Consider the following 111,587-nt stretch of genomic DNA (forward strand, 5'->3'; position numbering starts at 1 on the left):
GAGTGGCTCGAGGATCTGGGTGAGGTGGCGTCGACCCGGTCCGGGACGAGTGAGCTGGTACTCGAGCACCAGGTCGTCCATCCGGTACAACCCGGACGGGCGGTGCAGCTGATGAGCCAGGGACAGCAGTTCGTGGACCTGGTCTGCTGCGGTGGGAATGTCGGCTGTCGCAGCCTGCTCGGCGGTGGCGGTGACGGGGACCTCTGCGGCGGTACCGATGCGGTGCACCAGCGCCTCGACCCACTCGTCGTCGTGGACGCCGGGGATCAGGACGGTTCCGCCCTCGGTGCTGAGCAGCGACAGGGGAGTGCGTCCGCACACGGTGGCCAGTTCGGCCTGCACGCGACGCAGCTTGCGTCGTGCAGCCACCGTCTTCTGGATGTTGGGGTCGTTCTCGTCGGGGTGCGGCGGTACCGACAGTGCGAGCACGAGGTAACTGTCGGCGAGTTCGATGCCCGACTGGCGGGCCATCGAGACGGCGTTGTGTCCGCTCAGCAACGAGGTGACCAGCGTGTGCGCGGCTGTGTGATGCTCGCTCGCCACCGCCTGAAGCTCTTCGACGTAGCTCTTGCTGGCCGCGATCGAGACCTTCTCAGACAGCAGCACGAACATGCGTGCAGCCTCGATCAACTGGGCGGCGTCGCCTTCTCCTGCCCGCTTGGACACCAGATTCCAACCGATCTGAATGCCCTCGTGGTAGACGCTGAGGACGGACTCGAGCGGGACACCCTCACGAGCCCATTGACTGGCCTTGGCGCGCAGTTCGGCCAAGTCGGACTCGGCAGGTGCGCGGCGCTCGTCGAGCATCTGCACGGCGATGCTGATGCACTTGACGGTGAATTCGGTGACGTCTCCGTGGAGTTGTTCACCGGGAAGTGAACCGCAGGGAGTATTGGCGGCGAAGTGGCCTACCAGGAGGCGCGCCACTGCGCGAAAATCGCGAAGGGGAGCCGAAGCAGGCTGCCCTGCGACCATGATTCCGAGGCCAGTCGAGTTGTGAACGGTCACAGATCAACCCTTCGTGTTGGATTCTTCAGGTTTTGAGAGAGCTAACGTACTCACGCGTAGAAACGCGCTTCCTGTCGTGAATCTATGCAACTTCAGCCGAAATGGCAGGTTTTTCAAACTTTGAGTTTGTTTCCTGGCCTCTAACAGGATCGATCATAGGTTGTTATCTACGTGTGATCCATGGTTTCGGCAAAACTCGTTGTGATTTATCTCGAGCGGGCCACGAGAGGCCTTGCGACTTGCCCTAAACAATGCAGAAGGCGGTCCCATCGCCTGCGCTACACGCCTACTTTGATCTCGGATCGGTCCGGACGAGCGGGGTGAGAGGACGAGTATGCGCAGCGACATCGGGCAGTTCACGGTTCTACGGGAACTGCAGCCGACGATCGACGACAACCTCGCGCGCCACCGCTCGACAGCTGTCTCCTGGCAGCCCACGGATTTCGTCCGGACCGAGATGTACTGGGGAACGCGTACGTCACCGCTGACCGAGGCCGCCAAGGCGGCACTGGTCACCGATCTCCTCACCGAGCAGAACATTCCGCTGTATCGGTGCGAGGTCGCGGCCTCGGGTACCGGCTCGTGGCCCGCATGGCTCACCGAGTGGAGCGCCGAGCGCACCCGGCATGCTGCCGCCGTCACCGACTACCTCGTCGCTACCCGCAGTGTCGATCCGGCGGCGCTCGGTCGAGCTCGCGCACAGTGCAAGACGGTGGGATTCGACTCCCCGATGAACGGCGCTCACCTCCTTCGTTCGCTGGCGCAGGTGACTCTCGACGAATCGATCAGCAGCGTCTGCCATACGAATACCGCGCACCAGTGCCACGATCCGGTTGCCGATCGCTTGCTCGGCCGGATAGTCGACGACCAGAAACTGCACGTCACCTTCTTTGCGAATCTGGTGTCGGCAGCGCTCGACGTCGCCCCCGCTCCGACCGTCACGGCGATCACCGAAGTAGTCATGAACGCGCAGTTGCCGGGTACCAACCTGCCCGGCTTCGGTCGGAGCGCCATGCTCATCGAGCGGGACGGGATCTTCGATCTTCGACGTCATCTCGACGAGGTGCTGCTGCCGACGCTCGCGCGGTGGCGCGTCTTCGAGCGGACCGACCTGGGCGTCGGTGTCCGCAGCCGCGACCAATTGGCCGACTACCTGGTCCATCTCGACACCCGGGCCGCGGCAGCCGAGGCGAACCGCACCCGAACTCAGGGGTACGCAGACGCGCTGCGCGCCAGCTGAGGTGAGTGCATCACGCCTTCGGCGACCATTCATCGACTAGCCTGAACCCCTGTTCGTCATTCACCGAGCCACCGGGCTCGGGGCTACTACCGGAGGCCGACACGTGACAGGGCATCGACCGATCATCGTCGGCATCGACGGTTCCGCTGCGGCCGACAAGGCTGTGATCTGGGCGGCCCTGTGCGCTCGGCGACGGGATCGGCGATTGCACATCGTGACGGCCGTCGACATGCCAGGCGTTGTCGATCTGAGCGAATTCGCAGGCGAGGCAACCGAATTCGTCGCCACCGCTAAATCGCGGCTCGCAGCCGCGGAAACGCTGGCCGTGTCGGTCGTCGACGACCCGACGTTCGAGGTGACCTCGAGTGCCGTCGAGGGCGGCGTGATGGACGTACTCATCGGCGTGTCGGCCCAAGCCGAGCTCCTGGTGATCGGAGCGAGCGAAACGGGCGCTGTCACACTCTCTCTGGCCGCCCACAGTGTGTCACCCGTCGCCGTCGTACGCGGCCGCGACATCGACGGCCGTCCCGTCGCCGAGGGCCCGGTCGTCGTCGGCGTGGACGGATCCGACGTCAATCAGGCAGCGGTCGAGTGGGCGTTCGTCGAGGCCTCGGCACGTGATGCTCCGTTGATCGCGGTACACGTGTGGTCCGACGTGGATCTGACGCGCTCGTTCGGTCGCGCGCCCGCGGATTGGCAGGCCATCGCCGACACCGAGGAAGCGTTGCTGGCGGAAAGTCTCGCCGGGTGGCAAGAGCGGTTCCCGGAGGTCGACGTCCAACGCGTCGTCGCCCAGGATCGTCCCGTTCGAGTGCTCAGCGGACTGTCCGAAACGGCAGCGGTGATCGTGGTGGGTAACCGGGGGCGCGGCGGATTCGGAGGAATGCTGCTCGGGTCGACGAGCTTCGCTCTGGTCAACACCGCAGATTGCCCGGTGTTGGTCGTCAGGAAAGCGGTCACATAGCGACGGTCAGCAAGAAGCTGACGTCTTCGAGGGCTTCGACGCTGTGCCGTGCGTCGGGGATCACGAGGAGATCGCCGGTGGAGCCCTTCCAGGTCTTCTCACCGCTGATCAGTTCCAACTTGCCGCTGAGGACGAGGACGGTCGACTCACCGCTGAGATCGTGCTCGGCCAGCTTGTTACCCGCGGCCAGCGCCACGACGGTCTGCCTCAATTTGCGGCTGTGGCCGCCGTACACCGTCTGCGAACTGCGGCCACTCGACGCGCCGACTGCGAGCTTGAGTTGCTGACGGGCAAGTGCGGTGAGTGACTTCTTGTCCATAGCCGCCAGTATGACGCACCACCCGCAGCCGCGATGGGGGAATCATGAACGCGCTCAAACAGTTTGGGTAGGCTTCCCGTACTCCACCCAACGGAATCGCGTTCCGTCCACGCGGCTGTTCTGCCAATCGCCCGCCTCGGCAATCCACTCGTCCGAAATCTCGGGGGCGCTCGTATCGCCGTCGACGTCGAGGTCGATCTCGGTGACTTCGAGGTGGGTCGCGATACCCATTGCACTGCGATAGATTTCGCCGCCGCCGATGATCCAGATCGGGCTGTCGCCTACCAGCGCCACTGCGTCGGCGACGCTCGGTGCGGTCTCGGCACCGTCTGCGGTCCACGCGGAATTGCGGGTGACCACGATGTTGCGACGGTCCGGCAGCGGACGGAACTTCGCGGGCAGTGAGTCCCACGTCTTTCGTCCCATGATCACCGGGTGCTCGGCCGTCATCGATTTGAAGTGCGCCATGTCCTCGGGCACGTGCCAGGGGATCGATCCGGCGTCCCCGATGACGCCCGCGGTGCTCTGAGCCCAGATCAGACCCACGAAGTGCGGTGCATTCACACCGCTACCGGGGCCTTGATTGCAGGGTGGTGCTGATACTCGACGATCTCGACGTCGTCGAAGGTGTAGTCGAAGATCGAATCCCGTTGTGCCAGTTTCAGAGTCGGGTAGGGGTACGCCTCGCGGGAGAGCTGCTCGGCAACCTGGTCGCGGTGGTTGTCGTAGATGTGGCAGTCGCCCCCGGTCCACACGAACTCGCCGACGTCGAGGCCGGTCTGTGCGGCGACCATGTGAGTCAGGAGTGCGTAACTGGCGATGTTGAAGGGCACGCCGAGGAACATGTCTGCGCTGCGTTGATACAGCTGGCATGAAAGCTTGCCGTCGGCGACATAGAACTGGAAGAACGCATGGCACGGCGGCAGGGCCATCTGCGGGATTTCACCGACGTTCCACGCCGAGACGATCATTCGCCGCGAATCCGGATCGGTCTTCAGAGTCTCGATGACCTGGCTGATCTGGTCGATGTGCTCGCCCGACGGGGTCGGCCACGAACGCCACTGCACTCCGTAGACGGGGCCGAGTTCGCCGTCCGGAGCTGCCCACTCGTCCCAGATGCTGACGCCGTGTTCCTGCAGCCACGTGACATTGGAGTCTCCGCGCAGAAACCACAGCAGTTCGTAGACGATCGACTTGAGATGGACCTTCTTGGTGGTGATCAACGGGAAGCCCGCGGCCAGATCGAAGCGCATCTGATGCCCGAACACGCTGGTCGTCCCGGTTCCCGTCCGGTCGGATTTGGCCGTACCGGTGTCGAGGATGCGGCGCAGCAGATCTTCGTACGGAGTCGGAACCATCACGACGGCCATCGTAGCTGCATACTGGACGCATGCCGGAATTACCCGAGGTGGAAGCCCTTGCCGGCTTCTTGCGCGAGCATGCCGTCGGTGCCGTGATCGGCCGCATCGACATCGCGGCACTCAGTGTTCTCAAGACCTTCGATCCGCCGATCACCGATCTGCAGGGTCGCGACGTCACCGATGCCGCGCGCTTCGGAAAGCATCTGGCGCTGCAGGCGGGTGACCTGTGGCTGATCACCCACCTGTCGCGTGGGGGTTGGCTGCGATGGGTGGACAACCCCAGTGTTGCTCCGCCGAAACCGGGCAAGGGGCCGCTGGCGCTGCGGATCCACTTCTTCACTCCCGAGGGCGCTACACCCGCCATCGACCTGACCGAAGCCGGTACCAAAAAGCGATTGGCGGTCTGGGTGGTCCGTGATCCTCAGCAGGTTGCGAGCATCGCCCGGCTCGGGCCGGACGCGATGACGGTCACCGAGCTCGAATTCGCCGAGATACTAGGCAGCACCACAGCTCGTCTGAAGACCTCGTTGGTGGACCAATCGTTGCTCGCCGGAATCGGCAACGCCTACTCGGACGAGATTCTGCACGTCGCCAAGCTCTCGCCGTTCGCGTCGTCGAGCAAGCTCGACGCGGAATCCGTCGCGGTTCTCTATGCCGCGATGCGTTCGGTCCTGTCCGACGCGGTGGACCGCTCGGCCGGGCAGGATGCGGCGCGTCTGAAGGGGGAGAAGCGATCCGGCATGCGGGTGCACGCCAGAACCGGGCTGCCGTGCCCGGTCTGCGGAGATCCGGTGCGCGAGGTCGCCTACGTGGACCGCTCTTTTCAGTACTGCGCGACGTGCCAGACGGCCGGCAAGATTCTTGCCGACCGCCGGATGTCGCGGTTGCTCAAGTAGCGGGTTCGAGCGTCTGGCTGGCGTAGCCGCGATAGCCTTCCCACGCTTTGCGGCGATCGCTGCGCGGATCTTTCTGCACCCGAGTGCGCGTGTCGAAGATCAATGTCTTGCGCTCGGCTTCGTCGTATGCCGGCCACGATTCCAACGGCTTTCCGTTGGTGGCGAACGCAATCCAGTGTGCCTGCACCTGCTCGGTGACCTCCGCGAACGACTTTCGTCCCCCTGTCGCGGTCAGAGCCTTGCCGAACAACGTCTCGTTGATGCCGAAGACGGCGAACAACTCGAACCCGTGGGTGGCGTCGAGGCCCAGCAACTTCATCGACCGAGGGGCGAAGTCGAAGCGATAGAAGTACGTCGGTGCGTGACGCGAATGTCCCTCGGCCACTTCGAGAGACGGCTTCCAGAACGTGAAATCCCCGCCGAAGTCGATGGCAGCCCGCTCGCTCGGGTATCCCCGGTATCCGCCGGTGACAACCGGTTCTGCCGCGGGATCGGTAAGGGAGAAGAGTTTGGAAATGCGTTCGGGGTTGGTGGGCAACGCATCCAGAAACTTCGGAAAAAGTGTTCCCTCACGGGCGTTGGTGCCGATGATCAGCGGCACATTGTGTGCGGTGCCGTTCGCGTACGCCTCGACCGGATCGACAGGAAGGAAATCGCCGTCGATCACCGGGCCGAAGGGGAGCAGGCCGGGAGTGCGGTGCAGCGTGGTGAGTCCGAGCTTGGTGCCTGCTCGGCCGAGTGCCAGTACCTCGGCGTTCTCCAGGGTTTCCACCGCGGTCTCGGCGGTGCCTCCGAGGTACCCGACGTACTCGCTCGCCCACTGGTCCGCCCGGTGCTTGGCGGTCGTCATGCCCGGTGCCGAGCTTTCGGCAATTGCCTGGGCGAAAAGGCCTTTCGCGGCGGGCACTGTCATCAGGGTGGTGACGGCATTGCCGCCTGCGGACTCGCCGAAGACGGTGACGTTGTCGGGATCTCCGCCGAACTCGGCGATGTTGCGCTTTACCCACTCCAATGCCGCCACCTGGTCGCGTAGTCCCAGGTTGGAATCGAACGGCCGCTCGGGGGTCGAGAATCGCGACATGTCGAGGTAGCCCAAAGCGCCGAGTCGGTAGTTGACCGACACGTAGATGATGCCGTTGCCGTCCTGCAGCGAGCGCCGGACCAGCGAACCTCCGCCGTACAGCGGGGTGGCCGACGTGCCGAGCGTGTACGCACCGCCGTGGATGAACACCATGACCGGTCTGGGTGTCGTGCTCGGCGTGCTCGGTGCCAAGACGTTGAGTGTCAGGCAGTCCTCGCTCGACGGTTGGTACTTGCCGACTGCGAGCATCGTGCCCCGCTTGTGCTGAACGGATGCGTTGCCCCACTCGGTCGCGTCGCGCACGCCCTGCCACGGCTGGGTGGGTTGAGGTGCGCGAAACCGAAGCGGACCGACGGGAGGGGCGGCGTAGGGAATGCCCCGCCAGGTGGTGAGATTGCCGACCGGCTTTCCCTCGATCATGCCGTCCGTCGTGGTCACGCGTGTTTTCACAGCCATTTCGCGATACTACCGGGCGCTTCTTACCCGGCGGTAAGAACCGGCAGGGTCGGGTACCGGGCAGACTCGAAAGCATGCCTTTCGAGTATCGAGCCGAGATAGTGGAGCTGCTGCGCGCGCCCTCGCACGCGTACTTCGGGAGATCCAAGGACGGCCCGGCCGACGTGCCGACCGAATTGCCGGACAGCGTCGAGATCGTCGCCCACAAGGGCATCCGCGGCGATCGGTTCTTCGGGGTCAAGGCTCATACCGAGGCAGCGGTGAGCTTCCTGGCACTCGAAGCCTGGGACGCCGTCGGCGAGGTTCTGGGCGTCGACGTTCCCGACCCGGCCGTGGCCAGGCGAAACGTTGTGGTCCGCGGGTTGGAGCTCGACCCACTGCGCGGACTGGAATTCGAACTCGATTCCGGTGACGGCTGGATTCGCTTCCGGGGCGGCCGACCTGCCCATCCGTGCGCGTGGATGGACCGCATGGTGGTCGACGGCGCTCGCAAGGCACTGATCGGTCGCGGCGGATTGCGGGTCGAGCCGCTCTCGGACGGAATCCTGCGAGTCGGGCCGCTGTCGGTTCGCTCCCCGGTCGAACTGGATGCCTCGCGAGCTGCGCTGTCGGTTCGGCGCGCGCAGCCCATCTGACGCGAAGCCGGGGTCGCTCTTGCTCACGAAGTAAATCTATGCCCATAATGTGAGCAATGGTGCGACGCATCACACCGGCCCGCCACGCATGGCGGCGGTCACTCTCTGGTGGAAAGACCTACCGATGTCCGATTTGTGGATCGTGATCAACACCGTCGTCGCAGTACTGGCGGTGGTGGTCTTCATCGTTCGTTTCCATTTCAACCCGGTGATTTCGCTGGTGCTCGGGGCTGCGTACCTGGGCCTGGCGACCAAGCTGGGAGTGTCGACCACTGTCGACACGATCACCGGCGGATTCGGCGAGATCATGGCCGAGGTCGGATTGCTCATCGCGTTCGGCGTCCTGATGGGTTCGGTGCTGCAGGAGATGAGCGCCATCCAGCGTCTCGTCGGCACTTTGCTGAGAGCCTTCGGCCCCAAGCGGCTCCCGTACGCGCTGTCGCTGACCATCGCGACTCTGTTGCAGTCCATCTTCCTCGACGTGCTGTTGGTGATTTCCGCACCGCTCGCCCGCAACCTCGCCCCCAAGATCGGCAAGTACGGCACGGCGAGGATGGCGACGGCGCTGGCCATCGCCCTGGAGTGCGGCATCGTGTTCATGGTTCCCGGAGTCGCGACGCTCGCGTTGGCCGGACTGCTCGGCGTGCCGTTGGGCAAGATGATGATCTACGGACTGATCCTTATCGTTCCTGTCGTCGTGCTGTCGGTGGCCATCATGTCGTTCGTCTTCCGGCACGGTTGGTGGAACGAGGAGAAGGACGAGCAACAGATCACCGTAGTCACTGAGCCCGGGGGCCCGGAGCCTGTCGAAACCGACGACGAGCCACTCGACGCCGGCGGCGGCGTGGCCCAGAAAGTGCGCACCGAGAAACAGACCTCGCTGCTGGTGTTGCTCTCGCCGTTGCTGCTCGCGCTCGTCCTGATCGCGATCGGTGCCGTTCTCGAAGTCGCCGAGATCTCGGTTCCGGTGGTCGAATTCATCGCCAGCCCGGTCATCGCGTTGCTCCTCGGACTGGTCGGGACGTGCCTCATCGGCCGTTACCACGTCGGTCAGGAGCGGGTGGAGAAAGCTCTCGCTCGTGGTTTCGCCGAGAGCGGCCAGATCCTCATCCTCACCGGTGTCGGCGGATCGCTCGCAGCCGTCATCAACGAGGCGGGTCTCGGCGACATATTGGGCCAGTACTTCACGGCCAGTACCGCGGCTCCACTGTTGATGGTGTGGGTCATTGCGGCCGCGTTGCACATCGCCGTCGGATCGGTGACGATCTCCGCCATCACCTCGGCCGGCATCCTCGCGCCTGTCGCGCCGCTGATCGGTCTCGACCCGGTGTTCATCGCGCTCGCCGCCGGTGCCGGATCGCTGTTCGCCGTGCACGTCACCAGCAACACGTTCTGGCTGCTGCAGTCCTTGATGGGCCAGTCGACGAGGGGCACACTCAAGACGTGCTCGGTGGGTGTGTCGGTGGCATCGGTCATTGCCATTGCCTTGATCGTGCCGATGAGCTGGATCCTGTGACCTCTTCCGCGAATATCGAAAGGAACACAATGGCATTGCCGCTCAGTGGAGTTCGAGTTCTCGAACTCGGCAACTACATCGCCGCACCCACGGCGGCCAGGATGCTCGCCGATTTCGGTGCCGAGGTGATCAAGGTCGAAAGGCCGGGTACCGGCGACGAATTGCGCAATTGGCGGCTGTATTCCGGTACGACGTCGATGCTGTACCGCACGATCAACCGGAACAAGAAATCGATCGTGTTGGACCTGCGCACCGAGCAGGGCCGCAAAGATGTGGTCGACCTCGCCGCGCACTGCGACATCGTGCTGGAGAACTTTCGGCCCGGCACACTCGAGAAGTGGGGGATCTCGCCCGAGGTTCTCAGTGCCGCCAATCCGGAGCTGATCATCACGCGCATCTCGGCATTCGGGCAAACCGGTCCGATGTCGCAGCGACCCGGATTTGCCGCTGTGGCAGAGGCGTACGGCGGTTTCCGCAACCTCGTCGGTGATCCGGACAGGCCGCCCGTGCGGGTCGGTGTGTCGATCGGCGACTCGATCGCCGGTCTCTATGCGGCGTTCGGATGTGTCATGGCGTTGTTCCAGCGACAGACGCAGCGCGCAGCAGAGAAATCGGACCCGTTGTCGCTCGAACAGCGTTCCATCGACGTGGCCTTGAACGAATCCATCCTGTCGATGATGGAGTCGCTGATCCCGGATTATCTGGCCTACGGCGTCGAACGTGAACGGACGGGCGGCCGGATGGAGGGCATCGCGCCCTCGAATGCGTACCCGTGCAACGACGGTCACTCGATCATCATCGCCGGTAACGGCGACGCCATCTTCCAGCGTTACATGGAAACCATCGACCGTCCCGATCTGGGAGCCGATCCGGACCTGGCGACCAACGCCGGCCGGTGGCGTCGCCGGGACGAGCTGGACGCCGCGATCTCGGCTTGGACCGGATTGCGTTCGCGCGCCGAGGCATTGAAGATACTCGATGCCGCGGGGGTGCCGTCGGGTCCGATCTACACCGCTGCGGACATCGTCGCCGACGAACAGTACGCGGCCCGCAACATGATTCAGCACTTTCCGGTCGACACCGGCCAGGGAGAGCCCACCGACGTCGGGTTCGTCGGAGTTGTCCCGGTGATCGGTGATGCATCCCTGCCGATCCGTTCGGTCGGGCCGGATCTGGGCGAGCACACCAGAGAAGTACTGTCGACGCTGCTCGGCCGGACCGACGAAGAGATGGGCCTGTAGATGTACCGATTCACCCCCACCGCGGAGCTACGCGACGTCACGATGCGCGACGGACTACAGCTCACCGGCAAGATGCTCCCCACCGAACGCAAACTCGAGATCATCAGGGCCCTCATCGAACTCGGCGTGCCGGCACTCGAGGTCGGCTCGATGGCACGCGGCGACAAAGTGCCGCCCATGGCCAACACCCTCGAGGTCATCGGCGAGCTGACCGCCGAGGAACTCGAGCGATGCTGGGTGTGGGTCGCCACTCCACGCCACGTCGAGAAGGCCGCTGCTGCAGGGGCTCGCAACTTCCAGTACTGCTTCTCCGCGTCGGACTCACACAACCAGGCCAACATCGGGCGCACCACCGAGGTGTCGCTGGCCGCGATGCCCGATGCCGTCGACATCACCCGCTCGGTGGGCGGACAGATCGAGCTGTGTATCGCAACGTCGTTCACCTGTCCTTTCGAGGGACAGGTACCGCCGGATCGGGTCATCGAGATCGCCAACGACGAACGAGCTACGGGCGCAACGGATATTGTCATCTGCGACACCCTCGGACAGGCAGTACCGGTTCAGGTGTCGTCGCTGATCTCACGGGTGCGCGCGGAAACTCCGGACCGCCGGGTGGTGTTCCACGGTCACGACACCTGGGGTCTGGGCGTCGCGAACACTCTCGCCGCCATCTCGGCCGGAGCCGCGATGGTCGACGGTTCGCTCGGCGGACTGGGCGGCTGCCCCTTCGCCCCCGGTGCCAGTGGCAACACCTCGTCCGAGGACATTCTCTTCGCGACGAGGCCGGATTGGTTCGAGCCGAAGACGCTGGCACGCATGGTCTCTCTGTCGGAGGGCCTGCTGGCCGAACTGGAGGAGCCCATGCGATCGAAAACCGTGCAGGGTGCCAGGTCCGAGGCGCACGTGTTCGAGTGGGTCGTATGAGCCGCATTCTCGTCACGTCGGAAATCCCGGCTCCCGGCATGGACATTCTGCGGGCTGCCGGCGAGGTCGACCTCCGCGAGTTGGACCACGAGCAGCTTCTCGACGCCTGCGCATCGGGTACGTATTCCGTGGTCGTCTCGCAGTTGCGCGACCGGTTCGATGCGAAGCTGCTGGCCTCGGCATCACTCGTCGGGATATCCAACTATGCCGTCGGATTCGACAACATCGACATCGCGGCCGCCACACGCCACGGAATCACCGCCGCGAACACTCCAGGTGTGCTGACGGATTCGACCGCAGACATCGCGATGCTCCTCATTCTGTCCACGGCCCGCCGCGCCGTCGAGGCCGATGCCTTCGTTCGGTCCGGATCCTTCACCGGGTGGGAGCCCGAACTGCTGCTGGGCAGCGATGTCTCGGGCCGTGTGCTCGGCCTTGCCGGTTTCGGTCGTATCGCTCGGGCCACCGCTCGGCGGGCACTGGGTTTCGGAATGACGGTGAAGTTCTGCCCCCGGCCGCCCGGCGACCGAGAGGTCTCCGACGACGAACTCGGTGAGTTCGCCGGCCGCATCGAACATGCGGCGTGGGACGAGATCGTCGCAACGAGTGACTTTCTGTCGCTGCACGTCCCGTTGTCGGACTCCACCCGGCATCTGGTCGATGCTGCCGTGTTCGAGGCCATGAAGCCGTCGGCGATTCTGATCAATACCGCGCGTGGGCCAGTGGTCGACGAGGCAGCGCTGGTGATTGCTCTACGTGAGAAATCTATCGCTGCAGCAGGATTGGACGTCTACGAACGCGAACCTGCGCTCGAACCGGGCCTGGCCGAACTGTCCAATACCGTGCTCCTACCGCACGTGGGCAGCGCGACGGTCTCGGTGCGCTCGGAGATGGCGCGCCTGTGCGCCACCAATGCCGTGGCGATGCTGCGCGGTGAGCTCCCGCCGCACCCGGTCAATCCCGAGGCCTGGGGTCAGGCAGGGTAGCGGCCGCCGAGGGTCCGGGTGATCTGTTCGGCATGCGAGATCAGCAGGTCCACCCAGGCCTCGCACTGCGACTGCGGCATCCGTAATGTCGGGCCGCTGATGGTGACGGCACCGACGATGTCCGAGGCCGAATCGAACACCGGAGCGGACAGCCCCGATGCGCCGGTTTCGCGCTCACCGGTGGTGATCGCGTAGCCGTCGGACCTTGTCTGCGCCAACAGTTCCCGCATCGTCTCGGCCTCGGTCACCGTCTGCTCGGTCAGCGATTCGAGTTCGCGGGACAGAACACGCTCGGCCAGTTCCGAGTCCCAGGCCAGTAGGACACGGCTGGCCGATCCTGCGCTGAGCGGAATGACCTTGCCGACGTACATGTCTCGTCGCAACGCATGCCGCGTCTCGGCAATGGCCACGCACACGCGGTAGTTCTGCTCGGGCCGAAAGAAGCACGCTGTCTCGGTCGTCAGATCGCGCATGTCCTTGAGGATCGGATTGACGACCGACAACACGTCGAGATCCTTGGTCGCCGTCGCGGCCCAGTACGCCATCCGCACCCCGATGCGGATGCGATCGCCGCCTCGATCCAGGAAGCCCTGTTGAACCAGGTTGGTGACCAGACGCTGCACCGTCGAGGTGGGCAGCCCGGTGCTCTGCTGAATCTCGCCCAGCGTCATGGCCGGGCGATCGAACGAGAACGCATCGAGAATCTCGGTGATCTTGCCCAGCACGAGAAGCGGCTGCTGCTTCGGCGAATTCTCGGTCACTCGACCAATCTACGTGTAGTGCGTCGATCGGCGAAGTGGTTGATCGGCTTGGCCAGCAGCAGGATCAGCAGTGACCACAGGCCGAGTGGTGTGAACGCCAGACCGAACGCGATCAGGATCAACGCCGAGCCGACGGCGCCGGTGCGGACTCGTTCCACGTCGCGAGAGTCAGCGGCCACGATCGACGGGTGCCGCGAGACGACGACGTCCGCGACGAACATGGCGATGACGGAGACAGCGATTGTGGCGACGTACAGCGTCGACGAACTCGAGTCGTATCCGTTCTTCTCGGCGATCAGCTTCGTCGGAAAGGGGAGGAACACGATGGACAGTAGCCACACGAAATTGATCCACATCAGTGCAGGTGTGTAGCCGATCAGATTTCGGAAGACGCGGTGGTGGCTGAGCCATTGAGTGAAGATCACCAGAAAGCTCAGGACGAATGCATAGAATTCCACACCGTGCTCACGAAAGACGTCCACGAAGCTGTCGCTCCGGCCAGGGTCGGCCAACTCGACGAGCGGTAGAACCAACAGCGTGGCCGCGATGGCTACCACGGCATCGCTGAAATTGACCAGTCTCTCGAAACCGCGTTGATATTCCATGTCAGCCCATCTCGTATTCCATGTCAGCATTGTGCTCCCAGTACGGGTAGCGTCCCAACGATGTCCGAGCGACGTACTCTGACCACCGGGCGAGTGGTGTTTCTGGTGGTTGCTGCCGCAGCACCGATGGCGGCCATGATCGGTAACGTGCCACTGGCCTTGATTCGCGGAAACGGGGCTGGGTTGCCTGCCGCGTACGCGATCAGTTCAATTGTGCTGCTGTGCTTCTCGGTGGGTTTCGCGGCGATCGCACAGCAGGTGTACAGCACCGGGGCGTTCTACACCTACATCGGTCTCGCGTTGGGTAAACCGCCCGGAATTGCTGCCGCATATGTCGCAGTTGTCGCATATACGTCACTTGCGTGCGGGCTTTCGGGAGCATTCGGCTATTTCACCCATCTGGTCTTCGCCGATTCGGGCATCGATATTCCGTGGTACGTCTTCACCGGCGTTGCCGTGGTGATCGTGGCAATTCTCGGGTTCCGAAATGCCGACCTCTCCGCCAAGGTCTTGGGGACACTGATGGTGCTGGAGTTCGCTTTTCTGGTGGTGTTCGACGGCTTGGTCGTCGGGCAGAAGGGCGCTGCCGCAGTGCCACTGGAGTCGTTCACACCCACTCAGGTGTTCTCCGGTTCGCTCGGTATCGCCATGATGTTCGCCTTCTCGAGCTTCATCGGGTTCGAATCCGCAGCGTTGTACGGGGAGGAGACCAAGGACCCGCGGCGGAGCATCCCGCGTGCGACGTTCATTGCGGTGTCGATCATCGCGGTCTTCTACGTCACGACGAGCTGGATCGTCGTCGGTGCGGCAGGCGGTGTCGACGCTCCGGCGCTGGCCCAGACCGAACTGGGCAACCTACTGTTCACGCTGGCGCGTGAGTACGGCGGAACCGTGCTGTACGACGGCACCGCAGCGCTGCTGTGCACCAGCGTGCTCGCGTCGTATCTGGCGGTGCACAACGCCGCCAGTCGTTATCTGTTCGCGCTGGGGCGTGAGCGTGTACTTCCGGTGGGGCTCGGCCGAATTCACCCGCGGCACGCGAGCCCGCATATCGGGAGCATCACCGCATCGGTGGTGGCAGCGGTATCGCTGACGGGCTTCGCGGTGGCCGGTGCCGACCCCTACCTGAGCTATGCGGCCGGTGCCATCGGCCTCGGCACTCTGGGTGTCATCGCGCTGCAGGCCGCCGCGGCACTGTCGGTGGTCGTGTTCTTCATCGGCCATCCCGATCGATCCGTGTGGCGCACCGCGATTGCCCCGGGCATCGGATTTCTCGGGTTCACGACCGGATTGATCCTCGCCGGAACGCATTACAGCGTGCTCACCGGATCCGATTCTGCCGTCGTCAACGCGGTACCGGTGGTGCTGATCCTCGCAGCGATCCTCGGGGTCCTGGTGGCTCTACGCCTGAGGCGAACCGACCCGACAACTTACGCAGGCATAGCTGCGGCATATGCGCGGAGCTGAACCTGTCACCGGCGCGATTCGAGTAGCCGGAGCCAGATTTCGCTGACCGTCGGATACGACGGCACCGCATGCCACAGATCGTCGAGCGATACCTTCCCGACCACGGCAACGGTGGCCGCGTGCACCAATTCCGCCACCCCCGGCCCGACGAAGGTCGCCCCGACAAGAGTGTCGGTGGCCCTGTCGATCACCAACTGCGCACGACCCGAATAGTCGTCCTGCTGTAGGGAGGAACCCGCGACGGCGATGTCCTGGGCCGCGATCTCGACGTCGATACCGGCTTCGCGCGCCTTGGCCTCGGTGAGCCCGACCGAGGCGACCTCGAGGGGCGTGAACACGACCTGGGGAATCTGTCCGTGGTCGGCGGTGGCGCGAAACTTCTTGTGATCGAGCGGCTTTCCCTCGGCCCGGGCGGCGATGACGTCACCGGCCACCCGTCCCTGATACTTGCCCATGTGCGTCAACGGTGCCCGGCCGTTGAGATCGCCGACGGCATAGAGCCAGTCGTGGTCCCCCACAGTGAGGTGGTCGTCGACGTCGACGTATCTGCCGTCGGGAAGACCGACGGAGGTCAGTCCCAGATCCGAGCTCGCCGGGGAGCGGCCCGCCGCGACCAGCACCTCGTCCACGACGAGGTCCTCGCCGCCGACTGTGAGAGTGACCGGACCACCGTGGATTCGGCCGACGCCGGTGTCAGCGGGATCTTGCCGCGACACGGCCGTCAGGGACGCGTCGAGCATGATCGTTGCGCCGCGTTGTTTCAGTGCGTCGGCGACGAGCTGCCCGGCGAACGGCTCGGAGCCGGCCAGCAGGGACGAGCCGCGCACGATCATCGTGACTTTCGCCCCCAGGGACAGCAGCCATGTCGCTGCCTCGCTCGCGACGACACCGCCGCCGATGATGGCCACGTGGCCGGGGGTCTCGTGAATGTTCGTGGCGTCGCGGGAGATCCACGGCCGGGCGTCGCGAAGACCAGGCGTGTTCGGTACCGACGCGGTCGTGCCGGTAGCCAGCACCACCGCGTGCCGAGCTGTGAGCGTTCTGCCGTCGACCTCGACGGTCTTGACGCCGCTGAGCCGTCCGTGGCCCCGGATCACCGAGATGCCTGCGGACTCGGCCCACGACACCTGAGACGAGTCGTCGAGGCCGTGGGTGAAGGATTCGCGTCGAGCCAATACGGCGTCGGCGTCGAGGGGCTGATCGCCGACCAGTTCTTTCACGCCCGGCATGTTTCGGGCGGTATCGAGCACCTCGCTCGGCCGCAGGAGCGCCTTGCTGGGCATGCATGCCCAGTACGAGCATTCGCCGCCGACGAGTTCGTGTTCGACAATGGCGGCGGTGCGGCTGCTGCCTTGTATCGCGTACTGCGCGGCATTCTCACCGACGGGTCCTCCGCCGATGACGATCACATCGAATTCCGAGCTCTCTGGGGCCATTGCTCCACAGTGACATAGGCTCCCCGCTTATGGCGACCACTCGGAGCAAGATTCTGATCACCGGCGCGAGTTCAGGACTGGGCGAGGAGATGGCGCGCCGCTTCGCGGGCATGGGCCGGGATCTCGCGCTCTGTGCGCGACGGGTCGAGCGGCTCGACGAGCTCCGCTCCGAACTCATGACGCAGCATCCCGGGATCACCGTGGCTGTGCGCGCCCTCGACGTCACCGATCACGATGCCGTGGTGACGGTGTTCGGCGAACTGCGCGACGAGTTGGGCGGCCTGGATCGAGTTGTCGTCAATGCCGGACTCGGCAAGGGTGCGAAAATCGGATCCGGTCGCGCCGACGCCAATCTGCAGACAGCGCGCACCAATTTCGTCGGTGCGCTGTCGCAGGCCGAGGCTGCGTTGGCAATATTTCGGGCCCAGAAGCACGGGCACCTGGTGTTCGTCTCGTCCATCAGCGCCGATCGAGGTCTGCCCGGTGCCAAGGCGACCTACTCGGCCAGCAAAGCGGCGGTGGCCTCTCTGGGAGAATCGTTGGCCACCGAGTTGGCCCGAACCGACATCGTCGTCACGACGCTGCTGCCGGGCTTCATCGCCACCGACATGTCGGCCGGCGCAGGCGACAGTGCTGCTCTCACAGCCACTCTGGACGAAGGCGTCACCGCGATGGTCCGTGCCATCGAAAGCGAAACGCGCCGCGCCGCGCTGCCCGGCCTGAAATGGCGAGGCATCGACGCGGCGCTGCGGTTCCTGCCGAACGTGCTGACGGATCGAATGGTCTGACTGCAGGAGTGGAGCCTGCGGAATGACCGGTTCGATGCAGGAGTGGAGCCTGCGGAATGACCCGGTTACTGCAGGAGTGGAGCCTGCGGAACGACCAGAGTTACTGCAAATACCCCTCGACCTGGTTGACGCTGTTGGCCGTCGCCGAGTCGGGGTCCTTGCCGGCGTCGATGCGTGCGCGGCGCTGCCGAAGCAGATCCCAGCACTGATCGAGGGCGTGTTCGAGTGACGCGAGCTGCGCCTTCTCGGTCTCGGGGTCGATCTCGCCGGCTTGGGTGTCGGTGCGCAGCTTGTGCTCGGTGGCGATCAGCTGCTGAATCTTGGTGTGGATATCGTGCTCGTTCATGGCTGCAACGGTAGACCTACCAGGGTGCACCGGCCAGGTTTCGCCGCGCCAGAGCGCGGTGCACCGCTGCAGTGAGCTCTGCCGCCGATCCGACCAGCACGTCGTCGGTGCACACCAGGGAGAGTGTGTAGCGCCCGTCCATCCGGGACAGGTAGGTCGACAGCCTGATCGTCGACAGAGGGATCGGTCCCGTCGGTGCGGGGTGGATCGCGCGGGTGGCCAGACCGCAGGATCGATGTGGGCCGAGGGTCGTCAGAGCGTTCGGAATGTCGCCGATGTTGGAGCACAACACTTCTCCGCGCCCCGGCGTCGACGTCAACTTCGCCGCAAGGCGGTGGGGGAGCAGTTGGACAACCTCGGGCGGGTACCCCGCGGGCGCTCCGACGGGCGCGGCGAAGGCAGCTTTACACGCCGCGCGCACTGCCGTCGGCGAATCGTCTCCGCGAACGTCGACGGTGGCCATCCCGATCGAGTTCGCGTCGCCGGATCCGGTGCGGAAGGGGATGTCGACGGTCACCGTGGGTGAGCCGAGTTCTGCCATGGTCGCGGCGACGACGCACACGAACAACGAATTGGGTGAGCCACCACCGAGCTCGGCAGCCGAATCCCACTGCGCTGCATCGACGTCCACGACCACCGAGAAGGCCCGTCGAACACGGTGGGGGCGTGTGCGATTCGAGTCGGATGCCGTGAACGCGCGCAGCTCGGCCCGAGCCTTCGCACTGACCCACAGTCGAGCGGTTGCGACGATCGACCGCACGAGCACGGTGACGATCATGCGCAGAGCGTCCGCTGCATCCGAACCGGGGGAGGCGATCGGTTCGGTTTCTACCGAGCCCGAAAACGACTGTGCGGCAGCGTCGATGAGCCCACGGGCATCGGCGAGCGCATGCGAGCACACCAGCGATACGACGGTACCGCCGCCGGTCAGCGGAGCTGCCGTCAACCGCCAGCCCGGTCCGTATTGCGGATCCAACTGCACATCGGCCTGGTGGTCGGCCCACTCGATGGCGTCGTCGACCGGCTCGGAGGCGACCGTCAGCGGCAGCGAGGTGGAACAGACGTCCCATCGGAGCCTGGCACCGGGGATGCGAGGCACGCCGACCTGTCGACCCAGCTGCCCACGTGCGAGCGCAGCGTGTACCCGATCGAGTTCGTCCTGGGTCACCGACTCGGCAGTACGCCAAATACCCTGCAGTGCAATCGGTGTGCCGTACCCGCGGTGTGTGCGGAGAAAGATTTCGTCGATCACCGACAGGCGGGTCGAGGTCACGGACTGGGGGTACCGTGTCGCCCCGCGCCAGAGGCGAACCGACTCGCTCCGGTGAGCGCGTCGGCGGTGATCGAGATGGCACCGTGCCGGAACTCGTTCTTCAGCGCGGCTTCCTCGTCGAGGCCGTCTTGCTCGAGGACGGACAGCCGATCCTCGCGCATGCAGGTCTGGGGCAGCAATGCCAGTTCGGCGGCCAGCGCCTCGGCCTCGGATCGGGCACGGCCGACCGGAACCACCCGGGTGATCAGACCGATGTCCAACGCCTCCTGGGCGGCCACGGCGCGTCCGGTGAGAATCATGTCCATCGCTCGTCCGGTGCCGATGATGCGCGGTAATCGCACTGTGCCGCCGTCGATCAGGGGCACGCCCCAGCGCCGACAGAACACGCCGAACGTGGCGTCGTCCTCCGCGATGCGTAGGTCGCACCACAGGGCGAGTTCGAGCCCACCCGCGACGGCGTATCCCGACACCGCGGCGATGACCGGCTTGGACAACCGCATTCGCGTCGGGCCCATCGGACCGTCGCCGTGTTCGGTCGCGTGGTTCGACCTGGGTGTGCCGAGCGCCTTCAGATCGGCACCCGAGCAGAAGGTTCCTCCTTCGCCCCACAACACGGCAACCGACGCGGATTCGTCGGCATCGAATTCCTCGAAGGCCTGGGTGAGTTCCTGAGCAGTGGGCCCGTCGACGGCGTTGCGTGCCTCCGGGCGTGAGAGGACCACGGTGGTGACGGGGCCTGATCGTTCGATCCGTACCGGCATGGTTACGAACCTACTCGAGTCCCCTTGCGTGAAGCATTGAATCAGTGCTTCAATCCTTCAATGCCCTACCGGCGAACACCCGCAGTGCAGGCCCGGCTCGATGCCGGCCGAACGAAACTGCTTGCTGCCGCCGTCGAGGTCCTGTCCACCAAGGGATACGCCGGCCTGTCGGTGGCCTCGGTCGCCTCGGCCGCCGGCGTGTCCGCGGGCAGCGTCTACACCCACTTCGACGGCAAATCCGACCTGGTCGTCGAGATCTTCCGGCAGGTCTGCACCCGAGAAGTGGCTGCGGTGGTCGCCGTCGCCGCACACGGCAGCACATCCGAGCGAGTCGCCGCGGTGGTGCAGACCTTCGCCGGGCGGGCCCTGAAGAACCGCACGATGGCCTACGCGCTGCTCGCCGAACCGGTCGATCCAGCAGTGGACGCCGAGCGGTTGGTGTTCCGGCGCAAATTCACCGCTGCGTTCGCCGACGCGATCGTGGCAGGAATCGCGGCCGGGGAAATTCCCGATCAGGACGCGGCGATCTCGGCCGCCGGCCTCGTGGGTGCCGTCGGCGAGGTGCTGGTCGGTCCGTTGTCCTCGCACGAGTCCGTGGACGTGGTCCCCGGTCTCGTCGCTTATTCGTTGCGTGCGTTAGGAGTTCGAGATGAACACACATGAGGTCTTCAATCAGGCGACCGACCTGACGCCCTACGACGTGTCCGACGACGCCTCGCTGCTGGACGGCCTCGACCGAGCCGGCGGCGGTTGGGCGCGCGACGAGGTGCGGCGATTGGGCGCTCTCGCAGGCGGAGTCGAGGCCCAGGAGTGGGGCAGGCTCGCGAACGAGAACCCGCCGGTGCTCAGGACTCACGATCGGTACGGCCATCGCGTCGACGAGGTCGAATTCCATCCGCACTGGCACGATCTGATGACCGTCGCGGTGCAGCACGGACTGCACGCCAGCCCGTGGACGGACGACCGAGTGGGTGCGCACGTGGCCCGCGCCGCGAAATTCTACGTATGGGGACAGGCCGAAGCAGGCCACATGTGCCCGATCTCGATGACCTACGCCGTCGTACCGGCGTTGCGGCACAACCCCTCTCTCGCCGCGCAGTTCGAGCCTCTGCTCGCGTCCCGGGAGTACGACTTCGGGCTGCGCGAGCCGTCGAGCAAACGCGGCTTGATCGCCGGTATGTCGATGACGGAGAAGCAAGGCGGCTCGGACGTTCGCGCCAACACCACCACCGCTACCCCGTCGTCGGACGGCACCTATTCGATCGTCGGTCACAAATGGTTCACCTCGGCACCGATGTCGGACATGTTCCTCACCTTGGCCCAGGCACCGGGCGGGCTGTCGTGCTTCATGTTGCCGCGGGTGCTGCCCGACGGCACCCGTAACCGAATGATGTTGCAGCGCTTGAAGGACAAGCTCGGCAACAAGTCCAACGCCTCGGGAGAACTGGAGTACGACGGTGCGACCGGCTGGCTCGTCGGCGAGGAGGGCCGCGGGGTGCGCACCATCATCGAGATGGTGAACATGACCCGGCTGGACTGCGTCATCGGCTCTGCTGCCGGTATTCGCAACGCCACCGTCCGCGCGGTGCATCACGCACGTCACCGAGCTGCCTTCGGTGCGCAACTGATCGATCACGCTCTGATGCGAAACGTATTGGCAGACCTGACCATCGAATCCGAAGCGGCGACCGCGGCCATGATCCGCCTGGCGCAGGCCACCGACGGTTCCGCTCGCGGCGACGAGCAGGAGAGCTCGCTGCGCCGAATTGCTCTGGCCATCACCAAGTACTGGGTGTGCAAACGAGCGCCGGCCCACGCCGCCGAAGCACTCGAATGCCTGGGCGGCAACGGCTACGTCGAAGAATCGGGCATGCCTCGGTTGTTCCGCGAATCGCCGCTGATGTCGATCTGGGAGGGCTCGGGCAACGTCGCCGCACTCGACTCGCTCCGCGCACTGGCCCGTCAACCCGACAGCGTCGAGGCGTTCTTCGGTGAGATCGGCAAGGCGTCGGGTGTGGACTCTCGCCTCGACGACGCCATCGCCCGCGTCGGGAAAGAACTCTCCGACACCTCCGACATGGAATACCGCGCCCGCCGCGTCGTCGAACTGATGGCATTGACCTTCCAAGGTGCGCAGCTGGTGATGCACGGGAATTCCGCTGTCGCCGACGCTTTCTGCGCCAGTCGACTCGACCGAGACTGGGGCATTGCCTTCGGCACCCTGCCCGTCGGAGTCGATACGGCGGCTGTGTTGGCGCGGGTGTGATGCGGCGGATCTACGCCCCTCGTGGGAATTCGCACCGCCTGTAGGGTGCGCGTATTCCTACGAGCGCCGTAGCTGTGGGGAGGGGTAGCTCGGCGTACCGTCCACTCGGCGGACCGAGGAGCAACGCGCGCCGATGGGCAGCATCAAGCCGGTCGATGATGACGTGCGGAGTCGACAGGTCCCGCCAGTCGAATCTGAAGACGGTCCTGCCTTGCTCGGCGAGCCGGTTGTGGCGATTCTTCTCCGCGATGATTGCTTGCCGTGGCTGCGGACCGTACTTGTCTTCTCCGTCGAACTCGGCAATCACCTCGGCCAGGTCGGGAAACAGGAAGTCGGTACGGGCAATGCGTCGACCGTCTTCGTCGAAGATCGTCTGATTGGTCAGCGGAGTCGACACTGTCCGCAGGATCAGTCGCGATCGACTCTCGCCGACGCTGTCGCTACGCGCACTCATCGCGCTGACAGCACGTCTGGCGCGTCCGGCACCACTTCGGTGTTGCGCTGCTTCGCAATACTTCTCGAGTTCCTCGATCGTGGTGAGGCCGTGGCGCAATGCTCGATCACCGAGACACACCGCAACCTCGAGTGGATGAGTCCTGGCGACGTCGACGACTGTGCGCGCTGGGCGTGTGACACGCATACCGTCGAGATGAAGCCACTCGTCGTCCAGTAGATCGGTGCCGTGGAGGAACCGGCGTCGACTGCGCTTGCCCGAGTGGCCGCGACGGTTGGTCATCGTCACCGTGTCGAGCGGCAAGTTCCACACGTCGAGTCCGAGAACCACCGCTGCGGATGTATGGCTGAGCACGACGTCGTCACCGGAATCGGCATAGGTCGCCTGAGCCAGGAGTGCATGCTGCTGCGCGGAGTTCAGTGTTGCGAACACATCCCCTCGAACGAACCAGCCTCTACGGACTGCAACGATGGACTTGTGTGCGCGTGCCCGGCGAAGGTCGTCATCGGTGCACCCCGACGCGAGCGCATCGGCACGGGTGAAGAGCCCACGTTGGTCGAAGTCCATGCTCGATTGGACGCACGACCGACCTGTTTGGATCCGCCGAGCGGCAATCTACGGCCCGTTCAGGAATCCGCACCGCCTGCAGGGTGCGTAGATTCCTACCAGGGCCGTAGATCCACCGACCGACCTCAGGCCGACCGAACTCAGGCCGAACGACCCCGCTGCGCCCGGTACCAGCGCACCAGGGCGTCGGTGGATGAATCCGATTGCACGGCAGGGGCTTCGGCGTCGGTGAGTACCGGGGTCAGTTCGAGTGCCTGGGTCTTGCCGAGTTCGACGCCCCACTGGTCGTAGGAGTCGACTCCCCAGATGACGCCTTCGACGAAGACCTGGTGTTCGTACAGGGCGATCAATTGTCCGACGACGGACGGGGTGAGTTTGGGGGCGAGGATCGAGGTGGACGGTCGGTTGCCCGGCATCACCTTGTGCGGCACCACATCTGCGGGTGTGTCCTCGGCGGCGATCTCCTCGGCCGTCTTGCCGAAGGCCAGCACCTTGGTCTGGGCGAAGAAGTTGCTCATCAGCAGGTCGTGCATCGAGCCGGTGCCGTCGCGGGTGGGGAGATCGTCGGTGGGCTCGGCGAAGCCGATGAAGTCGGCGGGCACCAAACGTGTTCCCTGGTGCAGCAATTGGTAGAAGGCATGCTGTCCGTTGGTGCCCGGCTCGCCCCAGAAGATCTCGCCGGTGGAGGTGGTGACGGGGGAGCCGTCGGCCTTGACGGACTTGCCGTTCGACTCCATCGTCAGCTGCTGCAGGTAGGCCGCAAAGCGCGAGAGGTCATTCGAATACGGCAGCACCGCACGGGTTTCCGCGCCGAAGAAGTTGCTGTACCACAGGCCGATGAGGCCGAGCAGCACCGGTGCGTTCTCGGCGAGAGGCGTCGACCGGAAGTGCTCGTCGATTCGGTGGAAGCCGTCGAGGAATTCGGCGAATGCCTCTTTGCCGACAACGGCCATGACCGACAGTCCGATTGCCGAGTCCACGGAATAGCGTCCGCCCACCCAGTCCCAGAAGCCGAACATGTTGTCGGTGTCGATGCCGAAGTCCGCGACGCGTTCGGCGTTGGTGGACACGGCGACGAAGTGCTTGGCGACGGCGTCCTCACCGAGTGCGTCGACAAGCCAGCGGCGGGCCGCGGTGGCGTTGGTCAGCGTCTCGAGTGTGGAGAAGGTCTTGGAGGCGATGATGAACAGCGTCGACGCCGGGTCGAGTCCGTCGAGCGCGCCGACGAGATCGGCGGGGTCGACGTTCGAGACGAATTTCGCCGAGATTCCCGCGTCGGCGTAGTGACGGAGTGCGTTGTAGACCATGACCGGGCCCAGATCGGATCCACCGATACCGATGTTGACGACTGTGGAGATCTTCTCGCCGGTGGCACCGACCCATTCGCCCGAACGCACGCGATCGGTGAATTCGCCCATGGCCGTGAGGACTTCGTGCACATCGGCGACGACGTCCTGGCCGTCGACGGTCAACGACGCATCGGCGGGAAGGCGCAGCGCGGTGTGCAGAACAGCGCGATCCTCGGAGGTGTTGATGTGCTCGCCTGCGAACATGGCGTCGCGCTTGCCTTCGACGTCTGCGGTGCGGGCCAGTTCGATCAGCAGGGCGAGAGTCTCGCTGGTGACGCGATGCTTGCTGTAGTCGATGTGAAGATCCGCGGCGGCGAGGGTGAAGGTGCGCCCTCGGTCGGCGTCATCGGCGAACAGAGTTCGGAGATGAGTATCGGCAATCTCGGAGTGGTGATCGGTCAGTTTCTGCCAGGCATCCGTGCCGGTGATATCGACGCTCATACGAACCAACAGTAATCCGGTGCCGAGTCATGCGCGCGTCGTTTGTCGTTTGCATCGGGCGCTGCGGAGGCATCATGGACGGTATGGACCAACGTGCATTGATCGAATCGATTCCGGCAAAACTGTGGATCGGCGGCAAGGTCGTCGACGCCGAGGGCGGTAAGACGTTCCCGGTGAACGACCCCGCTACAGGTAAGCCGTTGACCGACGTGGCCGACGCATCCCCGGCCGACGCGATGAAGGCCCTCGACGCGGCTGCTGCGGCGCAGAAGAGCTGGGCGGCAACACCTGCCCGCGAACGCAGTGAAATTCTTCGAGCGGCGTTCGAGAAGGTCACCGAACGTGCCGACGACATCGCGCTGCTGATGACCCTGGAGATGGGCAAGGCCCTCGCGGAGTCGAAGGCCGAGGTCAAATACGGTGCGGAGTTCTTCCGGTGGTTCGCCGAGGAAGCGGTGCGCATCGGTGGTCGCTACACCCCGGCCCCGGCGGGCAACGGCCGCATTCTCGTGACCAAGGCTCCGGTCGGCCCGGTACTGGCGATCACCCCGTGGAATTTCCCGTTGGCGATGGGCACCAGGAAGATCGGCCCTGCCCTGGCCGCCGGCTGCACCATCGTGGTCAAGCCGGCCCGAGAGACCCCACTGACGATGCTGCTGCTCGCGCAGATCTTCGACGAGGTGGGTCTACCGGAGGGCGTGCTCTCGGTGCTGACGACGTCGAAGTCCGGCGACGTCACCGGACCCCTGTTGGAAGATCCTCGACTGCGCAAGCTGACGTTCACCGGATCCACCGGCGTCGGTAAGTCGCTCGTCGAAAAGTCCGCGACGAGGTTGCTACGGACGTCGATGGAACTCGGTGGCAATGCCCCGTTCGTCGTGTTCGACGACGCGAACATCGACGACGCAGTGGACGGCGCGATGCTGGCGAAGATGCGCAACGGCGGCGAGGCCTGCACGGCGGCGAACCGTCTGCACGTGCACAACAGCGTGCGTGAGGAATTCACCACCAAGTTGGTGGCGAAGATGTCCGAGATGAAGCTCGGACCCGGCGTCGACCCCGACACCAAGCTCGGACCGCTGATCAACGCAGACCAGCTCGAGACCGTGCAGGAACTCGTCGACGATGCCGTGGAGAAGGGCGCGACGGTAGCGCTCGGCGGTAGCGCACCGGGTGGCGACGGCTACTTCTACCCGGCGACCGTACTCACCGACATGCCGACGTCGGCGCGCATTCTGAAGGAAGAAGTGTTCGGCCCGGTGGCCCCGATCGTCGGATTCGACACCGAACAGGAAGGAATCGACGCAGCCAACGCCACCGAGTACGGCCTGGCGTCGTACATCTACACCGAGAGCCTGGATCGCGCGCTACGAGTGGCCGACGCGATCGACAGCGGCATGGTGGGTGTCAACCGCGGAGTGATCTCGGACGCGGCAGCACCGTTCGGTGGAGTCAAAGAATCCGGATTCGGCCGTGAGGGCGGATCCGAGGGAATCGAGGAATACCTCGAGACCAAGTACATCGCACTGAAGTAAAGCATCGGTTGGGCGTGCATCCCGCGCGCCCAACCGGGGTTCGGTCAGTGGCCGAGGCGACCGCGGCCGAGGCGGAGCAGGAGCATGGCCAGCGTGTGGCCTTCCTGACCGAGGCTGCTGAAGCGCTCGAGAACTTTCATCTCACGGCTGTGCACGAGGCGCGGGCCGCCGGACGCCATGCGGGTGCGTCCGATAATCTGCGAGACCTCGGAGCGACGCCGCACTGCCGCGAGGATCTCGGCGTCGAGACGGTCGATCTCCTGACGCAGGTCGTTGATCTCGGCTTCGCTGGAAGGCAATGCAGTCTCTGAATCGATCTTCGTCGTCATAGCCATCGTCTCTCCTCGGGTCACATCTTGGATCGTTGCGTCGTCCGGCACCGTTACGCCTTTCGTATTCGGAACTGCAGCGGCTGTCGGCTGGGTTTCGTCTCGAAGGTCCGAGATCGACGAGATTCCCGCCGGAAAGCTGGGGCGTTACGACTGTCGACAGGCTCCCGCTCGTCCGGCTGCGCAGTGGCCGATCCGACGCAAGCGATGACGCACGACTTTTTCGATCACCGATCCAGTGTGCCACGGGGTAACCGTCCTGAAAAGTCGGAGATGACGCCGACGACCACGGGATGTGGGTTTGTCGGTACGCGCCGGTAGCCTGGCCAGACGATGAACACATTCCTCCAGGGCCTCGAGTCCCGTAAGAAAACCTCGTCCGACGCGCTGCTGGAGGGGCTCAATCCTCAGCAGCGCGAGGCCGTCGTGCACACGGGATCGCCGCTGCTCATCGTGGCCGGTGCAGGCTCGGGCAAGACAGCGGTGCTGACGCGTCGCATCGCCTATCTGCTCGCGGAGCGGGGGGTGTCGCCGGGGCAGGTCCTGGCGATCACGTTCACCAACAAGGCCGCCGCCGAGATGCGCGAGCGAGTGGCAGGTCTGGTGGGGCCGCGGGCGAACGCGATGTGGGTGTCGACGTTCCACTCCAGTTGCGTGCGCATCCTGCGCGCCCAGGCGGCATTGTTGCCGGGGTTGAACTCCAACTTCTCGATCTACGACGCGGACGACTCACGCCGGCTGCTGACGATGATCTCCAAAGACCTGCAGATCGACACCAAGAAGTTCTCGGCTCGTCTGCTCTCGACGGCGATCTCCAACCTCAAGAACGAGCTGATCGGCCCGGACAAGGCCGCCGAGGACGCCGACGGTGACCCCGCCGAGCTGCCCCGACTCGTCGCGAAGGTCTATCGCATCTACCAGCAGCGTCTGCGCGCAGCCAACGCCATGGACTTCGACGACCTCATCGGCGAAACGGTGGGAATTCTGCAGGCCTTCCCGCAGGTGGCGCAGTACTACCGACGCCGGTTCCGGCACGTACTGGTCGACGAGTACCAGGACACCAACCACGCCCAGTACATGCTGGTTCGCGAACTCGTCGGCACGCCCGATGCAGACGGCGCGCTCGAGGGCACTGTCGCCCCGGGTGAACTCTGCGTGGTGGGTGACGCCGATCAGTCGATCTACGCATTCCGCGGCGCGACCATTCGCAACATCGAGGAGTTCGAGCGCGACTACCCGGACGCTCGCACCATTCTGCTCGAGCAGAACTACCGATCGACGCAGAACATTCTGTCGGCGGCCAATGCCGTCATCTCGCGCAACATCGGACGACGCGAGAAGAAGTTGTGGACCGACACCGGTGAAGGCGAACTGATCGTCGGGTACGTCGCCGACAACGAGCACGACGAGGCGTCGTTCGTCGCGTCGGAAATCGATCGTCTCGTCGACAGCGGGGATGTGCGTTTCGACGAGGTGGCAGTGTTCTACCGGACCAACAACTCCTCGCGCGCGCTCGAAGAGATCTTCGTTCGTCTCGGCCTGCCGTACAAGGTCGTCGGCGGCGTCCGGTTCTACGAGCGCAAGGAAGTCCGGGACCTCGTTGCGTACCTGCGCGTGCTGTCCAACGAAGACGACACCGTCAGCATGCGGCGCATCCTCAATACCCCCCGACGCGGCATCGGAGACCGCGCCGAGGCGTGTGTGGCCGTGCACGCCGAGCAACGCGACATCAGCTTCTCGCGAGCGCTGCACGACGCAGCCGCGGGCAAGGTGGCGTTGCTCAACTCGCGGCAGCAGAAGTTGATCGCTCAGTTCATGGAACTACTCGACGAGTTGCGTGCCGTACTGACGGCCACCGACGGAGACGGCAACGACATCGCCGATATCGGCGACGTGGTCGAAGCAGTTCTGGACCGCACCGGCTATCGCGCCGAGCTCGAGGCCAGTAGCGACCCGCAGGACGGTGCTCGCCTGGACAACCTCAACGAATTGGTCAGCGTCGCACGGGAGTTCACGTCCGAGGCGCGTAACCAGGCCGCAGTGGCCGAAGAGGCGCTCGAAACAGGTGACGACCGAAACGACGACGACGGCGGGGTCGACGGTCTGGCCGAGCCCGGTTCGTTGGCCGCTTTCCTCGAACGGGTTTCTCTGGTTGCCGATACCGATCAGATCCCCGACTCGGGCACCGGCGTCGTGACGTTGATGACGCTGCACACCGCCAAAGGGCTGGAATTTCCGGTCGTCTTCGTCACCGGGTGGGAGGACGGCCAGTTCCCGCACATGCGTGCGCTCGGTGATCCGAACGAGCTGTCCGAGGAACGACGGCTGGCGTACGTGGGTATCACTCGCGCGCGGCAACGGCTCTATCTCACGCGCGCGATCATGAGGTCGGCGTGGGGTCAGCCCATCGCCAACCCGGAATCACGCTTCCTGCAAGAGGTTCCGCAACATCTGATCGACTGGCGTCGCGAAGACCCGGGCACCGGCGGCGGCCGCGCAATCGGTGGCGGTAGATCCGGCAGCTACGGATCGAACAGTTACGGCTCGGGCGGCGGTTACGGCTCGGGCAACTACGGCTCCGGTAGCTACGGCGGGTCGTCGAGTCGTGGCCAGAGTTCGTCCCCGAGCTTCGGTGCCGCGAAGGGCCGAAACTCCAATCTGGTTCTGGCCGTGGGTGATCGAGTCAGCCACGACAAGTATGGACTGGGTACGGTGCTCGAATCCACCGGTGCCGGAGTCAAGGCGATGGTCCTGATCGATTTCGGCTCGGCAGGTCGCGTCAAGATGATGCTCATCGGCGGCGTCCCGATGACCAAGCTGTAGAAGTCCCGACAACGCGAAAGCCGGGCCCTACGAAAGCGGGGTCCGGCTTTGTTGTGAAGCGATGGAGAAGGACTCAGTCCATTTCGGGTCCGAGGGAGATTCCTCGGGACGCGAGCCAGGGGAGGGGATCGATCTTGACCTCACCCGGGAGATGAACCTCGAAGTGCAGGTGCGGGCCGGTGGAGAAGCCACGGTTGCCCATGGTTGCGATCTGGTCGCCGGCCATGACGTCCTGGCCCACGGTGACTGTCGAGGTGTCGATGTGGCCGTAGACGGTGATCGTGCCGTCGGCGTGCTGCAGGCGAACCCACATTCCGAAGCCCGACGCGGGACCGGAATCGATCACCTTGCCGTCGGCGACGGCGTAGATGGGGGTTCCGATGGCATTGGCGACGTCGACGCCGGCATGCAGGACGCCCCATCGCGTGCCGAAGTTGGAGGTGTACGTGCCCTGCGCCGGGAGGGAGAACAGCGGGCGACGGGCCGCGGCCTCGCGTGCGGCCCGCTCTTCGCTGAAACGCTGGCCCTTGGCGAGCAGGTCGTTGAACTGACTGAGGTCGACCGGTGCGGCGACGCTGAGGATCTGCGGTGCCTGCGAGGGAGTTGCGCTCGAAGCGTCGGCTACCGGCTCGTCGGCCTGCGGTGCGGTGGTGGCTGCGAGTGCTGCGGCGGCCGGTGCTTCACCCGCGGCGAGTGCGTACTCGGAGGTGGCGACTGCGGTGGGCGCATCGTCGTTGATGACGGCTTGCCCTGCGGCCACGACGGCACCGGCGGCCACGGCCAGCACGGCGGCGCGACCCTTCAGTGCAGTCGGAGGAACGGGGATGCGATGTGCTCCGCCGCGACGAGCCACGGGGGCGGCGTCTGCGGTGGTTGCGTAGGTCGTGACGACGGTCGGTGTCTCGTCGGCTGCTACTGCACCGGCGAAATCGGCTTCGACGTACTCGTACGTGGGGTAGGAATAGGCCTCGTATGCACTCGGCTCGGTGGTGGGCTCGTAGCTGTACACCGTGGTCGCGTCGTCCGCCGTCGGGCGAGAGAATCGGCTGGAAGTAAAGGACGCGCGGTGCTGCTGCAAGACCTACAACCTCCGATATCTGTGACCTGGCCGTTACTGAAAGACTCGGCAGACGGTAACGAAATGGTTGCGGCGCGCGCAAGTTAACAGCCGAAACCGGGGCAATATGTGAGATGGCTCACAGGGTGACCAGGGTTTATGTGGTGACACGCCACATCCGTAATCGGACACGAATGCGGCACGCACCGTGACCGACGGCTCGGGACGCGACCGAGCCGATACCGTCCTACGGGTGCCGACCCCCACCTTCGACGACTCGTCCGCCCACGGCTCCGACCGAGCCGAACCGCAACGTATAGCGCCGCAGGATGCCCGCGGCGGCGTGGAGGATCATTCGCCCACGTCGCGCATCGTCGCCGCCGTCGTGCTCGCCGTCGTCGCCGCACTGTGTGCCGCTGCAGCTCCGTTGATCGGCGTCGTCCAGGCCGTCGACGGTTCGCCAGTGGGCGACGGGGTTTCGTCGGCCGCTGTGCTGGCCGTTGCGCTCCCGGTCGTGGTGGCGGTTGCCGGCGCCGTCAGTGCTGCGATGCGACGCGTCGAATTCGGTGCCGCTCTGCTCGCAGGCTTCGGCGCGGTGACGCTCGGAATCGCGATCCTCGATCTCGCTGTGCTGTCCGATCCGATCGATGCGAACCGGCTCGAGCTGTTCCGTCCCCTGAGCGCCGCGATGCTCGACGCCACCCTCGGCTCTCATGTTCTGTTCGCCGGTCACGCTGCGTCGGTTCTGGCGGGTGCGGCGGGGTGGTCGGCAGTGCATCGCGCAGCGCTCGGTGACGGCTACGGCCATTCGGTCTACTCGGAGCACGTGGGACGGGCGACGGCGGGCCGGGTGGGTCCGCTGTTGTCGATCCTGCTCGGAGCGTTCGGTGTCGTGGCCGCCGCAGCGGCATTCGCCTCGCTGTACCGGTCGGCCGATCCGGTGGTGATCGTCTCGGCGGTGGTGGAGTCGCCGGTGTTCGTGGCGGTGGGGTCCGCGCTGGTCGGAATCGGCGCACTCGTGGTCACGGCCTCGGCGATGGCGTCACTCTCGCCGGTGGTCGCGTCCGGTGCCGCCGTCGGCGCGGGTCTCGGGGTCCTCTCGTTCGCGGGTGTCGGTCTGCTCGCTGGAGTGGCTACCGGTGCTCGGATCGAGGCCGGCCTCGGGGCGTACCTCGGCACCGTTGCCGGGCTCGGATTGACCGTCGGAGGCGCTGTACTCGCACCTATTGCCTCCGGCCGTGATCGCCGCGCTCTGGCGGCGGCGCGATCCGTCGCCGAGGGTGGTCGGGGTCCGCGCGGGGTCTCGGGGCCCGGCACCACGAGGTGGCATGCGGCAGCAGGCAGTGCCGGCGTAGTTGCCGGCGTACTGCTGGTGGTGGGGTCGCTGTTGCCGATTCTCGAAACCGACGCCGCAGGAACTGCGCCCACGATCCTGGCGACCCGCGTGGTGCTCATAGCGGGCTTCGTCTCGATTCTGGCCTCGGTGCCGCTGCTGTTCTCCGAGTTCGCTGCGGCGGCTCGTCCGTTCTTGTCCGTCTTCTGGCTCGCCGCGGTGTCGGCCGCGGCGGCCGTGTTGCAGTCGGTGGTGCTGGCCGAGGATCTCGCGGGCGTCGATACCGGGACGGGTGCTCTGCTGATCATCGCGGGCGTCGTGTTCGCGGCCGTCGCCGGACTGCTGGCCCTGTTCGCAGGATCGGCCGAGCGTGACGACGTCGACACGTCCGAGGATGCGGCCACTTACTTCCCGGTGCTGGGAACTGCGCTCGTCGGGGCCGTTCTACTGGCAGTCGGATTGGCCCTGCCCCTGTATCGAGGCAGCGATCTGACCGCGGCGACCATCACCGAGTTCCCGTGGGGTTGGGACACCTGGGGGCAGCTGCTGCTCGCTGTCGGCGTCGTCGTCGCCGCCCTCGTTGCCGCCCGGGCCCGCCCCGCGCGTGGCAGCGTTCTGCTCGCCGGTGCGGCCGTCGCGGGCGTCGTTCATCTCGCGTCGTGGCCACTGACGTCCGCTCGCGCAGCCGACCCGGAGATGGGACCCGGTGTGGTGCCATCGGTCGCCGGAATCGTCGTTCTCGGTGTCGCGGCGGCACTTTCGGCTCGTCGCACCGATCGGTGACGCCGGTTTCACTGCGGCCGCAGCGGTGAGATAGACCACATAGCATCCATGCGCCCGATGCGCCGTCGGGGCACCTGGATAAAGTCCATGCTCAGACCCGCTCACACCCCTGGAGCGGGCGTCAACGTAGACGAGACGGTGAGCTGATGGATCTCTTCGAATACCAGGCGAAGGAATTGTTCGCCAAGCATGGCGTACCCACCTCCGCCGGTCGTGTCACCGACACGGTCGCCGGAGCAACACAGATTGCCGAAGAAATCGGCAAGCCAGTAATGGTCAAGGCGCAGGTCAAGGTCGGCGGCCGCGGCAAGGCCGGCGGCGTCAAGTACTCCAAGGACGTCGCAGCAGCAACCGAGAACGCAGAAGCGATTCTCGGACTCGACATCAAGGGCCATGTCGTCAAGAAGCTTCTCGTCGCAGAAGCCTCCGACATCGCCGAGGAGTACTACATCTCCTTCTTGCTCGATCGCACCAACCGCACCTACCTCGCGATGTGTTCGGTCGAAGGTGGAGTCGAGATCGAGGTGACGGCGGAGGAGAACCCCGACGCACTCGCACGTATCCCCGTCGACGCAGTCAAGGGCGTCGACCTCGCGTTCGCTCGTGAGATCGCCGAGAAGGGCAAGCTGCCCGCCGAGGTGCTCGACGCCGCTGCGGTGACCATCCAGAAGCTGTGGGAGGTCTTCATCAACGAAGACGCTCTCCTGGTCGAGGTCAACCCGCTGGTTCGCACCCCCGACGATCAGATCCTCGCCCTCGACGGCAAGGTCACGCTCGACGCCAATGCAGACTTCCGCCAGCCCGGCCACGCCGAGTTCGAGGACAAGGACGCAGCCGATCCCCTCGAGGCCAAGGCCAAGGAGAACGACCTCAACTACGTCAAGCTCGACGGACAGGTCGGCATCATCGGAAACGGTGCCGGACTGGTCATGTCGACCCTCGACGTGGTCGCATACGCAGGCGAGGCACACGGCGGCGTCAAGCCGGCCAACTTCCTCGACATCGGCGGCGGCGCTTCGGCCGAGGTCATGGCCGCAGGCCTCGACGTCATCCTCGGTGACGAGCAGGTCAAGAGCGTGTTCGTCAACGTCTTCGGTGGCATCACCGCGTGTGACGCAGTGGCCAACGGCATCGTCGGCGCGCTGAAGAAGCTGGGCGACGACGCCAACAAGCCGCTGGTCGTCCGTCTCGACGGCAACAAGGTCGAAGAGGGCCGCAAGATTCTCGCCGACGCCGCGCACCCGCTGGTGACGCTCGCCGGAACCATGGACGAGGGCGCCGACAAGGCCGCCGAGCTGGCAGCGAAGTAGAGGAAACAATGTCTATCTTTCTGAACAAGGACAACAAGGTCATCGTCCAGGGCATCACCGGCGGCGAAGGCACCAAGCACACCGCCCTGATGCTCAAGGCCGGCACCCAGGTCGTCGGTGGCGTCAACGCACGTAAGGCCGGAACCACGGTCAAGCACGTCGACGCACAGGGCAACGACATCGAACTGCCGGTGTTCGCTTCGGTTTCCGAGGCCATGGAGAAGACCGGAGCCGACGTGTCCATCGCGTTCGTGCCGCCGGCATTCTCCAAGGACGCCATCGTCGAAGCGATCGACGCGGAGATCCCGCTGCTCGTCGTCATCACCGAGGGCATCCCCGTGCAGGACTCCGCATACGCGTGGGCCTACAACGTGGAGAAGGGCAAGAAGACCCGTATCATCGGGCCGAACTGCCCCGGAATCATTACTCCCGGTGAGGCATTGGTCGGCATCACGCCCGCCAACATCTCGGGAACCGGCCCCATCGGCCTGGTCTCCAAGAGTGGCACCCTGACCTACCAGATGATGTTCGAGCTCCGCGACTTCGGATTCTCGACGGCCATCGGCATCGGCGGCGACCCCGTCATCGGAACCACCCACATCGACGCCATCGAGGCGTTCGAGGCGGACCCCGATACCAAGATCATCGTCATGATCGGCGAGATCGGCGGCGACGCAGAAGAGCGTGCAGCCGACTACATCAAGGCCAACGTGACCAAGCCGGTCGTCGGCTACGTCGCAGGCTTCACCGCTCCCGAGGGCAAGACCATGGGCCACGCCGGCGCCATCGTCTCCGGCTCGCTGGGAACGGCACAGGCGAAGAAGGACGCACTCGAGGCCGCAGGCGTCAAGGTCGGCAAGACGCCGTCCGAGACCGCTGCCCTCGCGCGCGAAATCCTGGAATCGCTGTCCGTGAAGTAGGACTCGCTTCCGAAAGAGCCCGCCACCGATTTCGGTGGCGGGCTTTTTCGTGCCCCAATCCCTTGTGCGCGTTTTGCGTACCTGAAGGTACGCAAAACGCGCACGACGTATGGGCAGCGCTATTCGGTCTCGAACTTGTCCACTCGCCACAGGACGAACACTGTCATCGCTCCGAACAGCGCCGCCGCGAGTGCGTAGTAGAGCGATTCGAAAGTTCCTGCAGCCCATGCCAGGACGATCGCGGACATCAGAAACAACGCGACTTTGAAGTACTCGAACCTCTTGCGTGTCATGTCTTGCCCTCCCGTTCGACGATGTCGCTGCCCATTCTTCCTGAAAAGTGTTGTGTTGCATAGTAATTGAATTGCACAGTGAAGGTAAAGGGGAGTCAATAGCTAAAGTAACGACATCAAGTCACAATCGCTGTGACACCGTTCGGGGAGGGCTGATGTCGGAATTTCTGCACCGTCTGTATCGACAGGGGTGGCACGCGGACCCGGCTGTACGACCGGTCGGCCGGTTGATGATCGCGGCCATGGTGGTCTCGTGTCTGTATGCACTCGCCTCGGTGGCGCTGGCGAAGTCGCTGGCGGATTTCCAGATGCATCGACAGGGCATGGACGACGGCTCCCTTCCGGCCTCGGCGAAAGCGATCGTCTACGGGGCCTACTCGCTGCGGGTGATCACCGTGGTCAGCCTGATCTTCGGCTACTCGTATCTTGTCCAGCGACTTTCCAGGCGCAGTCCATCCGAACATCGACTCTTGTCGAGCTGGAGCATCTTCGGAGTGGCCGCCTACTCCTACCTGATCTTCACCCCGAATCTTCCGTGGACCCACGTGGTGCAAGCGATTCAAGTGGTCATCCTGCTGGCGGTCGCAGTGCTGCTGTTCACGCCTCGTGTGCGGGCCTACTTCGCGGGCGCGTCGGTGGACTAGATTGGCCCCGTGCACAACATCTTCACCACCGCCTTCGTGACGGTCCATCGGCTCTACATCAACAAGGTCGTGCGAAAGGGCCGCACTGCAGCGGAGGTCGACGAGATCGTCCGGTGGTTCACCGGGTTCAATCAAGCCACCCTCGATCGACATCTCGAGGCCGAGGACTTCTTCGCGGCGGCGAACCTGAACCCGAACGCGACGCTGATCACCGGAGTTGTCTGCGGCATCCGCGTCGAGAATGTCGAAGATCCCTTGATGAAGAAAATCCGATTGCTGGACAAGCTGATCGACGAACTCGCCAAGGGTAAAGCAATGGAGAAGATCTTGCGCGGATGACCGTTGCTCAGTAAATCGAATGAGTGAGCGTTGCGGTGTAGGTGTCGGCGAGCAGATCACTGTTCGGTACCAAGATGTTCACGGTGGCCGTCCAACTCGTCAGGCACGCTACGCCCCCACCGGTTTTCGCATTGACGGCCGTAGCCGAGAGCGGCACATTGCTGACGCCAGGGGATTTCACCAACAGAAGCAGGCAGTTTGTCTCGGGAGCGGAGTAGGACGCGACCGGCGTGACCGTCCTACCGGTGTTTTGGCCTCGGAACGGCGAGAGGCTCACCGTAGAAGTCCAGTTGCCGAGCACGTTGACGACGCTGAGGCCCATATTTCCGGTCCACGGCACACCAGGCGTGAGCGCACCTTGTCCTGCCTTGGGTGTCAAATCGCTGGTCGTTTCGATATTCAGCAGGCTGGCCGCAGAAGGTGCCGCGGCCGCGCGCGCTGCCGGAACAGGTGATAGGGCAGAGCCGGGCGTAGTCTCGATCGGAACCGTAGGAAGCGTCGGTGACGTCGTATTGGTAGTCGGAGACACGGCTGGCTCTGTTGTGGGTAGCTCGAAAGTCGGTACGACGCCGGATGTTTCGGTCGGTGCGCTGGACACATCCATCGTGGTCGTGGTCGTGGTCGTGGTCGTGGTTGTTGCGGATGGTGCCGGAGCGTCAGTGGTGGCGATCTGTACCGGAGGGATCGAGGCGGTCGTGTCGCTGGTCGTACATGCCGGTGTCGGAACCGCAGTGGTGGTGGTCGGCACGGGACTTGTGGTCGTCGTAGGTGCGACGACGCAATTCTGTTCGGCAGCAGGGGGATCTGCCAATTGTTGCGCAGACGCCGCTGGGTTGGCGGTGACTGCAAGAACCACCGCCAACCCGACAGCTACCGCGTGGCGTCGCATCTCAACTGACCTTTCGTCGCCGTATCAGCACGACGACCGCAGCTGCGATCGCGACGGCGATCAGCGCGGCGAGTCCCCAGATCCATACAGGAGCACCGGAATCCGACGATGCTCCAGCCGCCGTGACCGAGCCCTGATCAGGGAACGTCAACTCGACGGCCGATGTCTTGCTCACCAACCCGCTCGTGACTGTCACGGCCGCCTGCCACGGTCCCGCGGGAAGCGCGGGGTCGAGTGTGAAGGTAACGCTTCCCGATTGCCCTGGCGCGACAGATCCGCCCGAACCCTTGACCGGTGCAGTCGAAATCCCGCCGGGACCGCCCGACAGCTCCACGGTTCCACTCGGGTCGAGGGCTCGGCCGCCGGTGTTGGTGATGTTCGCGACGACCTGTGGGGCACCGTCGTCGCTGCGAGCAGCGGTGACCCCATCGACGGACAGGTCGGCGGCGGGACCGTTTCCGGCTCCGACCGAAAGATACGTGCGAATACCGACACGGCTGACGTTCTGAATTCCGGTTCCGGTTGGGGCACCGGCAGTTTGCGCCCATACGACGGCATACTGCTCACCCTCGGGGGCGTCGGGTGGAACTGCGATGGTCACCACCGCTTCGGCCGCCGAGTTCGGAGCCAGCGTGAGGTCCGTCGGCGTCACCGACATCCACGTCGTGAGCTCGTTGACGGCGCGGTCGTCACCTACCTCGAAGCCGGAGTCGTCGGCTCCGATCGATGCAGCAGCGGGGTACAGGGTGACCGGCTGCTGCTGATCGGTGCTGTTGCTGACCTCGATGCGCCTGGTGATGGTGGTGCCGGGCGGCAGGTTGTCGATGATGTAGGCCAGCGCCCGCGGATCGTCCTGTAGCGATACGGGCGCCTCGAGCAGGCGAATGCCCACGCTGCCCACCGGTGCCGATTCGGTTGGTTGTTGAGCGGCAGCCGGAGCCTGCGCGACGAACGCCGAAGCGAACATCAGCACGGTCAGGACTCCGGCCGCCAATCCCCGATGAAGTGACATGTACAGATCAGGCCACCGAATGCGTGACAACGCCCGTGTACGTACCTGCCACGACGTCGCTGGGCAGTGCGACGGAGACGGTGCCGGTCCAGGTGGCGGTGTTCGCTCCGACGACCGCTGTCGCGACCACGACAGGCTTGGTGGAGTCGATGGTCTGAGGAACCAGTACTCCGGCCACCGTCGAGACGCCGGTGCGCGCAGGCAGGAGCGGTGCCGAGTAGGTTACTGCGGTCGCAGGGATGGACGCGGGGTCCGGCGCGGGCTTGTCGAACGCGGTGCTGATCGCCGACGCAGTCCAGCCGTTGATTCCGAGTCGCTGGTCGGACACGACGACCGGGGTGATTCCTCCGCTCGCTGTATTGCCAGTGACGGTCAGCGCCTGGGATGTCGGGGCTGTGATGGTGAGTGCACCGCCCGCGACAACGAAGGTCACGTTGGTGGGGACGGCGTTGGAGACGGCGGGCGTGATGACGGCAGCGGCGAGGGCACTGGCAACGGCAACGGTGGCGAAGAGGGACTTGCGCATGAGGGGCGTCCTAGGGGAGTGCGAGTGTTGCGACCCGCCGGTTTGTGATGTGTATAACACTAATCGTCAATTGGTGTGACACGTTACAAATCGTCCTTATCTGTCACGGAGATTTTTTGGCGGCCTGTAACAGGGCGGCGGCCTGAGTTATCGGGTGCACGGTTTTCGACTCGGCTGGCATATTCGACTGGCAATCTTCTTCCTGCGATGGCCGACAGCTGAGAGATACCAGAGTGTTTCTCAGAATCACGCTGAGTCGAACTGTGGTCATCGCTTCGACGCGGGACTTCACTGTGCGTCATGACAACTACCGAAAATCGTGCACTCGCCAAGAACTGGCCCGACGCTCCCACCACTGCCGCCGGATGGGTGTCCCGCGCAGGTGAGGTAGCGCAGCTTCTCGCTGTCGACGCCGTTGCCCGTGACAAGGGTCGTGAGCTTCCGTCCGCAGAGGTTCAGTTGCTCAAGGACGCCGGGCTCGTCACGCTGCTCGGTCCCGTCGAGCACGGTGGCGGCGGCCAGGATTGGCCCACGGCCTACCAGGTGATTCGCACCGTCTCGAAGGCCGACGGCTCGATCGGTCAGCTGCTGGGCTACCACCTTCTCTGGTTCTGGGCCGCGCGTCTGGTCGGTACTCCCGAGCAGATCGAGGCCGTCGAAGCCGATGCCACGAAGAACAAGTGGTTCTTCGGCGGTGCCGTCAATCCACGCGACAACGACGTGTCGGTCACCGACGAGGGCGAGACCATCGTGTTCGACGGTTCCAAGACGTTCTCCACCGGCAGTCGTGTCTCGGACGTCACCGTGCTCGAGGGTGCGCTCGAGGGCAGCACCGATCACGTGTTCGCTATCGTGCCGTCGAACATCGAGGGTCTTTCCTTCCACGACGACTGGGACAACATCGGCCAGCGTCAGACCGAAAGCGGCAGTGTCACGATCGACAAGGTTCGAGTCGACTGGCCAAGTGCAGCGGGGTTCGTGGACAAGGTGTTTCAGCCCCGCGTCTACAACACCCTCAATGTTCCGACCATCCAGTTGGTGTTCGTCAACTTCTACCTCGGAATCGCGAGGGGTGCTCTCGAGGAAGCCGCGTCGTACACCAAGGACAAGACTCGCGCGTGGCTGCACAGCACGGTGGACAAGGCCGTCGACGAGCCCTACATCATCGACATCTACGGCGATCTGACCGCCAAACTGTGGGCCGTCGAAGCTCTGGCCGACGCAGTGGCGTTGGAAGGGCAGAAGATTCACGACAACGCGTGGAACGTCACCGCCGAGGAGCGTGGTGACCACGAGGTGCGGGTGGCCGCAGTCAAGGCTCGCGCCACCGACGTCTCGCTCGAGATCACCTCGACCGTGTTCGAGGCCCTCGGTGCCCGCGCCACAGCCAGCAAGTACGGGTTCGATCGCTTCTGGCGCAACGTGCGAACCCACACGCTGCACGATCCGGTTGCGTACAAGCGACGCGAAGTCGGCCGCTGGGTGCTCACCGGGGAGCTGCCCGAGCCCACCTGGTACTCGTAGTCCCGACATTTCCGGCCCCGATCCGACCCCCGATTTCCGGATGAATGTGCCATCCACGCCATCTGAGTGCGTGGATGGCGCATTCATCCGATGAAGGATGACGCACACATGAGCACCGAAAAGATCGCCGACGCAATCAAGTTTGCGTACTGGGTTCCCAATGTCTCGGGTGGCCTGGTCACCAGCACCATCGAGCAACGGACCAGTTGGGACTACGAGTACAACAAGAAGCTGGCGCAGACCGCCGAGAACAACGGCTTCGAGTACGCGCTCAGTCAGGTCCGTTACGAGGCGAGCTACGGGGCCGAGTTCCAGCACGAGTCGACGAGTTTCTCGCTCGCGTTGCTGTTGGCCACCGAACGTCTGAAAGTCATTGCCGCCGTGCATCCCGGGCTCTGGCAGCCGGCCGTCCTGGCCAAGCTCGGCGCTACCGCCGACCATCTCTCGAACGGACGTTTTGCGGTCAACGTCGTCAGTGGTTGGTTCAAGGACGAGTTCACCCATCTCGGTGAGCCGTGGCTCGAGCACGACGAAAGATACCGTCGCAGCGCCGAATTCCTGCAGGTACTGCGCAAGATCTGGACCGAGGACGACGTGGATTTCCGGGGCGATTTCTATCGGATCCACGATTTCACGCTGAAGCCGAAGCCGCTCAACACCCCGGAACGGCCCAATCCTGAACTCTTCCAAGGTGGTAACTCGTCCGCCGCGCAGGAGAATGCCGGCCGGTACTCGGATTGGTACTTCAGCAACGGCAAGGATTTCGACGGCGTCACCGAGCAGCTCGACAACCTGCGTCGGGTCGCGCGCGATCACCGACGTGAGGTCAAGTTCGGGCTCAACGGATTCATCATCGCGCGAGACAGCGAGAAGGAAGCGCGAGATACGTTGCGAGAGATCATCGACAAGGCCAACAAGCCTGCCGTCGAGGGTTTCAGAGGTGCGGTGCAGCAGGCGGGCAATTCGACGGCCGACAAGAAGGGGATGTGGGCCGACTCGACGTTCGAGGACCTCGTTCAGTACAACGACGGGTTCAAGACGCAGTTGATCGGCACCCCGGAGCAGGTTGCCGAACGCATCGTCGCCTACCGACGCCTCGGCGTCGACCTCGTTCTCGGAGGCTTCCTGCACTTTCAGGAGGAAATCGAATACTTCGGAGGAAAGGTGCTGCCGCTGGTGCGGGAGCTCGAAGCGGCCGAATCGAACGACCACGAGTTGGTCACGTCCCACTGACCTGGAGTTCCTCGAGCGGTCGGGTCCGTGCAGTAGCGTGAGATCTCGGACCCGACCGACCTGGGTACGGCACTATCAGGATGAGGAGACGCGATGACCTACTCGCCCGGCAGCCCTGACAACGGGGGCTCCAACTCTGGTGGCTACGGCGGAGGCGGACCGTCCTACGGCCCCCCGTCCACGCCGAATCAGTCCACGCCGAATCAGCCGTCGTCGGGTGCCTACCCCCAGTCGGGTCAGAACCAGCCGTTCCACCAGCCGTCGGTATCCAACCCGTTCGGCCCGCCCGTGCCAGGAACCTCCGCACCGAGCGGGTCCGCGCCGGGCACGTCCGGGCACTCGACGAAGTCGTCCGGTGCCGGGCTCGCACAACTGCCGAAGATCCTGACCTTCGTGGTGCTCGGTCTCGGTATCGTCAACTTCCTGCTCGGCCTGCTCGATTTCGTCACCGCCGAAGTGTCGTCGTCCGAGCAACTGCCCAGCGGCATCCAGACCTCGTTCAGCACCAACTTCTTCGAGTCCGGCGGAAGTGCGGCGTCGATCGCGTTCCTGCTCGCCGCCGGTCTGATCGCAGGTGCGTCGCTGCTGCAGAAGGATGCCCGGAACCAGGCCGTGATCGCGGCACTGGCCATCGCCGGATTCCTGGTGCTCGTCTTCCAGTCGTTCAGCCTGCCCAGTGCCGAGGGCAACGAGTTCGCCAGCACCAGCAGTTCGCTCGGAATCGGCGCGATCCTGGTGCTCGTGTTGGGCTTCGTGCAAGCATCGGCCGCTGTGGTTGCGCTGCTGCTCGATGCAGGCATCGTCAAGGCTCCGGCACCCAAGCAGTCCGGCTTCGGGAACCAGGGTCAGCAGTCCGGTTACGGCCAGCAGAATCCGTACAACGCGCCGACGACGTCGTTCGGTGGACCGTCCGGACCGCAGAACTACAGCAACCCGCCGGCCTACGGTCAGGCCCCGTCGAACACAGCAGGCTCGTCGAACTTCGGACAAGCGCCGAGTGGACAGACGTCCGGCCAGCACTCCTACGGTCCCGGCGCACAGTCGCCGTACGGCAATCAGCCTGCGCCGAACACCGGACCGCAGGGTGGCTATTCGCCGCCGCCCTACACCGGTCCGAGCGGTCCGCCCGCAGGGCAGGCGTACCCGCCGAACCAGTACCAGTACGGCAACCAGCCGTCCGGTTACGGTCAGCCGTCGAGCACACCCGACGAGTCCGAGTCGGGCTCACAGTCGACGCCGTACGGCGCACCGACTCAATCGTTCGGCGCGACTCCCGCGGAAGACGACAACAAGCGCGACTGATTTCGCACGTCACACTCGACTTCGCGGCGCGCCTGACCGGCGTGCCGCGTCGTTGATGCGAATCTCGTAGTGATGAGCGATCTATTGAACCGAGATACTCGACGCGCGGCCGCACGCAGTTCCCGTGTGAGCACCGGGCCTACGCCCGATCAGTCACGAACGCTCGCTGCAGTGGCCTTCAAAACCTCCGGGTTGGTGGTGGTCATCGCCACGACTCTGGTCCTGATCACCCTTGTCTCGGTCAACAGCGATCTCACCGGAACCCTCGGTGCCATCGCCGGTTCCTGGTTCGCGGTGCACCTGGTGCCGCTGAGTATCGGTGGCACGTCGATGGGCGTCGCCCCGATGCTTCCCACCCTCGTCGTCGCCTGGTCCGTCGCACGCACGGTTCACCACGCGGTGGACGAGACCACCGACCGCCGCATGGTCAGGTGGGTGTTCGCCGCGTCGATGGCCGGACCCCTCGCTTTCACGGCCATCGCTCTGGCCGTCGCCAAGGATGCGTCGACGGTCATCGGACTGTCGAGCCCCAACGCACTCGTCGCCTTCTCGTGGGTGGCCGGAGTGCACGCAGCGGCGTCGGGCACCGGCCTGATCCTCGCTCGCTGGGATGCCCTGGTGATCGATCGACATCTTCCAGATTGGGTACGCGCACTCGTTGCGCCGCTCGTGCGGTCCGTTGCGGTGCTGACGGCAGGCGGCGCCGCCATCGTGCTGTTGGCGCTGCTCGCTTCCTGGGACACCGCCGGTTCGCTGCTCGACAACGGACGCACCCTCGTCGGCATGCTGGGACTGACCGTGCTGTCGGTGCTGTACCTGCCGAACATCGTCCTCGGTGCCCTCGCCGTCGCGACGGGGTCCTCGGCGAGCTTCGGAGACGCAACGGTCAGCCTGTTCTCGACGACGGGCGGGCCGCTCCCGCCGCTTCCGATCCTCGCCGTCCTCCCCGAAGGATCCGCGCAGACGATCTGGATCGTCATGCTCGTCGTTCCCATCGCAGCGGGGCTACTCCTGGGACGCGACTGCGCGATCCGAAGCGTGGACGTCCAGGTCGCGGTCTCCTCGGTGTGGGCCGTCGCTGCAGTCATGGGAGCCCTCGCCGCGGTGTTCGGCTACGCCGCAGGCGGGAACCTGGGCACGTTCGGCACAGTCGAAGTCACCGTGTGGAGCTTCGCACTGCTGACCTTCGCCTGGCTCGGCGTCGTCGGATCCGCCTCGGCGGCCATCGTCGTGTGGCGTCGAGCAGACCCGGAACTCGACCACGAACCCCACGACCGATCCGGTACCGAGCAGCCCGTGCCCGCAGCAGAACTGGCCATTCGAGCGCCTGCGTCGGAGCCGGACGAGGCTGTCGCGGACACCGTCGTCGAGGCCGAGGTCGTCGACGAGAAGCCGGTCGAGACAGTGGAAGCAGACGATCCGATCGCGGCAGACGCCGAATCCGAGGAACCGCTCGAGGCCGAGATCGTCGCTCCGCCCCCGGCCCAGGACGACGCGTCGAGCACTGCGGAGGACGGACCTGCCCGGTAGGGGCGCGGGTCGGAGCGACTAGGCTTTCTGCTGGCTCGAACGATCCCCTCGATACCTCAGGAGTAGTGCGCTGACTGCCTTGCGTGAGACACCCGCGCGGGTCGTCGTCCTCGCGTCGGGGACCGGCTCGCTCCTGCAGTCGCTCGTCGCCGCGACAACTGCCGAGGACTACCCGGCGCGCATCGTGGCCGTCGGAGTCGATCGAGAGTGCGCGGCCGCTCGTCATGCCGACGATGCCGCGATCCCACATTTTCGTATCGGCTTGCGGGACTTCGCCGATCGGGCGGCCTGGGATGAGGCGCTCACCGACGCTGCACTGGGGTTCGAGCCCGATCTGATCGTCACCGCAGGGTTCATGAAGATCCTCGGTCCTCGATTTCTCGACGCGTTCGCCGGCCGGATCGTCAACACGCACCCAGCGCTGTTGCCGTCGTTCCCGGGTGCGCACGCCGTTCGAGACGCGCTGGACCACGGCGTCAAACTGACCGGTTCGACGGTGCATCTGGTCGATTCCGGCGTCGACACCGGGCCGATCCTGGCTCAGGAAGCCGTGCCCGTTCTCGACGGCGACGACGAAGCGGCATTGCACGAACGCATCAAGACTGTGGAACGACGGTTGCTGGTCGACGTGATCGCAGCGGTCGCAGCCAAAGGTGTCACCTCCGATGGACGAAAGGCTCAGATAATCCGATGAGTGAACGTAAAGCGGTGCGCCGCGCACTGGTCAGTGTCTACGACAAGACCGGACTGATCGAACTTGCGACCGGTTTGCATGCCGCGGGCGTCGCTCTGGTGTCCACCGGATCGACGGCGAGCAAGATCGCCGACGCCGGAATCCCGGTCACCAAGGTCGAGGACCTCACCGGATTCCCCGAAACCCTCGAGGGTCGCGTCAAGACGCTGCATCCTCGCGTCCATGCCGGGGTCCTTGCCGACACCCGCAAGCCCGAGCACCTGGCTCAGTTGGACGAGCTGGGCATCGAGGCGTTCGAGCTCGTCGTGGTGAACCTGTACCCGTTCACCGAGACCGTCGCCAGCGGTGCGACACCCGACGAATGCGTCGAGCAGATCGATATCGGCGGCCCGTCGATGGTGCGCGCCGCAGCCAAGAATCACCCGTCGGTCGCGGTTGTCGTCGACCCGAGCCGGTACGACGACGTACTCACCGCTGTCTCCGGTGGCGGATTCACGCTCGCCGAGCGCACATCTCTTGCCGCGCAGGCATTTCAGCACACCGCGGCATACGACGTCGCAGTGGCGTCGTGGATGTCGAGCGTCCTGACTCCCGACACCGAGACGGTGTTTCCCGAGTGGATCGGCGGCACCTGGGACCGCTCCGCAGTACTTCGGTACGGCGAGAACCCGCACCAGAAGGCTGCCCTGTACGTCGACTCCTCCGCTGCTGCCGGCATCGCGCAGGCTGAGCAGCTGCACGGAAAAGAGATGTCGTACAACAACTTCACCGATTCGGATGCGGCCTGGCGGGCAGCGTTCGATCACTCGGAGCCCACCGTCGCTATCATCAAGCACGCAAACCCGTGCGGCATCGCCGTCGGCACCGACATCGCCGAGGCGCACCGCAAGGCGCATGCGTGCGACCCCGTTAGTGCCTACGGCGGCGTCATCGCGGCCAACCGTGAGGTCACCGTCGAGATGGCCGAGCAGGTCGCCGAGATCTTCACCGAGGTCATCATCGCGCCGTCCTACGCCGACGGCGCGCTGGGAGTGCTGCAGCGCAAGAAGAACATTCGAGTTCTGCTCGCAGAAGCGCCGCCCACGTCGGGCGTCGAACTCAAGCCGATCTCCGGCGGGGCACTGCTGCAGCAGAGAGACGTCATCGACGCCGACGGCGACGATCCGGCCAACTGGACCCTGGCCGCCGGCGAACCCGCCGACGAGCAGACCCTCAAGGATCTCGAATTCGCTTGGCGCGCAGGACGAGCCGTCAAGTCCAACGCAATTCTGCTCGCCCACGACGGCGCGTCGGTCGGCGTCGGAATGGGCCAGGTCAACCGCGTCGACGCCGCCCACCTCGCAGTCCAGCGTGCCGGGGATCGCGTCGTCGGTTCGGTCGCGTCCTCCGATGCCTTCTTCCCGTTCCCCGACGGCTTGCAGGTCCTCATGACCGCGGGCGTCAAAGCCGTTGTGCAGCCCGGTGGTTCGGTCCGCGACAACGAAGTGATCGCTGCTGCACAGGACGCGGGCGTGACGCTGTATCTCACGGGTTCGCGGCACTTCGCCCACTAGCTGCTCCGTCGAGATCGCAGTTGTGCAGCCTTTTACACCATTTCCGCTCGCATAACTGCGATCTCGGCGATCTGTGGATGACCGAATAGTTGTCCACAGATCGCGCTGCTGGCCGTTTCGAGGGGCTCGACCCTGCCAGGGTTGAGCGATGGGGATCGAGTCAGGACCGTTTCGTGGGTCGGTTGCAGTGCAGTCCGGTTCGTTGAGCCGTCACCGACTGAGCCGCGACAATGTACGAGTGTTCCGTGACACGTATGTGCCCACGGGAACCACCCTGGATGCGCGGACCCTGGCTGTGGCGGCATCTGTGTGCGTCGGCAACAGCGCAATTGTCGCGGGTACTTCGGCGGCCGCTATACATGGCGCGCGATGGGTCGACGCCTCGGTGCCACCCACTGTGCTTGCGCTGGAAAAATCACATTCATTCCCAGGGCTGATCCTCCGGCGCGATTCGATCGAGCCTGGCGATGTGCTCGTTGTCGGCGGGGTGGCGGTGACCAACCCGGTACGGACCGCGTTCGATATCGGGCGATGGGTTCCGTCACCGCAGTCCGTGATCTTCCTCGATTCACTCATGGCCGCGACCGGCCTCGAGCGGGATGCGGTGAGTGCATTCGCGTCACTGCGTCCGAGGTGTCGGAGTATCCGGGTGCTGCTCGACGCCCTCGGTCGGGTGGATGGAGGTGCGGAATCGCCGCAGGAGACGCGCACCCGACTGTTGCTGATCGACGCTGGACTTCCGAAACCCACCACCCAGATCGACGTTCGAGATGCACGTGGTCGATTTGTCGCGCGGATCGACATGGGGTGGGAGAGGTGGCGTGTCGGGGTGGAATACGAGGGGGTGCAGCACTGGCTCGACGAGCGTCAGCGGACCCGCGACATCGAGCGGTACGAGGACTTGCAGCAGTGCGACTGGCATATCGTTCGGGTCAATTCCGAACAACTCCGCCGTCGTCCCGACGAAGTGGTCCGTCGAGTTCGGGCCAAGCTCCGTGAGGCAGGAGCACCGATCTAGCGAGATCGCAGTTGTGCAGGGGATTTGTCCAGTTCGGGTGGCATAAGTGCGAACTCGACGGAACCACAACGGACCACTAGATGGCAGCAATCGTCAAACGCTCGTAGCGTGGAGAAGTGACCTCCACCAAACCTGGCATCTCCACTCTCGGCGAACTCAAGGCATCCGGACATCGGCAGCGGTCGATCAAGGAAGAGCTCCGCGAAAATCTTTTGACGGCGTTGCGTGACGGCGAAGATCCGTGGCCGGGGATCGTCGGCTTCGGGTCGACGGTGCTGCCGCAATTCGAGCGCGCGATTCTGGCCGGTCATGACGTCGTTCTGCTGGGTGAGCGTGGGCAGGGCAAGACCCGTCTGCTGCGTACCCTCAACCTGCTCCTCGACGAGTGGGTGCCGGTGATCGCCGGTGCCGAACTGGGCGAGCATCCGTACGAGCCCATCACCCCTGCGAGTATTCGTAGAGCGAAGGAACTGGGCGACGATCTGCCCATCGAGTGGCGGCACCGGAGCGAGCGGTACGCCGAGAAGCTCGCGACCCCGGATACCTCGGTGGCCGACCTCGTCGGCGATGTCGATCCGGTGAAGGTCGCCGAGGGCCGCAGCCTGGGCGACCCGGAGACCATTCACTTCGGTCTGGTTCCGCGGAGTCACCGCGGCATCGTGGCCATCAACGAACTTCCCGACCTCGCCGAGCGCATTCAGGTGTCGCTGCTCAACGTCATGGAGGAGCGCGACATTCAGGTCCGCGGCTACACCCTGCGGCTCCCGCTCGACGTCATGTTGGTGGCCAGCGCCAACCCCGAGGACTACACCAATCGCGGACGCATCATCACCCCGCTCAAGGACCGCTTCGGTGCCGAGATCAGAACGCACTACCCGCTCGAGCTGGACGCCGAGGTAGCCGTCATCGATCAGGAAGCGGACCTGCAGGCCGAGGTCCCGGCATACCTGCTCGAGGTGCTCGCTCGATTCACTCGACTGCTGCGCGAATCGCCGTCGGTCGACCAGCGCTCCGGCGTCTCGGCACGATTCGCGATCGCCGCTGCCGAAACGATCGCTGCCGCAGCGGTTCACCGCGCCGCGATACTCGGCGAAGCGGACGCCGTGGCGCGGCCGGTGGATCTGGGAACGATCATCGAGGTGCTGCGCGGCAAGGTCGAGTTCGAGTCGGGCGAAGAAGGCCGCGAAATCGAGGTTCTCGAACACATGCTGCGACGCGCGACGGCCGATACCGTCCGGGCACACTTGGGCGGCCTGAACCTCGCGGCGTTGGTGACGGCCGTCGAGACCGGCGACCCGATCGTCACCGGCGATCGCATCACCGCAAAGGCTCTGCTCGACGAGCTGCCCGACGTGGCCGTGATCGGCGACATCACCGAGCGGTTGAAGGCGACCTCGGACGGCGAGAAAGCAGCCGCCGTCGAACTGGCACTCGAAGGTCTCTACCTCGCGCGGCGGATCTCGAAGGATCCCGACGACGACGGCCAGACGGTGTACAGCTGATGCGTCGCTCCAGGTACGGGCGCTATCACGAGGGCCCGGATCCACTGGCTCCTCCCGTCGATCTGCGGGAGGCGTTGGATGCGATCGGCGAGGACGTCCTCGAGGGGGCGTCGCCTCGCCGGGCGTTGCAGGAGATGCTGCGGCGCGGAACGAAGAACATGCGCGGGCTCGACGACCTCGCGGCCCAGGCTGCCAAGCGTCGCCGAGATCTGTTGAAGCAGAACAACCTCGATGGCACGTTGCAGGAAGTGCGTGAGCTGCTGGACAAGGCGGTGCTCGAGGAGCGTAAGGCGTTGGCGCGTGCCCTCGACGACGATGCGCGGTTCCAGGAGATGCAGATCGGCGATCTGTCTCCGTCGACCGCCCAAGCGGTGCAGGAGCTCTCGGATTACGACTGGCGTTCGTCGGAGGGGCGCGAGAACTACGAGAAGATCAAGGATCTGCTCGGCCGCGAGATGCTCGATCAGCGATTCGCCGGCATGAAGCAGGCTCTCGAAGGTGCCACCGAGCAGGATCGCCAGGCCATCAGCGAGATGCTGAAGGACCTCAACGAACTGCTCGACGCCCACAACAAGGGCGAGAACACCGACGAGCAGTTCGACGAGTTCATGAACAAGCACGGTCAGCATTTTCCGGAGAATCCGAAGAATGTCGACGAGCTACTCGATTCACTGGCGGAAAGGGCTGCCGCCGCGCAGCGACTACGCAACTCTCTGACTCCCGAGCAGCGAGCCGAGTTGGATGCGTTGGCGCAGCAGGCCTTCGGTGATTCGAACCTGCTGGATCAGCTCGATCAACTGGATCAGAATCTGCAGCAGGCCCGGCCCGGTGAGGATTGGGACGGTTCGCAGAACTTCCGCGGCGAGAACGGAATGGGTCTGGGCGACGGTACCGGGGCCCTGCAGGACATTGCCGATCTCGAGAATCTGGGCAATCAGCTCTCGCAGCAATACAACGGGGCAGCGTTGGACGATATCGACGCCGACGCGTTGCTGAAGCAACTCGGACCGGAGGCTGCGGCCGATGCCCGGATGCTCTCCGAGCTCGAAAAGGCGCTGCAGCAGCAAGGTTTCATGGACAAGGGTGCCGACGGTCAGTGGCGTCTGTCGCCCAAGGCGATGCGTCAGCTGGGGCAGTCGGCGCTGAAGGATGTCGCGGGAAAGCTGTCTCGACGCGGCGGCGAGCGAGATACGCGTAAGGCCGGCGCGATGGGAGAGCCGACGGGAGCGTCGCGCACCTGGGAATTCGGCGACACCGAACCGTGGGACGTGACCCGCACGGTCAACAATGCCGTCTTGCGTACGGCTGCACAGGGATCGGGCTTTCCGGTGCAGCTACAGGTGACAGATGTGGAGATCAGCGAGACCGAAACCCGGACGCAGGCTGCGGTGGCGTTGTTGGTCGACACGTCGTTCTCGATGGTGATGGACGGCCGCTGGGTACCGATGAAGCGCACCGCACTGGCTCTGAATCATCTGGTGAGCACTCGATTCCGCGGGGACGATCTGCAGCTGATCGGATTCGGCAGGCATGCACAGACTTTGACGGCCTCGGAGCTCGCCGGCCTGGACGGTGCCTACGATCAGGGCACCAATCTGCATCACGCGTTGATGCTCGCAGTGCGGCATCTGCGTCGGCATCCCAATGCGCAGCCGGTGGTCTTGATCGTCACCGACGGTGAGCCGACGGCTCATCTGGAGCCGGACGGCCATGCGTATTTCGATTACCCGCCGTCGTCGAAGACGTTGGGTTTGACGGTGCGTGAGCTCGATACCGTCGCGAAACTCGGTGCGCAGGTGACGATTTTCCGTCTCGGTGACGATCCCGGTCTGGCCCGGGTGGTCGACAAGATGGCCGAGCGGGTCGGCGGCCGGGTCATCGCGCCGGATCTGGACGGATTGGGTGCTGCGGTGGTGAGCGACTACCTCAAGCGTCGGCGATCGTAGTCATTTCTCAGCTGCCTTGATGTCGACCGAGACTCCGCCCCAGAAGGCGAGTCCGGTGATGACCACTCGGGGAGCACCGGGGTGAGTGGCGCTGACGTGCTCGAATCCGCCCATGATTCCGGTGCCGCGGACCTCGACGCCGATGCCGGGCGGCACGGTGATCTCGATGCCGCCCATGATCGCGACGCAGTTGATGGTGGTTTCCTGGGCCGAGAACGTCGCTCGGCGTAGGTCGAGTTGCACTCCGCCCCAGAAGGCGAGGGCGTCGATGCGTGCGGCGACGGTCCATTCGCCTTTGCGAACCGATCCGCTCATGATCGCGATGGCCCGATCGGTCTGGGGCGCACCGGTGTGCGTCGTCTGCGGAGGTGGGGTGAGGGCCAGATCGTCGGTCAACAGGTCCAAGTCGCCGTAGGTCTTCGCTCGGTACGCCGCGGCCGTCCGCTCGTCGTACTCGGTGACGGTCAGTTGACCGTTGGCGAACGCGTCGCTCAGCAGCTGCGCCACGAGGTTGCGATCGGCATCGGCAGCGCGCACCGTACTTCGATTTCGGTCGGGTAGTTGGTCGCTCACCGGTCGGACATTACCGGCGACCGGGTCAGGCCGCATTCAGGATTGCGCGATGACCCAGCGGCGACGCCAGCGTGATCTGCATGGTGGCGTAGACGGCAACCATGATGCAGGACTTGTCCTCGGCGTCCGGTCTGGTCCCGGTACGCAGTTCGATCGTGACGGCCGAATCGGTCTCGGTCACCGTCGCGTCGGCTCCGTAGCACTCGGGCGTGCCGGTGACGAAGTGCACCGCGATGGTGTTGGGGGACACCTGGCTCCACGACTCGAACGGAGTGGTCGTCGCGCGGATCAGATCCGGGGTCGACTCGAACATCGTGCCGACGTCGCCGACGGGAACTTCGTGGGGCACGGGCGGCGCGCTGGGTTGCTGGACGAACCCGATGGGGGTGGTGGAGTTCGTTGTCGGTGTCGTCTCGTCGTCGTCACCGGCGGCGGTGCTGCAGCCGGCCAAGAGCAGGCACAGCATGACACCTGCAGCGAGAAACCTCATGAACCCAAAGTAGCGCTGGGAGCTGAGGAGAACCTTTGTGTTCGTCTCATGCCAGCAGCACCGTGACGAGTGCGATGACGGGAATCGAGACCAGTGTGGTGACGAATGCCGTGTCGCGGGCCAGAACGACCCCTCGCTGGTAGCGGCTCGCGAAGACGAAGACGTTCTGCGCGGTGGGCAGTGCCGAGACGACGACGATGGCGAACAGGTCGTGCCCGTCGAGGCCGAAGACGAATCGGGCCATCAGATACCCGAGCAGGGGTTGCAGCGCCATCTTGAACAGGGTCGCCAGAGCCACGTCTCGTCGCGGGCTGATGCCCTTCTGCAGTACCCGCGCGCCGTACAGCGACAGTCCGAACGCGAGCAGTGCACCAGGAACGGAGAGGTTGCCGACGAGTTGGAACGGCTGCATGAGCGCCTCGGGGAGCTCGAATCCGGTGATCGACAGTACGAGACCCGCGGCCCCGGCCAGCACGATCGGGTTTCGGAACGGCGTCGTGACCGTCTTGAACAGAGAGACCTCGTCGATCTTGGTGGAGATGTCGAGGACGGTCACCGCGATCGGCGTGTAGATCATGATCTGGAACAGCAGCAGGGGAGCGACGAAGTTGGCGTCGCCCAGAACGAACACGGCGATCGGGATACCGAGGTTCGCGGCATTGACGTAGGAGCTCGCGAGGGCGCCGACGGTCGCGTCGGGCACGGCGCGTTTCAGCGCGAGCTTCGCGATGACGAAGTAGATGGCCCCGACGAGCAGCGCTGTGGAACCGGCGACGGCAAGAACGGGGGACAGGATGACCGACAGGTCCGAATTGGCCAACGTGACGAACAGCAGCGACGGCGTCGCCACGAAGAAGACCAGTCGGCTCAGAACGAACTGGCCGTGTTCGCCGAGGACTTTCAGATGGGCGAGCAGGTAGCCCAGTGCGATGACGACGAAGATGACGGTGAAGCCTTCGAGAACGCCGGACATCGTAGAACTGCTCGTTTCTTGCTGGGAACGACAGAAAGGCCACGTAGCCCAGGGCTACGTGGCCTTTCTCGAAAGCTGATTCAGCGGCTGGTGAACGGCAGCAATGCCATTTCACGAGCGTTCTTCACTGCAACAGCGACCTGGCGCTGCTGCTGCGGGGTGAGCCCGGTGACCCGGCGGCTACGGATCTTGCCGCGGTCGGAAATGAACTGACGAAGAAGGTTGATGTCCTTGTAGTCCACCGTGGTGACCTTGGCGGCGTTCAACGGGTTCTTCTTCGGTCGACGTCCCGCCTCTGCGCGGACCTTCTTCGACGGTGCTCTCTTGACTGCCATCTCTACCTTTTCCCTTACCAGCTCGACTTGTGGACGCCTGGCAGCTCCCCGCGGTGAGCCATCTCGCGCATCTTCACGCGGGACAGCCCGAATTTCCGTAGGTAACCGCGCGGACGTCCATCCGCAGCGTCACGATTGCGCAATCGTACCGGACTCGAATCGCGTGGCAGACGCTGCAGTGCCGCCTGGGCCCCCGCGCGCTCGGAATCGCTGCTCGAGGGCTTGCGAATGATCTCTTTGAGCTCGGCGCGACGCGTTGCCCAGCGCGCGACGACGACCTTGCGTTGTTCGTTCTTCGCGATCTTCGATTTCTTGGCCACCGGTCAGCGCTCCTCTCGGAAATCGACGTGCTTGCGGACGACCGGGTCGTACTTCTTCATCACGAGCCGGTCGGGATCGTTGCGACGGTTCTTGCGGGTGACGTAGGTGTAGCCGGTACCGGCGGTCGACTTGAGTTTGACGATGGGACGGACGTCGGTGCTCTTGCCCATCAGATCTTCTCCCCACGTGCGCGGATCTTGGCCACCACGGCGTCGATGCCGTCGCGGTCGATGGTCTTGATGCCCTTGGCCGAGAGCGTGAGGGTGACGCGGCGTCCGAGGCTGGGGGCGTAGTAGGTCTTGCGCTGGATGTTGGGATCCCACCTGCGGCTGGTGCGCACGTGGGAGTGCGAGACCGACTTTCCGAAGCTGGGGGTGCGGCCGGTGACTTGGCAGTGCGCTGACATGAGCACTCCTTTCTTGTCGTTATGACAATCGTTTTCGACAAAGCGTTCAAGCGAATGTAGCGTGCATCCTCAGAGAATGACAATCGTTGTCGAGAAGAAAGGCGCTCGTGAACACATCACCGGACGATCGAACCCCGATGGTCCTCGTCTCCGGCTGGACCGGAGCCATGGACGCTGTCGTGACATCGCTGCTCGCGCCGGGAACTGTCGCAGTCCGCCACGACCTGAGCCGCGTCACCGAGGGCGTCGTACGCCGAACGTTGTTCGTCCTGGGTGAGAACCCGCGCGAGACGATCTTGGAACTGGCGCACGGCTGTGTCTCCTGCACGCTGCGCGAGGACCTGCTGCCGCTGCTACGTGCACTGTCGAGTCGCAGCAGTGTCGATCGCATCGTGCTCGTTCTGGACCCCGCGCTCGAGCCCGAGGCGTTGTGCTGGGCGGTGGACAACGTCACCGTCGCCGACGTGGTGGGGCAGATCGACGGACCGGCCTCGAGGGACGTACGTATCGAGGCCGTGATCGGCTGCCTCGACGCCGCAACCTGGCTGGCCGACGCCACCGGCGACGACACCTTGGCCGACCGAGGCATCGTCGCGAGTGGGGATGACGATCGAACCGTCGCGCAGTTGGTAGTAGGCCAGGTGGACTACTCCGACGCGCTCGTCGTCACCGCAGGTCCCGATGTCGACGCGTGGGAGCGTGCAAGGCTTGCGGCTGTCCTCGCGCGGTTGGCACCGAACGCACCCGTCGTCTGGGTTCCGCAGGACTCGATGGTCGACGGCCCAGCAGTTCTCGCGTCCGTGCCCTTCGATGCCCGGCGCGGTGAGATCACCGACGCCCACTCGCCGCTGCTGCGCGGCCAGCCGCCCTTGTCCGTCGACTGCGGAGTCGCACTAGTGGAGTTCACTGCAACTCGGCCGTTCCATCCCGAACGACTGCACGAGGCCATCGACGTGTTGCTCGACGGCGTCGTCACCGCTCGCGGACGGGCATGGGTGGCCACGCAACCCGACGAAGCGCTGTGGATCGAATCGGCCGGCGGCGGACTACGGGTGGCGAGCGCCGGAAAGTGGCTTGCGGCAATGACTCCGGTGGAACAGGATCGCGTCGACACCACCCGGCGAGCGATGGCTGCGCTGCGGTGGGACGAGCAATTCGGCGATCGAGACACGTCGTTGGTGATCTTGGTACATCAAGCCGACCCCACCGAGATCGACCGAACTCTGCAGTGGGCGTTGGTGTCCGACGACGAGATGACCGATCCCGCTCAGTGGGCCACGTGGACCGACCCGTTCGGCCAATGGCACGAAGACCCCTGCGAGAGCAGCGAATCCCCGTACGCAGACCAGTCACGAGAGGCAACAGAATGAAGCCAGGCATCCACCCCGATTACCACCCGGTGGTGTTCCAGGACTCGAGCACCGGGAACAAGTTCCTCACTCGATCCACCGTCACGTCCGCCCGCGAGACCGAGTGGGAAGACGGCAACACCTACCCCCTGATCGTCGTCGACGTCTCGTCCGAATCGCACCCCTTCTGGACCGGGGCGACACGCGTCATGGACACCCAGGGACGCGTCGAGAAGTTCGAGAAGCGCTACGGCCGTCGAAGCCGAAAGGAGGCGTGAGACATGGCTGTTCCGAAGAGAAAGATGTCGCGTTCCAACACGCGTAGCCGACGGGCACAGTGGAAGGCCGTCGCCCCAGATCTCGTGACCGTGCGTTTTCAGGGCCGTGAGTTCAGAGTGCCGCGCAGGTTGGTCAAAGCGGTCCAGGCCGGGGTGTACGACCCGAGCTGACCCCCCGCTCGTGCGCGTTGTGCACCCTTCCAGGTACGCACAACGCGCACGAGGGCGGAGCCCGGTACGTTTGCTCGATGGACGGAACGGAACCTTCGTCGAAGGACGTCAAGCGATGGCGGCAGTATCTCGCCGACGAGCGGGCCGAGGCCGCCGTCTATCGCGACCTGGCGGGTCGGCGCAGCGGCGAGGAACGCGACATTCTGCTCGAGTTGGCCGACGCGGAAGGTCGCCACGAACAGCATTGGCGAAATCTGCTCGGCGATCGCGTCGGGATGCCACTCAAAGGCGACATTCGTACCCGGATACTCGGTGTGCTGGCGCGCCGCTTCGGATCGGTGTTCGTACTCGCCCTCGCGCAACGCGCCGAGACCCGCTCGCCCTACGCGACCGACGCGGATGCCACCGACGCGATGACGGCCGACGAGCAAATCCACGCCGAGGTCATCCGGGCATTGGCTGCGCGCGGCCGTAATCGACTCTCGGGAACCTTCCGCGCCGCGGTGTTCGGTGCCAACGACGGATTGGTCAGCAACCTCGCCCTGGTGCTCGGCATCAGCGGATCCGGAGTGTCCAACCACATCGTGTTGGTCACCGGACTCGCCGGACTGCTCGCCGGTGCGCTGTCGATGGGAGCAGGCGAATACGTCTCGGTGCGCTCGCAACGCGAACTGCTCGAGGCATCGTCGCCCGACAGCGCCGCGAATGAGGCCGTTCAACACCTCGACGTCGACGCCAACGAACTCGCCCTCGTCTACCGCGCTCGCGGAATGACCCACGAGGAAGCCGACGCGAAAGCCGCGGACGTCATTCGACTGCTGCCCGCCGTCGAAGAACCGGCCACCGACATCGACGAGCACGAATCCATCGGCACCGGACTCGGTGCCGCCGCAGCGAGCTTCTGCTTCTTCGCCTCGGGTGCGGTCATCCCAGTGTTGCCGTACCTGTTCGGCCTCGAAGGCTATGTGGCCCTTGCCGTTGCCGCGGTACTCGTCGGACTGGCACTGATCTGTACGGGTCTGATCGTCGGACTGCTCAGCGGCGGCCCGCCCGTCAAACGCGCACTGCGCCAACTCGCCATCGGATACGGCGCGGCCGGGGCGACGTATCTACTGGGACTCGCATTCGGTGGGGGAGTGTAGGTTCCGATTATTGGGCCGGAATGCACAGTAGCGACGCACATCGACGGGATCCCGGCTGATCAGCGCAACTCTGTGCATTCTGTCCCGTCTCCCATCCTCGCCGGGCGAATTAATTAGCTCGCGTCGGAGACTTTCAGCTCGATAGGGTCATCGCCATGCGCGCCACTTGTCTGCCCTGCGCGGCTCTCGACACGAGAGTCCGTCCGAGCATTGTGCTGCGCGCATATTCAATCGAGCTGTGTGCTGCTCTCACCGGCAAACAGCGACCCATCGAATAGCTCTCTCTCGACGAGGGGGCAGAAAGGAACATCATGCCCCCGAACAAGGTGGGCTTACGGCTGCTCAACTGGGCGTCACAGCTCGAGGACAAGACGCTCGAGCAGGCTCGCGAAACAGCATCGATGCCGTTCGTGCATCCACACGTCGCCCTGATGCCCGACGCGCACAGCGGCATGGGAAGTGCTGTAGGAACAGTCATTCCGACGTTGGGTGCCGTGATTCCCGCCGCCGTCGGTGTCGACATCGGCTGCGGAATGATCGGTGTCCGAACAGAATTCACCCTCGATGACCTCGACGGACGGAACCTGACGGATTTGCGACTCGCCATCGAGGCCAGCATCCCCCTCTCGCCCGGCAACTACAACGTCGGTGTCGATCGATGGCAGTTCACTGCGCCAAAGCTGCTCGAACTCGAGGAGTTGGCGGCCAGGGACGGTGTAGAGCTGAACCACTCACCTCAGTGGCGGGAGCAGCTCGGTTCGTTAGGCGGCGGCAACCACTTCATCGAGTTGTGCCTCGACGAAACCGATCGAGTCTGGCTGTTTCTGCACAGTGGGTCGAGGGGCGTCGGCAACAAGATCGCGAAGAAGCACATCGGGATTGCGCAGCGTCTGTGTGCGCAGTGGTGGATCTCGTTGGCGAACAAGGACTTGGCGTACCTGCCCGAGAGCTCCCGTGAATTCGGGCATTACATCAGAGATCTGAGGTGGGCGCAGCGGTTCGCGTACCTGAACCGGGCCGAGATGATGGACCGGTTCGGCGCGGTATTTGCCGAATGGATGGGAACGGATGACCACCGCGAGGTCGAGCGGATCAATTGCCATCACAATTACACGGTGAAGGAAACGCACTTCGGCAAGGACGTGTGGCTCACCCGTAAAGGTGCAGTGGACGCACACGAGGGTGTGAAGGCGATCATTCCCGGATCAATGGGAACGCGCTCGTACGTGGTGGTCGGAAAGGGTTCCAAGGCCGGCCTGTGCTCGGCACCCCACGGTGCCGGTCGGCAGTTCTCTCGGACCGAGGCCAGGAAGCGGTTCACCCACGAGAACCTGCAGGAGCGGATGAAGGGGATCGAGTTTCGCGACAGTGCAGACTTCATCGACGAAATTCCCGACGCCTACAAGTCCATCGATGTCGTGATGGAGGACGCGCGCGACCTGGTGAGCGTCGAGCACGAGCTACGCCAGATTCTCAACGTCAAGGGGACCTGACGGATCCGGGCCTCAACCTGTTGAACGACGAAGGACGCGCCACCGAGATCACTCTCGGTGCGCGTCCTTCGTGGCGTTAGGGGAGGAGAAGACTCACTCCTCTTCGGGGCACGAGAAGGTGATGGTCACGTTGCTGCGGTCGATGGGCGCGAAGTACACCGAGCGCAGGGCAGTTGCTTCGCGATCTGCGAGTTCGCATCCGTTGATGGGGCCGTCGAGCTTGACCAGCATCAGGTTGCCGCTGTCCTTGATGATTGCTCGCGCGGCGGAGATCGACTTGCCCTCGATCTTGTCCTTGAAATCGGGCACGTCGGCGGCCTGCGCCAGCGGGGCGAATCCGACCGCACAGGCAATGGACAGTGCAGCTACGGTCAACGACTTCTTCAGCATGACTTCTCCTCGGTTTTCAACTGTTGGCTCCCGTTGACTGGCTGCAGCCACAGGGGCGCGTGCAATCACCGGAGGTGTATAACTCACGTCGAACTTCAGCCAACGGGCGCTGACCTCAAGTTTCGTGATCAGAGTAACAGCGGATCTCGCGGGCGGCGGGGCAGTTGGCCCACGAACTGGACGTGTTCGAGGCCGCGTATGTCTGTTTCGGTTGGACGAGCACACCGGCATGCGCTCGATTGCTTGTGTTTCGCCCAATCTTTGTCCGTGGTCGGCCCCGATACCCGCACCACCGATCGATGGCCGGCGCGGGGCTTTCCTCCCCGACGGGATTGTCCACGTTCGTCCCGTTGTGCATCGGTGTTCTCCACTTGTTCACCTGAAGTGCTCCATTCCGTTCAGCGCCTGACGGGCCTTCACGGTCACCATCGATTCATGACGCTCAATCCCGCAGGCGAGACCGTCGCGACCGGAATTCCGGGGACGCTCGCCGAGAACATGACGATGGCCGAGCAGCACGACTGGCATCGGTCGTTCCTGCGGCGGCACCCGGTGAGTCGACGCAACTTTCTGGTCGGTGCCGCAGCGACGGCAGCCGCGGTGGGCGTCGGGAATTCGGTGTTCGCGCGCACCGCCTATGCGCAGGACGCGCCGCTGGCGGTGGCCGGTCGACACATGGGCTTCGGCAACGACCCGGCGACGCAGTTGCGATTCTCCGCTCAGCTTTCCCGTAATCCCGGCATCACCGGTGTCTTTCTCGATCACGGCCCGACGCCTGCACTGGGAGCGACGACCTCCGCCGAGGTGCGCAACCTCGTCAGCCAAGTCCCGCAGACCGATGGCGGCATTCTGTCGGCCGAGCAGTACTACGTGCATGTGCCCGTCGACAATCTGACGCCCAAGCTGCCGCACTATTACCGATGGCGTACCGCAGACGGTTTCGTCAGCGACATTCGCAGTGCATCTCCCGCGCTGCCGACCGGACGCATCGCTCCGTTCCGCTTCACCATGATGGGGGACCAGGGCGTCGACGAAACACCCTCGCAGCCAGCGGGTCTGGTGGCCGGCGACTACGACGACCTGTACTACAAGGCCGACAACGAACCGTCGGTCAACCACGCGCGCAACATCAATCGCCAGATCGAGGCGTCGCGTCCGGACTTCCACATTCTTGCCGGCGATATCGCCTACGCGGACCCGTCGGGTGCCGGTCTGCCACCGCAGTTCGCGGGCCACGGCAAGACGCCACCGAAGGGGTTCGACAAGTTCAATCCCTTCGTCTGGGACGGCTATTTTCAGGCCATCGAGGCCAGCGCATCGACGGCACCGTGGTTGTTCGCCACCGGCAATCACGACATGGAGGCGCTGTACAGCCCCAACGGATACGGTGGCCACGCGGCACGTCTCGATCAGCCCAGTACTGGCCCGAAGGGGTGCCCGTCGGCGTATTCGTTCGTGTACGGCAACACCGCGGTGCTCTCGCTCGACGCCAACGACGTCAGTTACGAGATCAAGGCCAACACCGGCTACAGCGGCGGAGCCCAGAACACCTGGGTGGAGCAGACTCTCGCCAAGTATCGGGCAGACCCGAACATCGACTTCATCGTCTGCTTCTTTCATCACTGCGCCTACTCGACCACGTCGACGCACGCGAGCGACGGCGGCGTACGTGACGCGTGGGTATCGCTGTTCGACAAGTACGAGGTCGACGTGGTGCTCCAGGCGCACAACCACGTGTTCGAGCGCACCGATCCGATCCGCTCCAACCGTGCGACGCGGGTCGCCGGCGACAACGCCACGGTTCGCGGAAAGACCGACGGCACCGTGTATTACACCGTCGGCGGGGGTGGCCGTCCGCGTTACACGTTCCAGGACGGCGAGGGCGTCAGCTACCGGGGCCACGAGTTGCCGGACACGGCTGTTCCGAACAGCTACGTCTGGGCACCCGACGGCACCAAGGCGGCCGAGTCGATCACGTGGTCGCGCGTGAGATTCCTGAACTACTCGTTCGTCAGAGTCGATGTGGTGCCGGGTATTCCGGGTATCAAGGCCAGCACGATGTCCATCGGAGCGATCGACGAATACGGCAACGAATTCGATCGCCTCACCTTCGAGCGCGACATCCCGGTGGGCCCGATCTTCGGTTCCTCCTGACTGCCCATGTGAGTGGAACTTCGACCCCTGCTACGAACTTCCACTCACGTGCGGCGCAGCCGCTCTACAGCCACTTCTGACGTTTGAACACCACATAGAGCGCGCTGGAGCAGATCACCATGGCGACCAGCGCCAGTGGATAACCCAAGTGCCACTTCAGTTCCGGCATGTCCTCGAAGTTCATGCCATAGATCGCGGCGATGAGCGACGGCGCGAACAGGATTGCGCCCCAGGACGAGATTCGTTTGACCTGTTCGTTCTGCTCGAGGCTGACCTGCGTCATGTTCCGCATCTCTTCGTTCTGCTGCTGCGCCACCATGGTGGAGTGCACCGTCATCGCGTTCTGCAGGTTGGATCGAAACGATTCGATGCGGTCGGAGATGCGAATTGCGTGGTCCAACACGTCACGAAGGTTTCGCTGCAGTTCGACATCGACGTGATACTTGTCGGACCCGCGCTTGAGGGATTCGATCATCTCCACCAGAGGCTTTGCCGCACGGTCGAATTCGGACACCTCACGTAGCAGTGAGTAGATTCGCCGCGATACGCTGGGATCACCGGTGAACAGCTGATCCTCGATTTCGTCGATGTCGGTCTGCAGTCCCTTCACCACGGGGACGTACTCGTCGACCACTTGGTCCAGGATTCCGTACAGGATGGCTTCGGGTCCGAGCGCGAGCAACTCGGGAGATTCCTCCAGCCGGTGGCGGACGAGGCCGAGTTCGGGTGATTCGGCGTGACGGATCGTGACGACGAAATCGGCTCCGAGAAAAATGTGCAATTCACCGAATTCGACCTTTTCGGTCTCGTCTATGTATCGGGCGGGCCGCAGCACGACGAACAGTTGCTCGGCGTAGCGTTCGAGCTTCGGCCGCTGATGTGCCGCGATGGCATCCTCGACGGCGAGTCGGTGAAGCCCGAATTCCGTAGCCACCGCGTTGATTTCGCTGATCTCGGGACGGTACAGGCCGATCCACGCCATGCCGTGGCGGTCACGCATGCACTCGAACGTGATGTCGAGACTCTCCGGATTCGCGGTCCGCTTTCCCTCGACGTAGACGGCATTGTCGACGATCGGCACTTCGGGTCACCTCGGTTCGAGAACTTCGAATGTGCCGGACGGCACCCGATCGAGACTATCGCCTGAAACAATGGGGCGATGCAGCAGCAAGTTCATTTCACCACTCTGGCCACTGCGGATCTCGATGCAGCCCGGTCGTTCTACTGCGACGGGCTTGGGTGGACGCCATTGCTGGACGTTCCTGGCGAGATTCTGTTCTTCCAGATCGGACCCGGTGCGGTGCTCGGTCTGTACGACGCCACCGCGTTCGACGGGGATCTGGGACGGCCGCCGCGCGAGCACGACCTCGGCTCGGTCACGTTGGCGCACAACGTCGACGACGCAGCAGCCGTCGACGCGATGTTCGCGGCCACCCTCGCGGCGGGCGCGACACCGATCAAGACACCTCAGCGAACATCGTTCGGTGGCTATCACGCCCACATCGTCGACCCCAACGGAGTCATCTGGGAAATCTGCCACAACCCCGGTTGGAGCGTCGACGACGACGGGACGGTTCGGCTGTCTTAGCCCGCACCGACTATCAGTAGAAGGGCGGCGTTCTCGCTGACCTTGTCGCCGGCTTGAAAGTTGGTTCCGACGACCGTCGCGTCGGGACGGTCGTAGTCGGAGCTGACGTCGGAGAAGCCTGCATCCGACAATGCCTGCACCGCGTCCGATTCGGTCATTCCGGCCACTGCGGGAAGCGTCGCGCGGTCGGGTGCTGCGTCGGCGATAGCGCCGCCGCCGAGGGTCAGTGCCCCAGCCACCGCGAGGGTGGCGATCGTCTTCTTGAATCCGATACCCATGTCTTCGTCCTTACTCGTCGGCGCTCTCTGACAACGCAACCGTGCTCCTGGAGGCTGTGACGGCGTTTCGATGTTGCTGTGAAGCAGCTGTCAGTCGCATGACATGCTCGTTCGGTGCTTCTCGACCTCCTCGGATACATCGGTATCGCAGTCTTCGCGGCGTCGGGTGCACTGGTCGGGGTATATCGACGACTCGACTTGTTCGGGGTCTGCGTCGTCGGAATCACGACGGGCATCGGGGGCGGCATCGTTCGCGATGTGCTGCTCGGTATCCATCCACCGACGTCGCTGGACACCTGGCCGAACGTCACCGTCGGGTTCTTCGCCTCGCTCGTGGTGTTCGTCGCGCATCGGCAGATGGGCAAGGTGCGTCGGGGTGTGCTCGTGCTCGACGCGTTCGGGATGGGCTTGTTCGCCTCGACGGGCGCGACGATCGCCCTGAGTGTCGGCGGTAGTGCCCTGTCCGGAGCGCTCATCGGGACGACGACGGCCGTAGCCGGTGGCGTCATCCGGGACGTCCTCGTCAACGACGTGCCCCTGCTGCTGCACCGCGACCTGTATGCCCTACCTGCGCTGCTCGGCGCGACGGCCGTCGTGGTGGCCGAGGCGCTCACTCTGCCGGAGAACGTCGGGTTGGTCGCGGGGACGATACTGGCGACCGGCCTGAGATTGCTCGCTCTGTGGCGTAAATGGAATCTGCCGCAGGCTCGGAACCTACCTACGTTGTGAGCTTCGACTGCCGGAGCGCGTACCGACCGACCACCCCTCTCAGCCGTGTCTCAGTCGACCAGGACAAACTGTACCGATGCGTATACTGGTGGTCGACGACGATCGAGCGGTGCGCGAATCGCTGCGCAGGTCGCTCACGTTCAACGGGTACACCGTGGACCTGGCGGTCGACGGCCTCGATGCCCTGGAACAGGTAGCTGCGGCGCGTCCCGATGCGTTGGTGCTCGATGTGATGATGCCGCGTCTCGACGGCCTCGAGGTGTGTCGGCGATTGCGCAGCGTGGGCGACGACCTGCCGATCCTGGTGCTGACGGCACGTGATTCGGTGTCCGAGCGCGTAGCCGGTCTCGACGCCGGCGCCGACGACTACCTGCCCAAGCCGTTCGCGCTCGAGGAGCTCCTGGCTCGGCTGCGGGCATTGTTGCGGCGCACAGCGATGGAAGCCGGCATCGACTCGGAGACCATGACGTTCGCGGACCTGTCGTTGGACCCGGTCACCCGTGAGGTCTCGCGCGGCGAGCGTTCGATCAGCCTCACCAGGACCGAGTTCTCGTTGCTCGAGATGCTCATGACCAATCCGCGCCGAGTGCTCACCAGAAGTCGCATTCTCGAAGAGGTCTGGGGCTACGACTTCCCGACTTCCGGCAACGCGCTCGAGGTGTACGTCGGGTATCTGCGGCGCAAGACCGAGGCCGAAGGGGAGTCGCGGCTGATCCATACCGTTCGCGGTGTCGGATACGTCCTGCGCGAGACGCCCCCGTGATAGGCAGTTCGTTCGGGCGCAAGACGCCCGACGGTGTCGCACTTCCGCCGGCACCGATGCGGCCACCGACGCCGTTGACGAGATCGGTGTCGTTACGGTGGCGGGTGACGCTGTTGGCTGCGTCCGTCGTGGCGATCGCGGTGGCCGTCATGGCCATCGCTGCCTACACCGTGGTCTCGCGCGCGCTGTACGGCGACGTGGACACGCAGTTGCGTTCTCGCGCATCGGCATTGGCGGAATCGGACCTGGTGTCCTACGACCCACGGTTCGTGGCCGGTGCCACGTTGTACAGCACCGATGTCAGTGTGGCGTTGATCTACCCCGACATGACCAGCTACAACCCGCCCGGACCCAAGGTGCCCGTCGGCGATTCGGAACTTGCTGTGGTGCGCGGAGAGCAGGCTTCGTCGCTGCGCACTCTCGACGATCAGCGGGTACTCGCACTGCGTACCAAGGACGGCAGCACCCTGATCGTGGCGCAGCGACTGCTGCCCACCGGAGAAGTGCTGGATCGTTTGGCGTGGGTTCTGCTGATCGTGGGAGCCTGTGGTGTCGTGCTGGCGGCGGGTGCGGGCATGGCCGTGGCGCGCACCGGTTTACGGCCTATCGCACGATTGACTGCGGCCGCTGAGCGAGTGGCGCGTACCGACGATCTGACGCCGATTCCGGTGACCGGCGACGACGAATTGGCCCGATTGACCGAGAGTTTCAACACGATGCTCCGAGCCTTGGCCGAATCTCGCGGCAGGCAGAGCAGATTGGTCGCCGACGCCGGGCACGAACTTCGAACACCGTTGACGTCGCTGCGCACCAACATGGAACTGTTGATCGCGGCCGGGCGTCCGGGTGCACCGTCCATTCCCGACGAGGACATGGCCGAGCTGAGAACCGACGTGGTGGCGCAAATCCAGGAATTGTCCACGCTGGTGGGTGATCTGGTGGACCTTGCACGCGAGGACGCACCCGAGACGGTGTTCGAGCGGGTCGACCTGGCCGATGCCGTCGAGCGCAGCCTCGAACGAGCTCGCAGGCGTCGCAACGAGATCGACTTCGATGCCACGCTCATGCCGTGGTTCGTCTACGGAGATCAGGCGGGCCTGTCGAGGGCAGTGCTCAATGTGCTCGACAACGCGGCCAAGTGGAGCCCCAGCGGCGGAGAAGTCCGAATTGCCATGCGGCAGATCGGTGAAGGCCTGCTCGAGCTGACAGTGGACGACGCGGGCCCCGGCATTCCGGAGGAAGACCGCGAACTCGTCTTCGAGCGTTTCTATCGCTCGACGGCATCGCGTTCGATGCCCGGATCCGGTCTGGGACTTGCCATCGTGCGGCAGGTGGTCGTCAAACACGGCGGCACGATTGCCGTCGAGGTGTCCGAGCGAGGTGGAGCGCTCATTCGAATCGTGTTGCCCGGTGAGGGTGCCGCGGACCACGAGACACTCTCGGCAAACTGATAGGCGAGTCTCAGCGCGCTCTCAGTACCGCCCTGCACAGTGAGTAGCAAGAAGGCGGGCGACCTCGAAGCCGAGGTCTCTATCGAAGGAAGCAACAGCGATGAGCGACGACCGTAACGAACCAGAACAGCCCGGACGGGATGCCGGTGCACAGCATCATCCTGCGGACCGGGCTTCACACGGCGGCGAGCACGATCCCTCGACTCAGCACCAGCCCACCCAGCAGAATCCGACGCAGCAGAATCCCACGCAGCAGTTCCCACCCCAGCAGGCGCATCCCCAGCAGAGCTACCCGCAGCAGTACGCGGGCTACGGGCAGAATCAGTACCAGCCCGGCTACGGCCCCTACGGTCAGCACGGTGACTCGCAGGCCGGTCAGCACAACCCGGGTCAGCACAACCCCGGCCAGCATGCGCAGCCCCAACAGGTTGCGCCGCAGCCTCATTCGGCATCCGGCACCGTGAAGACTCGCCCGGGTCGGTCTGCTCTGGTGGCCGGAGCGATTGCTCTCGTTCTCGTGGGCGGCGGAATCGGCGGCGCGGTCGGTGCCATCGCGACCAACAACGCCAACGGCAACAACGCCGGTGTCACCAATTCGTTGAACTCACCGATCACCGCCGCTCAGCCGGCCGCCAATTTCCCCGACGGTTCCGTTCAGGCCGTCGCGAACAAGGTGTTGCCCAGTGTCGTGCAGATTCAGGTGAAGGGCTCGCAGCAGGAAGGTGAGGGCTCCGGCGTCATCCTCAGCAGTGACGGTCTGATCCTGACGAACAACCACGTGGCCACCGGCGCAGGGGCCAACGGCAAGCTGACCGTCGCGTTCGCCGACGGGTCGGTGGCCGACGCGACCATCGTCGGTGCCGACTCCGTCTCGGACATGGCCGTCATCAAAGCCGAAGGAAAGACGAATTTGACGCCGATCGAGTTGGGCAGCTCGTCCAACCTCGAGGTCGGCCAGCAGGTCGTCGCCATCGGCTCGCCTCTGGGCCTGGCCGGTACCGTCACCACCGGCATCGTTTCCTCGCTCAACCGCCCGGTATCGACGTCCGGTGAGTCCGGCAACCAGAACTCGGTGATCGACGCCATTCAGACCGACGCGGCCATCAACCCCGGCAACTCCGGTGGCGCTCTCGTCAACACCGATGGCCAGTTGATCGGCATCAACACCGCCATCGCCACTCTCGGCGGTAGTGAGGGCTCCGGCGCGCAGAGCGGCTCGATCGGTCTCGGATTCGCGATCCCGGTCGATCAGGCCAAGCGGATCGCCGACGAGCTGACCACCACCGGAAAGGCCACCCAAGCGATGATCGGTGTGCAGGTGCCGTCCAAGGACGATGCCAACGGCGCAACCGTCGTCGAGGTCACCGAGGGTGGCCCGGCTGCGGCGGCAGGCATTCCGAAGGGCGCGGTCATCACCAAGGTCGACGATCGGATCGTCGCCAGCGGTGACGCGCTGATCGCCGCAGTGCGTTCGCACGCACCCGGCGATTCGGTGAAGATCACCTACACGGACGGTGGCAGCGAGAAGACCGTCGACGTGACGCTGGGCACGGCCGAGCCGGCTGCGGCACCCGCCGCGCAGGTCCCGTCACTGCAGATCCCGTCGTTCCCGGGCGGTCGCTGATGCTCAGGGAAGCCGGTAGGCACGGAACCATTGCAACTATTTACGCACAGCGTGAGTCGGGTACGGGCCTTACTACTACGGTGAGCGGTATGGAACTCGACGCACCTTTGGCCGGCCGCGCGTTGGTCGTCATCGTGGACGACCGCACTGCTCACAGCAACGAGAAGGATTCGACGGGTCCGCTGGTGACCGAACTGTTGACCGAGGCCGGTTTCTTGGTCGACGGTGTGGTGGCAGTGACGGCCGACGAAGTGGACGTGCGGAATGCGCTGAACACTGCGGTGATCGGCGGTGTCGACCTGGTGGTGTCCGTCGGCGGCACGGGTGTCTCGCCTCGCGACGTGACTCCCGACGTCACGGCCGAGGTGCTCGATCGCGAGATACCGGGAATCAGTGAGGCGCTGCGCTCTTCCGGTCTGGCAGCCGGATCGTTGGACGCAGGCCTGTCGCGGGGACTGGTCGGAGTATCGGGCAGCACGCTGGTGGTCAACCTGGCGTCGTCCCGTGCGGCGATCCGTGACGGTATGGCGACGCTGACTCCGCTGGCGAGTCAGGTCATTGCCGAACTGTCGGGATTGGACGCGTAGGCACTGCGATGAACGACGAGCCGATCGAGAATCGACCGGACGACGAAGCGAGCCGGGCCCGAGCACAACGGGCCCGGCTCGCTCGTATCTTCGGTGACGTGCTGCCGGAGACCACGGGAGACGACCGGGCCGACGGGCCCGATGGCGACTCTTTGTCGGTCGATTGGTTGAAGCAGCAGCGACCACCCCATTACTTTTAGTGTGATCCACAACACATTTTGTTGGCTGGAATGACAGCTCTGTTAGTTAGTCGTTTACCTGTCGTTAGCGACCTACCCGGCGGTAGTGCCGGGCGAAGCCGCCGAAAACGGACACCACAGGCGGGGTGTGGAACGGTCCAATCGTTCAATCCGGACAGGACTCCCGCTGCGTCTTCCCATATCAGGGTCGTTTTACTCCTGATCGGCGCGTGTAACGGTTTCCACTTCTCGGGAGATGCTGTGACGCAGGTTATCGCTAACACGGGTGTGAAAGATGTTCACGCCGACGAAACACATCACGAGATGGCAACGTTTGGGCGTCGATCGTAGGGATTGTCACGGTCAGGCATCTCCTCTAATGTTCCCCTCAGCTTCCAAGGGATCAGGGCGTGGGACCAACCGGTGCCGCGCCCTTCATCTCGGAACTGAACAATCGAGGATGTGGCCTTCAGGCTCCATCCGGCTCGGGCTCGCACACACTGACGCGTGCGATTCAGTTCGAGGGTGAAAGCCACAAGCTTCCCCGTGCGACACCGCGCTGGGACTGAACATGATGAGGAATAAATGACGGAGATCCAGAAGTCGCGGCGCAGCCGGGGACTCAAGTCCATGAGCGTCGCAGTTGCTGCCAGCGCTTCGGTAGTCGGCCTGGTGCTCGGTACCGGAACCGCTTCTGCCGCTGTCGACAGCGCGAAGTCCATCGTCGACGCCGATGGCAACACCGTGACGTTGACGCTGTCCGACTCCTTCGTCAGCGGCGTTGCGCCTCTCGACGGAAACCCGCTCACCCGTGAGTGGTTCTACGACGGCCGCGCATCCTTCGACGTTCAGGGCCCCACGGCTGACGACTTCGAGGGCACCCTCACCGCCGGCCTGCAGATCGGCTACCCGTTGAGCCTCGACGGCGGCGTGTCGGTCGAGTGGGCTTCGCCTTCGGCCAACCTGGGCATCGGCAGCGGCAACAACTCCTCCATCGGCGCTAAGGGCACCGTTGGTGAGCTGGCCAACATCAACCCGTTGACGGTTCCGATCGAGACCGAAGCTACTTCTGAGAGCAACCTCGACATCGGCGTTCAGCTGATCCCGCAGGCAACTGCGACCATCGATCTCGCTCCCGGCGGCGGCGTCGTTCAGTCCGAGAGTGCAATCGCCACCTTCAACGAAGAGGCGAACATCTCCAAGACCGAGGGTGACGCTGCAGGCGCTCAGGGCTCCATCCAGCTCGCCGGCGTTCACGGCACCGCTACGGGCATCCTGGGCAACGTCACGGTTCGTCCGTACGTCACCCTGCTCAGCGCAAAGGGTGACTCGATCACCACGTACGGCCCGGCAACTCGCCTCAACTGATCTCGATCGGTTGATTCTGGTTTCCTAGTTCTTCCGGTTCAGGCCCGCACGGATTCTCCGTGCGGGCCTGAACTATGTTCGGCTCGAACGTAGTTCGACATGTAGAGAGGCGCAGAAGCAGTGACCTACCCGAAAGCCCGTTTCACAGTGTTCGCCGCCGGAGCCGTCGTTGCTCTCGGGTTGCTCACCGGTTGCAGTGGTGGTGACGATTCGGCAGCCACCGGTCAGAACACCGACGTGTGCAACTCTTTCGCCGCCGACCACAATGCGTTCGTCGGTCTGGTGAAAGCGGGCCCGGGGTCGGCAGCCAACATCGAGCAGTGGACTGCGGACAAGCAGGCGGCCGTCGACAAGGTGAAGTCACTGTCCGGCACCGCGTCCGGTGACGTCGCCAGCGCGATGACGACGTTCGCGGACGCCATTCCGGCTGACACGCTCGAACTGTCGGAACCCGACAGCGAGTCGGGCAAGGCGTTCGTCGACAACGGCGCAGCAGTGAAGTCCTCTTGCGAGGCGGACGGCACCTCGATCACGCTCGATGAGCTACCGCTGACCACGTTCACCAACTGATCGCCTGACGGGCCCTCTCGGCCTGTCGCACGCCCCACAACGAATGAATGCGCCAGTCATGCACTCAGAGTGCATGACTGGCGCATTCATTCGTCGAAGCAGACCGGTGTCAGTCCTTCGAGTGCTTACCGAGGTCGGGGGAGGGCGAATCGATTGCTTCGCCGCTGCCGCCGGTGGTGTCGGCCGCGGTCGAAAGCTTCTGTCCTGCAGCGGTTCCCCCTGCGAGGATGTCGCGGATCTGCACCAGCACGTCGACGTCGCTCAGTTCCTTCTCCGGCTGGCTGACGAAGCGCTTCTTCGCGGTGTTCACCGGCAGAATCAGCACGAAGTACACGACCGCGGCGATGATGATGAAGTTGATGATCGCCGTGATGACCGCGCCGATATTGATGAACGTGGCGTCGTTACTACTGAGGATCTTGATTCCCCACCCGAGTTCGTTGCTGCCACCGACAGCGGCGACCAACGGGTTGATGATGTTCGTGGTGAACGCAGTGACGATTGCCGTGAATGCTGCGCCGACGACGACTGCGACCGCGAGGTCGACCACGTTGCCTCGCAACAGAAAGTCCTTGAATCCCTTCAGCATGAGCCGCTCTCCGATCTCTTGGTATGTTTCGGTCTCGCCAGACGTTAACCCAGATCGATCGACTTCGGACCCCGTGAATCGCCCGGGCACCGACTCAATGCAATGTCACCGTCAAAGCGCTCACCAGCGACGCGGCCGCCACCGTCGTCGCATCCTCGGTCGGTAGGGCGAGCAACACCACCCGATCTCGTTGCCGACCCCCGCCGGCCTCGGCGGAGACGAGCACCACCATCGCCCCCGATGCCAGTATCCGAGCTGCAGGTGGGGCGTCGGGATTCTCCTGAGTTTCGACGGTCAGGACGTCCACCCGGTCGCCTTCTCTGAGTAGGTCGGTCACGCCCGCATCGGCGAGATGCACCGGTACGACGCGTGCCTCGACCCCCACCGCCGCGGTGGCTGTTCGGGAGCCCAGCAGTCGGACATCGGTGAGCAATTCGCCTGCTCGAACCGGGCCGGTCAGTGTCCGCCCGTCCACGTCGACGGAATCGAGCACTGCGCCGTCGGGCACCGTGGCCGAATCCCATTCGGCGACGGCAACATCGGCCGCCGTCAGTATCGTTCCCGGCGTCAGGTCGCGGCCGGCCGTGACGACGCGGACGCGATCGTCGCCTGCGGCGTCGTCGACGAACAGCAGGACTGCGACGGCCACCAGAATGCCCGCGGCGATGCGTCGAACTTTCACCGATCCCACCCACGCGGGACGCTGAGCGAAGCGGTCGAGCAGCGTCGAGTCCAGTCGGTTCTTGCGGGCAGCCATGACCGGAACGGTAGCGGTCCCAACTGGCCTGAAGAGACCGAAAAGGCCGGCCTGTGGATAACAGACCGGCCTGTGGATGGATCCGAAAACTACTGGCTGGCAGCAGCTTTCGTGGTGGAGGACGAGGAGGAGCTGCTCGACGAGGACGAATCCGACGACTTCTTCTCGGCCGGCTTCGAGTCGCTCTTGGTCTCCGACTTCGTGGCCGCGGCGTCGGACTTCTTCTCGCTCGCGCCTTCGCTGGCGGTGCCGGAGTTGCCCCGACTGTCGGTGCGGTAGAAGCCGCTGCCCTTGAAGACGATGCCGACCGAATTGAACAACTTGCGGAGCTTGCCGGAGCAAGCCGGGCACACCGTCAACGTGTCGTCGGTGAAGGACTGGACGATGTCGAAGCGGTTGTCGCACTCGGTGCAGGCGTATGAGTAGGTGGGCATCGTGTTTCCTCCGCGCTGGTCACCGAGGAGGTTCGCGCTCTGCTGGCCGAGGCCGAACACCGCCGGTGTCTTGTCTGTTCGTCGAAACTGGGGAGAGCATTAGCACTCTACAGTCAGGAGTGCCAACGAATCGAATCGTAGCGTTATTCCGTACTCAAGCGTACGAGCCCGCCGCCGGGAGTCAGCGCGTGCGTCACGCGGCGGTCGTGCGGTTCGGCCGGGAGCCGGGAGAACAGCTCCTCGTCGCGCACGATGGCGACCAGCATGGCCTCGGGGCTGCACAGGTCGAGAGTCCGGTCGTAGAACCCGGCTCCGCGGCCCAGCCGAACACCGCGGCGATCGACGGCCAGCGCAGGTAGCAGCACCACCGAGCATTGCCCGACGGCGTCGGGCTCTAGTAGTGGACCCGACGGCTCGAGCAGCCCGTACGGTGCCCGCACCAACGCATCGCGACCCTCGTAACGCGCCCACTTCAGCGGCCCCGGCTCATGGGCACTCGGCAGCAGAACCGTGGCTCCGGCCGCGGCCATCGCGTCGAGCATCTCGATCGACCCCGGCTCCCGGCCGATCGGAACGTACGCCGCCACGACCGAGTGTTCGGCCGCCAATTCGCCGACGGCATGGCAGAGTGCGGAGGACTCCATCGCGCGTTGCGCATCGTCGAGCAGTCGGCGTTCGGCGAGGACATGCTCCCGCCACAGATCCTTCGGCGTGTTCTCCGAAAATTCGGGAACGCTCACAACGGTTCACTCTCCCTCTCGTGCTGTCGTTCAACGATATGCACTCGGGGGTCGAACGGGGCACACGCCGAGCCAATCTCCAGAAACCACGGATAGGGTGAGCACCATGACAGAAGCCGCTTCAGCGACGACCGCCGCCACGCCTGTGCACTTCCGCACGGCCATCGTCCCCGCCGCAGGCATGGGTACCCGGTTCCTGCCGGCCACGAAAACCGTTCCGAAGGAACTACTTCCGGTCGTCGACACTCCCGGTATCGAGCTCGTCGCCGGAGAAGCGGCAGATTCCGGTGCACAACGGTTGGTCATCGTCACCTCTCCCGGCAAGGACGGCGTCGTCGCCCACTTCGTCGAGGACCTCGTTCTGGAAAAGAAGCTCGAAGCGAGCGGAAAGCTCGAAATGCTCGAGAAGGTACGCGTCGCCCCCAAGCTTCTGGACGTGCAATCGGTCATTCAGCACGAACCGCTCGGACTCGGTCACGCCGTCGCATGCGCCGAGGAAGCACTCGACGACGACGAGGATTCGGTCGCGGTGCTGCTGCCCGACGATCTGGTGATGCCGCGGGGCGTGCTGGACGTCATGGCCCGGGTGCGCGCCAAGCGCGGCGGCTCGGTGCTGTGCGCCATCGAGGTTCCCGACGACAAGGTCTCGTCCTACGGCGTCTTCTCCGTCGAAATCGTGCCCGATGCCGTCAATCCGAACGTCCTCAAAGTCACCGGCATGGTCGAAAAGCCCAAGAAGGAAGAGGCACCGTCCAACTTGGCTGCCGCGGGCCGCTATCTGCTCGACCGCGCGATCTTCGACGCGTTGCGACGCATCGAGCCCGGTGCCGGCGGCGAATTGCAGCTGACCGACGCCATCGCACTTCTGATCGAGGAGGGCCATCCCGTTCACGTGGTGGTGCATCGTGGATCGAGACACGACCTCGGAAATCCCGGGGGATACCTACGCGCTGCGGTTGACTTTGCTTTGCAGCGCGACGACTACGGTCCCGCGCTGCGTGAATGGCTGAACGAACGCTTGAGCGACAGCTGGGCACCGGAACTGACGACGTACGAATAGCATCGCGGGTCGATGCCATAGAGGAAGGGCCAGATGCGCTCGGTCGAAGATCAACAGACCAGGGTGACCGCAGCGGCGGTGGCTCCACGGCCTGTTCGGGTCGCCATCTCGGAAGCGCAGGGTCTGCTCTGCGCCGAGGAAGTGGTCACCGAGCGTCCCCTTCCCGGCTTCGACCAGGCCGCGATCGACGGTTATGCCGTACGCAGTGTCGACGTCGCCTCCGCGGGTACCGACCTGCGTAACGAGGAAGACGAGCGCATCGACCTGACGCTGCCCGTCGTCGGCGAGGTCTCCGCGGGTTCGCGTCAGCCCATCCGGCTGCAGCCGCGTCAGGCCGTGCGGGTCGATACCGGCGCGCCGCTGCCCACGTTGGCCGACGCAGTCCTGCCGCTGGATCGCACCGACAACGGCCGCGCCCGTGTCAAGGTGTTCCGTCCGGTTCGCTCGGGTGACTACGTGCGCAAGATCGGCGACGACGTTCAACCCGGCGACGTGGCCGTGCGGGCGGGAACGATCATCGGTGCCGCGCAGGTCGGCCTGTTGGCCGCCGTCGGACGCGACAAGGTGCTGGTGCACCCGCGTCCGCGGTTGTCGGTCATCTCGGTGGGCGGGGAGTTGGTCGATACCGATCGGACCCCCGGGCCCGGCCAGGTGTACGACGTCAACTCCTACGCCCTCGCTGCTGCAGCACGCGATGCCGGAGCCGACGTGAACCGCGTCGGCATCGTGAGCACCGACCCCAAGCGACTGCGTGAAGTGGTCGAAGGCCAGCTGATCCGCTCCGAGATCGTCGTCATCGCAGGCGCGGTCGGCGGAGGCGCGTCCGATGGCGTCCGTGAGGCGCTGGGCGAACTCGGGGACATGGAAGTCGAGCGGGTTGCCATGCACCCCGGCTCGGTGCAGGGATTCGGCCAGCTCGGACGCGACGAGGTGCCCACGTTCCTGTTGCCTGCCAACCCCGTCAGCGCGCTCGTGGTGTTCGAGGTGATGGTCCGTCCACTCATTCGCATCGCACTCGGCCGTCGCCAGCCACTGCGCCGGACCGTCACCGCGCGGACCGTCGCACCGATCACATCGATCGAGGACCGCAAGGGATTCCTGCGAGGGCAACTGATGCGCGACGAGGGCACCGGCGAATATCTCGTCCAGGCTCTCGGCGGTGCTCCGGGCTCGTCGTCTCATCTGCTCGCGACACTCGCGGAGGCGAACTGCCTGGTCGTCATCGATCCCGACGTCACCGAGATCCGAACCGGCGAAGAAGTGAAGGTCTCGTTCCTCGCTCAGCGCGGCTGACGCACGCGCTCACACGCGCAGCGCATACGATCGACTGATGCCGCGAACGTGGTCGAGCCACCCGGGTTGGCCGGCGAAATTGGGTCCAGTGCGAGTGGCCGGGGGAACGGTGACGGTTCGGCCCGTCCGCATGCGCGACGCAGCCTCCTGGAGTCGAATCCGCACCCAGGACCGCGCACACCTCGAGCCGTGGGAGCCGAGCGGTGAGGGCAGTTGGAATTCCCGACACCACATCTCCTCGTGGCCCACACTGTGCTCGGGCCTGAAGTCCGAGGCACGCAAGGGGCACATGCTGCCGATGGTGATCGAGGTCGACGGCGAATTCTGCGGGCAGATCACCACCGGGAACATCGTGCGGGGCGCGCTCCGGTCGGCGTGGATCGGGTACTGGGTGTCCAAGGAAGTCAACGGCAAAGGTGTCGCCACCGCGGCGCTGGCGCTCGGACTCGATCATTGTTTCGGACCGGTCGGGTTGCACCGCGTCGAGGCAACGGTGCGTCCGGAGAACCTCGCCAGCCAGGCCGTGCTGCGCAACGTCGGTTTCCGCGAAGAGGGCCTGCTCTACAAGTACCTCGACGTCGACGGCGAGTGGCGCGACCACAAACTCGTCGCGATCACCTCGGGAGAGGTGCAGGGATCGGTCGTCGATCGATTGGTCCGCGCGGGCAGGGCTGCGTGGGCATAGCGCTCACTCCACGGTGTTCGGTTGCAGATGTTGTCAAAGTGACAGGAGTGTAATTCGGGTCGGCGCGTCTGCGGGGTTCTCGCACCTGCTCCACATAACCTGAGGGCGTCTCGACTGTCGCTGTCGCCTGAGGAAGGAGAACATCGCCGATGCCGAACTCGATCATCTGGATCGGTCTCGTGGCCGTCTGGCTCTTCGTTCTTCTTCCCATGCTGATGACCAAGCGTCCGCAGATCATGCAGACCACGGACGCAGCACTCGCCACGCGCGTGTTGCATCGGGGTGGCACCAAGCGCAAGCAGCGCGGCCCCGCGACCGGCCACCGCAGTGATCCCGACTGGCGGCCGGAGGACGACCTGCGGGTCTCCGCGCCCGCCAGCGAGATCTTCGGCCCGAAATTCGCGTCGATTCGTTCGGACTCACCCGATCTACCCGGTACCGCGGAGGACCCCATGGACACTCACGCAGAAGAAGAAAACGACCTCGAACGCGACGAACCGGTCCACGACGCACCTCGCGCGAGCTCTCCCGCACACGAGCCGGGAGTCGTCGACGACGACTTCGTGCCTCGCCGACGCGGCCGCGGCGGATTCGATCCCGAGGCCGACGCCATCGCCCGGGCCGCCCGATACGCCTTCCGTCAGCGCGCGGTTCTCGGCCTGGTGTTCGCCGCCATCACGACCGCGGCACTGGCGTTCATCATCTCCCCGACGGTGTGGTGGCTGTGCGGACTGTCCGTCGCAGTCCTCGTCGGATACCTGTACTACCTGCGCAGGCAGGTGCAGATCGAAGAAGAGATTCGTCGACGACGACTCACCCGCATGGGTCGCTCGCGCCTCGGTGTGGAATCGGAGACCGACGAAGAGCTCGAACTCGTGCCGCAGCGTCTGCGTCGACCCGGAGCCGTGGTGCTCGAGATCGACGACGAGGACCCGGAGTTCGAGCATCTCGATCATTACGAGGAGCCGTTCCAGGCACGCCGCGACGATGACGGCGATTTCCGTCGGGCACAGGGCGCGTAACAGCGGTCCCGAGGGGCTTTGCTAGAGTTGCCCAGCCGGTCGAGACGACGGCAAACGGGGCTGTGGCGCAGTTGGTAGCGCGTCTCGTTCGCATCGAGAAGGTCAGGGGTTCGATTCCCCTCAGCTCCACCCCGAAACGAAGCCGCCACTCACCTCGAGTGGCGGCTTTCGTTGTGAATCAAGGCAATACAGAGCTCAGTGCACTCATTGCGATCGTGGTGACGGACAGTCCTCCGGTGCCGAATGCCGCTGCGGCGGTCATGCCGACCAACGCTTCGTCCGCCGTCGGCGTCGGCGGTTCGAGCTTCGTGCGCAAGAACGTGAACGGTAGGCCCCAGAACGCGCTCACTCCGCCGTCGTACTCGCGAGTGAGGTCGCCGAACGAGTCGTTGCCGCGGTCCGTGTCGCCGCGGATCAGTGCGCTGGACTCGAGGTCTTTCGCGGCAAGCATTAGTACGCGGTCTCGGTAGGCCAGACGTACTCGATACGAGCGTTTCACGACTCGTGCGGACCCCAGTTGCACCGCAATCGGGTCACCGCCGACCGTCGCGCGAATATCTGTGGACCGTCGGGTGCCTAGGGGAGTCCTGTCCGCGGTCTGCGGTCCGGTGCGAACGAACGTGACGCGGCTGGATGGCGTCGACAGGTAGTAGCCGGCCACGGAGTCGTCCTGATAGACGAGTTCGACGTCGTCGTACAGGGCAGTCTCGATCCTGACCGTGTGCACACATCCGACCCTACCGACCAGCCGGTTCCGTAAGTTGTCGGTGCGGCGTTACGTCGCCGGCGCTTGTGTCACACTTCATACGGTGACCAGCCAGATGACCGTGCATGTCGAGGACACCGAGGCTCATCGAATTGCGGCCCGGATAGTGACGCCTCTCGGCAAAGAGGCTGTGGTGACCACCGCGTCGAATTACGAGTTGGACCATTCGGCGACTCCGTGGCTTCCTCCGATGCTGGTAGCGGGAATGCGAAAGAAGTGGAGTATCGCTTTCGACGGCCCGGTGGATTCGACGGCACTTCGAGGCGCTCCCGAGGCGCAGAAAGTGTTTCTCGACTGGTATCCCAGACGGTTTCATGGGATATCGGTATCGGCTGAACCTTCCGATGCACTGTCCGACGGCCGAGGGGTGGGTTGCTTCTTCAGTGGAGGCGTGGACAGCTTCTATTCGGCAATCACCCAATCCGATCGCATCACCCATTTGATATTCGTTCACGGTTTCGACATCTCCGCCGGGAACGAGGATTTGGCCTCTCGGGCACTGGCCAGTGCCCGAGACGCGGCCGCGGAGCTCGGCAAGCCGCTGATCGAGGTCAAGACCACGTTGAGGTCGGCGTTCGGAGACCGATTGCCGCTCGATTGGGGATACGACCTTCACGGAGCCGCCCTGGCTCACGTGGGGCTGGCGTTGTCGCAGCATGTGAGCACCGTCATGATTCCGTCGTCCAACAGTCGCTGGGATCTGCTGCCGTGGGGTTCCCATCCCGATCTGGACCCGCTGTGGTCGAGTAGCAGTGTCACGTTCGATCACCACGAGTTGGAGGTGAATCGGCTCGGCAAGCTCCGGCGGATAGGCCTGGACGAGACGGCGATGAAGCATCTACGGGTGTGCTGGGAGAATCGCGACGGTCGATTCAACTGCGGAGTGTGCTTCAAGTGCATCAGGACGAAGATCGGGTTGGCCGCTGCAGGTGCGGAGAGTGCTGCCCTTCCAGGACCCATCGATCTCCATGCGGTCAGGTCCTTGACGTTGACGAACCGTCAGTGCCACCACCTGCGAAACGGGCTTGCTGCCATGGAAGAGGCAGGCGTGACCGACGATGGTGTGGTTGCGGCAGTAGACACGGCGATCCGCCGAAGACACTGGCGACAGGCTGCGTCGTATTTACGACGAGCACGATCGATATCCATCGGCCTCATACGTCGTCGCGTGAGCTGAGGCATTTCCGGCAATATGGCGGATTCGAACAACATTCGATTATTAACGGGAATCGAATTCTTTCGAACGTGTTATGAGCACCATTGACCCGAAACGGTCTTTTGGATTGCTTAGCGCCGATAATCGCGTCACGCTGCAGTTTTCGGCGCTCTGAGCTGGGGCTGCTTCTTCGGCTGACTTTAGTGTTCGCGTGGCTGATGTCGTATCTTTATACGCGTGCCTGCGCGTTCGGTAGGTGTCGAATTCAATCAGGGGATCGAAATGAACACTCTCAGTGTGGTAATTCCGGTGCTCGACGAGGTCGACCACATCGGCGAATGCTTGAATCTGCTGCTCGATCAGGGAAACTGCATAGACCGTATCGTCGTGGTGGACAACGGCTCGACCGACGGGACGCTCGATCTGGTCGAGACCCTGTGCGAGGTCAATGACAAGGTGCAGTTGGTGCACGAGCCGAATCGGGGCGTCGTGCATGCCCGGAACACAGGCTTCGATCTCGTGCAGTCGTCCATCATCGGCCGCATAGACGCCGATACGCGCGTCCGGCCCGGGTGGGCACGCTCCATCATCGAATTCTTCGGAGAGCACTCCACGGTTGCGGCAGCGGGCGGGCGAACCTACTTGTACGAGTCGCCGTGGGCCCGGCCTCTGGCGTGGCAACATGCTCGAGCGGAGCAGCGCGACCCGTCGGTGCGCAGCGCCTTGGCGGTATCGGGCAACAATTTCGCAATCCGCGCATCTGCTTGGCACGAGGTTCGGGATGTCGTCAGCGACAAGACCTGCGTGCACGAGGACATCGATCTGTGCTTGTCGTTGGTCGGCAAGAAGTTGCCGCTTGCTCAGAACGGCCGTATGAAGGCTGCGGTCTCCGGCCGGCGATCGGCTACCTCTCCGGTGAAGTACGTGAACTACGCGATCGCGGGCTACCGCTCCTACAAGGAGCACGGGCTCGCATCGGCCAAGCTGGCCCGGATCGTTGCGATCGATTGGCTCCTGCACACGCTGCGCTGGCCCATCTCGAGAATGTTCTCGGCGGTGCCCTCGCGCGCGCTACCCGTCGACGACCGTGCGCTCTCCGACGAACGGATGCGAGAGGCCGCGTGAACCTGCGCTCCCTGATCCCGACCTGGGCGAGCGACTCGTCGAACGTCAAGTGGGCCCTCTTTCAGATGCGTCAGGCAACCCTCGTGTCGGTGGCGAACCTGCCGTTCGTTCCGGCGGTACTGCGGGCGACCTTGCTGCGGCCGGCGGGAGTCCGGACGGACGGGCCGTGCTTGATATACGGCGGCGCGATGATCCAGGGTCGCGGGTCGGTACGGATGGGCACCGGGGTCTTCGTGAATTTCGGGTGCCACTTCGACACTGTTGCCGACATCGTGATCGGTGACGATGTGTTCCTGGCGGACCACGTTCGGATCATCACCAGTACCCATGACGTCGGACCGTCGTGGCGACGGGCAGGCTTGCTGAGGGGCGAGTCGGTCACCATCGGGCGAGGCACGTGGATCGGGTCCGGTGTGGTGATCATGCCCGGGGTCCGCATCGGTGAGGGATGCATCATCGGGGCGAACTCGTTGGTGACCAAGGATTGCGAACCGGACGCGGTGTACGTCGGCAGTCCAGCCGCTCGTCGCCGGGAGTTGAACGATCTACCCGACGCGCGAGCCATAGCGGGCGCGACGCCTGATTTCGAGAGCAATACTCTGACGAACGATCGATAAAGCGCTTGTCGATATCGACAAAAGGCTATTATCGATCCGAAATTGGACGACTTATTTCGTCGAATTGATGATGTAGCATCATCTGCGTCAGAGGCTCGGCACTCTTTGCATTCGCTTCGGAAATTGTCGAGCTACGCATTGCCAAAAAGGTGTCAGGGGTTGGCGTTGTGAACACTCTTTCTGTTGTTGTGCCCGCATTCGACGAACAGGCGCATTTGGGTGGATGCCTGGACGCTTTATTGGCGCAACGTGAACACATTCACGAAATAATCGTGGTGGACAACAATTCCACCGACGATACCGCCGGCGTGGTAGCGAGCTACAGCCGCCGGTTTCCGGAGATAGTTCTGGTCCGGGAGTCGAAGCGAGGCGTCGTTCATGCGCGCAACGCCGGTTTCGATCGGGCCGAAGGATCCATCATCGGACGTATCGATGCGGACACTCGGGTAGCTCCGGATTGGGCCGAGTCGATTCTGGATTTCTTCGACCGCAGACTGGACTACGCGGCGGTGACCGGGCCGATCTACCTGTACGACTCCCCGTGGGCTGCACCGTACGGCGCGTACGTGGACTACTCCACCAAGCGCAAACCCGACGAGTTACGGGTCTCGGCGGCCTCGGGTAACAACTTCGCCATTCGCCGCTCCGCTTGGGAAGCCGCCCGCGACCGCGTGAGTCTGCGTACCGACCTGCACGAGGATATCGATCTCTCGCTGTGCCTGTACCGCGTCGGTCTCCAGATCGCGCTGATCAAAACGATGTGCGTCGAGGTGTCCGGTCGGCGGCTGCTGACTCCGCCCCTCGAATATCGTCATTATGTGCTGAGTTCCTACCGAACATGGGCCCACCACGATTTGGCGAACAAGGCGCTGCGTCGACTGTTGATCGCGGACATGATTCTGCATACCGTGCATTGGCCGTTGACTCGAATTTTGTCCGGATGCGAGCCGCGAATTCTGCCGGTGTCGCATTCGAACGAGGGCGTGACATCGCAACAATATTCGTCACCTGTTCGCGATGGCGAATATGCCACCACGGCGTCGGCCGAGTAAATTCACGGCTGATTCGAGCGGTACGCGACGATTGTCCGGTCGGTAGCGCCGATCTACTCGCTGTATCTGCTGCCGCCCCCGGAACCGGCCCCACGGTTCGATACAGGCCCGCGTGATCGCCGACGCGGTGTTACTGTCTCGTAGTTCTTCGACCCGCGGGTATCCGAGAGTCGAGTCGGGGTGGCCGGTCGGGCGGCCGCATAGCAGGCGGGGGCGTGTCGTGCGCTTCGATGTTCGGACGTTCGTCGTCGGTCTTGCCTTGTCTCTGCTGACGGGACAGCTCGTCGGGACTGCGTCGGCGGACGTCGTCGTCGACAACCCCGTCCACTACGTCGCTCTGGGCGACTCCGGGGCTGCCGGGCCCGCGTGGTTGTCCTATGCCGGCGGAGACGGTTGTGGACGATCCGACGCGGCGTATCCGGCCATGATCGCGAGCGCACTGCACCCTGTGTCCTTCGCCAGCGTCGCGTGCAGTGGGGCGACGAGCGCACACGTCGTGTCCACGCCGCAGAGCACGTACACGCCACTGCCTCATCGTGTCCCGGTTCAGATCGATGCACTGCGGCCTCATACGACGCTGGTGACCCTTTCGATAGGCGGCAACGACCTGAATTGGGCGCAGTTGATCGGGCCGTGCCTGCAACCTGTGCCGCAGGAAGATCCTCGGTGCCGAAACAACCCCGTGGTCCTCCAGGAGATAGACCAGAGGCTGGGGGAGCTGGGGCCGGTGTTGGACGGCGTACTCGACGCGATTACGCAGCGTTCACCACACGCCGTCGTCGTGCTGGTGGGTCACGGTGGTTACTTCGACCATCAGGGCTGTTTCCCGGACTCGAATCTGCACGGTGCCGACGCGGCGTTCGTGCAGGATTTCTTCGTCCGGTTCGATTCCGTGCTTCGAGACAGTGCCGTCAGACATGGGGCGACGTTCGTCGATGTGGCGGGGCCGGCCGTCGGCCACGACGCATGCGCACCGATTGCAGAGCGCTGGTTCACGGGCTCGATGACGTTCGGTCCGACACCGTTCTTGCATCCGACCCCGCTGGGCAGCGCTGCGATGGCGGGATTGGTGCTCGACGCAATCGGTCGGTGACGTCGCTTCGTCGGTCACAATGCGCGGGGACAAGACCCAGTGACACATCCTGTTGAACAAACGATCATCTGCGTACCGGTCGGCCCGGTAGATTGACGGGTTATATCGTGAACCGACGATCCGAGCGCTGGATCTGCCCCTGCAACTTCCATACGGAGTGTGAATGTCGTTCGAGATCGTCGACCTCCCCGAAACGTGGGTCGCCGGTCTCCCCGTTCGCAGTCCCAAACGAGCACTCGGGCGGTTGAACGATCCTGCCCTCAACCAGGCGTGGTCCGCAGTGCTCAATCAGGAGACTGCCGGACCGCTTGCGTCGATCTACACGGACTTCGCCCCTGGAATCGGATCGTACAATACACAGATAGTCGGTTACCAGTGCTCGTCGCTCGGGCAGGTGACGCGTGGGCATTTGATCGCAAAAGTGCCGTCTGCAAAATATGCCCGATTCTCCGCGGTGGGTTACTTTCCCGACGTTCTCACTCGATTGTGGAATCAGATCGATCACGCCGAGGAGAACGGGGAGATAGTGCGATCGTTCACCGGTGATTACGAGTGCTACCCGCACGCCTACAAAGTCGACCTGTATTTGGCCATCACGCAGCCCGGCGGTTCGTGATGAGCTTTCGGATCACCGCGCGCAGTGCCGAATTGTTCGGTGGGTTGGTGGCACCGCGGGTGGAGCCCGGTGCCGAGGCCAGTTGCAGCGAATGGATGGGATTCCTCCGAGATCGTGTGCGCGAGAAGAACATCGACGCCACGGAGGTGACCACCGTGTATGTCCCCGATGCGCACGGCACCGTCAATGCACTCGTCGGTGTCCCGCTGGACTCTCCGAGTGACGTCGCTGTGGGAGATGTGTTCGTATCCATACCGACTGGTGTGTTTGCAGTGTTCGTGCCCAGTGGTGGTCTCGCGGATCCGATCGAAGACGTCTGGGCGCAAGTCGACGAGTGCGTTCGATCCGGGACGCTATTCCGTGCTTACGCCGAGGAAGTAGAAGTCGTTACGAATGCTGGAGAAGTGGAACTTTTCGTTTCGATCGTTTTGTAAACGAGGTCTTCTTCATGTATTTGTCACTTTCGAATCACAAAATCGCCGACGAACCGGTTACTATTGGCGAGCGCTGACAAGCCCGTATAGGGAACGTGAATTCGAGTTCGTGGGTTCAGCACCCGGGAGCCAGCGCGTACCACAAGGTGTCGATGTCATCGCAGGATCGACTGAGCAGGGGTGTAGCAACATGGTGAGACAACTCAGGGCCGAAGCCACTCGCGCGGCGGCGCTGCGCGCTGCAGCAGATCTCTTCCTCGACGTCGGGCATGCCAATGCCACGCTGAGTCAGGTGTCGGCGCAGTCCGGCGTGACCAAGGGCGCGTTGTACTTCCATTTCGCGTCCAAGGAAGAACTCGCTCGCGCCATCGTCGACGAAGGTCACGAGCGCGTGTCCACGGCCTGCGCGGGGCTGGTGGACAGCCGCAGCCCAGCCCTCGAGTCCGTCATCGGAATCTCGTACTCGGTTCTCGAACTGGCAGCGTCGGATCCGCTCGTTCGTGTGATGTACCGGTTGCAGATGGAGATCGACGGGTCCGACACCGCTCGCGGAAGCGTGTTCGGCACCTGGGGCAACATCTTCGAGCATCTTTTCGAGCGGGCCATCGAGCACGGCGACGTCGCCGACCACCTGGACGCAGGCAACGCGGCACTGCTGGTGTGCGAAATGCTGGCCGGGGTTCTGATGGTGTCCGAGGCGCAGTCGCGTCTGGAGGATGCGCCGTCTCGTATGGAGAAGGTGTGGAACACCGTGCTGCCGTCGTTGGTGCCTGCCGACAAGCTGGCCTACTTCCGAGAATTCGCAGCTCGCAGCCTCTCGAGCTTCGTGCGCGAGAACATCGATTCGAGCTCGGTCACCGTCTGACGTTCTCGTCGCCCGGGGTGCTTGCTGCGCGCCGATGCGAGGCGCACACTGTGTGACATGGAACACAGAATGTCGGACAACGAGCTCCGGAAAGCGATCGGCACTCTGCAGCACCGCGCGGACGATGCGCGGAAACGAGGTGCCGACGACGAGGCGACGCGTATCGAGAACACCGTCGCCGATTACCGAGACGAGATGTCGCAGAGATTGTGACGGCCCTGTCGGTCGTCACCGCGTAGGGTCGGAATCGACCTGACACGTGGCAACCGGTGGGGGAACAAGCTTCGATGGCTACATACGATCTGCGCGGCAAGAAGACGTTGATCACGGGAGCGGGCAGCGGAATCGGCCGGGCGACGGCCATCGCGGCTGCAGCGGTGGGAGCTGAACTGTTCCTTACCGACATCAACGCCTCCGGGCTTGCCGAGACCGTGGACCTGGTCGGTCGAGCGGGCGGCACGGTCAGTCACTCCTTGCCCTTCGACGTCTCCGATTTCGACGCGGTCACCGCCTTCGCGGACGATATTCACGCCGAGTTCGGCAGCCTCGACGTCGTGATGAACGTCGCGGGCATCTCGGCGTGGGGCACCGTCGAGAATCTGGAGCATCGGCATTGGAAGTCCATGGTCGATGTCAATCTCATGGGTCCCATCCATGTCATCGAGAAATTCCTCCCGCCGATGATCGAGGCGGGCCGCGGTGGGCATCTGGTCAACGTCTCGTCCGCGGCGGGATTGATTCCTCTGCCCTGGCACGCTGCGTACAGCGCCAGCAAGTACGGCCTTCGTGGCGTGTCCGAAGTTCTTCGATACGACCTCAAACGTCACGGAATCGGCGTCAGCCTCGTCGTGCCCGGTGGGGTCAAGACCGGCCTGGTGCAGACACTGCAGATCGCCGGTGTCGATCGAGACGATCCTCGGGTGCAGAAGCTGCAGCACCGGTTCGAGAAGCGTGCAGTCGAACCGTCGGTCGTGGCCGATGCGATTCTCGCCGGTATCGCCAAACGCAAGTACCTCGTGTACTCCTCCAACGACATTCGCTTCGGTTACTGGATCTCGCGAAAGTTCGCGCCACCGTACGAGTTCGTGCTGCAACGAGCGAACGATCAGTTCTCCAAACTGCTCGAGCCGCGTCGCACCGACGGGGCGTCGAAGTCGACGTCCAGTGTGCGGGCACCGGGGCCGGAGTAGGAGAGCCGGTCGTGTGGGTTGGCCAGAGCGCAGCCGGCCAACGACAGACAACCACAGCCGATGCACCCGGTCAGGTCGTCCCGTAAGCGAACCAACTGCTCGATGCGCGAGTCCAGTTCGCGATGCCACCGCGTCGACAGCCTGGCCCAGTCCTCGCGGGTGGGCGTTCGCTCGTCCGGAAGTTCGCTCAACGCCTGACGGATGGTCGCGAGAGGGATTCCCACCTTCTGCGAGATACGAATGAACGCCACTCTGCGCAGGGTCTCGCGGTGAAACCTGCGTTGGTTGCCCGATGTTCGTCGACTGCTGATCAAGCCCTGTTTCTCGTAGAAGTGCAACGCGGACACGGCGACGCCGCTGCGCTCCGACAGCTGGCCGGGGGTCAGTTCACGGACATTCCACTCGGGCATCGGCACGACCTCGACCTTACTTCAGGTCCGGATGCCAGCGCTGAGCGACGAATGGGTTTACCGTTCGTTCATGAGCGTCGACTCCGCTGCGGGCCCGTTGGGAGCCAATTCCGAGGTAGGTGTGCTCCGCACTGTGATGCTGCACCGCCCGGGCGACGAGCTGCGGCGCCTGACTCCGAGAAACAACGACCAGCTGCTGTTCGACGGATTGCCGTGGGTGGACCGGGCACAGGACGAGCACGATGCGTTCGCCCAGCTGCTCCGCAGCCGCGGCGTGACGGTGCTGCTGCTCGGCGAACTCCTCACCGAAGCGATGACGGTCAGCGGTGCCGCTCGGATGCAGGGCATCTCGGCTGCCGTCGACGCTCGACGGCTCGGACGGGCGCTCGCCGAGGATCTCGCCCAGTACCTGCGCGGTATCCCGGCAGCCGAACTGGCCCAGATCCTGATGGCGGGCATGACGTTCGACGAGTTGCTCGAAGCCGAGTCCGGTGAGGCCGAGCCCAGTGGTGCCTCGCTGGTTCGCCGCATGCATCACGGGTGCGACTTCGTCATCGATCCGCTGCCCAATCTGCTGTTCACCCGTGACTCGTCGTTCTGGATCGACAACCGAGTGGCGATCACCTCCCTGGCCTTGCCTGCGCGAGTACGGGAAACGTCGCTGACCGACTTGATCTACGCATTCCATCCCATGTTCAAAGGCGTGCGACGTGCGTACGAATCCCGTACCGCTCCGGTCGAAGGCGGTGACGTGTTGCTGCTCGCTCCTGGAGTGGTCGCGGTGGGTGTGGGGGAGCGCACCACCCCTGCGGGCGCAGAAGCGTTGGCACGCAGTCTCTTCGAGGACGATCTGGCGCACAGCGTGTTGGTGGTGCCGATCGCGCAGGAGCGTGCGTCCATGCATCTGGACACCGTCTGCACCATGGTCGACACCGACGCGGTTGTGATGTATCCGGCTATTCAGGACACGTTGTCCGCGTTCACGATTCACCGCGAGGATGCGGGCGTCAGTATTCGCGGTGCCGACCCGTTCCTCGAAGCCGCCGCCGATGCGATGGGAATCGGCAAACTCCGGTTGATCGACACCGGACTCGATCATGTGACCGCCGAACGCGAGCAATGGGACGACGGCAACAACACCCTCGCCATCTCCCCGGGGGTGGTCGTTGCCTACGAGCGCAACGTCGAGACCAATGCGCGGCTCGAGGCGTCGGGCATCGAGGTGTTGCGAATCTCCGGGTCCGAGTTGGGCTCGGGCCGGGGTGGCCCCCGGTGTATGTCGTGCCCGGTGTCTCGCGAAAGGCTTTGACGGACAGGCGTTTCTACAGGACGGCCAGGACCTTGTCGGCGGGGCGAGCCAACACGGTTCCCTTGTCGGTGACCACGATCGGGCGTTCGATCAGAATGGGGTGCGCCGCCATCGCCGCGATCAAGGTCTCGTCGTCGGCCTCCGCCAGTTCGAGTTCTTTGTAGATGCTCTCTCGGGTTCGAAGAGCCTGACGTGGTTCGAGTCCCGCGTCGGCGAGCAGCGTGCGGAGTTCGTCTTCGGTCGGCGGCGTCTCGAGGTACTTGACGACCTGGGGGACGATGCCCGCATCCTCGATCATCTTCAGAACGGTGCGGGAGGTGTTGCAGCGTGGGTTGTGATAGATGGTTGCGGCCCGGGTCATGTTTGCAATCCTGTCACGCGGGTAGCCAACGCGACAGATCACGTCAGGAACGGGAGTAGTCGCATGACCGACAAGCGCATTGTCATTGCAGGTGGGCACGGCCAGATCGCCCAACATCTCACGCAGGTTCTCACGGCGCACGGTGACCGCGCTGTGTCGCTCATTCGCAACAGCGATCACGTCGATGCCGTCACGGCCCTCGGTGCGCTGCCGCAGGTCATCGATCTGGAGTCTGCGTCCGTCGACGAGTTGGCCGACGTTCTCTCCGGTGCCGACGCAGTGGTGTTCGCGGCCGGTGCAGGTCCCAACAGCGGTCCCGAGCGCAAGGACACCGTCGACCGGGCCGGTGCGGTGTTGTTGGCCGATGCCGCCGAGAAGGCCGGCGTTCGCCGCTACGTGCTGATCAGTTCCTTCGGGGCCGGTGAGCCGGTCGCGGACGACCTCGACGAGGGATGGAAAGCATACATCCGGGCCAAAACTGCTGCGGAAGAAGATGTTTCGTCCCGCGCGGGCTTGGACTGGACCGTTCTTCGCCCCGGCAAGCTGACCGACGAGGATGCGACGGACTCGGTTTCGCTCACCGAGCCTCCACTCGACCCGGGCGAGGTGACCCGTGCCGACGTGGCAGCGGTCGTCGCCCGTCTGATCGACACCGGCAGTGCCATCGGCAAAACGCTGATGCTCACGTCCGGATCGACGTCCATCGCCGACGCTGTCGACGCGGTTCGATGAGGCGATCGTGCGCGTAAGCATCGATCCGTCGAACACGACCCCGGTGTTCGAGCAATTGCGGATGCAGATTCTGGGATTGGTGCGGTCCGGGGATCTCATCGCCGGAACAAAGATCCCCACGGTACGTGGGCTTGCCGAAGAGCTGAAGATCGCGCCGAACACGGTGGCGAAGACCTACCGGGAGCTCGAACAGCAGGGAATCATCGAGACGCGGGGTAGGTCCGGATCGTTCGTGGCGTCCGGCGGTGACCCGTCACGAGATATTGCAGCCAGGGCCGCAACGGAATTCGTCCGGGCCGTCAGATCTATCGGTCTCGACGACGACCAGGCGCGAACGTTTCTCGAAGCTGCTCTGAAAGGGGCAGGCGGCCGGTAAGTTGACGCTTCAACCTCCTTCTGTCAGGGTGGTGCTGCCCATTCAGCCGCGCCAGAAGGATGCCTATCAATGAACTCAACACTCGTCCGTGACGCCGTCGCCCTCGTAGCCCGTATCGGCCTGGGAGTCGTCTTCATCGCCCACGGGTGGCAGAAGCTCAACACCTTCGGCCTCGACGGCACTGCTGCCAGCTTCGAGGCGATGAACATTCCGGTACCCACGGCGTCTGCCTACTTCGCAACGTTCGTCGAGCTCATCGGCGGCGGCGCATTGGTTCTCGGCATCTTCACCCCGATCGCCGGTCTGCTGCTGTTCGCCGACATGTTGGGAGCTGCATTCCTCGTCCACTTCGAGAACGGGGTGTTCGCCACCGAAAACGGCTACGAGCTCGTCGTCGCTCTCGGCGTCGGCGCCTTGATGCTCGCGGCGTTCGGTGCCGGTCGCATCAGCATCGACGGAATCACCAAGGGCAAGACCGCAATTCTGCAGTAGTCGGTAGCGAGCCGAGTGGGGCGCTCAGCGCCAACTCGGTAACCACAATTGTTCCTGCCACATCTGCGGGGTGATCGGCATCGCGGTGAGGATCGGCCACAGCCACACGAAGTTGGCGATCACCACCGCGATGTACAGGCACACCAGAAGCAGTCCGGTGCCGCGTCTCTCGGCCGAGGCGCTCGCTTTTCCGATGATGTCGCCCAGTACCAGTGCGAAGCCCATCACCATGAACGGCGCGAGCGCCACCGCATAGAAGTAGTACATCTGCCGGTCGAGGGTCGCGAACCAGGGCAACAGTGCGGCACCGTAACCGACGAGAACCGTGGCGTAGCGCCAATCTCGTCGTACGAGAACGGACCACAGCGTCCAGGCGAGCATCGGCAAGGCCAACCACCACATCGCGGGCGTGCCGATCAGCATGATCGCCTTCACGCACGACGACGCCGAGCACCCCGAGACGCTCTCGCCGTCGGCGAAGTAGTACAGCATGGGGCGTAGGCCCATCGGCCACGTCCACGGCTTGGATTCCCACGGGTGCCGATTGCCTGCCGAATTGGTCAGTCCCTCATGGAAATCGAGCACACTGCCGCTGTAGTACCAGAGCGACCGCAGGGCGCCGGGGACGAAGGAGAACGGTCCGCCGAATCCGATTCCGTTGCCCACCTCGTGTCGGTCGACACCGGTCTCGGAGGTGAACCACGCCCAGTACGTCATCAGGTACACGGCGATCGGAACGATCACCAGCGCGTACAGCGCGGGTCCGATGTCGCGCACCGCAGTTCCCCGCCACGGTCGGCGAACCCCGTACGAGCGACGAGCAGCCAGGTCGAACGCCACGCTCAGCAAGCCGAAGAACGCGATGAAATACAGACCCGACCACTTGGTGCCACATGCGAGACCCAGCATGACGCCGGCCCCGAAACGCCACCACCGCACACCCATTCGAGGGCCGAGATCGCTGACGTCCATGCGGCCCTCGGCTCGGACCGTCCACAGTCGCTTTCGCACGTCGTCGCGGTCGACGACCAGGCAACCCAGAGCAGCGGTGACGAACAGGGCCAGGAAGATGTCCAGCATGCCGATGCGGCTGCTGACGAACGTCACACCGTCGACGATGAGCAGAATGCCTGCGATCGCACCGATGAGCGTCGAGTGGGTGAGGCGTCGGACGATTCGAATCACCAGCAGTACCAACAGCGTTCCGGCGACCGCGGACGAAAAACGCCATCCCCAACCGTTGTAGCCGAACAACGCCTCGCCGACGGCGATCAGCTGTTTGCCGACCGGCGGGTGCACCACCAGTCCGTAGGCCGGATTGTCCTCGAGCCCGCCGCCGGTGAGCACCTGATAACCCTGCGGTGCGTAATGCTTCTCGTCGAACACCGGCGTTCCGGCGTCGGTGGGGTACCGCAACATCGTGAAGCGGGTGATCGCACAGATGGCGGTGACGACGAGGGTGACGATCCAGCCGCGTCGTACATCGGTGTCGTGGAACCAGTCGCGCGCGGCAACGGTGGGCCCGGGACTGACCATCGACCGGTCGCCGGAGCGCTCAGAGGTCAGCAAGGTCACGTACCGATCGTAGGCGGTGTTCCGGAGTGGGCGGCAGGCCGCTGCACCGCATGGGAGACACTGGAGACATGCTCATCCTTGCTGCCACCCCGATGGGCGACGTCGGAGATGCCTCGCAGCGCCTGCGTGATGCCCTCGGTAGTGCCGATGTCGTGGCCGCCGAAGACACCCGACGCACCAAACAACTGGCGTCCTCCCTCGGCGTGACGATCGGGGGCAGGGTCGTCAGTTTCTACGACCAGGTCGAAACGGCGCGGCTACCCGCACTGGTCGAGGCCGTCGCCGAGGGAAAGACCGTACTGCTGGTGACCGACGCGGGCATGCCGTCGGTGAGCGATCCGGGCTACCGGTTGGTCGCGGCCTGCGTCGACGCCGACCTGCCGGTGACCTGCCTGCCCGGGCCGTCGGCCGTCACGACCGCCCTCGCACTGTCGGGGCTGCCGGTGGAGCGCTTCTGCTTCGACGGGTTTGCCCCGCGCAAGCAGGGACAGCGGCGCACGTATTTCCAGTCGGTGCTCGCCGAACCGCGTGCCATCGTTTTCTTCGAGGCCCCGCATCGGCTCGTCGCATGTCTCGAGGACGCGGTGCACGTTCTCGGCCCAGACCGCCGCGCTGCGGTGTGCCGAGAGCTCACCAAGACCTACGAGGAGGTCCGCCGCGGCGGACTGGGGGAGCTGCTCGACTGGGCACGTGACGGAGTCCGCGGTGAGATCACCGTCGTACTCGAAGGAGCGGTCGCCGTCGCCGAGGAACCCGAGGATCTCGTGGCCGAGGTGGAATCGCTCGTGGCGTCGGGCATGCGATTGAAGGACGCCTGCGCTCAGGTGGCCGTCGCAGGCGTGTCCAAGCGCGAGGTGTACGAGGCCGTTCTCGCCGCCCGCAAGGATCAGTGACGCTCAGCCCACCACGTGCTGGCGTAGCCCTTCGGTCGCTGCTTCGAGAATGGTCTTGGTGCCCTTCTTGACCAGGAAGCCGGGCAGGGGAGCCTTCGGGTCGACGGTCAGCTCGAATTCGACGTGCGTCCCGTTGCCCTTGGGCGTCAACGTGTATCGGCCTTCCTGGGCCTTCTGCTGGGTGCTCTCCACCAAGCTCCACGACACCTCGTTCTCGCTCCAGGTGTACTGGACCAGCTGCTCGTCGTTGATACCGATGATCGAGACCTTCATCTTGACGTGGTTCGGCCGACCGTCGTCGAAGCGGTCGACCACCTCGCACTTCTTGTGCACGGGAGACCACGAGGGGATGCCTTCGACGTCGGCGAGGACGTCGAGAATTGTCGCTGCGTCCGCCTCGATGTCGACGGACTTGTTCACTGTGACTGCCATGGGGAGAAGGTATCTCAGCTTTCTGTACGGGGGCTGACGTTGCGGGCGAACTCGCCGATGGCGCGTAGTGCGCGTCGGGCTTCGGGGACGAAATCGGCTGCCTGGAACACGTGCACCTGATCCTCGAAGACCTGGAGTTCGCAGTCGACTCCGGCGACGGCGAGGCGCTGAGCCATGAGTTCGGCGTCGGCATAGACCATTTCGGTCGATCCGACCTGGATCAGCACCGGCGGCAGGCCGGCGAGATTACCGTCGACCGGTGAGACCCGTGGGCCGCGTTCACCTTCGATGACGATCCGTGCGTCGACCCGATCGGCGAGGGCGGTCAGTGCGGGAACGGCGTTGGACGGAAACACCGAACACTTCTTGGCGTTCTCGTGAGTCAGCTTGCCGGTGGGATCCATGTCGGTCAGCGGCGACATCGTGAAGATGCCGGCCGGTGCGGGCAGGCCGACGGTCCGCAGAGCCAAGGTGACCATGAAAGCGAGATATCCGCCCGCCGAATCCCCGCCCATGATGATCTGGTCCGGGCGATAGCCGGAATCGAGGAGGAAGCGGTAAGCGTCGACCCCGTCCTCGACGGCGTGTGCGATCGGGTTACGCGGCATCATGCGGTAATTCACCGACAGGACTGCGCCGTCGACGCTCTTGGAGACGCGTGACGTCATCCGCCGATGAGTCCGCAGTCCACAGCACACGAAGGCGCCGCCGTGCATGTACAGAACGACACGATCGGTTCCGCTGCCCTCGGCCCGAATCCATTCGGCCTCGCATTCGGAGAGCATGACGCGACTGCGGGTGGTGCCGCTGATCTGGGGGACGAGCAGACCCGCGTAATCGACCAAACCCATCGGCCACGGCAGTGACGGTGCCTGCGCCCACACCGTCAGGAACGGGCGCACGGTGAACTGCAGGTATTTGGACAGGATCTGCGACTGCAGGCTTGCTCCGCGGATATCGCGGCGGCGCGCAGTGGCTGCCGCGTCGGACGTTTTCACTACGGTGAGCGCCGGATTCATAGCCGTCGCCTCCATCCCCGTTGACTGTTGCAGGGCGCGTGTGCGCCGTGCGTCGGATCCCCGTTCTGTTCGGAACCCCTGGTAACGGACAATAGCGGGTGGGATTTCGTGAGCGCACGTAAGGTCGTGTTCTGAGTCACATTCGGTGCCGTACCGTGACATAAAACAAATGGAAAAAGGACAGCTCATGGCACTCATGCCCATCACCGAATCGATGTTTCTGATCGCCGAATCGCGGGAGCACCCGATGCACGTGGGCGGACTGGAGTTGTTCGTACCGCCCGGCGATCCGCACGAGTTCGCACAGGAAGTGCATCGCAAGTTCACCACTGGTGAAGTGCACGAGCTGTTCCGCAAGCGGCCGGCCCGCCCGGTGCAGATCATGGGAACTCTCGCGTGGGCTTTCGATCAGGACGTCGACTTCGAGTACCACGTCAGGCGCGCTGTCTTGCCCTCGCCGGGACGCATCCGCGAGCTGTTCCAGTTTCTCTCGCTCAATCACAGTGCCCCGCTCGATCGCTACCGGCCGATGTGGGAACTGCACATCATCGAGGGTCTGGCCGACGGCCGAGTTGCGTTGTACACCAAGGTGCATCACTCGCTGGTCGACGGCGTCAGCGCGCTGAAGCTCATGCAGCGCACACTCTCGACGGACCCCGAGGATCGCAGCGGAGTGGCGACCTGGGACCCGTCGTTGTTCGGTCGCGGCAGAAAGAAGGTCGACAAGGCCGAGCCCGGGCGGCTGGCGCAACTGGGCAGCGGCCTGTCCATGGGACGCAAGATTGCCGGCGACCTGGTGGACTTCGCCCCTGCCTCCGCGCGAATAGGGTTGCGCGCGTTGAAGAAAGAAGGCGCACAGCTACCGCTGCGGGCACCGCGGACAATGTTCAACGTGCCCATCGGCGGCGCTCGACGCTTCGCGGCGGAGAGCTGGTCGATCGAGCGTATTCGTAAGGTCGGTACCGCTCTCGATGCAACGCTGAACGACATGGTGCTCGCGATGTGCGCCGGAGCGTTGCGTGCCTACCTCATCGATCAGAACGCGCTTCCCGAGGAGCCACTGATCGCCATGGTGCCGGTCTCGCTGCGCAAGGAGGGTGACAGCAAGGACGCCGGTAACTCCGTGACGACCATTCTGTGCAACCTGGGGACCGACGAATCCGATCCGCTGCTTCGCCTCGAACGCATCAAGGAGTCCACCGTCCGAGGCAAGCAGATGATGGGGGAGCTCAACACCCTCGAAGCGCTTGCCGTCGGTGCAATCACCATGGCCCCGTTGCTCTTCGGGCCGGTGCCGGGATTCGTCGACTACACCCCGCCGCCGTTCAACGTGATCATCTCCAACGTGCCGGGTTCCAAGGAGGATCTCTACTGGAACGGCGCGAAACTCGATGGCATCTACCCGGCGTCCATCGTGTGCGACGGACAAGCGCTCAACATCACCGTCGCCAGCAACGGCGATTCGTTGAACTTCGGGCTCATCGGGTGCCGACGCAGTGTGCCGCACCTGCAGCGGATGCTCACGCATCTGGAGAACACGTTGGAGGAGCTCGAAAAGGCGGCGTAGCCCCATGTGAGTGGAACCGCGTAGTGGGCTACGAAGTTCCACTCACATGGGCTTACTTCTCCTCGTACTTGGGGAACACCGGCGTCGGGGCAGGGAGAGCGGTGCCGGGAACCGAACGTGTTGCGATGTCCGCGAATTCGCGGTTCGACGCCCCGAGCAGGTCGAGGATGCGCGACGCGGAATCGGGCATGACGGGCTGGGCCAGGATGCTCACGATGCGCAACACCTCGATCGTCACGTACAGCACCGTGGCCATGCGATCGGGGTCGGTCTTGCGCAGCACCCATGGCTGCTGCAGCGAGAAGTAGCGGTTGGTCTCGCCGAGTACCGACCAGATCGCTTCGAGCGCGGAATGGATTGCCTGCACATCGAATTCGCGTCGGCAGATCTCCAGCAGCGCGTCCGCACGGGCCAGCATCGCCTCGTCCTCGGCGGTGAAGTCACCCGGTGTGGGAAGCTGTCCTTCGAGGTTCTTCGCCACCATCGTCAGCGAACGCTGCGCGAGGTTGCCCAGTTCGTTGGACAGGTCGGCATTGACGCGGGCGACGATCGCCTCGTGGCTGTAGCTGCCGTCCTGCCCGAACGAGACCTCGCGGAGGAAGAAGAAGCGCACCGGATCGAGGCCGTAGTTCTCCACCAACGAGTCGGGAGTCAGCACGTTGCCCAGAGACTTGGACATCTTCTCGCCCTTGACATTCAAGAACCCGTGCACGAAGACCCGCTTGGGTAGCTCGATGCCTGCGGACATCAGGAACGCCGGCCAGTAGACGGTGTGGAACCTCGTGATGTCCTTGCCGATGACGTGCAGATCGGCGGGCCAGAACTTCCGGTACGCCTCCGAGTCGGTCTCGGGGAAACCCGCACCGGTGAGGTAGTTGGTCAACGCGTCGACCCACACGTACATCACGTGCGCGGGATCGCCGGGTACCGGCACACCCCAGTCGAATGTGGTCCGGGAGATCGACAGGTCGCGCAGACCGCCCTTGACGAAGTTCACGATCTCGTTGCGGCGCGTGTTCGGCGCGATGAAATCGGGCGACGCGTCGTACATCTCGAGCAGTTTGTCCTGGTACTGCGAGAGCCGGAAGAAGTACGACGACTCCTCGGTCCACTCGACGGGCGTGTTCGTCTCGGTCGCGACGCGGGAGCCGTCCTCGGTCAGGGTGGTCTCGGCCTCGGTGTAGAACGCCTCGTCGCGGACCGAGTACCAGCCGGAGTAGGAGTCGAGGTAGACGTCGCCGTTCGCCTCCATCCGTCGCCACAGTTCCTGGCTGGCGGCATGGTGGTCGGCATCGGTGGTGCGGATGAAGCGGCCGTACGAGCTCTGCAGCAGATCGTGCGCCGCCTGGAAGGCGTCGGAATTGCGCGCCGCGAGCTCGCGGACGTCGATGCCCTCGTTCTGCGCGGTCTGCTGCATCTTGAGGCCGTGCTCGTCGGTTCCCGTCAGAAAACGCACGTCGTAGCCATCGAGGCGCTTGAAGCGCGCGATCGTGTCGGTGGCGATGTATTCGTACGCGTGCCCGATGTGAGGTGCTCCGTTGGGGTACGCGATTGCCGTGGTGACGTAGAAGGGTGGCCGTGAGGCATCAGCTGGCGCAGTCATGGTGCGCCTACTCTATCCAGCGTGAGTAGAGAACGTCCCGCGCCACCGCTGCCCGATGCCGTCGGCCCCCTCGTCGACGCCCACACCCACCTCGATGCCTGCGGAGCGACCGATGCCGCGAGCGTGGCCGCGATCGTCGATCGCGCCGAGTCGGTGGGGGTCACCCGGGTTGTCACGATCGCCGACGACCTCGACGCCGCGCGCTTCGCCGTCGACGCTGCATCCTGGGATCCACGGGTGTGGGCGGCGGTCGCGATCCATCCCACCCGCGCGAACGTGCTCGACGACGCAGCGAAGGCCGAGATCGAACGACTCGCGGCCGATCCGCGTGTGGTCGCCATCGGCGAAACGGGTCTGGACTACTACTGGCCCGGCAAGCTCGACGACTGTGCGACGGTCCCGGAGCAGCACGAGGGATTTCGCTGGCACATCGATCTCGCCAAGCGTCTCGGGAAGCCGCTGATGATCCACAACCGCGAGGCCGACGAGGATCTGCTCGCGGTCCTGGTCGCCGAGGGCGCTCCGGAGACGGTGATCTTCCACTGCTTCTCCGGCGGGCCCGAGACCGCCAAGGCCTGCGTCGACGCCGGTTACGTTCTCAGCTTCTCGGGGACGGTCAGTTTCAAGAACGCGCATGCGCTGCGTGAGGCCGCAGTGCTGGTGCCCGACGAGCTGGTGCTGGTGGAAACGGATGCTCCGTTTCTCACTCCGCATCCGTTTCGCGGTGCACCCAACGAGCCGTACTGCCTGCCGTACACCGCCCGGGCGCTGGCCGAGGTTCGTGGCCAGGACCCGGCCGAACTGGCGGCGCATGCCACGGCGAATGCCGAGCGGGTGTACGGGCTCTAGCTCCTTGGGTTGCGGCGGAGGTACTAATTCGTTACCGTACCGTGACCGAACTCGGGCGTTTCGACCCCGAAGTCACGCTTGCAACCGCCAGGAATACGAAACTTGTCGACTATCAGACGCCTCAACTCCGCTCGTTCGACCACGCTCTACCTGGTCATCGCGGCCCTGTTGATGACGCTGGTCGCCGGGGGCGTGATGGCGGTGAGCCGTCACAAAACCGTGACCATCGACGTCGACGGCGACATGATTTCGCTGAGCACGATGAAGACCGACGTCAACAGCGCTCTCGTCGATGCCGGCTACACGCCGTCGGACAAGGATCTGGTCGTTCCCGCGCCCGACTCCGGGCTGAGTGACGGCGACACCGTCGTGCTGCGCCGCGCTCGCGAGATCACCCTGAACGTCGACGGCAAGCCGGAGGAGATCTGGACCACCGCGTTGACGGTCGAGGAAGCTCTGCAGCAGACGGGCCTCGCCGAGGACGTCCACGTGTCGGCGTCTCGCTCCGAGCGGTTGCCCCTCGACGGCACCGAACTGGACGTGGCCCTGCCCAAGCAGGTCTCGCTGGTCGACGGAGGCAGTCCGGCAACGCCGGTGACGCTCGCCGCTCCGACCGTGCGCGAATTCCTCGAAGCAGCGGGCAAGCCATTGGAAGAGGCCGACACCGTGTCGCCGGATCCGGATGCCGCCGTCACCGACGGTGCCGAGATCGTCGTCACGCGCGACCGGACCGTCACCAAGACCGAGACCACCGACACCGATGCCCCGGAACAGCGCATCGAAGATCCGACGATGAACATGAGCAAGACCGTCGTCGAGAACCCCGGCGCTCCCGGCGTCTCCGACATCACCTGGAAGATCAACATGGTCAACGGGGTCGAGGCCGGACGCGAGAAGATCGACGAAGTCGTCAAGGTGCCGGCGCAGCCGAAGACCGTTCGAGTCGGAGCCAAGCCCGGCACCGAGGTCCCACCCGTGGAGAACGGTGCGATCTGGGACGCGCTTGCTCAATGCGAGGCAACCGGCAACTGGGCCATCAACACCGGCAACGGTTTCTACGGCGGCGTGCAATTCGACCAGAACACCTGGGAACGCCAGGGCGGCCTGAAATACGCACCGCGCGCCGACCTCGCCACCCGCGAAGAACAGATCGCCATCGCATCGGTGACGCAGAAGTCGCAGGGCTGGGGCGCATGGCCGGCATGCACCTCGCGTCTGGGTTACCGCTAGTTCCCGTAGAGTTCCCGCCGTGTCCGAACATGTGAGGGGAGCTGCGGCTCTGCTCGGTCCTGCCGAAGTCCGCTCTCTCGCTACCGAGCTCGACGTGCGTCCCACCAAACAACTTGGCCAGAACTTCGTGCACGACGCCAACACCGTGCGACGCATCGTCGCCTCCGCCGGTGTCGGACCTCAGGACACCGTCCTCGAAGTCGGTCCCGGCCTCGGATCGTTGACTCTCGCTCTGCTCGATGTGGCCGACGCCGTTGTCGCGGTCGAGATCGACCCCAAGCTCGCGACCCGCTTGCCCATCACGGTGGCCGACCGCGCCCCCACCCTCGCCGAACGGTTGACGGTCATCGAAGCCGACGCGTTGCGCGTACGGGCCGAGGACATTCCGGGACACCCGACGGCATTGGTGGCGAACCTGCCGTACAACGTCGCGGTGCCTGTGCTCATTCACCTGTTCTCGGAGCTACCCAGCCTGCGGGTGGCCGTGGTGATGGTCCAGGCCGAGGTTGCCGATCGCCTCGCCGCGGTACCGGGAAGCAAGATCTACGGCATTCCCAGCGTCAAGGCCCGATTCTTCGGTGACGTCAAACGGGCCGGGGCAGTGGGCCGTTCGGTGTTCTGGCCGGTTCCCAAAGTGGAATCGGGGCTGGTGCGCATCGATCGATACGCCGAGCCGCCGTGGCCGACCGACACTGCACACCGGAAGTCGGTATTCGCCGTCATCGACGCCGCATTCGCCCAGCGCCGCAAGACTTTACGAGCAGCCCTCGCGGGGTGGGCCGGTTCACCCGTCGCCGCGGAGCGCAGACTTCGCGAGGCCGGAATCGATCCCACGGCCCGCGGGGAAACGATCGACGCGGCAGCGTTCGTTCGTCTGGCGGCTACCGAGGCCTGACGTCTCGTTCTTACAGGTGAATGTCCGACAGTCGCGTCAGTTCGGTCCACTTCGACGCCTCGGCGCGTGCCGCTGCAACAGGTGCGTACCGGTCGGCCTCGGTGAGAATTCCCAGCTTCAAGCCGGTCGCCGACGCGATGTCTGCTACCGGAACCTGATACGTGCGGTACGGGCCGAGCGGTGGGGGATCGGTCTCGACCCGAAGCGGCTTGTCGAGAATCGGGTCGAGTGACGGCGACTGATCGAGCACGTATCCGGTGCACGCCGGTGCCGAATCCTGGGACCACGCGGCAATCTTGAAGAAGCGACGCGGTATGGCAATGCCTCGGTAGATCGGATCGTCGTCGGCGAAGATGCAGCCACTGAACACCGAGAGCCGTTGCCCGTACTGCTCGGCATGGCCCAGTACGTAATCCTCGAGCCCCAGCCACAGAGTTTTCGACTGGTTCAGAGTGGCCGTCTGCGGAGCGCACACCGTGTAGTGGAAGGTATCCGCATTGGCACGCGTCGCGACCGACAGCTCGCCCCACACCGGATCTCGTCGGCGAACGAGATGCCCACGGTCGAGGTCGTTGTTCGAGTACAACTCGTTCCCCGCCTGCTGCGACGCCGGGAGCCGCTCGTCCAGACGCCAATCATCGCCTCGCTCCACGTCTTTCAGACTCGAGCCGTCGATGTTCACGCCGGTGACCGCGGCGAGGCGTCGGGCAGGATCCATGGATACCGAGAAGTGGGTGTACGGAAGTACCACCAGGCCTACTCGACCCGGCAGCGGAACGTCGATGTCGGCCAGGAAGGTCGGGTCGAAACCGAGTGGGGTCGTCATGGACCCATTGACTCACGCGTCGGTTACCGGAGGGTGAACCGCGGCGAGGTATCGCCGTTCGAGGGCCGCGTGACGCGCAGCGACCACGCGGCATTCCTCTTTCAGTTCCGGCGGGTCGAGCACGGTGAAGTCGGTGTCGAACGCCGCCAGCCAGCGGGCGATCGACGGCAGTGAGTCTCCCGAGAGCACCACCGCACACGAGGTGTCGTCGATGGATTCGAGTGTGCCCCAGTGCTCGTCGACCATCGGGGCGATCGTCTCGATCGGCGCATGCAAGCGAATGCGCGCCTGAACCTGGGTGAACGCGCGGTCGATTCCCTGCGAGACGTAGGTCGCCGCGCCGCCCGCAGGTAACTCCCGCGGCGTGAACCGTGGGCCGGTGGGAATCTTCGGAGTGAGCCGATCCACCCGATACGATCGCCAATCCTGGCGCAGCACATCCCAACCCAGCAGATACCACCGCGCTCCCGCCCGAACCAAGCTGTAGGGCTCCACCTCGCGCCGAGACTCCGAACCGTCGTGCTTGCGGTAGTCGAATCGCAGTCGCTCGTGACCGTGGCACACCGCAGCCACCGTCGACAGCACCGCCGCATCCACCGCAGACCGCGGGGTGTGCTCCACCACGTCGATCCGGAGGGCGTCGAGCCGATGCCGGATGCGCGACGGCATCACCTGCCGGAGCTTCGTCAACGCACGCAGCGACGCCTCGCCGATCCCCGCGACCGATCCACCGGCCGCCGACTGCAAACCGAACGCCACCGCCAAGGCCTCGTCGTCGTCGAGCAGTAGCGGGGGCATCTCGGCACCCGGCCCCAACTGATAGCCGCCGCCGACGCCCGGCGTCGCATTGACCGGGTAGCCGATGTCGCGCAGCTTGTCGACGTCCCGCCGCAGCGTGCGAGGCGTCACGTCGAGCCGTTCCGCCAGCTCTGCACCCGCCCAATCGCGCCGGGTCTGCAGAAGCGACAGCAGCCGCAACAGCCGGGCCGAGGTTTCCTTCATATCCACACAATGCCACCGAATGCGGACATCTTCGGTCCTCTTTACCGACCCGACCCGGCCACCGAAGTCCACTCAACGTGACATTGACCCCCGAAAAGTCCACCGAACGTGACATTGAGTACCCCCAGGTGGGCCGCCTGATGGTGAACCCGGCCCCTGTTTCTCCACTACTGTGGTTAAACGTGCTGTCTGTCGTTCCCACGCCCGTTGTCGTTCGGGCCCCGTCGAAGGTGAATCTGCATCTTTCGGTCGGTGACCTGCGTCCCGACGGCTTTCACGAGTTGACGACGGTTTTCCAGGCGCTGTCTCTCTCCGACGAGTTGTCGGTCGTTCCGGCGAAGGCGTTGTCGGTTCGGGTGCGCGGCGACGACGCGAAGGTCGTTCCGACGGATTCGCGGAACCTGGTCTGGAAGGCCGCCGAGTTGTTGGGTCGTCGGGTCGGGCGCGAGCCGTCGGTGGAGATCACCATCGACAAGGGCATTCCGGTCGCCGGCGGCATGGCGGGCGGTAGTGCCGATGCTGCCGCGACGTTGGTTGCGCTCAACGCGATGTGGCATCTGGAGCTCTCGCGTGACGAGCTCGACGAGGTGGCGGCCGAGCTCGGTAGCGATGTGCCGTTCTCGTTGCACGGCGGGACTGCCGTCGGCACCGGCCGCGGTGAGAAGTTGCTTCCGGTGCTCTCGCGTAACAACTTTCATTGGGTTCTGGCGTTGGCGAAGGGTGGTCTGCAGACCCCCGCCGTGTACGGCGAGCTCGATCAGTTGCGGGCCAAGGGCGATCCGCCCAGGCTCGGCGGAACCGAGGATTTGATGCATGCCCTCGCGTCGGGTGATGCGCGGGCCCTCGCCCCGCTGTTGGGCAACGATCTGCAGGCCGCTGCGGTCTCGCTGATGCCGCAGTTGCGTCGCACACTGAGAGCGGGGGTCACCGCGGGTGCGTTGGCGGGCATCGTGTCCGGCTCGGGCCCCACGTGTGCGTTCCTGTGCGCCGACGCCGATGCGGCGGTGTCGGTGAGCGCTGAATTGTCCGGTGCAGGCGTGTGCCGCACCGTCCGTGTTGCGAGTGGACCGGTTCCCGGTGCTCGTGTGGTCACTAGTGAATCGAATGGTTTTTCCTGATGGTCAATCTCGTCAATCTCGAAAACGTCAGTAAGTCCTTCGGCGTCAAGCCTCTGCTCGACGGCGTCTCGCTCGGTGTGCAGGAGGGCGAACGCATCGGCATGGTCGGCCTCAACGGCGGTGGCAAGACCACCACCCTCGAGGTTCTCGCCGGCATCGAACCCCCCGATTCGGGACGCGTCAGCCGAGTGAACGGACTGCGGATGGCCGTCGTCACCCAGCGTGGTGTGTTGCCGCCCGGGTCGACGGTCGGTCAGGTGGTACTCGATCCGCTCGGGATGGCCGAGCACGAGTGGGCCGGCGATTCCCGGGTGCGAAACATCCTGACCGGCATCGGGATTGCCGACCTGGGTCCGTCCGGCAGCTCCGGACTGGACGCGCCGATCGACAACCTCTCCGGTGGCGAGCGTCGACGAGTCGCGTTGGCAGCAGCCCTCGTTCAGGATCTGGATCTTTTGGTGCTCGACGAGCCCACCAACCACCTCGACGTCGAGGGCGTGCAGTGGCTGGCCGCGCACCTGGTGAGCCGTCGGAGCGCGCTACTGGTCGTCACGCACGATCGGTGGTTCCTCGACACCGTCGCCAATCAGACGTGGGAGGTCGTCGGGGGTGGTATCGAAACCTACGAGGGTGGCTACAACGATTGGGTCTTCGCGCGTGCAGAGCGCTCCCGTCAGGCCGACGCATCCGAGGAGCGGCGTCGCAACCTCGCCCGCAAGGAACTCGCATGGCTGCGCCGCGGTGCTCCCGCGCGAACGTCCAAGCCCAAATACCGCATCGAGGCCGCCGAGGCATTGATTGCCGACGTACCGCCGCCTCGTGACTCCGTGGCGCTGTCCTCCTTTGCGCAGCGCCGTCTGGGCAAGGTCGTCATCGAACTCGAGGACGCGCGCCTGGAAACTCCCGACGGCCGTGAGCTGGTCAAGGACTTCACGTGGCGTCTGGCTCCCGGCGAGCGCGTCGGTCTCGTCGGCGTCAACGGATCGGGCAAGACGACGATGCTGCGCACGCTCGCCGGTGAACTGCAGCCCGCTGCGGGCAAGCGCATCCAGGGCCAGACCGTCAAGATCGGTTGGCTGAAGCAGGAATTGGACGACCTACCCAAGAAGCTGCGGGTCCTCGACGCGGTCAAGGAGGTGGCCGAGCGGATCACGTTGGGCGACAAGGAGATTTCTGCTGGGCAGCTCGCAGAAAGGCTGGGCTTCACCCCCGCTCGCCAGCGCACGCCGGTCGGAGATCTGTCCGGTGGCGAACGCCGTCGCCTGCAGTTGACGCGAGTCCTGATGGCCGAGCCGAACGTGCTGTTGCTCGACGAGCCGACCAACGACCTGGACATCGACACCCTGCAGCAGCTCGAGGACATCCTGGACGGCTGGGCGGGCACGCTCGTCGTCATCAGTCACGACCGGTACCTCATCGAGCGCATCTGTGACTCGACGTGGGCACTGTTCGGTGACGGCAAGCTCACCAACTTGCCCGGCGGCATCGAGGATTACCTGCGCAGGCGGGCCGTCCTCGCCGCCGACGCGACGCCGGACTCGTTGACCACCGGCGGGGTGCCGCGGAAGGCAACCCGTGATGCGGCTTCGGAGCGCGCTGCCCGTAAGGAACTCAGCAAGCTCGAGAAGCTCGTCATTCGCCTGTCCAAGCGGGAGACCGAACTACACGCCGAACTCGCCGAGGCTGCCACTGCGCCGGACAAGCTCGTGGCCCTGGACACCGAACTCAAGCAGGTTCTCGCCGACAAGGACGTCGCCGAGGAACGCTGGATGGAATTGGCCGCCGAGTTGGAATGAGCGGCTCCGCCGCATGTGAGTGGCTGAGTAGAGCCTGCGCCATGTGAGTGGTAACTCGTAACCTGCTACGAAGTTTCATGCACATGCGCGCAGCGCATACTGTGCACATGGCATCGGTCGTCGCAGAAGTGATGGGTTCGGATTTCGCTCGTCTGCATCCCAAGGTCCAATGGCGTTTCGGTTTGCAGTCCTCGGATCATCGGGCTCAGTTCGGGGTCGGTGTGATGGAGGAGATGACCCATTCTCGTCTCGTTCCTCCGCCGCTGCTGTGGGCCGGTCGTAAGCGAGGCCTGTTTCCTGCTGGGGTGGGCAAGGACGTGCCCTTCACCATTGCCAACTATGCGTACGTCGACGAATTGGGCCGCGAGACAATGTCTTTCGTGCGTCGCTTCGCGTTCGCCGCGCGTCCGCAGGGGATGAATTCGGTGATGGTGTCGTCCGCCGGATCCGACGCGTATGCGCTCGACTATCTGGGCTTCTCGTCGGACATGGTGGTGCACACCACGTGTGCGGTCGACTCCGACGGTGGGTTGGTGCTCGAGAGCGAGGTGCCGCGGTTTCTGCTCGGTCCCATTGCGCCGAAGTTGCCGAAAGTGGCCTCCGCGGTCACGATCGGCCGGGAATGGTGGGACGCGGCTGAGGAACGGCACCGCATCGAGATCGAAGTCAAGAGCCCGGTGTTCGGCCAGTTGTTCCTGTATCGCGGGTGGTTCACCGCGGAGGAGCGCGAGTGCCGTCCCGCCGACATCCCTTCCGACGCGCGGCCGCGCTCGATCGAATCACGCGAATAGCGCTACTGTTACGCGTCGATCGAAGCAGGTGAAAGGGAGTCCGCAGTGGCCGTAGTCGAAGCCGAGGTAGTCGGTGGTGTCGGGCATATCGTCCTGAACCGGCCGGAGGCCCTGAACTCGTTGAACGAGGCCATGATCCACGGCATTCGCGCGGCACTCGATGCGTGGCGGGACGACGACACCGTCGGTTCGGTTCTGGTGACGAGCAGTTCACCGCGCGCGTTCTGCGCCGGCGGAGACATCAAGGCCATCAGGCAGGCCGTGATCGACGGCGACCGAGAAGCCGGGCCGCGCTACTTCTCTGCCGAGTACGACCTCGACGAGATCATTGCGACGTACCCCAAGCCGTATGTGGCGGTCATCGAGGCCGCGGCGTTCGGGGGAGGGTTAGGTATCTCGGTGCACGGCAGCGTGCGGATCGTGACCGAGAACGCTCTTCTGGCGATGCCGGAGACGGCGATCGGATTCGTTCCCGATGTGGGCTCGAGCTACTTCCTGTCCCGGTTGCCTGATCACATCGGACGCTACTTGGCGTTGACAGGCACTCGGATCACTGGATCCGACGCTGTGACACTGGGATTGGCGACACACTTCTGTCCCAGCGAATCCGTTCAGGCGCTGAAGGACGACATTCTCGGCGGCACCGATCTCGGTGCAGCGCTCGAGCGACACACGACCCCGCCGCCGACGACGGAATTGTCGTTCGACGCGAAGGCGGTGGCCACGGTGTTCGAGAAGACCTCGCTCGTCGACATCATCGATGCATTGGAGTGCGATACCGCGTGGTCTCGCACTACCAAGACTCAGTTGGCAACGCTGTCGCCGACGTCCTTGATGGCCACCGATGCCCTGATCGAGCGGGCTGCGGACAGTACGTTGCGGGAGTGCCTCGATCGCGAGTTGCGGCTGGCGACATGGATCATCGCAGAACCGGACTTCGCCGAGGGGGTGCGCGCAGTGCTGGTCGACAAGGACCGCGCGCCGCAGTGGAAGCCTCTGGTGCTCGAGATGGTGCGACCAGAGGCCTTCCAGCAGCTGCTGTGACCGTCAGTGGGTCAGCGGTAACCCTTGGCGGGATTCTGCAGGTCCAGCACGATGGTCTGGCCGTTGGAACGCACGTGGATCTCCGGGTTCTGCAGACCGCCGGAGACGAGGTATTCGCCGAGGAGCTGAAGCAGCTCGTCAGGGCCGACGGAGGTGTCGGGGGTGCGGATGTCGCCGGTGCGGCTGCCGAGTTCGTTCTGGGTCAGCCGACCCGCGATACGAACCGAGGCGACGCCCATGGCGGTACGACGGTCGGGTGCCTGGCCGCGGCCGAGAGACGGCGACGTGCTGCCGCTGGAGGCGTGAGCGGTGGAACGGCCGTTGGTGGGCAGGCCGTGTTCTGAGATCTGATCGCTGGTGGTCACTTCAACCTCGTTCGATTCCGTGGCGGGCTTCTCTGATGCTGCGGGCTGTGGAGCGGATGCCGTGTCGGTGGACGTGACCACTGCCGCCGGGAAATCGGTGGTGGTTTCGGCCGCCTTCTCGGCGGGTGCAGCTACCGAACTGTCGGTGCGGGCACCGTTGGACGGAGTGGAATCGGACTTCGGCGGCGTCGCCAAACGATGCGCGGGAGCGCCACCGACCTTGATCCCGGCCAATGGGTAGTTCGTTCCCTTAGTCATGTCGTTTTCCACTTCATCGTGATTCTCGGGTGGTTCCGCGCCGAGACGCCATGATCGGAGAACTCACATGACGCCCAACTCGGCGTCGAGCACGCCAAAACGTACTCGAAGTTTGTTCGGACCGCCTGAGAGTAGCATCACGATTGTTTAGATCGCCATTTTTTGGTCCAAAGGCTTGTTCTGAATCCTGAACCACACCACGAAACCCCAGGTCACAAACCCGGCGTATACCAAGTAGAGGACAGCGGACGGGTAGAAACCGGCGATCACCAGCAGCGGGACGCCCACGATGTCCACCGCGATCCAGATGAGCCAGAATTCGGTGAGCCCGCGGGCCATGCCGAACGTCGCCAGCATCGAGCCGGTGAAGATCCACGCATCGGCCCACTTGCCGTAGGAACCGAGGTACCCGAACAGCTGCGCGAACACGATCGTTCCGACGACTGCGACAGTGATCATCACCAGTCGCTCACGAGCAGTGCCCCAGCGTGGAACGACGGCGGCCCCCGAGTTCTTCGAGCCGCGCATCCACCGGGCCAGCCCGTAGGTGCTGACGGCAATGAACATCAGCTGCCGTCCGGCTTGTCCGTACAGATCCAACGCCTGCGGAGTGTGGAACACCCCGCCCATGAAGACGGTGAACAGCAGCGCGTTTCCGATGATTCCCACCGGCCACGCCCACACGACTCGACGCATCCCGCCGACCGCGGAGAGCAGTCCGAAGCCGTTCCCGATCACCTCGCGCCACAGCACCGGGTGGCCCAGCACGCTGAATTCGGCGTCGAGCAGATCTGTCAGCACCGCGACAGGCTACTGATCGCCTGCGGCGACGAGGGGCTCGAGGGTGAGCTCGGGCATCTCCTTCTGGATGTACTGCAGTCGCCACTTGTCGCTGACGAGAGCCAGCAGCGCACCGTCGGTCCGGGTGAAGATCTCGACGCCCCGCTGGCGGCCCAATTCGACGGCCGACGCCGCGTCGGTGCGCCGAGCAAGTGAGTAACCCAACGGTTCCATCCGAGCGTCGACGCCGAATTCGGTCTTCATTCGTGCGGTGACCACCTCGAACTGCATCGGGCCGACGGCCGCGAGAACCGGGGAGGCGTCGCCGCGAATGTCGTTGCGCAGCACCTGAACCACGCCTTCGGAGTCGAGTTGTTCGACGGCTCGGCGGAACTTCTTGTACTTGTCGGCGCTGTCGACGCGCAGTGCCGAGAAGTGCTCGGGTGCGAACGACGGAATCGGTGGGAACTCGACCTTCTTGTCGGTGTACAACGTGTGGCCGGGCGCGAGCGCGGTGGCGTTGACCAGACCGACGATGTCGCCGGGGTAGGCGTTCTCGACCGTTGTCCGGTCACGCCCGAAGACGGTGAGCGCGTACTTGGTGGTGAACGGCTTCTTGGTCTGTGCGTGCGTGACGACCATGCCGCGCTCGAACACGCCCGAAACGACGCGCATGAAGGCCAGGCGGTCTCGGTGTGCGGTGTCCATGCCGGCCTGCACCTTGAACACGACGGCGCTGAAGGGATCGGTCACCGCGCGCACCCCGTCGGAGACGTCGGCCCGGGGCCCGGGTGCGGGGGCCAGCGCCACCAGGGTGTCGAGGATCTGGCGCACGCCGAAGTTCAGCATCGCCGAGCCGAAGATCACCGGTGACGTCTGGCCGGCGAGGAACATCTCCTGGTCGTGATGCTGGCCGCTCGAGATCAGCAGATCGCTCTCCTCGACGGCGGTGTCCCAGTCGATGCCCTCACGCTGCGCGGCGGCCTCGGCCGTCATGAATTCCTCGGGCGCGATCGTGGCACCACCCGCAGTTCGGGTGAAGCGGATGTAACTGCCGTCCTGCACATCGAGCAGGCCACGGAAGTCACCCGCGATGCCGACGGGCCAGTACAGAGGCGTCGGCGTCAGGCCGATGCGTGACTCGATCTCGTCGAGCAGTTCGAGCGGGGACTGACCCGGGCGGTCCCACTTGTTGATGACGGTGATGACCGGGATGCCGAACTGGCGGCACACCTGGAACAGCTTGAGGGTCTGCGGCTCGAGGCCCTTCGCGGCGTCGATGAGCATGACGGCCGCGTCGACCGCCGTCAGGACGCGGTAGGTGTCCTCGGAGAAATCGGCGTGGCCGGGGGTGTCGACGAGGTTGATCACGTTGGTGACCTCGGCGTCGGGGGAGGTCTGGTAATTGAACTGCAGCGCAGTCGAACTCACCGAAATGCCGCGCGCCTTCTCCATCTCCATCCAGTCCGAGACGGTGGAGCGACGGCCGGCCTTGCCGTGAATGGCACCGGCCTCGGAGATGACGCGCGCGTGCAGGGCGAGGGCCTCGGTGAGCGTCGACTTACCGGCATCGGGGTGCGAGATCACCGCAAATGTTCGACGCCTCGCCACCTCGAAATCGAGTTCCCTGGCCGAGTGTCGAGCGGGGCCGGAGTTCGGTCCTGACCCGTCGAGTGCTGCATCGACGTCGGGGGAACTGGGCGGGGTACTCACGAAGGCCTCTATCTCGTAGTCACGGCAACGGCAAAGGTCAAGGATACGCGGCCGGTAACGGTCACCGGTCATCGCGGGATTGCTTAGGGTGAGGGACGCGGAAGGACCGTCGAACGAGGAGATGACGCGTTGAGCAAGTTCACCGACGAGATGTTCGAGACCGCAAGCAGCAGCAAACGTGGTTTGGTCACCGGCGAGCCCGAGGCGGCGTTGCGCCAGTCGTGGGGTGAGATCCACGAGCAGGCGCGGCGGATGGCGGGCGCGTTGGCCGACGCGGGGGTCGAACACGGCGACGCGATCGGTATTCTCGCCGGCCAGCCCGTCGACATCGCACCTGCCTGCCAGGCCACGTGGATGCGCGGAGCGTCGGTGACGATGTTGCATCAGCCCACCCCGCGGACCGATCTGGCCGTCTGGGGCGAGGACACCGAAACCGTCGTCCGGATGATCGACGCGAAGGCGGTGATTCTGGGAGCTCCGTTCGACATCGCCGCGCCGGTGCTCGTCGAGCGCGGCATCACCGTGCTGAAGATCGACGACATGAAGTCCGGTCGCGACATCGATCCGGTGCCGACGGCCGAGACCGACATCGCGCTGCAGCAGCTCACGTCCGGCTCCACCGGGTCGCCCAAGGCCGTGCGCATCACGCACGAGAACTTCTACGTCAATGCGTACGCGATGATCGATCGCATCGAGTTCGACGTGAATTCCGACGTCATGGTCAGTTGGTTGCCGCTCTTCCACGACATGGGCATGGTGGGCTTCCTGTCGGTACCGATGCAGGTGGGTGCCGAGGTCGTGAGCATCACTCCGTTGGACTTCCTGCGCTCGCCGCTGTTGTGGGCCAAGCTCATCGACAAGTACCGCGGAACAGTCACTGCTGCACCCAATTTCGCGTATTCACTGCTGGCCCGTCGGCTGCGTCAGGCGGAGGACGATCTGGATCTGGATCTGTCCACACTGCGTTATGCGTGGAACGGTGCCGAACCCGTCGACCCCGACACGATGATCGCGTTGGCAGAAGCGGGTGCGCCGTACAAACTCGATCCCGCGGCCCTCGCGCCCGTGTACGGAATGGCGGAAACGACTCTCGCCGTGTCGATTCCGGACCCCGGTCAAGGGCAGGTGATCGACGTCGTCGACGCGGATCTACTCGAAACGCTCGGCCGCGCAGTCCCGTCCACCCGCGGCAACACCCGATCTCTGGCCACTCTCGGAAAGTTCGTTCCCGGGCTCGAGGGCCGCGTCGTGGACAAGGAAGGGCAGGTGCTCACCGCGCGCGGTGTCGGCATCATCGAGGTCCGCGGCAAGGCCGTCACGCCCGGATACATCACCGTCGACGGCCCCGTGCCGACACAGGACGCCGACGGCTGGCTCGATACCGGCGACGTCGGCTACATCACCGAGGACGAACTGGTGGTCGTCTGCGGCCGGGTCAAGGACGTCATCATCATGGGCGGCCGCAACATCTATCCCACCGACATCGAACGAGCCGCGGGCACCGTCGCGGGAGTTCGGCCCGGTAACGCCGTCGCGATCCGCCTCGACGCCGGCGACAAACGCGAAAGCTTCGCTGTTGCAGTCGAAACGAACGATATCGACAACCCCGACGAGGTCAAGCGCATCGAGCGTGAAGTGATCCACGCGGTGCATTCGGAGGTAGGAGTGCGCCCGCGCACGGTGGCAGTCCTGGGGCCGGGCAGCATCCCGAAGACGTCGAGCGGCAAACTGCGACGGGCCAATTCGGTGTCGCTGCTGAACTGATCAGCGCGGGTGCACCCGATTCTGGGCGGCCTCGAGACCGACCTTCAGCAGTAGCTCGGCGGCGTCGGCGGCTTCTTCGATCACGACGCCGAGGTCCTTGCGTTCGGGCGTCGAGAAGGGCTTGAGCACGAACGACGCCGGGTCCATCCGTCCCGGCGGCCGTCCGACGCCCACGCGGACCCGCAGGTAGTCCTTGGTGCCGAGGTGCTGAGAAATCGAGCGCAGACCGTTGTGCCCGCCCTCACCGCCGCCGAGCTTGAGTCGCAGTGCGCCGAAGTCGATGTCCAGTTCGTCGTGCACCACCACGATGTTCGCGGGGTCGACGGAGAAGAACCGAGCCAGTGCCGCCACCGGCTGGCCCGAGAGGTTCATGAACGTTCGCGGCTTCGCGACGACGACCGAACGGCCGTCGAGCCGGGCCTGCACGATGTCGGAATTGGACTTC

The 111,587-nt window shown here is 64.5% G+C and carries 116 protein-coding genes and 1 tRNA gene (2 of these 117 running past the window's edge); 71 read left to right on the forward strand and 46 right to left on the reverse strand.

Annotated elements, in window-relative coordinates:
- Positions 1-1,008: the 5' portion of a PucR family transcriptional regulator gene (locus ASH04_RS13665; protein WP_027495984.1), read on the reverse strand. The gene continues 225 nt to the left of window position 1, outside the view; only the first 1,008 of its 1,233 coding nucleotides appear in the window; its start codon is at positions 1,006-1,008; its stop codon lies off the left edge, out of view.
- A 334-nt stretch (positions 1,009-1,342) separates the two neighbouring features.
- On the opposite strand from ASH04_RS13665, the gene ASH04_RS13670 reads away from it, so the two are divergent.
- A complete protein-coding gene (locus tag ASH04_RS13670; RefSeq protein ID WP_057473720.1) occupies positions 1,343-2,248 on the forward strand; it encodes an acyl-ACP desaturase in 906 nt (301 codons plus the stop codon).
- 103 nt (positions 2,249-2,351) lie between these two features.
- Positions 2,352-3,212, forward strand: a complete 861-nt coding sequence (locus ASH04_RS13675) for a universal stress protein (RefSeq protein WP_032365951.1) — start codon at positions 2,352-2,354, stop codon at positions 3,210-3,212.
- On the opposite strand, the gene ASH04_RS13680 is transcribed toward ASH04_RS13675, so the two are convergent.
- Genes ASH04_RS13680 through ASH04_RS13690 form a run of 3 tightly spaced genes read right to left on the reverse strand, consistent with a single transcriptional unit; the run spans position 3,205 to position 4,892 of the window.
- The gene (locus ASH04_RS13680) at positions 3,205-3,531 is read right to left on the reverse strand and encodes a cupin domain-containing protein (protein WP_027495987.1); all 327 of its coding nucleotides are present in this window, start codon (positions 3,529-3,531) and stop codon (positions 3,205-3,207) included. The genes ASH04_RS13675 and ASH04_RS13680 overlap by 8 nt on opposite strands.
- A 54-nt stretch (positions 3,532-3,585) precedes the next feature.
- Entirely contained in the window at positions 3,586-4,095 is a 510-nt protein-coding gene (locus tag ASH04_RS13685) for a dihydrofolate reductase (RefSeq protein WP_327212966.1), read from the reverse strand.
- Positions 4,092-4,892 (reverse strand): thymidylate synthase, encoded by an 801-nt coding sequence (locus ASH04_RS13690; protein ID WP_057473962.1) that lies wholly within the window; start codon positions 4,890-4,892, stop codon positions 4,092-4,094. The genes ASH04_RS13685 and ASH04_RS13690 overlap by 4 nt, the downstream gene beginning before the upstream one ends.
- A gap of 29 nt (positions 4,893-4,921) precedes the next feature.
- Between ASH04_RS13690 and ASH04_RS13695 the strand changes: the two genes are divergently transcribed.
- The gene (locus ASH04_RS13695; RefSeq protein WP_027495990.1) at positions 4,922-5,788 is read left to right on the forward strand and encodes a DNA-formamidopyrimidine glycosylase family protein; all 867 of its coding nucleotides are present in this window, start codon (positions 4,922-4,924) and stop codon (positions 5,786-5,788) included.
- On the opposite strand, the gene ASH04_RS13700 is transcribed toward ASH04_RS13695, so the two are convergent.
- A complete protein-coding gene (locus ASH04_RS13700) occupies positions 5,781-7,325 on the reverse strand; it encodes a carboxylesterase/lipase family protein (RefSeq protein ID WP_057473721.1) in 1,545 nt (514 codons plus the stop codon). The two genes, ASH04_RS13695 and ASH04_RS13700, sit on opposite strands and share 8 nt — an antisense overlap.
- A 74-nt stretch (positions 7,326-7,399) precedes the next feature.
- Between ASH04_RS13700 and ASH04_RS13705 the strand changes: the two genes are divergently transcribed.
- The 5 genes from ASH04_RS13705 to ASH04_RS13725 all read left to right on the forward strand — a co-directional run bounded on the left by ASH04_RS13705 (position 7,400) and on the right by ASH04_RS13725 (position 12,627).
- Positions 7,400-7,960 (forward strand): molybdenum cofactor biosysynthesis protein, encoded by a 561-nt coding sequence (locus ASH04_RS13705; protein WP_057473722.1) that lies wholly within the window; start codon positions 7,400-7,402, stop codon positions 7,958-7,960.
- 124 nt (positions 7,961-8,084) lie between these two features.
- The gene (locus tag ASH04_RS13710; protein ID WP_032385841.1) at positions 8,085-9,476 is read left to right on the forward strand and encodes a GntP family permease; all 1,392 of its coding nucleotides are present in this window, start codon (positions 8,085-8,087) and stop codon (positions 9,474-9,476) included.
- A gap of 29 nt (positions 9,477-9,505) precedes the next feature.
- Positions 9,506-10,717, forward strand: coding sequence for a CaiB/BaiF CoA transferase family protein (locus tag ASH04_RS13715; RefSeq protein WP_032365946.1), 1,212 nt, complete (start codon positions 9,506-9,508; stop codon positions 10,715-10,717).
- The gene (locus tag ASH04_RS13720; protein WP_057473723.1) at positions 10,718-11,641 is read left to right on the forward strand and encodes a hydroxymethylglutaryl-CoA lyase; all 924 of its coding nucleotides are present in this window, start codon (positions 10,718-10,720) and stop codon (positions 11,639-11,641) included.
- Positions 11,638-12,627: a 2-hydroxyacid dehydrogenase gene (locus ASH04_RS13725; protein WP_057473724.1), complete on the forward strand. Its 990-nt coding sequence runs from the start codon at positions 11,638-11,640 to the stop codon at positions 12,625-12,627. The genes ASH04_RS13720 and ASH04_RS13725 overlap by 4 nt, the downstream gene beginning before the upstream one ends.
- Here ASH04_RS13725 and ASH04_RS13730 read toward each other — a convergent pair.
- A complete protein-coding gene (locus tag ASH04_RS13730; protein WP_228139160.1) occupies positions 12,615-13,388 on the reverse strand; it encodes an IclR family transcriptional regulator in 774 nt (257 codons plus the stop codon). The genes ASH04_RS13725 and ASH04_RS13730 overlap by 13 nt on opposite strands.
- Positions 13,385-13,993: a TMEM175 family protein gene (locus ASH04_RS13735; protein WP_027495998.1), complete on the reverse strand. Its 609-nt coding sequence runs from the start codon at positions 13,991-13,993 to the stop codon at positions 13,385-13,387. Before ASH04_RS13735 ends, ASH04_RS13730 begins: the two co-directional genes overlap by 4 nt.
- A gap of 60 nt (positions 13,994-14,053) precedes the next feature.
- On the opposite strand from ASH04_RS13735, the gene ASH04_RS13740 reads away from it, so the two are divergent.
- Complete coding sequence (locus tag ASH04_RS13740; RefSeq protein ID WP_057473725.1) at positions 14,054-15,460, forward strand: APC family permease; 1,407 nt, start codon at positions 14,054-14,056, stop codon at positions 15,458-15,460.
- 5 nt (positions 15,461-15,465) lie between these two features.
- Here the strand turns inward: ASH04_RS13740 and ASH04_RS13745 are convergent, their stop codons facing one another.
- A complete protein-coding gene (locus tag ASH04_RS13745) occupies positions 15,466-16,896 on the reverse strand; it encodes a dihydrolipoyl dehydrogenase family protein (protein ID WP_057473726.1) in 1,431 nt (476 codons plus the stop codon).
- A 29-nt stretch (positions 16,897-16,925) separates the two neighbouring features.
- Between ASH04_RS13745 and ASH04_RS13750 the strand changes: the two genes are divergently transcribed.
- Positions 16,926-17,684: an SDR family oxidoreductase gene (locus ASH04_RS13750; RefSeq protein WP_032381715.1), complete on the forward strand. Its 759-nt coding sequence runs from the start codon at positions 16,926-16,928 to the stop codon at positions 17,682-17,684.
- A gap of 100 nt (positions 17,685-17,784) precedes the next feature.
- Here ASH04_RS13750 and ASH04_RS13755 read toward each other — a convergent pair whose 3' ends face one another.
- The 3 genes from ASH04_RS13755 to ASH04_RS13765 are packed head-to-tail and all read right to left on the reverse strand — an operon-like array spanning position 17,785 to position 20,064.
- Positions 17,785-18,030 carry a DUF2630 family protein gene (locus ASH04_RS13755; protein ID WP_057473727.1) on the reverse strand — a complete coding sequence of 82 codons (246 nt, stop codon included), beginning with the start codon at positions 18,028-18,030 and terminating at the stop codon, positions 17,785-17,787.
- A 16-nt stretch (positions 18,031-18,046) separates the two neighbouring features.
- On the reverse strand, positions 18,047-19,303 hold the full coding sequence (locus tag ASH04_RS13760) for a hypothetical protein (RefSeq protein ID WP_057473728.1): 1,257 nt from the start codon (positions 19,301-19,303) through the stop codon (positions 18,047-18,049).
- Positions 19,300-20,064 carry a crotonase/enoyl-CoA hydratase family protein gene (locus ASH04_RS13765; RefSeq protein WP_027496004.1) on the reverse strand — a complete coding sequence of 255 codons (765 nt, stop codon included), beginning with the start codon at positions 20,062-20,064 and terminating at the stop codon, positions 19,300-19,302. Before ASH04_RS13765 ends, ASH04_RS13760 begins: the two co-directional genes overlap by 4 nt.
- A gap of 60 nt (positions 20,065-20,124) precedes the next feature.
- Here ASH04_RS13765 and ASH04_RS13770 point away from each other — a divergent pair, with 60 nt between their 5' ends.
- Together ASH04_RS13770 and ASH04_RS13775 are read left to right on the forward strand one after the other, a co-directional pair.
- Positions 20,125-20,727, forward strand: coding sequence for a TetR/AcrR family transcriptional regulator (locus tag ASH04_RS13770; protein ID WP_057473729.1), 603 nt, complete (start codon positions 20,125-20,127; stop codon positions 20,725-20,727).
- A complete protein-coding gene (locus ASH04_RS13775; RefSeq protein WP_057473730.1) occupies positions 20,714-22,330 on the forward strand; it encodes an acyl-CoA dehydrogenase family protein in 1,617 nt (538 codons plus the stop codon). Before ASH04_RS13770 ends, ASH04_RS13775 begins: the two co-directional genes overlap by 14 nt.
- A gap of 10 nt (positions 22,331-22,340) precedes the next feature.
- Here the strand turns inward: ASH04_RS13775 and ASH04_RS13780 are convergent, their stop codons facing one another.
- Positions 22,341-23,351, reverse strand: a complete 1,011-nt coding sequence (locus ASH04_RS13780; protein WP_057473731.1) for a type IV toxin-antitoxin system AbiEi family antitoxin domain-containing protein — start codon at positions 23,349-23,351, stop codon at positions 22,341-22,343.
- Positions 23,352-23,491: 140 nt separating this feature from the next.
- Positions 23,492-25,141, reverse strand: a complete 1,650-nt coding sequence (gene pgi / locus ASH04_RS13785) for a glucose-6-phosphate isomerase (RefSeq protein ID WP_057473732.1) — start codon at positions 25,139-25,141, stop codon at positions 23,492-23,494.
- Between the two features lie 83 nt (positions 25,142-25,224).
- On the opposite strand from pgi, the gene ASH04_RS13790 reads away from it, so the two are divergent.
- A complete protein-coding gene (locus ASH04_RS13790; RefSeq protein ID WP_057473963.1) occupies positions 25,225-26,676 on the forward strand; it encodes an NAD-dependent succinate-semialdehyde dehydrogenase in 1,452 nt (483 codons plus the stop codon).
- A 44-nt stretch (positions 26,677-26,720) separates the two neighbouring features.
- Here ASH04_RS13790 and ASH04_RS13795 read toward each other — a convergent pair whose 3' ends face one another.
- On the reverse strand, positions 26,721-27,011 hold the full coding sequence (locus ASH04_RS13795; protein WP_027496010.1) for a chorismate mutase: 291 nt from the start codon (positions 27,009-27,011) through the stop codon (positions 26,721-26,723).
- Between the two features lie 327 nt (positions 27,012-27,338).
- Between ASH04_RS13795 and ASH04_RS13800 the strand changes: the two genes are divergently transcribed.
- Positions 27,339-29,828: a UvrD-helicase domain-containing protein gene (locus ASH04_RS13800; RefSeq protein WP_057473733.1), complete on the forward strand. Its 2,490-nt coding sequence runs from the start codon at positions 27,339-27,341 to the stop codon at positions 29,826-29,828.
- 73 nt (positions 29,829-29,901) lie between these two features.
- Here ASH04_RS13800 and ASH04_RS13805 read toward each other — a convergent pair whose 3' ends face one another.
- Entirely contained in the window at positions 29,902-30,906 is a 1,005-nt protein-coding gene (locus ASH04_RS13805; protein ID WP_032365931.1) for a M23 family metallopeptidase, read from the reverse strand.
- A gap of 232 nt (positions 30,907-31,138) precedes the next feature.
- On the opposite strand from ASH04_RS13805, the gene ASH04_RS13810 reads away from it, so the two are divergent.
- The 3 genes from ASH04_RS13810 to sucD all read left to right on the forward strand — a co-directional run bounded on the left by ASH04_RS13810 (position 31,139) and on the right by sucD (position 35,231).
- Positions 31,139-33,001: a hypothetical protein gene (locus tag ASH04_RS13810; protein ID WP_235580004.1), complete on the forward strand. Its 1,863-nt coding sequence runs from the start codon at positions 31,139-31,141 to the stop codon at positions 32,999-33,001.
- Positions 33,002-33,147: 146 nt separating this feature from the next.
- A complete protein-coding gene (gene sucC / locus ASH04_RS13815; RefSeq protein WP_027496014.1) occupies positions 33,148-34,311 on the forward strand; it encodes an ADP-forming succinate--CoA ligase subunit beta in 1,164 nt (387 codons plus the stop codon).
- An 8-nt stretch (positions 34,312-34,319) separates the two neighbouring features.
- Positions 34,320-35,231 carry a succinate--CoA ligase subunit alpha gene (gene sucD / locus ASH04_RS13820; RefSeq protein ID WP_027496015.1) on the forward strand — a complete coding sequence of 304 codons (912 nt, stop codon included), beginning with the start codon at positions 34,320-34,322 and terminating at the stop codon, positions 35,229-35,231.
- 119 nt (positions 35,232-35,350) lie between these two features.
- Here the strand turns inward: sucD and ASH04_RS26545 are convergent, their stop codons facing one another.
- The gene (locus ASH04_RS26545; protein WP_155288490.1) at positions 35,351-35,524 is read right to left on the reverse strand and encodes a hypothetical protein; all 174 of its coding nucleotides are present in this window, start codon (positions 35,522-35,524) and stop codon (positions 35,351-35,353) included.
- A 155-nt stretch (positions 35,525-35,679) separates the two neighbouring features.
- On the opposite strand from ASH04_RS26545, the gene ASH04_RS13825 reads away from it, so the two are divergent.
- Positions 35,680-36,168, forward strand: a complete 489-nt coding sequence (locus ASH04_RS13825; protein ID WP_057473735.1) for a hypothetical protein — start codon at positions 35,680-35,682, stop codon at positions 36,166-36,168.
- A 9-nt stretch (positions 36,169-36,177) separates the two neighbouring features.
- Positions 36,178-36,507, forward strand: coding sequence for a DUF2200 domain-containing protein (locus ASH04_RS13830; protein ID WP_057473736.1), 330 nt, complete (start codon positions 36,178-36,180; stop codon positions 36,505-36,507).
- Between the two features lie 7 nt (positions 36,508-36,514).
- Here the strand turns inward: ASH04_RS13830 and ASH04_RS26550 are convergent, their stop codons facing one another.
- From ASH04_RS26550 to ASH04_RS13845, 3 genes are all read right to left on the reverse strand, one after another.
- Positions 36,515-36,847, reverse strand: coding sequence for a hypothetical protein (locus tag ASH04_RS26550; RefSeq protein ID WP_143537073.1), 333 nt, complete (start codon positions 36,845-36,847; stop codon positions 36,515-36,517).
- Positions 36,848-37,397: 550 nt separating this feature from the next.
- Positions 37,398-38,408, reverse strand: a complete 1,011-nt coding sequence (locus tag ASH04_RS13840) for a hypothetical protein (protein ID WP_057473738.1) — start codon at positions 38,406-38,408, stop codon at positions 37,398-37,400.
- A 7-nt stretch (positions 38,409-38,415) separates the two neighbouring features.
- Complete coding sequence (locus ASH04_RS13845) at positions 38,416-38,934, reverse strand: hypothetical protein (protein ID WP_032365926.1); 519 nt, start codon at positions 38,932-38,934, stop codon at positions 38,416-38,418.
- Between the two features lie 300 nt (positions 38,935-39,234).
- Between ASH04_RS13845 and ASH04_RS13850 the strand changes: the two genes are divergently transcribed.
- From ASH04_RS13850 to ASH04_RS13890, 9 genes are all read left to right on the forward strand, one after another.
- Positions 39,235-40,458 (forward strand): acyl-CoA dehydrogenase family protein, encoded by a 1,224-nt coding sequence (locus ASH04_RS13850; protein ID WP_057473739.1) that lies wholly within the window; start codon positions 39,235-39,237, stop codon positions 40,456-40,458.
- Between the two features lie 108 nt (positions 40,459-40,566).
- The gene (gene sfnG, locus ASH04_RS13855) at positions 40,567-41,691 is read left to right on the forward strand and encodes a dimethylsulfone monooxygenase SfnG (RefSeq protein WP_057473740.1); all 1,125 of its coding nucleotides are present in this window, start codon (positions 40,567-40,569) and stop codon (positions 41,689-41,691) included.
- Positions 41,692-41,784: 93 nt separating this feature from the next.
- Positions 41,785-42,993 carry a DUF5336 domain-containing protein gene (locus tag ASH04_RS13860; RefSeq protein WP_057473741.1) on the forward strand — a complete coding sequence of 403 codons (1,209 nt, stop codon included), beginning with the start codon at positions 41,785-41,787 and terminating at the stop codon, positions 42,991-42,993.
- 72 nt (positions 42,994-43,065) lie between these two features.
- Positions 43,066-44,523: a cell division protein PerM gene (locus ASH04_RS13865; protein WP_200937320.1), complete on the forward strand. Its 1,458-nt coding sequence runs from the start codon at positions 43,066-43,068 to the stop codon at positions 44,521-44,523.
- Positions 44,524-44,602: 79 nt separating this feature from the next.
- Positions 44,603-45,217 (forward strand): phosphoribosylglycinamide formyltransferase, encoded by a 615-nt coding sequence (gene purN / locus ASH04_RS13870; protein WP_032371247.1) that lies wholly within the window; start codon positions 44,603-44,605, stop codon positions 45,215-45,217.
- Complete coding sequence (gene purH / locus ASH04_RS13875) at positions 45,214-46,770, forward strand: bifunctional phosphoribosylaminoimidazolecarboxamide formyltransferase/IMP cyclohydrolase (protein WP_032365922.1); 1,557 nt, start codon at positions 45,214-45,216, stop codon at positions 46,768-46,770. Before purN ends, purH begins: the two co-directional genes overlap by 4 nt.
- 469 nt (positions 46,771-47,239) lie before the next feature.
- Entirely contained in the window at positions 47,240-47,788 is a 549-nt protein-coding gene (locus tag ASH04_RS27215; protein WP_235580005.1) for an endonuclease domain-containing protein, read from the forward strand.
- A gap of 116 nt (positions 47,789-47,904) precedes the next feature.
- The gene (locus ASH04_RS13885; protein WP_057473744.1) at positions 47,905-49,290 is read left to right on the forward strand and encodes an ATP-binding protein; all 1,386 of its coding nucleotides are present in this window, start codon (positions 47,905-47,907) and stop codon (positions 49,288-49,290) included.
- Positions 49,290-51,236, forward strand: a complete 1,947-nt coding sequence (locus ASH04_RS13890; RefSeq protein WP_032365919.1) for a vWA domain-containing protein — start codon at positions 49,290-49,292, stop codon at positions 51,234-51,236. The genes ASH04_RS13885 and ASH04_RS13890 overlap by 1 nt, the downstream gene beginning before the upstream one ends.
- Here the strand turns inward: ASH04_RS13890 and ASH04_RS13895 are convergent, their stop codons facing one another.
- The 7 genes from ASH04_RS13895 to rpmB all read right to left on the reverse strand — a co-directional run bounded on the left by ASH04_RS13895 (position 51,237) and on the right by rpmB (position 54,334).
- The gene (locus ASH04_RS13895) at positions 51,237-51,809 is read right to left on the reverse strand and encodes a DUF1707 SHOCT-like domain-containing protein (protein WP_032371242.1); all 573 of its coding nucleotides are present in this window, start codon (positions 51,807-51,809) and stop codon (positions 51,237-51,239) included. It abuts the gene before it with no gap.
- Positions 51,810-51,834: 25 nt separating this feature from the next.
- Positions 51,835-52,299: a hypothetical protein gene (locus tag ASH04_RS13900; RefSeq protein ID WP_057473745.1), complete on the reverse strand. Its 465-nt coding sequence runs from the start codon at positions 52,297-52,299 to the stop codon at positions 51,835-51,837.
- 46 nt (positions 52,300-52,345) lie between these two features.
- Positions 52,346-53,272: an AEC family transporter gene (locus tag ASH04_RS13905; protein ID WP_032365917.1), complete on the reverse strand. Its 927-nt coding sequence runs from the start codon at positions 53,270-53,272 to the stop codon at positions 52,346-52,348.
- An 80-nt stretch (positions 53,273-53,352) separates the two neighbouring features.
- The gene (rpsR, locus tag ASH04_RS13910; RefSeq protein ID WP_008719028.1) at positions 53,353-53,607 is read right to left on the reverse strand and encodes a 30S ribosomal protein S18; all 255 of its coding nucleotides are present in this window, start codon (positions 53,605-53,607) and stop codon (positions 53,353-53,355) included.
- 14 nt (positions 53,608-53,621) lie between these two features.
- Entirely contained in the window at positions 53,622-53,927 is a 306-nt protein-coding gene (rpsN, locus tag ASH04_RS13915) for a 30S ribosomal protein S14 (RefSeq protein WP_032365916.1), read from the reverse strand.
- 3 nt (positions 53,928-53,930) lie between these two features.
- Positions 53,931-54,101, reverse strand: a complete 171-nt coding sequence (gene rpmG, locus ASH04_RS13920) for a 50S ribosomal protein L33 (RefSeq protein WP_170944568.1) — start codon at positions 54,099-54,101, stop codon at positions 53,931-53,933.
- Positions 54,098-54,334: a 50S ribosomal protein L28 gene (gene rpmB, locus ASH04_RS13925; protein ID WP_032365915.1), complete on the reverse strand. Its 237-nt coding sequence runs from the start codon at positions 54,332-54,334 to the stop codon at positions 54,098-54,100. Before rpmB ends, rpmG begins: the two co-directional genes overlap by 4 nt.
- 137 nt (positions 54,335-54,471) lie before the next feature.
- Between rpmB and mrf the strand changes: the two genes are divergently transcribed.
- The 5 genes from mrf to ASH04_RS13950 all read left to right on the forward strand — a co-directional run bounded on the left by mrf (position 54,472) and on the right by ASH04_RS13950 (position 58,767).
- Positions 54,472-55,704 carry a ribosome hibernation factor-recruiting GTPase MRF gene (gene mrf, locus ASH04_RS13930; RefSeq protein ID WP_032365914.1) on the forward strand — a complete coding sequence of 411 codons (1,233 nt, stop codon included), beginning with the start codon at positions 54,472-54,474 and terminating at the stop codon, positions 55,702-55,704.
- Positions 55,701-55,961 carry a type B 50S ribosomal protein L31 gene (locus ASH04_RS13935; protein WP_032365913.1) on the forward strand — a complete coding sequence of 87 codons (261 nt, stop codon included), beginning with the start codon at positions 55,701-55,703 and terminating at the stop codon, positions 55,959-55,961. The genes mrf and ASH04_RS13935 overlap by 4 nt, the downstream gene beginning before the upstream one ends.
- Positions 55,962-55,964: 3 nt before the next feature.
- A complete protein-coding gene (gene rpmF / locus ASH04_RS13940; RefSeq protein ID WP_027496033.1) occupies positions 55,965-56,132 on the forward strand; it encodes a 50S ribosomal protein L32 in 168 nt (55 codons plus the stop codon).
- Between the two features lie 77 nt (positions 56,133-56,209).
- Entirely contained in the window at positions 56,210-57,274 is a 1,065-nt protein-coding gene (locus tag ASH04_RS13945) for a VIT1/CCC1 transporter family protein (RefSeq protein ID WP_032365912.1), read from the forward strand.
- A gap of 311 nt (positions 57,275-57,585) precedes the next feature.
- Entirely contained in the window at positions 57,586-58,767 is a 1,182-nt protein-coding gene (locus ASH04_RS13950; RefSeq protein ID WP_057473746.1) for an RtcB family protein, read from the forward strand.
- Between the two features lie 93 nt (positions 58,768-58,860).
- On the opposite strand, the gene ASH04_RS13955 is transcribed toward ASH04_RS13950, so the two are convergent.
- Positions 58,861-59,157 carry a hypothetical protein gene (locus ASH04_RS13955; protein ID WP_032371238.1) on the reverse strand — a complete coding sequence of 99 codons (297 nt, stop codon included), beginning with the start codon at positions 59,155-59,157 and terminating at the stop codon, positions 58,861-58,863.
- 435 nt (positions 59,158-59,592) lie between these two features.
- Here ASH04_RS13955 and ASH04_RS13960 point away from each other — a divergent pair, with 435 nt between their 5' ends.
- Positions 59,593-61,311 (forward strand): metallophosphoesterase, encoded by a 1,719-nt coding sequence (locus ASH04_RS13960; RefSeq protein ID WP_032390813.1) that lies wholly within the window; start codon positions 59,593-59,595, stop codon positions 61,309-61,311.
- 64 nt (positions 61,312-61,375) lie between these two features.
- On the opposite strand, the gene ASH04_RS13965 is transcribed toward ASH04_RS13960, so the two are convergent.
- A complete protein-coding gene (locus tag ASH04_RS13965; protein WP_027496037.1) occupies positions 61,376-62,392 on the reverse strand; it encodes a magnesium and cobalt transport protein CorA in 1,017 nt (338 codons plus the stop codon).
- A gap of 78 nt (positions 62,393-62,470) precedes the next feature.
- On the opposite strand from ASH04_RS13965, the gene ASH04_RS13970 reads away from it, so the two are divergent.
- Complete coding sequence (locus tag ASH04_RS13970; RefSeq protein ID WP_057473747.1) at positions 62,471-62,899, forward strand: VOC family protein; 429 nt, start codon at positions 62,471-62,473, stop codon at positions 62,897-62,899.
- Here ASH04_RS13970 and ASH04_RS13975 read toward each other — a convergent pair.
- Positions 62,896-63,177 carry a PASTA domain-containing protein gene (locus tag ASH04_RS13975; RefSeq protein ID WP_032371235.1) on the reverse strand — a complete coding sequence of 94 codons (282 nt, stop codon included), beginning with the start codon at positions 63,175-63,177 and terminating at the stop codon, positions 62,896-62,898. The two genes, ASH04_RS13970 and ASH04_RS13975, sit on opposite strands and share 4 nt — an antisense overlap.
- Before the next feature lie 114 nt (positions 63,178-63,291).
- Here ASH04_RS13975 and ASH04_RS13980 point away from each other — a divergent pair, with 114 nt between their 5' ends.
- The 7 genes from ASH04_RS13980 to ASH04_RS14015 all read left to right on the forward strand — a co-directional run bounded on the left by ASH04_RS13980 (position 63,292) and on the right by ASH04_RS14015 (position 70,448).
- The gene (locus ASH04_RS13980) at positions 63,292-63,906 is read left to right on the forward strand and encodes a trimeric intracellular cation channel family protein (protein ID WP_032364082.1); all 615 of its coding nucleotides are present in this window, start codon (positions 63,292-63,294) and stop codon (positions 63,904-63,906) included.
- A 76-nt stretch (positions 63,907-63,982) separates the two neighbouring features.
- Positions 63,983-64,669 (forward strand): response regulator transcription factor, encoded by a 687-nt coding sequence (locus ASH04_RS13985; RefSeq protein WP_027496041.1) that lies wholly within the window; start codon positions 63,983-63,985, stop codon positions 64,667-64,669.
- A gap of 56 nt (positions 64,670-64,725) precedes the next feature.
- Positions 64,726-66,120: a HAMP domain-containing sensor histidine kinase gene (locus tag ASH04_RS13990; protein ID WP_094666207.1), complete on the forward strand. Its 1,395-nt coding sequence runs from the start codon at positions 64,726-64,728 to the stop codon at positions 66,118-66,120.
- A gap of 100 nt (positions 66,121-66,220) precedes the next feature.
- On the forward strand, positions 66,221-67,744 hold the full coding sequence (locus tag ASH04_RS13995; protein WP_080731856.1) for a trypsin-like peptidase domain-containing protein: 1,524 nt from the start codon (positions 66,221-66,223) through the stop codon (positions 67,742-67,744).
- A gap of 89 nt (positions 67,745-67,833) precedes the next feature.
- On the forward strand, positions 67,834-68,331 hold the full coding sequence (locus tag ASH04_RS14000) for a MogA/MoaB family molybdenum cofactor biosynthesis protein (RefSeq protein WP_197077495.1): 498 nt from the start codon (positions 67,834-67,836) through the stop codon (positions 68,329-68,331).
- Between the two features lie 764 nt (positions 68,332-69,095).
- On the forward strand, positions 69,096-69,878 hold the full coding sequence (locus ASH04_RS14010; protein ID WP_057473749.1) for an MspA family porin: 783 nt from the start codon (positions 69,096-69,098) through the stop codon (positions 69,876-69,878).
- Between the two features lie 120 nt (positions 69,879-69,998).
- The gene (locus ASH04_RS14015) at positions 69,999-70,448 is read left to right on the forward strand and encodes a hypothetical protein (protein WP_057473750.1); all 450 of its coding nucleotides are present in this window, start codon (positions 69,999-70,001) and stop codon (positions 70,446-70,448) included.
- Positions 70,449-70,557: 109 nt separating this feature from the next.
- Here ASH04_RS14015 and mscL read toward each other — a convergent pair whose 3' ends face one another.
- The 4 genes from mscL to ASH04_RS14035 form a co-directional block, all read right to left on the reverse strand.
- Positions 70,558-71,037 (reverse strand): large conductance mechanosensitive channel protein MscL, encoded by a 480-nt coding sequence (mscL, locus tag ASH04_RS14020; RefSeq protein ID WP_027496048.1) that lies wholly within the window; start codon positions 71,035-71,037, stop codon positions 70,558-70,560.
- A gap of 94 nt (positions 71,038-71,131) precedes the next feature.
- Positions 71,132-71,794, reverse strand: a complete 663-nt coding sequence (locus ASH04_RS14025) for an RcpC/CpaB family pilus assembly protein (RefSeq protein ID WP_032388588.1) — start codon at positions 71,792-71,794, stop codon at positions 71,132-71,134.
- An 89-nt stretch (positions 71,795-71,883) separates the two neighbouring features.
- Positions 71,884-72,228 (reverse strand): FmdB family zinc ribbon protein, encoded by a 345-nt coding sequence (locus ASH04_RS14030; RefSeq protein WP_027496050.1) that lies wholly within the window; start codon positions 72,226-72,228, stop codon positions 71,884-71,886.
- A gap of 143 nt (positions 72,229-72,371) precedes the next feature.
- A complete protein-coding gene (locus ASH04_RS14035) occupies positions 72,372-72,968 on the reverse strand; it encodes a 5-formyltetrahydrofolate cyclo-ligase (RefSeq protein ID WP_057473751.1) in 597 nt (198 codons plus the stop codon).
- A 106-nt stretch (positions 72,969-73,074) separates the two neighbouring features.
- On the opposite strand from ASH04_RS14035, the gene ASH04_RS14040 reads away from it, so the two are divergent.
- From ASH04_RS14040 to ASH04_RS14060, 5 genes are all read left to right on the forward strand, one after another.
- Positions 73,075-74,028, forward strand: a complete 954-nt coding sequence (locus ASH04_RS14040) for a UTP--glucose-1-phosphate uridylyltransferase (RefSeq protein WP_027496052.1) — start codon at positions 73,075-73,077, stop codon at positions 74,026-74,028.
- 33 nt (positions 74,029-74,061) lie between these two features.
- Positions 74,062-75,321: a molybdotransferase-like divisome protein Glp gene (gene glp, locus ASH04_RS14045; protein ID WP_027496053.1), complete on the forward strand. Its 1,260-nt coding sequence runs from the start codon at positions 74,062-74,064 to the stop codon at positions 75,319-75,321.
- A 37-nt stretch (positions 75,322-75,358) separates the two neighbouring features.
- Entirely contained in the window at positions 75,359-76,006 is a 648-nt protein-coding gene (locus tag ASH04_RS14050; RefSeq protein ID WP_032364078.1) for a GNAT family N-acetyltransferase, read from the forward strand.
- Positions 76,007-76,155: 149 nt separating this feature from the next.
- Positions 76,156-77,028 (forward strand): divisome protein SepX/GlpR, encoded by an 873-nt coding sequence (sepX, locus tag ASH04_RS14055; protein WP_032371228.1) that lies wholly within the window; start codon positions 76,156-76,158, stop codon positions 77,026-77,028.
- Between the two features lie 56 nt (positions 77,029-77,084).
- Positions 77,085-77,157 (forward strand) — tRNA-Ala (locus ASH04_RS14060).
- Between the two features lie 49 nt (positions 77,158-77,206).
- On the opposite strand, the gene ASH04_RS14065 is transcribed toward ASH04_RS14060, so the two are convergent.
- On the reverse strand, positions 77,207-77,755 hold the full coding sequence (locus ASH04_RS14065) for a hypothetical protein (protein ID WP_027496056.1): 549 nt from the start codon (positions 77,753-77,755) through the stop codon (positions 77,207-77,209).
- A gap of 82 nt (positions 77,756-77,837) precedes the next feature.
- On the opposite strand from ASH04_RS14065, the gene ASH04_RS14070 reads away from it, so the two are divergent.
- The 10 genes from ASH04_RS14070 (at position 77,838) to ASH04_RS14110 (ending at position 85,942) form a co-directional block, all read left to right on the forward strand.
- Entirely contained in the window at positions 77,838-78,971 is a 1,134-nt protein-coding gene (locus tag ASH04_RS14070; protein WP_200937322.1) for a hypothetical protein, read from the forward strand.
- A gap of 261 nt (positions 78,972-79,232) precedes the next feature.
- Positions 79,233-80,075, forward strand: coding sequence for a glycosyltransferase family 2 protein (locus tag ASH04_RS14075; protein ID WP_094714916.1), 843 nt, complete (start codon positions 79,233-79,235; stop codon positions 80,073-80,075).
- Positions 80,072-80,692: an acyltransferase gene (locus tag ASH04_RS14080; RefSeq protein WP_235580006.1), complete on the forward strand. Its 621-nt coding sequence runs from the start codon at positions 80,072-80,074 to the stop codon at positions 80,690-80,692. Before ASH04_RS14075 ends, ASH04_RS14080 begins: the two co-directional genes overlap by 4 nt.
- A gap of 167 nt (positions 80,693-80,859) precedes the next feature.
- Positions 80,860-81,744, forward strand: a complete 885-nt coding sequence (locus ASH04_RS14085; protein ID WP_162182895.1) for a glycosyltransferase family 2 protein — start codon at positions 80,860-80,862, stop codon at positions 81,742-81,744.
- Positions 81,745-81,964: 220 nt separating this feature from the next.
- On the forward strand, positions 81,965-82,837 hold the full coding sequence (locus tag ASH04_RS14090) for an SGNH/GDSL hydrolase family protein (protein WP_057473752.1): 873 nt from the start codon (positions 81,965-81,967) through the stop codon (positions 82,835-82,837).
- 163 nt (positions 82,838-83,000) lie between these two features.
- Positions 83,001-83,453 carry a GyrI-like domain-containing protein gene (locus ASH04_RS14095; RefSeq protein WP_027496057.1) on the forward strand — a complete coding sequence of 151 codons (453 nt, stop codon included), beginning with the start codon at positions 83,001-83,003 and terminating at the stop codon, positions 83,451-83,453.
- A gap of 116 nt (positions 83,454-83,569) precedes the next feature.
- Positions 83,570-83,887 (forward strand): GyrI-like domain-containing protein, encoded by a 318-nt coding sequence (locus tag ASH04_RS14100; protein WP_228139163.1) that lies wholly within the window; start codon positions 83,570-83,572, stop codon positions 83,885-83,887.
- Between the two features lie 190 nt (positions 83,888-84,077).
- The gene (locus tag ASH04_RS14105) at positions 84,078-84,752 is read left to right on the forward strand and encodes a ScbR family autoregulator-binding transcription factor (protein WP_027496059.1); all 675 of its coding nucleotides are present in this window, start codon (positions 84,078-84,080) and stop codon (positions 84,750-84,752) included.
- A 57-nt stretch (positions 84,753-84,809) separates the two neighbouring features.
- Positions 84,810-84,965, forward strand: coding sequence for a hypothetical protein (locus ASH04_RS26945; protein WP_167329154.1), 156 nt, complete (start codon positions 84,810-84,812; stop codon positions 84,963-84,965).
- Between the two features lie 74 nt (positions 84,966-85,039).
- A complete protein-coding gene (locus tag ASH04_RS14110) occupies positions 85,040-85,942 on the forward strand; it encodes an SDR family oxidoreductase (RefSeq protein WP_057473966.1) in 903 nt (300 codons plus the stop codon).
- Here the strand turns inward: ASH04_RS14110 and soxR are convergent.
- Positions 85,858-86,358, reverse strand: a complete 501-nt coding sequence (gene soxR / locus ASH04_RS26165; protein ID WP_027496060.1) for a redox-sensitive transcriptional activator SoxR — start codon at positions 86,356-86,358, stop codon at positions 85,858-85,860. The genes ASH04_RS14110 and soxR overlap by 85 nt on opposite strands.
- A 64-nt stretch (positions 86,359-86,422) precedes the next feature.
- Here soxR and ASH04_RS14115 point away from each other — a divergent pair, with 64 nt between their 5' ends.
- On the forward strand, positions 86,423-87,661 hold the full coding sequence (locus ASH04_RS14115; protein WP_057473967.1) for an arginine deiminase: 1,239 nt from the start codon (positions 86,423-86,425) through the stop codon (positions 87,659-87,661).
- A gap of 13 nt (positions 87,662-87,674) precedes the next feature.
- Here the strand turns inward: ASH04_RS14115 and arsC are convergent, their stop codons facing one another.
- On the reverse strand, positions 87,675-88,022 hold the full coding sequence (arsC, locus tag ASH04_RS14120; RefSeq protein ID WP_032389926.1) for an arsenate reductase (glutaredoxin): 348 nt from the start codon (positions 88,020-88,022) through the stop codon (positions 87,675-87,677).
- 63 nt (positions 88,023-88,085) lie between these two features.
- Between arsC and ASH04_RS14125 the strand changes: the two genes are divergently transcribed.
- From ASH04_RS14125 to ASH04_RS14135, 3 genes are all read left to right on the forward strand, one after another.
- On the forward strand, positions 88,086-88,754 hold the full coding sequence (locus tag ASH04_RS14125; protein ID WP_027496063.1) for an SDR family oxidoreductase: 669 nt from the start codon (positions 88,086-88,088) through the stop codon (positions 88,752-88,754).
- Between the two features lie 7 nt (positions 88,755-88,761).
- Complete coding sequence (locus ASH04_RS14130) at positions 88,762-89,130, forward strand: GntR family transcriptional regulator (protein WP_027496064.1); 369 nt, start codon at positions 88,762-88,764, stop codon at positions 89,128-89,130.
- 69 nt (positions 89,131-89,199) lie between these two features.
- Entirely contained in the window at positions 89,200-89,622 is a 423-nt protein-coding gene (locus ASH04_RS14135; RefSeq protein WP_027496065.1) for a DoxX family protein, read from the forward strand.
- Between the two features lie 24 nt (positions 89,623-89,646).
- Here the strand turns inward: ASH04_RS14135 and ASH04_RS14140 are convergent, their stop codons facing one another.
- Positions 89,647-91,158: a dolichyl-phosphate-mannose--protein mannosyltransferase gene (locus ASH04_RS14140; RefSeq protein ID WP_032364169.1), complete on the reverse strand. Its 1,512-nt coding sequence runs from the start codon at positions 91,156-91,158 to the stop codon at positions 89,647-89,649.
- A gap of 107 nt (positions 91,159-91,265) precedes the next feature.
- Here ASH04_RS14140 and rsmI point away from each other — a divergent pair, with 107 nt between their 5' ends.
- The gene (gene rsmI, locus ASH04_RS14145; protein ID WP_027496067.1) at positions 91,266-92,090 is read left to right on the forward strand and encodes a 16S rRNA (cytidine(1402)-2'-O)-methyltransferase; all 825 of its coding nucleotides are present in this window, start codon (positions 91,266-91,268) and stop codon (positions 92,088-92,090) included.
- 3 nt (positions 92,091-92,093) lie between these two features.
- Here rsmI and ASH04_RS14150 read toward each other — a convergent pair whose 3' ends face one another.
- Positions 92,094-92,522, reverse strand: coding sequence for an SRPBCC family protein (locus tag ASH04_RS14150; protein WP_027496068.1), 429 nt, complete (start codon positions 92,520-92,522; stop codon positions 92,094-92,096).
- 14 nt (positions 92,523-92,536) lie between these two features.
- Positions 92,537-93,556 (reverse strand): alpha/beta hydrolase, encoded by a 1,020-nt coding sequence (locus tag ASH04_RS14155; RefSeq protein ID WP_235580007.1) that lies wholly within the window; start codon positions 93,554-93,556, stop codon positions 92,537-92,539.
- Positions 93,557-93,728: 172 nt separating this feature from the next.
- Between ASH04_RS14155 and ASH04_RS14160 the strand changes: the two genes are divergently transcribed.
- A complete protein-coding gene (locus ASH04_RS14160; RefSeq protein WP_027496070.1) occupies positions 93,729-95,108 on the forward strand; it encodes a WS/DGAT/MGAT family O-acyltransferase in 1,380 nt (459 codons plus the stop codon).
- Positions 95,109-95,160: 52 nt separating this feature from the next.
- On the opposite strand, the gene metG is transcribed toward ASH04_RS14160, so the two are convergent.
- A complete protein-coding gene (metG, locus tag ASH04_RS14165; RefSeq protein ID WP_057473754.1) occupies positions 95,161-96,711 on the reverse strand; it encodes a methionine--tRNA ligase in 1,551 nt (516 codons plus the stop codon).
- Positions 96,712-96,732: 21 nt separating this feature from the next.
- Between metG and ASH04_RS14170 the strand changes: the two genes are divergently transcribed.
- From ASH04_RS14170 to rsmA, 3 genes are all read left to right on the forward strand, one after another.
- Positions 96,733-97,560, forward strand: a complete 828-nt coding sequence (locus ASH04_RS14170; RefSeq protein ID WP_057473755.1) for a TatD family hydrolase — start codon at positions 96,733-96,735, stop codon at positions 97,558-97,560.
- A 102-nt stretch (positions 97,561-97,662) separates the two neighbouring features.
- A complete protein-coding gene (locus ASH04_RS14175) occupies positions 97,663-98,790 on the forward strand; it encodes a resuscitation-promoting factor (protein ID WP_027496073.1) in 1,128 nt (375 codons plus the stop codon).
- A 19-nt stretch (positions 98,791-98,809) separates the two neighbouring features.
- Positions 98,810-99,685 (forward strand): 16S rRNA (adenine(1518)-N(6)/adenine(1519)-N(6))-dimethyltransferase RsmA, encoded by an 876-nt coding sequence (gene rsmA, locus ASH04_RS14180; RefSeq protein WP_057473756.1) that lies wholly within the window; start codon positions 98,810-98,812, stop codon positions 99,683-99,685.
- Positions 99,686-99,695: 10 nt separating this feature from the next.
- On the opposite strand, the gene ASH04_RS14185 is transcribed toward rsmA, so the two are convergent.
- Both ASH04_RS14185 and ASH04_RS14190 read right to left on the reverse strand, forming a co-directional pair.
- Positions 99,696-100,511: a DNA/RNA non-specific endonuclease gene (locus ASH04_RS14185; RefSeq protein WP_057473757.1), complete on the reverse strand. Its 816-nt coding sequence runs from the start codon at positions 100,509-100,511 to the stop codon at positions 99,696-99,698.
- Positions 100,512-100,523: 12 nt separating this feature from the next.
- Positions 100,524-101,513 carry a helix-turn-helix transcriptional regulator gene (locus ASH04_RS14190; RefSeq protein ID WP_057473758.1) on the reverse strand — a complete coding sequence of 330 codons (990 nt, stop codon included), beginning with the start codon at positions 101,511-101,513 and terminating at the stop codon, positions 100,524-100,526.
- Positions 101,514-101,695: 182 nt separating this feature from the next.
- Here ASH04_RS14190 and ASH04_RS14195 point away from each other — a divergent pair, with 182 nt between their 5' ends.
- The 4 genes from ASH04_RS14195 to ASH04_RS14210 all read left to right on the forward strand — a co-directional run bounded on the left by ASH04_RS14195 (position 101,696) and on the right by ASH04_RS14210 (position 106,262).
- Positions 101,696-102,631, forward strand: a complete 936-nt coding sequence (locus tag ASH04_RS14195) for a 4-(cytidine 5'-diphospho)-2-C-methyl-D-erythritol kinase (protein WP_032371216.1) — start codon at positions 101,696-101,698, stop codon at positions 102,629-102,631.
- Positions 102,631-104,427: an ABC-F family ATP-binding cassette domain-containing protein gene (locus tag ASH04_RS14200; protein ID WP_057473759.1), complete on the forward strand. Its 1,797-nt coding sequence runs from the start codon at positions 102,631-102,633 to the stop codon at positions 104,425-104,427. The genes ASH04_RS14195 and ASH04_RS14200 overlap by 1 nt, the downstream gene beginning before the upstream one ends.
- Before the next feature lie 107 nt (positions 104,428-104,534).
- Positions 104,535-105,218, forward strand: a complete 684-nt coding sequence (locus tag ASH04_RS14205) for a DUF4166 domain-containing protein (RefSeq protein WP_057473968.1) — start codon at positions 104,535-104,537, stop codon at positions 105,216-105,218.
- Positions 105,219-105,263: 45 nt separating this feature from the next.
- The gene (locus ASH04_RS14210) at positions 105,264-106,262 is read left to right on the forward strand and encodes an enoyl-CoA hydratase/isomerase family protein (RefSeq protein ID WP_032371215.1); all 999 of its coding nucleotides are present in this window, start codon (positions 105,264-105,266) and stop codon (positions 106,260-106,262) included.
- Positions 106,263-106,273: 11 nt separating this feature from the next.
- Here ASH04_RS14210 and ASH04_RS14215 read toward each other — a convergent pair whose 3' ends face one another.
- The 3 genes from ASH04_RS14215 to ASH04_RS14225 form a co-directional block, all read right to left on the reverse strand.
- Positions 106,274-106,885, reverse strand: a complete 612-nt coding sequence (locus ASH04_RS14215) for a hypothetical protein (RefSeq protein ID WP_027496081.1) — start codon at positions 106,883-106,885, stop codon at positions 106,274-106,276.
- A gap of 147 nt (positions 106,886-107,032) precedes the next feature.
- Positions 107,033-107,686 (reverse strand): nicotinamide riboside transporter PnuC, encoded by a 654-nt coding sequence (gene pnuC, locus ASH04_RS14220; protein ID WP_032371214.1) that lies wholly within the window; start codon positions 107,684-107,686, stop codon positions 107,033-107,035.
- 9 nt (positions 107,687-107,695) lie between these two features.
- Entirely contained in the window at positions 107,696-109,378 is a 1,683-nt protein-coding gene (locus ASH04_RS14225; RefSeq protein WP_057473760.1) for a peptide chain release factor 3, read from the reverse strand.
- Positions 109,379-109,507: 129 nt separating this feature from the next.
- On the opposite strand from ASH04_RS14225, the gene ASH04_RS14230 reads away from it, so the two are divergent.
- On the forward strand, positions 109,508-111,142 hold the full coding sequence (locus ASH04_RS14230) for a fatty acyl-AMP ligase (protein WP_027496084.1): 1,635 nt from the start codon (positions 109,508-109,510) through the stop codon (positions 111,140-111,142).
- Here the strand turns inward: ASH04_RS14230 and pth are convergent, their stop codons facing one another.
- Positions 111,143-111,587, reverse strand: the 3' portion of a protein-coding gene (gene pth / locus ASH04_RS14235) for an aminoacyl-tRNA hydrolase (RefSeq protein ID WP_027496085.1). 149 nt of this gene lie beyond the right edge of the window; only the last 445 of its 594 coding nucleotides appear in the window; the start codon falls outside the window, past its right edge — the gene reads right to left on this strand; its stop codon occupies positions 111,143-111,145.

The organism is Rhodococcus sp. Leaf233 (genome assembly GCF_001426165.1).
GTDB classification, from domain to species: Bacteria; Actinomycetota; Actinomycetes; order Mycobacteriales; family Mycobacteriaceae; genus Rhodococcoides; species Rhodococcoides fascians.

What these genes read in the sequence shown, in the direction of transcription:
- ASH04_RS13670 (WP_057473720.1), top strand. Translation starts at nt 1,343, where the DNA reads ATGCGCAGCGACATCGGGCAGTTCACGGTTCTACGGGAACTGCAGCCG.
- ASH04_RS13680 (WP_027495987.1), bottom strand. Translation starts at nt 3,531, where the DNA reads ATGGACAAGAAGTCACTCACCGCACTTGCCCGTCAGCAACTCAAGCTC.
- ASH04_RS13695 (WP_027495990.1), top strand. Translation starts at nt 4,922, where the DNA reads ATGCCGGAATTACCCGAGGTGGAAGCCCTTGCCGGCTTCTTGCGCGAG.
- ASH04_RS13700 (WP_057473721.1), bottom strand. Translation starts at nt 7,325, where the DNA reads ATGGCTGTGAAAACACGCGTGACCACGACGGACGGCATGATCGAGGGA.
- ASH04_RS13705 (WP_057473722.1), top strand. Translation starts at nt 7,400, where the DNA reads ATGCCTTTCGAGTATCGAGCCGAGATAGTGGAGCTGCTGCGCGCGCCC.
- ASH04_RS13710 (WP_032385841.1), top strand. Translation starts at nt 8,085, where the DNA reads ATGTCCGATTTGTGGATCGTGATCAACACCGTCGTCGCAGTACTGGCG.
- ASH04_RS13715 (WP_032365946.1), top strand. Translation starts at nt 9,506, where the DNA reads ATGGCATTGCCGCTCAGTGGAGTTCGAGTTCTCGAACTCGGCAACTAC.
- ASH04_RS13720 (WP_057473723.1), top strand. Translation starts at nt 10,718, where the DNA reads ATGTACCGATTCACCCCCACCGCGGAGCTACGCGACGTCACGATGCGC.
- ASH04_RS13725 (WP_057473724.1), top strand. Translation starts at nt 11,638, where the DNA reads ATGAGCCGCATTCTCGTCACGTCGGAAATCCCGGCTCCCGGCATGGAC.
- ASH04_RS13735 (WP_027495998.1), bottom strand. Translation starts at nt 13,993, where the DNA reads ATGGAATATCAACGCGGTTTCGAGAGACTGGTCAATTTCAGCGATGCC.
- ASH04_RS13740 (WP_057473725.1), top strand. Translation starts at nt 14,054, where the DNA reads ATGTCCGAGCGACGTACTCTGACCACCGGGCGAGTGGTGTTTCTGGTG.
- ASH04_RS13745 (WP_057473726.1), bottom strand. Translation starts at nt 16,896, where the DNA reads ATGGCCCCAGAGAGCTCGGAATTCGATGTGATCGTCATCGGCGGAGGA.
- ASH04_RS13750 (WP_032381715.1), top strand. Translation starts at nt 16,926, where the DNA reads ATGGCGACCACTCGGAGCAAGATTCTGATCACCGGCGCGAGTTCAGGA.
- ASH04_RS13755 (WP_057473727.1), bottom strand. Translation starts at nt 18,030, where the DNA reads ATGAACGAGCACGATATCCACACCAAGATTCAGCAGCTGATCGCCACC.
- ASH04_RS13765 (WP_027496004.1), bottom strand. Translation starts at nt 20,064, where the DNA reads ATGCCGGTACGGATCGAACGATCAGGCCCCGTCACCACCGTGGTCCTC.
- ASH04_RS13770 (WP_057473729.1), top strand. Translation starts at nt 20,125, where the DNA reads ATGCCCTACCGGCGAACACCCGCAGTGCAGGCCCGGCTCGATGCCGGC.
- ASH04_RS13775 (WP_057473730.1), top strand. Translation starts at nt 20,714, where the DNA reads ATGAACACACATGAGGTCTTCAATCAGGCGACCGACCTGACGCCCTAC.
- ASH04_RS13780 (WP_057473731.1), bottom strand. Translation starts at nt 23,351, where the DNA reads ATGGACTTCGACCAACGTGGGCTCTTCACCCGTGCCGATGCGCTCGCG.
- pgi (WP_057473732.1), bottom strand. Translation starts at nt 25,141, where the DNA reads ATGAGCGTCGATATCACCGGCACGGATGCCTGGCAGAAACTGACCGAT.
- ASH04_RS13790 (WP_057473963.1), top strand. Translation starts at nt 25,225, where the DNA reads ATGGACCAACGTGCATTGATCGAATCGATTCCGGCAAAACTGTGGATC.
- ASH04_RS13795 (WP_027496010.1), bottom strand. Translation starts at nt 27,011, where the DNA reads ATGGCTATGACGACGAAGATCGATTCAGAGACTGCATTGCCTTCCAGC.
- ASH04_RS13800 (WP_057473733.1), top strand. Translation starts at nt 27,339, where the DNA reads ATGAACACATTCCTCCAGGGCCTCGAGTCCCGTAAGAAAACCTCGTCC.
- sucC (WP_027496014.1), top strand. Translation starts at nt 33,148, where the DNA reads ATGGATCTCTTCGAATACCAGGCGAAGGAATTGTTCGCCAAGCATGGC.
- sucD (WP_027496015.1), top strand. Translation starts at nt 34,320, where the DNA reads ATGTCTATCTTTCTGAACAAGGACAACAAGGTCATCGTCCAGGGCATC.
- ASH04_RS26545 (WP_155288490.1), bottom strand. Translation starts at nt 35,524, where the DNA reads ATGACACGCAAGAGGTTCGAGTACTTCAAAGTCGCGTTGTTTCTGATG.
- ASH04_RS13825 (WP_057473735.1), top strand. Translation starts at nt 35,680, where the DNA reads ATGTCGGAATTTCTGCACCGTCTGTATCGACAGGGGTGGCACGCGGAC.
- ASH04_RS13840 (WP_057473738.1), bottom strand. Translation starts at nt 38,408, where the DNA reads ATGTCACTTCATCGGGGATTGGCGGCCGGAGTCCTGACCGTGCTGATG.
- ASH04_RS13845 (WP_032365926.1), bottom strand. Translation starts at nt 38,934, where the DNA reads ATGCGCAAGTCCCTCTTCGCCACCGTTGCCGTTGCCAGTGCCCTCGCC.
- ASH04_RS13850 (WP_057473739.1), top strand. Translation starts at nt 39,235, where the DNA reads ATGACAACTACCGAAAATCGTGCACTCGCCAAGAACTGGCCCGACGCT.
- sfnG (WP_057473740.1), top strand. Translation starts at nt 40,567, where the DNA reads ATGAGCACCGAAAAGATCGCCGACGCAATCAAGTTTGCGTACTGGGTT.
- ASH04_RS13860 (WP_057473741.1), top strand. Translation starts at nt 41,785, where the DNA reads ATGACCTACTCGCCCGGCAGCCCTGACAACGGGGGCTCCAACTCTGGT.
- ASH04_RS13865 (WP_200937320.1), top strand. Translation starts at nt 43,066, where the DNA reads ATGAGCGATCTATTGAACCGAGATACTCGACGCGCGGCCGCACGCAGT.
- purH (WP_032365922.1), top strand. Translation starts at nt 45,214, where the DNA reads ATGAGTGAACGTAAAGCGGTGCGCCGCGCACTGGTCAGTGTCTACGAC.
- ASH04_RS13890 (WP_032365919.1), top strand. Translation starts at nt 49,290, where the DNA reads ATGCGTCGCTCCAGGTACGGGCGCTATCACGAGGGCCCGGATCCACTG.
- ASH04_RS13900 (WP_057473745.1), bottom strand. Translation starts at nt 52,299, where the DNA reads ATGAGGTTTCTCGCTGCAGGTGTCATGCTGTGCCTGCTCTTGGCCGGC.
- ASH04_RS13905 (WP_032365917.1), bottom strand. Translation starts at nt 53,272, where the DNA reads ATGTCCGGCGTTCTCGAAGGCTTCACCGTCATCTTCGTCGTCATCGCA.
- rpsR (WP_008719028.1), bottom strand. Translation starts at nt 53,607, where the DNA reads ATGGCAGTCAAGAGAGCACCGTCGAAGAAGGTCCGCGCAGAGGCGGGA.
- rpmB (WP_032365915.1), bottom strand. Translation starts at nt 54,334, where the DNA reads ATGTCAGCGCACTGCCAAGTCACCGGCCGCACCCCCAGCTTCGGAAAG.
- mrf (WP_032365914.1), top strand. Translation starts at nt 54,472, where the DNA reads ATGGTCCTCGTCTCCGGCTGGACCGGAGCCATGGACGCTGTCGTGACA.
- ASH04_RS13935 (WP_032365913.1), top strand. Translation starts at nt 55,701, where the DNA reads ATGAAGCCAGGCATCCACCCCGATTACCACCCGGTGGTGTTCCAGGAC.
- rpmF (WP_027496033.1), top strand. Translation starts at nt 55,965, where the DNA reads ATGGCTGTTCCGAAGAGAAAGATGTCGCGTTCCAACACGCGTAGCCGA.
- ASH04_RS13945 (WP_032365912.1), top strand. Translation starts at nt 56,210, where the DNA reads ATGGACGGAACGGAACCTTCGTCGAAGGACGTCAAGCGATGGCGGCAG.
- ASH04_RS13950 (WP_057473746.1), top strand. Translation starts at nt 57,586, where the DNA reads ATGCCCCCGAACAAGGTGGGCTTACGGCTGCTCAACTGGGCGTCACAG.
- ASH04_RS13955 (WP_032371238.1), bottom strand. Translation starts at nt 59,157, where the DNA reads ATGCTGAAGAAGTCGTTGACCGTAGCTGCACTGTCCATTGCCTGTGCG.
- ASH04_RS13960 (WP_032390813.1), top strand. Translation starts at nt 59,593, where the DNA reads ATGACGCTCAATCCCGCAGGCGAGACCGTCGCGACCGGAATTCCGGGG.
- ASH04_RS13970 (WP_057473747.1), top strand. Translation starts at nt 62,471, where the DNA reads ATGCAGCAGCAAGTTCATTTCACCACTCTGGCCACTGCGGATCTCGAT.
- ASH04_RS13975 (WP_032371235.1), bottom strand. Translation starts at nt 63,177, where the DNA reads ATGGGTATCGGATTCAAGAAGACGATCGCCACCCTCGCGGTGGCTGGG.
- ASH04_RS13985 (WP_027496041.1), top strand. Translation starts at nt 63,983, where the DNA reads ATGCGTATACTGGTGGTCGACGACGATCGAGCGGTGCGCGAATCGCTG.
- ASH04_RS13990 (WP_094666207.1), top strand. Translation starts at nt 64,726, where the DNA reads ATGCGGCCACCGACGCCGTTGACGAGATCGGTGTCGTTACGGTGGCGG.
- ASH04_RS13995 (WP_080731856.1), top strand. Translation starts at nt 66,221, where the DNA reads ATGAGCGACGACCGTAACGAACCAGAACAGCCCGGACGGGATGCCGGT.
- ASH04_RS14000 (WP_197077495.1), top strand. Translation starts at nt 67,834, where the DNA reads ATGGAACTCGACGCACCTTTGGCCGGCCGCGCGTTGGTCGTCATCGTG.
- ASH04_RS14010 (WP_057473749.1), top strand. Translation starts at nt 69,096, where the DNA reads ATGACGGAGATCCAGAAGTCGCGGCGCAGCCGGGGACTCAAGTCCATG.
- mscL (WP_027496048.1), bottom strand. Translation starts at nt 71,037, where the DNA reads ATGCTGAAGGGATTCAAGGACTTTCTGTTGCGAGGCAACGTGGTCGAC.
- ASH04_RS14025 (WP_032388588.1), bottom strand. Translation starts at nt 71,794, where the DNA reads ATGGCTGCCCGCAAGAACCGACTGGACTCGACGCTGCTCGACCGCTTC.
- ASH04_RS14030 (WP_027496050.1), bottom strand. Translation starts at nt 72,228, where the DNA reads ATGCCCACCTACTCATACGCCTGCACCGAGTGCGACAACCGCTTCGAC.
- ASH04_RS14040 (WP_027496052.1), top strand. Translation starts at nt 73,075, where the DNA reads ATGACAGAAGCCGCTTCAGCGACGACCGCCGCCACGCCTGTGCACTTC.
- glp (WP_027496053.1), top strand. Translation starts at nt 74,062, where the DNA reads ATGCGCTCGGTCGAAGATCAACAGACCAGGGTGACCGCAGCGGCGGTG.
- ASH04_RS14050 (WP_032364078.1), top strand. Translation starts at nt 75,359, where the DNA reads ATGCCGCGAACGTGGTCGAGCCACCCGGGTTGGCCGGCGAAATTGGGT.
- sepX (WP_032371228.1), top strand. Translation starts at nt 76,156, where the DNA reads ATGCCGAACTCGATCATCTGGATCGGTCTCGTGGCCGTCTGGCTCTTC.
- ASH04_RS14075 (WP_094714916.1), top strand. Translation starts at nt 79,233, where the DNA reads ATGAACACTCTCAGTGTGGTAATTCCGGTGCTCGACGAGGTCGACCAC.
- ASH04_RS14095 (WP_027496057.1), top strand. Translation starts at nt 83,001, where the DNA reads ATGTCGTTCGAGATCGTCGACCTCCCCGAAACGTGGGTCGCCGGTCTC.
- ASH04_RS14105 (WP_027496059.1), top strand. Translation starts at nt 84,078, where the DNA reads ATGGTGAGACAACTCAGGGCCGAAGCCACTCGCGCGGCGGCGCTGCGC.
- ASH04_RS26945 (WP_167329154.1), top strand. Translation starts at nt 84,810, where the DNA reads ATGGAACACAGAATGTCGGACAACGAGCTCCGGAAAGCGATCGGCACT.
- ASH04_RS14110 (WP_057473966.1), top strand. Translation starts at nt 85,040, where the DNA reads ATGGCTACATACGATCTGCGCGGCAAGAAGACGTTGATCACGGGAGCG.
- ASH04_RS14115 (WP_057473967.1), top strand. Translation starts at nt 86,423, where the DNA reads ATGAGCGTCGACTCCGCTGCGGGCCCGTTGGGAGCCAATTCCGAGGTA.
- arsC (WP_032389926.1), bottom strand. Translation starts at nt 88,022, where the DNA reads ATGACCCGGGCCGCAACCATCTATCACAACCCACGCTGCAACACCTCC.
- ASH04_RS14125 (WP_027496063.1), top strand. Translation starts at nt 88,086, where the DNA reads ATGACCGACAAGCGCATTGTCATTGCAGGTGGGCACGGCCAGATCGCC.
- ASH04_RS14135 (WP_027496065.1), top strand. Translation starts at nt 89,200, where the DNA reads ATGAACTCAACACTCGTCCGTGACGCCGTCGCCCTCGTAGCCCGTATC.
- ASH04_RS14140 (WP_032364169.1), bottom strand. Translation starts at nt 91,158, where the DNA reads ATGGTCAGTCCCGGGCCCACCGTTGCCGCGCGCGACTGGTTCCACGAC.
- rsmI (WP_027496067.1), top strand. Translation starts at nt 91,266, where the DNA reads ATGCTCATCCTTGCTGCCACCCCGATGGGCGACGTCGGAGATGCCTCG.
- ASH04_RS14150 (WP_027496068.1), bottom strand. Translation starts at nt 92,522, where the DNA reads ATGGCAGTCACAGTGAACAAGTCCGTCGACATCGAGGCGGACGCAGCG.
- ASH04_RS14155 (WP_235580007.1), bottom strand. Translation starts at nt 93,556, where the DNA reads ATGGAGGCGACGGCTATGAATCCGGCGCTCACCGTAGTGAAAACGTCC.
- ASH04_RS14160 (WP_027496070.1), top strand. Translation starts at nt 93,729, where the DNA reads ATGGCACTCATGCCCATCACCGAATCGATGTTTCTGATCGCCGAATCG.
- metG (WP_057473754.1), bottom strand. Translation starts at nt 96,711, where the DNA reads ATGACTGCGCCAGCTGATGCCTCACGGCCACCCTTCTACGTCACCACG.
- ASH04_RS14185 (WP_057473757.1), bottom strand. Translation starts at nt 100,511, where the DNA reads ATGACGACCCCACTCGGTTTCGACCCGACCTTCCTGGCCGACATCGAC.
- ASH04_RS14190 (WP_057473758.1), bottom strand. Translation starts at nt 101,513, where the DNA reads ATGAAGGAAACCTCGGCCCGGCTGTTGCGGCTGCTGTCGCTTCTGCAG.
- ASH04_RS14200 (WP_057473759.1), top strand. Translation starts at nt 102,631, where the DNA reads ATGGTCAATCTCGTCAATCTCGAAAACGTCAGTAAGTCCTTCGGCGTC.
- ASH04_RS14205 (WP_057473968.1), top strand. Translation starts at nt 104,535, where the DNA reads ATGGCATCGGTCGTCGCAGAAGTGATGGGTTCGGATTTCGCTCGTCTG.
- ASH04_RS14215 (WP_027496081.1), bottom strand. Translation starts at nt 106,885, where the DNA reads ATGACTAAGGGAACGAACTACCCATTGGCCGGGATCAAGGTCGGTGGC.